The sequence below is a fragment of the Elusimicrobiales bacterium genome (genome assembly GCA_041651175.1).
Taxonomy (GTDB): domain Bacteria; phylum Elusimicrobiota; class Elusimicrobia; order Elusimicrobiales; family Elusimicrobiaceae; genus JAQTYB01.
The window spans coordinates 1-106,943 of record JBAZJT010000008.1; the positions used below are offsets into that span (position 1 = coordinate 1).

A 106,943-nucleotide genomic window follows, 5' to 3' on the forward strand; every position below is an offset into this window, starting at 1 on the left:
ACAGAACCGCTTTTGTTGCGTTTCTTCCTGACAAACATAACTATATTTTATCAACGGGACACCCAAATTCCAATACCCCTCCGACGAGGACGGGCTGATTTTAGAGAGGATTGGCGAAGTCAGGAATACACTTTCATAGAATCTTTCAACGGATTGAAATGGGATGAATTATTGTTGTCGGCATAAACTGTCGCTATATTCTCCTCAACAAACCTCACACCACGACACTTGAGCGAGAACAACATCGCCGTTTCAAATTCATAACGCTCGCCTCCAAGCCGAAGCAGACCGGGAATTTCGTCTGCCGGGATACCGCGCAAACCCGTCTGCGTGTCCGAGACTTTTACCCCGGCAAGCCCGAACAAAAACCGTGATATGATATTGCCCAGGAGACTCCGCAACGGCACATATCCCGAAAAAGCGCGCGTTCCCAGCACCAGGCAACCGGGGTTTTTACCCATCGCATTTGCGATGCGAAGAATATCCTCCGGCCTGTGCTGCCCGTCCGCATCCGCGGTTACAATGCCCGGCACGCCGCCGAAATTGGCAAGAAAATAATCAAACCCCGTTTTTAACGCGCGGCCTTTCCGCAATTGGCGGCACGAGTCAGCACATGGCATCCCGGAATTGCGCGCAATTTGTCAAAAACCCCGGTATATGCCGGCCCGCTTCCGTCGTCAACCACAATCACATCGTCAAAACCGGAATGAAGCAGCGTCCGCGCCAGAACAGGCAGCCCTGCCCCAGGTCTGTATACGGGAATCAGTACGGGTATATTCACTGCAGCCTCAGAGTCTGTTCAAAGTCTCCGTATTCTGCTGCAACCGGAGATTTCGCTACGAATGGAGACTTTAGGCAGGCTCTCATGACTTTCGTCCGCACAAAATTCCGCGCGCCTGAACTGCAAAAAACGGCAGAGTGAACAGAACCAGAGGCAATGCCGCCGTTGCAAAACGCGAACTGCCCAGCGGACCCGTAATAAAAGCCAGATAACCGACAAACAGAACAAAAACGAGACGGAGATTGGCATCAATCGATTTGTTGGCGATGAAGGAAATAACGGAAATGGTCTTTACGACATTGACCGCCAATATCAGGAATAAGGTCAGGATTATCAGCAGCGGCTGGCGCATGAGATGCTTGAAAATTCCCGCAAAACCTTCCTTGTGATAGTAATATTGGAAACCATTATTCTCAGGATTGCGAATATTGAAAAACCGGTAAATATCAAAACGACCGGGGTCCAGAAAAAAATTGACGGTTCCTTTTATATGGTACACGGCATAACGCAGCGGATGCTCCAGAACAATAGCTCTGCCGGAGACCAGCAGAAAACGCTGTCTTGCGGCGTAATCGGAGATTGCGGAAGCTTCCTTTTCTATTTCCGCTATCTTTGCATCGGCATATTCGGCCCCGCGCGTGCTTACCAGGAACAAATGCGTGTTATATTGCAACAAATTTTCAGCTGCAATGCTGGAATACTCAAAACATCCCGTTCTGTTGTAATTCCATGCGGACACGGTCAATATGCAGAAAAACGGAAACGCCGCCATGGGAGCGTAAAAAACCTTTCTGTGTTTCCATCCGAGATATAAGGCCAGTAAAGCGTTTGGCGCGGCAAACAAATAAAACACAGGCTTCACCAGCATTGCCAGCATGGTAAACAACGTATAAGCGGCCAGAGGGATGAAAGATGGTTTTCGCAATAATCTCCACAACGAGTAAAATGCCGCAAGTATCATGGTTTGAAACAACATTTCGCTCATTATCATGTTGGCATAAATGAATTGGGACGGCGTGAGCAAAATCGCAACCAAAACTGTATAAAGAGCCGGCGCGCCGAAAGCCCGCAGCATATTCGTCAACAGATAAACATTGAGCAATGACAGCAGCGATTGAGCCAGTATAACCGTAATATCGCCAGGATACACCGTTTGCAAAGCGGCTATAAACAATGGATATGCAGGCGGACGTCTGGTGTAAAGCTCCGGCGATAATGCGCTTGCGGTATCCCCGGCATAGAATATCCCTCGGCTGCGTATATTGGAAGCCTCCGCAAGATACTCGCTGGAATCCGGCGGCATATACATATTTCCATGAATGGCCTGGTAATAGAAAAATGCAATGTGAACCGCTCCCAGCACAAGCCAAAATAAGAGGCGCGCATATCGCTTGCGGAATTCTTCACAATTTCCGTCCGGCATTTTTGCTGTCATAATTCTATATCTAAACAAAGCCTTGAGCTATTTTACAAAAAAACATCTCACCGTATGGGTCAGGCTAATATCCCGTCAGTATTTTATGCAATAGCGCAACGCGATGTTTTTGGGACGGGTCTCGTTGGCTGTGCGCGGAGTTCCATTCCCATGCGAATCCGCAGATGCATCATCCGTATAAGTAGTATGATGCGGTCCGGCGGTATTTAATAAATTGCTCAACAATCCAGATCCCACCCCGCCAGCAGCTGACATTTCTTCCCATGTAATGGGGAATATGTGTCCCTGAAACGCATCATCCTGAAAACTTCCAAATGCGCGGGCGGTGTCGGTTGAGCCTGCCGCGTCGTAGCCGCGCGCGAAAACGCCCTGCATGTTGGGCGTCCTGAAATTCCCGCCCGAGCCGCCGAAGGTGTAGCCGGTTACCGCAAACAGCGCGGAATATGTCGTCGTGGATATATCCGCGCCGTCGGCGGCAAGATACCCCGCCGGGCATGTGCTGGACGCGAACATTATTACTGTTCCCACCGGATTCGGCGGCGACCATGACAGATTGCCGGAACCGTTATTTGTGAGGCAAGTGTATGTTATGCCCTGCGTTGCGGGGAATGAGTAATTCACCCCGTTTAACGTGGCGGTGGTTGCGATTACGCCGTAATTTGTCTTGATATTGCCGTTGTAAACATCCAGCTTTTGCGACGGGGTGTTCGTGCCTATTCCCAGGCTGACATTCACAATCGCCGTTGAGGCCGTGAGTCCGTAATCAACCGCTACGTTGCCGCCGGAGAATTTATACCCGCCGCCGAAGTAGAGCAGCATTGAATCGGGAACCGTGTTGTTCTTCGCGCCGATTGCGTTCTGCGAGTCCGACAGCACGAACGCGCCGGTTACCGCCGCCGTGGAAAAGCTGCCCGCCAGAAAGCTGTTGGCGCCGTTTGCGATGTTATAATGCCCGCCGGCGATGAAGCTTTGCTGCCCGGTGGCGGTATTATATTCCCCGCCGGCTATGGCGGCCTTGTCGCCTGAAACGGCATTGTGCGCGCCGCCGCTTATGACGCCGTAACTTGCGTTTGCCGTGTTAAGCGAGCCGCCGCCCACGACGGATAAATCGCGCGAGTAATTGCTGGCCCCGCCGGAAATTACGGCGTAATTGCCCGCCGCGCTGTTTTGCGAGCCGCCGCCGATGAAATTGTAAGTCCCTTCCGTGATGGAGTTGTAATACCCGCCGCCCGTGAAATGCCCCTCGCCCACGGCGGTGTTATAACTGCCGCCAACGACCGCGCTGCGCCCGTAAGACGGCAGCCCGACAGGGAATGTAACGACATTGGAATATCCGCCGCCGATGACCGAATACTCGGACGCGGCCTTGTTGTTTGAGCCGCCCGACAGAACGGCGAAATTTCCGCTTGCCACGCGGTCGCTGTCGTACCGGAAGGCTTGCAGGTCAACCGCATATCCGCCCCGCGCGTTGCCTCCGGTTGACTGCACGGCGGAACTGATATAAACAACCGCGCCGAAAGTTTGCGCCGCACCCCATGTGTGCGCTGTTGAATAATGCGCGGCGGCTATGGCCGGATTCGGATATGTGCCGCTCAAATCGCCACCGGCGGCGCCGCCGGAGGTATTGATTGAACCGACAGTGAGCGCGCCGGAAATATTTCCGTTTCCCTGAACATCCAAATTAAACTGCGGCGTTCCGGTGCTGATTCCGACACGTCCGGTATCTGTGACAGTAAATTTATATGCCCCCGAGTTTTTCACGCTCATCAGTCTGTTGTTGCCGCTGGAATGCGGGAAATCAACCAGTATCCCGGAATCCGCATTTCCGCCGCCGTCTGCCGAACCATACGCCTGAATGCGCACCATTGGGTTGTTTCTGTTGGTATCCCCGCCAATCAGAACGGACTGATTGGAATTTATTACAGTCGTGGAAAGGCTGACCAGACCTTGCACATTGACGTTGTTTGAAAACACCTGTGCGCCGGACCATGTATGCCCGGCGGATTGCGTTGCCGCCAGCGCGGGGTTGGGATAGGTGCCGCTCAAGTCCCCCGCCGCCGCCGCTCCGCCGGAGAGCAGCACGCCCGTAAGCCCGGAGCCGCCGCCGGAAAATTCTGTCGCCGTTACGGTGCCGGACACTTGCAAGGCGGTGGACGGAGAAAGTGTCCCGATGCCGACTTTCCCGTTCCCAAGCAGCGTCATCAGGGGCGCCATTGTCCCTGCGTTAGTGTAATCGTAAAATCTCATTCCGCCGATAGAACCGACGCCCCGGTTGGCTATTATATCCACTTCACCGCCGCCGCCGGAAAAATTCCAGCCAATCGCCGCCTTCCCGGTATTTGCTAGTGGCGCCAGAAGCGCGTCCGTATACAGATTCAAACCGCCCAGGGCCGGAAGTCCCGACACATTCAGGGAAAATCCGGCCACGGGTGCGGTGCCAATGCCGACATTGCCGGTGAAAGTCTGCGCCGCGCTCCACGTATGCGCGGCGGTTTGCGCCGCCGCCAGCGCGGGATTTGGATAGGTGCCGCTCAAATCTCCGGCGGCTGCGCCGCCTGCCGCGTTGATGGAACCAACCGTTACCGCGCCGGTGAAACGGCCGGTCCCCTGCACATCCAGCTTATACGCGGGCGAAGACGTGCCGATTCCGATATTGCTTCCGCTGACATAGGCGGGAGAGGCGGTTACGGTAGTCGCGCTTATGTAATAAGGAATCGCTCCGGTGGCGGAACCTGTGGTAAAAAGCGCGTCGTCCGCAAAAACAGACGGCGCGAAGACAATCATTATAAAAACGAGCGTTACGCGCTTCATATCATCCCCCTTTCATGGCAGCCTGTCCTGTTGTATATACTACGCTTATAATATACCTTTTCTAGTGTACTTTATAAAGCGGAAAACGGGCAAGCGGCGGCGCCGCTTTTGCTTGTCCAAAACAGGCGGCGAAGCCTTCGGGATTTCTTTCATATAATCGTGATATGTTTTTGCTGCTGATTGTCTCGCTTGCCGGGTGGCCGCTTCTGCTGGGGAAAACCGCCGGGCGGACGCCGGAGCGCATGATACTGCCCTCGCTGGCGCTTGTCATCGGCGCGCTGTGCTGCCTTGCGCTGGCGGGCTTTGTATCCGGCGGAATACGGGCGGTTTTCTGGGCGGGGCTGGCGGCTTTTGCGGCATGGGTTTTCATCTGCTCGCGGAAGCGCTGCTTTGGCGAAAGCATGACGCCCGGTTTTTTGATTTTTCTGGGCTGCGCGCTGCTGGCGCGGTGGAAATTCGCGGACGCGCATTATTCCAAGCTGGACGAATTCTCGCACTGGGGATTTGCCATAAAGGAATTGCTGGCGCATGACCGCCTGCCCCTTGCCGCGGACGCGCTTAAATTCAAGGATTATCCGCCGGGGGCAACGGTTTTCCACGGCTTTGCCGCAAAAATAGCCGGGTACAGCGAGGGAACCTCGTATTTCTCGCAAAGCCTGCTTATGCTGGGGCCGCTGGCGGGGTTTATAAACCGCAAAAACGCGGCGGTATCGTCGCTGATGTATTGCGCCGCGCTGGCGCTGCTGCTTGTTTTCGGTTATGAGACAAGAACTCTGAACTCGCTCTACGCGGATCAGGTGATAGCGGTTTGGTTCGGCATGGCCGCCGCGCTGTATTTCACATCAGAGAGGGAAACGGCGGACGCGCTGGCCGCGCTGGCGGCGCTGGCCGTCCTGCCACTGATAAAAGACGCCGGACTGCCGCTTGCGCTGGCGGCGGGCGCGGCGATAGCCATTGATGCCGCAAGAAAAAACAAACTCATTGCCGCGGCTCTAATCGCCGCGCCGCTGCTGGCGGCCTGGAGCTGGCTGCATTATCAGCACGCGCACGGGCTGCAAAAAGTTTTCCCCATGCCGGCGGCAAGCCCCGCCGGCCTCGCGTTCTGGGAAAACGGCGCGCTGGCGCTGGCATTTGCGAAAAAATACGCGCTGCAGCCGGTGGGGTTTGCAATCGGCGGGCCTTTTGTTTCGGCATTGCTGTGGCCGTTTCTGATTTTATGGGCGGGATGGCGCATTGTTCCGCACCGCAGGCAGGCCGTGTTCCTGGCGGGGTATGCGGTTTACTCCTTCGGGCTTCTGCTGGTGTACCAGCGCAGCTTTTCGCCGGAGGAGGGCAAATATCTGTTCTCCTTCGCCCGCTATATGTCCATATACCTGCTGGGCTGGGCGCTGGCGGTTCTGGGACATGCCGAAGGCGAAGCCGCGCCCGGAAAGCGATGGGCATATGCGCTTGCCTTCACGGCGGCCTGCGCCGCCATACTGACATGCGAAACACCCGCCCTTACGCCCCGCCGCGCCCGCGCGCGCGGGCTGGCGGGCCTGCTGGCCGCAACGGCGCCGCAATCGCGGGTATACGTGATTTGCCAGGGGCAGGGACAGGCGGCGTTTTACGAATACAGGTATGAATTGTCGCCCCATCCGAGCAATCTTTATAACTGGAGCCTGTCGCCGGATTCCGTTGCGCCGGAACGGTGGAAGGAAGCGCTGCGCGGCTACGATTACGCGCTTATAGCGTCGGCGGACGACAAATTCTGGAAGGATTATGCGGACGTCTTCAGCGGCGGGCCGGAGGCGGCAAAGCACGCGCTGTTCAGGGTATCCGGCGACGGGACATTGCGGTTCTGAAAAAGCAGGACAATATGCGCGCCGAATCCGCCAGCGGCCTGAAATGAGACGGCGCCCCGTAAACGGCGGCTATTTCCCGCTCAATAATTTCAACGCCTTTCCGCCGGGCCAGCAGCAGGACAGCCGTTTCAAATTCATAACGCTCTCCCGGCAGTTCCGGCAATTCCGGCAGCAGGGCGGCGGGAATTCCCCTCAGGCCGGTTTGCGTATCCGACAAGCAGGACCCCGCCATGCGGAACAGGAATCCAGCCAAAACATTGCCAATCCGGTTCGGCAAAGGCGCATTAGCGCCGAAAGCGCGCGCCCCCAGTATCAGGCAGCCGGGATTTTCCTCAAGCGCGCGGGCGATTCTGATTATATCCTCCGGCCTGTGCTGGCCGTCGGCATCGGCGGTTATGACACCGCCGATTCCGGGGAAATTGCGCATGAAATACTCCAAACCGGTTTTCAGCGCCCGCCCTTTCCCGCGGTTGCGGCCATGCGGCAGCACGTGGCAGCCCATGCCGCGCAATTCCGAGAAAATACCCTCATATTCCGGGCCGCTGCCGTCGTCCACGATAATAATGCGCTTGAAGCCGCCTTCGCGCAGCGTCCGCGCCAGAGCCGCAAGCCCGTCCGGCGGCCTGTATGCGGGGATGAGCGCATTCATGGGATGACTAACGCCGCCAGCACAAGCGCGCCCAGCGCGCATGCCCAAAGCCCGTATTCAAGCGACGGGCTGGAATAGCGCAGCACGAATTCCTTCTCCTGCCCGGGCAGGCAGACCAGCGTCTGGCCCGTCACGCGCATCAGCACTTTGGCGGGGCGTCCGCCGGACAAGGCGGAAAAGCCGGGGTCGTATATCGTATTGACCACCACGCAGCCGCCGCCCTCGTTCAGACGCGCAGTAACGGTATTGGCGGCAAATTCCAGCTCGCCGGCGGGGACGGAGGAATTTTCGCGGAACAGCATGGGGAACGCTCTTTTATCCTCAAATATAACGCGGCTGCCGTCCCGGGCGGCTTCTTTTATTCCGTTGCGCTCAAGAATGCCGGCGTAACGGCGCATTTGACCCGCGCAAACCACATACCAGCGCGCCCCCCAGACGCGCAGCCGCCGGATTTGCCTGTCCTCCAAGCGCGACAAAAAATCCTCGTCGCTGTGCAAACCCGTGAACTGCATAATGCGGAAAGGCGGCGTCAGCATCCTGTAGCCCGACACATGGAACAGGCCGAACAATGTGGCATAATCAAACCCCAGGGAAGCCGTTGTGTCATTGCCGCTCCGCTGCCAGCCCAGCGACACAATGCGACCCTGCGCCAGCATATTAGCGCGCGGCTCCACGGCGGGGATTGCGTCGGAGTGGCATTTGAACAGCGCCCTGGGCCCCAGGAAATAAAACAGCGCCATATTCAGCAGATGCAATGCCAGCAGCCAGCGTCTGCCGCCAATCATTTGAAAACCATAGGCCGCCAGCGCCAGGATGAAGAAATCCGCAAAGAAAAGCATCTTGAAATGCCAGCGGAATCTGTTCAGCGGGGGAATGTAATACTCATACCAGTTGAACACCCCGAACGCCCACAACAGCGAGAAAACCGCAAAAGCCAGCATCACAAACTGCCCGGTCCAAACGCGCTTGCAATCCCGGCGCCAGTTCCGCCAGGCCGCCGCGCCCGCCGCCGCTGCCAGCGCAAGGGGCACATAGCCCAAGTGCGCCAGCTTGTCCAGTTGGCTTAAATCGGCAAGGCCGGCGGGCATGGCATGATACGGCCACACCAGCCCCAGCAGCCATTTAAGCGGCGGGAAATTGTATTGCGAAAACCAGGTGTACTCCATCGGCTTGCTGCGGTCCGCGGAGGCGGCGATTACTTCCCGCATAATTGCGATTTGCGGCCCCGCAATCAGCAGCCCCGCCGCCGCCGCGACGGCTGCCAGCATAAGCGCGCGCCAGTTGCGATGCGCGGCGGCGGGAACGGCCCGCGCCAGCCAGCGCGGCAAATCGCCAAAACCGCGCGGCCCCGCCTCCTCCGAAATCACGCATACAGCCAGAAACAAAAACGCGACGGCAAAGCCGCTGACCCCGTACTGCGGGTGAGTCATAAGCAGCAGCATTCCAAGCGAGGCGGCGAAAACGGCGGCTCCGGCGCGGTCCGCTTTCGCGTATATCCGCAGCATTCCGTACATCATAAACGGAAAGCAGGCCGCCGCAGGCCCCAGTATCCACCAGGAAGCCTGCGTCAAAATCACAAACGGGCACAACGCCCATGCCGCCGCGCCGAATGCCGCCGCCCAAAAACCCAGTCCCAGCCCCCCGCAAAACAGAAAAAATCCAAGTCCGGAAACATAGACGCACAGCGAGGCCAGCACATCAACCGCGCCCCACCAGTGGCCGAGCAGTTTCTGGCTCAGCCATACCGACAGCATCGCCGGCGGATATGAGATGAACAAAGTGGGCGTTCCCAGAAACTGATGGAAATTGTAGCGGGCTATTTCGCCATGCACCGACAATGCGCGCCAGCCGTGGACGAAGGCGGGCAGGGTTATGTCGCGGTTGTCGTCCTGAAGGAAATAATACGGCGCGCGCAGCTCCAGCAGAAAAACAAAAACCGCCGCCGCCACGGCAAACAGGGCCGCGAAAACAAGAAACCGCCGCCGGTCAAAACCGGCGAAACCATCCCGGATATTCATGCTATAGCGGCGAGCCTGCCGCAGGGGGCGGCAGGCTCGCGGACGAAAGTACGGCGGTTACGGCCTGCCGGCCATTGTCAGCGCCATTATGGCCTTGACGGTGTGCAGCCGGTTTTCGGCCTGGTCAAAGACTATGCTCTGCGGGCCGTCTATGACGGCGTCCTCCACCTCCGCGCCGCGGTCCGCCGGAAGCGGGTGCATGTAGACGGCATTGGGCTTTCCCAGCTTCATGCGCCGCTCGGTGCAGACCCAGTCTTTATATTTGGCTATCAGCTTCATGCCAAGCTCTTTGCGCTCGGCCTCGGGAACCTTCTGGTCCTCCAGATACTGATGGCAGCCCCACGATTTCGGGTACAGCACCACCGCGTCTTTGAACGCGGCGTCCATGTCGTTTACTATCTCGAATTTGGAACCGCTTTCCTTCGCATAGCGCCGTGCCGCCTCAACCGTGCGCGGCATCAGGTTGAATTCCGGCGGATGGGCCAGCGTAACATCTATCCCGAAACGCGGCAGCAATGTGATAAGCCCCTGCGGCACCGACAAAGGCCGCGCATAGGCGGGCGCATAAGTCCAGCTTATCACGAATTTCATGCCGCGCAGATTCGCGCCGAATTTTTCGCGCACCGTCATCAGGTCGGCTATGCTCTGGCAGGGATGGTCCACGTCGCATTGCAGGTTCACCACTGGGATGGAGGAGTTTTTGGCCACCTCGCGTATATACTTGTTGCCTATGCCGTAGAAGCAGTTGCGTATGGCTATGCCGTGCCCGTAGCGGGAAAGCACCATGCCCGTGTCCCTGGGCGTCTCGCCGTGCGAAATCTGCATTTTGTCCGGGGTCAGGTCGTGGGCGTGGCCGCCAAGCTGGGTCATCCCGGCTTCGGTGGAATTGCGCGTGCGGGTGGACTGCTCGAAAAACATCATAAACAGCGTCTTGTCCTGCAAAATCCGGTGCGCCTCGCCAAGCGAGAAGCGGCGCTTCAAATCCGCCGACACGTCCAGAACGGTTTCCAGTTCCTCAACGGACCAGTCAACGGTCTCTATCCAGTCTTTCCCGCGAAGCATTGTTTTCATTTGGTTTTCTCCACAATAAGATACTGGGGCAGCGCGGCGTAGAAAACCGCCGCCTTTAGCAAATCTTCCAGCCTGACATGTTCATTGACGGTATGCGCGTAAACCTCATCCGAGGGGCCAAAGCCTATAGTGGGAATTTTCAGCCGGCCCGCGCTGGCCACGCCGTTGGTGGAAAAAACCCATTTGCCGGCCTGCTGCGGCCTGCCGTGCACAAGCTCCGCCGCTTTAAGCGCGGCATGCACCAGGCGATGCTTTTCGCCCAGCGTCCAGGTGGGAAAATACTTTTCCTGGCTGACCGCAAGCCCGGTCCACGCTTTGGCCTTGTATTCCAGCACCTCAACCGCCGCCCGGAACTTTCTTACTGACGGCAGCGCTTTAATCTGGCGCAGGGCAAGCGCGCTGGTCTCTCCGGCGGTAAGCCGCCTGTCCAGATAGACGGAGCATTCGTCCGGCACGGCGTTGAGCGACGGGGTTTTGCAGTCTATGCAGGTTACGGCCACAGTCCCCTTGCCCAGGAATTTGTCGCCTTTGAGCTTTTTGTCCAGCGCGGTTATTTCCGCGACGATGCCCGCCATTTTGACAACGGCATTGTCACCGCGCTCCGGCGCGCTGGCGTGGCAGGAGCGGCCTTTCACAACCACCCTGATTTCCATTCTGCCGCGGTGGCCGCGGTAAACCGAAAGATTGGTCGGCTCGGTAAGCACGACATAGTCTGGCTTTATCCTTTCCTTGTTCACGATGTGCAGGAGAGGCAGCCCGTCGCAATCCTCCTCCATGCAGGAGCCGCAGGCGATATAGGTGTAGCCGCCCTCCAGCCGCATCTCCCGCATCAGTTTTGCGCCGTAGATGACAGAAACCATGGCCAGCTTCTGGTCGGTGGCGCCGCGCCCGTAGATGACGCCGTCCCGGAACTCGCCCGCGAAAGGATCGCGCTTCCATGCCGTCCGGTCGCCCACGCCAACGGTGTCTATATGCGCGTCGTAGAGTATCTTTTTGGGCCCGTTGCCCATGAACCCCAGCACATTGCCCATGCGGTCCAGGCGGACCTGGTCAAAACCGGTTTTTTTCATCTCCGCCGCGATGCGCCGGGCGACTTTCTCCTCGCCGCCGGAGCAGCCGGGGATGGCGACAAGCTCGCGCGCGAACTCCAGCATCGCGGGCTCGTATTTTTTGACGGCGTCACGCATTATTTTTGAATCAAGCATAACCTTCCTCCAAAGAGATTAAAAAGCGGAAGCGGAAGCGAACACGCGGAAATCCATGTTGAAAAATATGTTGTCGCGCGTTTCCATGTCGCGCAGGGCGGCCTCGTCTATGTTGCGGGCGCAGACCATGGCGGCCAGCCGGTCAAAATTCCCGCAATGCTCCAGCACCCGGCCACCGCCGCAGCCGGAGGCGCCGCCCCCCTGCATCGCCCAGTCCGACGACTGGGCCAGCATCAGCTCCCGCGCCGCCTGGTTGAGGGCGCGTTTTTCAATATGGCCGACGTCCTGGAACTGGAAGCGGTTGGCAAGCTCCACCATCTTCTCGGCGGCGGCGTTGAGGCGGGGATAAATCCAGTCGTTATCCGGGGAAAGCCATTGCTCAAAATAGCCCCCGCCGGACAGCGACGCGGCGTCCGGCTCTATTTCGCCGGAGACAGCGGCCTGCGCGGCCTCCACGGCCTCGCCGGCGCAGACCATCTGAAGGGGCAGCCGCTCCTGCCGGATAAACCGTATGACATGTTCCAGGAACTCCAGTCCCTCAAACCACTTCCCGCCGAACAAATCCGCATCGCAGGCGCAGGTGATTACCGGCCTTATGCCGCTGGCCCGGTCCGCGGCCTCCGCCTGCTCCAGCCTGCGCCTCAGAAAGTATTCCGCATGGGCGCGCGCCACGCGGGACGCCGCCTGCGCGTCGTATGCCCCGAAGGACGCGCAATCCAGATAAACCCCGCCGCCGGAACCGGAAAAAGACAGACAGTCCTCCAGCGAGGCGGCGTCGCAGGCGAAAGCCAGCGCCCCGCCCGCCAGCCGTGCAGGCGCGTAAAGCCCGTATTTGGGCTTTGGCCGCGCGCACTCAAATGACCGCGCCGGAAGGAATACGTAGTTTATCCCCGCAAGCTGCATGTACTGGGAAAGACGCGGCTCGAACGCGCCGCCCGCCAGCCACAGCCCGCGCGTTTTGCGGGAAAACCGCTCCTGATAATCCGCCCCGGCCACCGACACCTGCGCGCGGGAGCATTCGGGATGTATGAACAGCGGCAGCACGGCATGAGTGGCGGTGGATGTTATAACTTCAATCTGGCCGTTCTGCTGAAGCTGCTTGAGCGGGGTTACAAGGTCGCCGCTGTAGCGGTCCAGCACGGCAAGCGCGCTTTCGTAGCGCAGATGCGCGAATGCAGCCGACTCGTCGCCCAGCCCGGCCTCTATGTAAGAGCGCAGCCTGCCGCCCAATTGCTCGTCCTCCAGCATCGCGCACAGAGAGGGCGACAGCGAAACCGTGAATGCCGGGCGTATATTGTCGCGCGAAAGACGCTCCGCCATATCCACAAGCGGGGCATAGGTGTTGGCGACGGCGGAGAAAAACCCCTCCTCGCCCGCGCAATCGCCGTTTTCGCCCTGGCGCGCGAACGGCTTGTGCGCGCAAATCACAAAAGACAGCAGGCCTTTTGCGCTCATTGCCCCTCCGCGCCGCGCGGCACGAAAACGGTGTTGGATTCCAGCCTGCAATGCGTTTCCCCGGAGGCGGAAAACACCGCCAGCTCCGCGCGGTAATAAAGCCCGCGCTGCGGGGGCTTGAAATAAAAGCGCAGCCCGTCCCAGCCGCGCCTGAACTGGCAGGCCTGCGCGCCGGAGACGGCGTCAAAAACGGTTATCAGAATTTCTTGAGAGAATGAGCCCTTGCGAAAGAAATCCGCCTTGGTCTTTGTCCACTCCCAGTATACAAGCACGGAATCGGGACCGGAGGTCAAAAGCGCAAGCCGGTCGCGGCGGGATTCAAGACTGCGGCGCCACATGCCGTCCGCGGAATTTTCCAGCGTATCAGAAGTGTTCTGCCCAGTGTCCATCGCGCGCTCCTGATTGATTGTTCCAAAAACATGATGATATGTCAATAAATTTGCGCGCGCGGCGTATAATATCGGATAATTCAGGAAACGGAGGTATGCCATGGAAGAGATCAAGTCCCCCCCCCAAGACAAAGCATGCGCCTGCGCGCCGCGCGCGCTGGCGCGCAGGAGAGCATTGCCGGTGCTGGCGCTGTTTTTCACCGTGTTCGCGTGGATAACCGCGCTTTACTCGGTTGGCGTGCTGGCTTTCAACTGGTCGCTGATAATCAAGTCCCCGTCGCCGGACAGAAACCTTCTCTACAGCGGCGTAATCGCGTCCGTGGTGCAGCTTCTGATGGGAACCGCGGTAACCTGCTTTTTCATCTGGGCCTCGCAAATAACGAAACTGCTGCTGGACATGGCCGCAAAAATTGACCCCGAGCGGTATGGCCAAAAATAGACCGGGCTGTCTGGCGGCGCTGGCGGTTGCGGTATTATGCGCGCCCGCCCGCGCCGACACGATACGACTCTCCGGCGGAGGGGTGATAAAAGGCTCCGTCATATACTCGGACGCCGGTTCCGTCAAAATCCTCTCGCCTTCCGGGGAGATAACGTTGGATAAGGCCTCCGTGCTTTCGGTAACGCCGGAGAGATACATAGTGCGGCTCAAAGACGGCTCGTCCGTCTCAGGCGAACTCAAGGACATAGACTCCGCGCGCATCACGCTTAAAACCGCCGCCGGGGAAATGGCATTCTCGCGCGATTTCATAACATCCATAACGCCGGAGGACGCGCCCCAGCCGCCGGAGCAGCCTGTTGCGGTTTCATCTGCTGCGGCGTCCGCCGCGGCTGCTGCCGCGCCCGCCGCCGCAACTGCGGCAACTGCGGCGCAACCTGCTGTCCCTGCGACGCTTCAACTTCCCCCGGCACAGGAAAGCCTCGCGGCGCAGCCAGCCGCGGCAAACGCGGATACTTCTTCCGCAAAGCAATTCAGCGGCGCAGCCGCGCAACCCGTTCCGCGGCAAACGCCGCTTCCCGAGGCAACGGAAACCGTTCAAGCTCTCCCGGCGGCGCAGCCTCAGATGCCGCCGGGCCGTGAAACCGGCTGGCATTCCGCAACGGAAAGCGCGCAGAAGGCTGCCGCAGCGAAAGGCAATCTGGAGGCGGGCATCGGCTACATGGCCTCGCCGGGCCTTATGAAAAACGGCCTCTGGGGCGAGCTGGCGTATATGCTTGGCTATGACGGCTATCTTATCTGGGACGGCGGGCTGGATTTCGGCGCGGCGCTGGCTTTTTCCAAGGCGGACTCCGATATTTCCGGCTTCACGCCCGGCTCGCTGACCGTTATCCCGCTGGAGGCGAGGGCCAGGCTGTTTTTCGGGCACAAAGCCGTCAGGCCGTTTATCCTGCTGGGCGCGGGATATTATATGTTTTCCAACAAATCCACGCCGCCGCCTGGGCAGAACGAAAGCGTCGGCAACTGCACGGGATTTATGGCGGGGCTTGGCGTGTCGGGAAAACTATTCGGCAGGCTGAATGTCTCGCTTTCGGCGGCGAAACGTTTCGCCGCACCGGAAGCGACAATAATAACCCCGTCAGGCGGCTCTCTGGCGGATCAATCCTCGCGGACGCTGGACTTTTCACCGGTAACCGGACTGCTCTCGCTTACGCTTGATTTCTAGTTATTGCATGCGCAGAAACGCATCACTCCGGCGTTTGACGCATCGGCAGTCGTTGCAGGAGTGGGACATCTATCGCTTTCATCAAAGTAGGGGGGCGCGTACATATATATGCAACCAAACCCTGCGGCGCAGGAACCCCAATCCGTCCCAGTACCAGGCTTCCCCAAAGCTACCGACACGTTGTGGCAGTTCGCAAGCGTTCCGCCTGACCCCGCGTACGACACTGTGGCAGCGTTGTAGCCGCTATGTGTGGAACAGACCGTAGTGCAGGATTGCCCGTCAGCCCCCAAATACCACCAGTAGCCGCCAACCTGCACGCCGCTTTGCACGCATGACGGGGAACTTTGGTTCAACGTGCCGTTATAGCAGCTTACGCTAACCGAACCTGTATGTCCGCCCGCCGTATTTGTGACGGATGTGCTGCCCCCGTGCGAGAGAGCGCCCGCAGTGCCGCTGCATCCGGGCGACCAGTTGACCGTTTGCGACGAACATCCGGCGCAATCGGATACCGTTATGTTCGCGCCGTGCTTTTGTATGAAACCGCTAGTGCCGGTCCATTCGCCCGCGCTGTAGACTGGAACGTAAAGCGCATGCCCCGTGTTGTTGGTTACTATTTTACAGGTCCCGAAAGTATCTACGAGCAGGTTGCCGCCGTTGGCTATGTTTATGTTCTCCTGCGCCGCAACCATTCCCCCCCACATCACCGGCGACATCGCCACAACACCGGCTTTTATTAAGGATGCGATGGCGTGCGTTTGCTTGCGTGTGCCCATTGTACATCCCCCCTGTCTACAGCGCTCACCTAACGGCATAATACTATCACATTTTTTACCATCCAAACAACGCGCTCAGGCAGGCAGCCGGCGATTAGCAAAACATCACTGTTTAAACCCGGATTGCGCCGTCCGGCGCAATCCGGGCCGGAGAATTTTATTTCGCGGATTCTGTTTTTGCCGTCGGTTTCGGCTGAGCGGCGGGTTTGGCCTCCGCCTTCGGGACGCGCACTATCTCCACCTTATTCATTATGGCGGGGCTGAAAGCCATGCCGTTCTGCCCCGGCATGTCGGCTATGGCGGAAACGATATTCAGGCCTTCCACCACCTCGCCGAATATGGCGTGCTTGCCGTTGAGATAGCTGGGATACTCTTCAAAATCGCCGCGCGGCACGTCGGTTATGAAGAACTGGCTGCCATTGGTGTTGGGACCGGCATTGGCCATGGCCAGAAGGCCGGGCTTGTCAAAGCCGAGTCCGGGGGCAAATTCGTCCTCAAACTTGTATCCGGGGCCGCCCTTGCAGCTGTTAAGCGGGTCGCCGCCCTGAATCATAAAGCCCGGAATGACGCGCATGAAGGCCAGCCCGTCAAAAAACCGGGTTTTCTGTTTTTTGCCGGTAACCGGATGCGTCCATTCCTTTGTCCCCTCCGCCAGCCCGACGAAATTGGCCACGGTTTTGGGGGCCTTGTCTTCAAAAAGCCGGCACACTATTTTGCCCTTGGTGGTGTTAAGCACCGCGTAAAGGCCGGGTTTAAGTCCGGCATTTTCCTGCGCTGCGGGCTTGGCGTCCGCCGCGGACACTCCCGATACCGCCGCGCATGCGATGGCCGCGGTTATGGCTGCTGTTTTCATGCTTGCTCCTTTGGTGATTTCAACGGTTTGAGGCCGCCGGGGACGGGGCGCGACTGCTGCGCCTCCCGCTCGGCGGCGCGCTCGCAGAAATACTCCTGCGCGCGGAATTTGCGTTTTCCCTCCGGCGGGGACAGCTTTTTGTAACCCCCGTCGGATTGCAGCGCCCAGCCGCTCTGGTTGTCCCTGAAATACTGCGACAGGATGTCGGAAATTTCCTTTTTCGCCTGCCTGTCCTCCACGGGGAAAAGCAGCTCCAGCCGCTTGTCCAGGTTCCGGGGCATCCAGTCCGCGCTGGAAAGCCACACCTCCTCGTCGCCGCGGTTGCGCAGGCACAGGATGCGACTGTGCTCCAGAAACATATCCACGACGCTGATTACCTCTATGTTTTCGCTAAAATCCTTCACGCCGGGGCGCAGGCAGCAGATGCCGCGCACGTTGAGGCGGATTTTCACCCCCGCGCGCGAGGCGGCGTAAAGCGCGTCTATAATATCCCTGTCCGCAAGCGAATTCATCTTCGCCGTTATCTGGCCCGGGCGCTCCGGTGTGGAAAGCGCGGCCTCGCGCTCTATGAGCTTTATTATTTTCCGGCGCAGGCCGTAGGGGGCGGCCTCTATCTTTTTCCATGCCGGCGGGTCGGAAACGCCGGTTACCATGTTGAAAAAAGCGGAGATGTCCGCCGCGATATCCTCGCGTGCGGTGAAAAGCCCGATGTCGCCGTAGAGTTTTGCCGTCCTGTCGTTATAATTGCCGGTGGCAAGATGGACGTAACGGCGTATCCCGTCGTCCTCGCGGCGGACCACGAGGCAGGCCTTGGCATGGGTTTTCAGCCCGGCCACGCCGTAGATTACATTCGCCCCGGCGGCCTCCAGCCGGCGCGCCCAGCCGATATTGTTCTCCTCGTCAAAGCGGGCCATAAGCTCCACCAGCACCGTAACCTGCTTTCCGGCGGAGGCCGCGCTTTCCAGAATGGCGGCCACCGGCGCGTCGGCCCCCACGCGGTAAAGCGTCTGTTTGATGGCCAGCACCCCGGGGTCCCGCGCCGCCTCCGAGAGGAAGACCTTGAAAGCGTCAAAACTCTCGTACGGGAGATGGACGGTTACATCCCGCTCCCGCAGCAGCTTCCAGACATCGCCGGCGGTTTCAATGCCGGAAACCCGGCGGGGCCGCCAGGATTTGCGCTTGAGGTTTTCAAAACCCGGCTGGAAAGCCAGCTGCGAAATGCCCTTTATGTCCGGCCATTGTCCGCAATCCACAATTTCAGCCGAAGACAAATCCAGCGCGCGGCCCAGGAAATCCCGTATGTCTTTGGGGGCCGAGACTTCAAGCCGCGCAATTTTCCCTTTCCGCCGCAGCCGCACCGCGCTTTCCATGGCCTTGAGGAAATCCTCCCCCGCATCCTCGCCGAAGGCAAGCTCGCTGGCGCGGGTCAGCCGCGCAAACCCGCGCGAGAGTATCTCCCTGCCGGCAAAAAGCTCCTGCGCGAAGCGGGCGACGATATCCTCCAGCAGAAGGTATTTCAAACCCTCCTGCGCCGGCAGCGCGGCCATGCGCGGCAGATTGGCGGGCACCTCCACCGCCGCGTACTTGCCGCCGGCAAAACCGGCTATGAAATACAGCCGCAGATTCGCCAGATGCGGCATTCTGCGGCGCAGCGCAAGCGGGGTCAGCACGGGCAGCAGTTCCCTTTCAAAATAGCCGCGCGCATGGGCAAGCCCGGCGGCGTCCAGCCCGGAAATGTCGGCCCGGCAAATTCCGGCGCGCTCCAGCGCGGGAATTATCCCGCCGGAAAACAGCGCGTATTGCTCCGCCACAAGCTCCCGCGCGCGCAGACGCACTGTTTTTGACTCCGGGTCCGCCGTATCCAGCCGGGGGACGCGGACCATGAAAAACTCGTCCATATTGGAGCTTGTGATGCCGCAGAATTTAAGCCGCTCCAGCGCGGGAAGGGTTTCGTCCGCCGCCTGCGCCAGCACGCGGCGGTTGAATTCCAGCAGGGACAGTTCCCTGTTGATATATTTGTCGCTCACGCGCGCTCCTGGCGCAGCACGGCGGGGTAGCCGTAGACATCCAGAAAAAAATCCGACTTGCCGGCAAGGCTCTGCTTTTCCAGCGCATAGTCGCCCGCGTCGCCGGAGAAGGCGATTACGCAGGCGTCGTCGCGTTTTTCTATCCTTATCTCCTTGAACTTCTGCTGATGGCTGTTGTCCAGCGCGTCGGCCACGCGCAGCATGGCGGCCAGCTTGGCCACCACGGTGCGGTCCGTCCGGGAAAGCGACATATACGCCGTGTGCGACGGTTTGGGCAGCGAGCGGCGGTGATAGCGCGCCACATTGGACACAATGTCCTTGTGCGATTTGCGCAGGCCGAAAATCTCCGCCGCGTCTATCAGATACATTGAATGCTTGTGATGGCTGGAAGGCGAAATATAGGTGCCGACGTCGTGGAGTATGCCGGCGGCCTCCAGCAGCAGCCGCTCCGCGGGGCCCAGGCCGTGCTCCTTCTGCAGCGCGTCAAAGAGCTTTAGCGCGTTGGCGGTTACATTCAGCGCGTGAGCCTCGTCGTAGCGGTATTTCCTGCCGACGCCCTTGCAGGAATTGATTACCTGACGCGACAGGTCGCGCCTGCGCCCGCAGGCCATTCCGGCAAGCTCCAGCATGACGCCGGCGCGTATGCTGGCGTCCGGCACGAGGACGGTTTCGGCTTTTGTCTCTGAGAGGAACGCCGAGTAGACCAGCATGGACGGATAGAGTATCTCCGCGTCGCGATAAGGCAAAGACAGCGAGCGCGCCCTCTCCTCCACGCTCATTTTTCCGATATTTTTAACAAAATCCAGATACGCCTTGCGCGCCACGGCATAATGCGAGGCCCCGCCTTTCCCGCCTATCTCGCGCGCGACGGCGCGCATGTCCCCGCCGGCGGCTATGAAAGTGTCCACGCCGGAAGGCGCGAACTCGCGCGAGAAATCCTCCATCATGGTGTGCAGGTGGCGTTTCATCGCGCGCGACAGCGCGGAGGAATCCGCCCTGATGGCAATGTCCGCGCTCTGCGGCAGCCGCACCGAGCCCAGCGGAAGAGAGCGCGAAAACTCCACCCTGCCTTTGACCAGCAAAGTAAGCTCCGTCGCGCCGGCGCCAACCTCCATCACAAGCGCGTTGACCGACTGAAAATCCACAGCGCCGGACAGCGCGTCCTCCACCGCCATCAGCAGCAGGCGGTTCTCCTCCATGCCCTCTATGATTTCCACGTCTATGCCGGCGCGGATGAACACCTTGTCTATGAAATTGTCGCGGTTGGCGGCCTCGCGCACCGCGCTGGTGGCCACCGCGTGCACCTGAATTTTCCCGTAACCGTTTATGACATCGCGGTAGGCGGAAAGGACGGACAGGCTTTCCCGCAAAGTCTCGTTTGAGATTTTCCCGGAAGAGAACACGTCCTGGCCCAGCGACACCGGCTTGGACAGATTCTCAAGCGGACGGAACCCCTCGCTGCCGCCTATCTCCGCCACGGCCAGCCGTATCGCGCTGGAACCGATGTCTATGACCGCCACTATTGAAGCAGGCATGGGCTATATCCGCTCCGCCGCCATGGCAGCCGCGCCCATTACGGCGGCATTGTCGCCCAGCTTTGCGCGGACCACTTTCACCTTGTCGCGCAGCGAGGGCAGGGAATGCTCGCGCATGGATTTTTCGGCCTCGGGCAGGATTATGTCGCCCATGGCCTCCATCATGCCGCCGCCCAGCACTATTATCTCCGGGTCCGTGATATGGAGAACGTTGGCCATGGCGATGCCTATCATCGCGGCCTTGAGCTTAACAAGCTCGCGCACGTCCCTGTCGCCGGACGCGGCGGCCTTTGCCAGCGCGCCGCTTTTTATGGCGCGCACGTCCGTGCCCGTCCTTGCCAGCAGCGACTTTGCCTGTCCGCGCGCCGCCATGACAGCCGCCTCCGCCGAAAGCGACAGCCGCCCCGCCGACGCTTCCAGGCAGCCCCTGTTGCCGCAGCCGCACAGCGGGCCCAGCGGGTCCACGAAAATATGGCCGAACTCTCCAGCCGCGCCACGCGCGCCGCGGTAAAGCTTCCCATCCAGTATAAGCGCGCCGCCTATGCCGGTTCCCAGGAAAAAGCCGGCGGCATGGCTGCAGCCAGCCGCCGCGCCGAAGCGGTATTCCCCGTAAAGCCCCATGTTGACGTCGTTTTCCACGATGCAGGGGACATTCAGCTCCCGCTCCAGCCGGCGGCCAAGCGGGTAATCGCTTAGAAACGGTATATTGGGCGCGAAAATTACGGAATTTTTGGCGATATTGATAAGTCCGGGACAGCCAACGCCTATGGCGGACACCGCCTCGCGCCGGACATGCCCCTCTTCCAGCACGCGGGCCACAAGGCCGGTGATTGTGTTGATAAGATAGCGCTCCCCCTCCTCCGCCATCGTTTTGGCCTTGGCCGAGGCCAGAAGATTATCCCTTGCATCCACCACACCGGCCAGGATTTTGGTGCCGCCTATGTCTATGCCGACCCTGTATGTTTTTTTTGCCGCCATAAATTCCCATCCTCCCCGAAAAGCCGCTCCGGCTACACTATACGAAAAAAACCGCCCCTTTCGGGGCGGTTTGCGTCAGAGGTCGGTCATGTAGGCTATCTCGTCATACGGCACGCGGTAGAGAGGCTGCTTCATGCGCTTCTGGTCAAAGACATGGCCGAATATGCCGATGGAGCGCGCCACCACAAACAGCGCGTTGAGCATTCCCAGCGCGATTATATCGTCAATCTCGCGCTTTGTGAAACAGCCGCAGGATTTGAGCAGGTCCACAAAGCAGACGCCTATGCAGCCGTCCACGTTGAGAATCAGATTGCCCTTTTTCCGGGTGGTCAGCTTTTCCACCTCAAGCGCGTAATCCAGAGTGGGGGTCTGCCGGAAATTGTCCTTCACGAATTTCTTGAGCAGCTCCACCCGCTTGTCGGGATTGGTGAGGCTTTTGACGCGGTGGCCTATGCCGGGAATCGGCGTATTTTTGGCCTTCATCCCGCGCACAAAGTCGGCGGGGGCAATCCCCTCCTCCTGAGCGCGCTTGAAGGCCTGCGCCGCGCCGTCTATCGCCCCGCCGAAACGCGGGCCTATGGTCAGCAGCCCCGAGGCCAGCGAGGAGATTATGTCCTTGCCGGCGCGGGAGGCTACTATGGCGTTGTGCGCGCCGGAAACCGCGGGACCGTGGTCCGCCGTCAGTATGATGGCGGTTTCCAGGAATTTCGCGCCGTAATCCGGCAGCTGCCGCCGGAACCACAAAAGCCCGATGACGCCGCCTATGCCCATGTTTTTTTCCAGAATTTCGCTTATGGGCACGCGGCAGTATTCAAGCTCGTCTTTCTTCTCGTCGGAGATGGTGTTCACGAACTCCGTCGGCTTGCGGATTTTGCCTTCCTTGACAGCCTGGGCGTAATCCATCGGAACCGCCGGGGCGGCTACGTCCGCCGCGGGCTTTAGCCCGCCGGATTTGACGAGGCTCTCATAGACGGATTTTATCGTCTCGCCGTAATCGTCAAAGGAGTTGGGCACTTTCGCGCCGGCCTCGCGCAGGGCCTTGTTTTTGGCCTCGGCGGTTTCCAGCGCCGAATCGGCCTTCGCGCCGGCGTGGCCGAACTGCACGCCCGACGGGAACATCCCCGCGCAGGTGCCGGTAACCCAGATGACCAGCGGCTTTCTGATTTTGCCGGATTTAAGCGCGTCAACGATTTTAAGCTCTTCCGTGCCGCCGATTTCGCCCAGGGCGGCAATCATTTTGACTTCGGGAATGCTTTCGTAGCGCAGTATATGCTCCAGCAACGTGGAGCCGGGATACGAATCGCCGCCTATGGCGACGCCCTCGTAAAGCCCGTCGGAGTTGCGGGCTATGATGTTATAGCACTCGTTAGAAAGCCCGCCGGATTTGGACACAAAACCCACGCTGCCCGGCCTGTGCAATTTGGATTCGACGATGTTGTCAATCGTGCCGGCGGTGTTGGCGATTTTGAAGCAGCCGGCCTTTATTCCGCCCACGGTGGCCGGGCCGATGATTGTCTTGCCCAGTTTTGCCGCCAGCGCTGCAAGCTGGCGGGAGCGGCGCTCCGGCACGCCCTCGGCTATGACGGCCACGGTCCTGATTGTGGCGCATTCCAGCGCCTCCGCCGTGGTGGCGTAGGCGCTGCGGAAGGAAGCGAAATTGACCACCACATCCGCCTTCGGAAACCTGTCCGCGGCAGTCTTTATATCCGGCACTTTCGGAATCAGAATCTCGTTTTTGCCGAAAAACGCCTTGTGCCAGCCTTCGCGCCCGGGGTCCACAATCACAGACACCGACGGGGTTTTCCGGCGGCAGACGAAATCAAAATCCAGCATGCGCTGGATGGCGTTTGTCTGGCAGCCGTAGATTATGGCGGTGGTGTCTTTTGAAAAAATCTCCGCGCTCATTTGCCGCCTCCGTTAAGAGCCATGGAAACTATCTTTGTCATATGCGTCTCCGGGCCATAGACGGCTACGGGCAGCCCCAGCGTCTCGCCCAGTTTTCTCATCCGGGCAAGCCCCTCTTTATAATTGGGACCGCCGCGCCGGACGAATATTCTGACGCTGGTTTTAGCCAGCTTGTCCTTGTTTTCGGTCAGCGCGCGTATGATGCCGCCGAAGGTCTTGGCGACATCGGTGAAATTGGCTATGCCGCCGCCTATAAGCAGCACCTTGCCGCGCGGGTCGCTTTCGCGGGTCATCAGGTCCAGCACGGTTTTCGCGTACTGGTAGGTAAGCTCCTCGGACGGATCGCCGGAGTATTCGCCGTAATTGGCAAGCTCCTTTGAATAGCCCAGGTCGCAGACAGTGTCGGCGTAAATAACCGAGGCGCCCCCGCCGGCCACCATCGTCCACACCCGGCCTTTGGGATTTAGAACCGTCAGCTTGAGGGAAGCGCCGCTCTGCTCGTCCAATTGTTTTACGAAAGCCTCTTCTTTGGTGAGCTTTGCGCCGAAAGCCGGAGGAAACTCTATATCGCCCCAGATATGGCGGGTCTCAAACAGCGCGGTGTCGTCTAATTTGGCGACCAAATCCAGCGGAATAATGCCGCCGTCGGCGGAGAAGGTGAACGGGTTGATTTCCAGATACGAAAACCCGCCCTCTGCGTAGAGGCCGTGCAGCGCGCGCAGGAATTTGACCACCTCGCCGCGCCGCTTTATCTCCGGCAAAGCGAATTCCGCGTTCTGCGCGCTTTCCAGCACGGGGATGCGGGTTTCCACCACCTTGTCCCAGTTCTCCTCCACATAAATGCCGCCTTTGGGCGAAAAGTAGACCACGTCGCAGCCGCGCTCGGAGCGGATGGCGGCGTAATACTCCTCGTCCTGATTGTGCGGGGTGAACGGCTCCAGCATAAAGCGGTTAAGCTCGCCCGTGGTTTTGCCGACGGTTACGGTTTTGCCCATGCGCTCCCGTATCCAGCTCCAGGCGGTTTTCCAGTCCGCGTCCAGAAGCACCAGGCCGTGCTTGCCGCGCTTGCCGAACAACTGGTCCGGCTTGGCCACAAGCTTTTCGGTTTTCAGCCAGGGATGGGAGGAGAGCAGTTCCGCCTCCTCCGTTTCCGGCGTAACCAGCGCCAGCATCCGCGCGCGGGATTCAAGCTGCGGGAATTCCTTCGCCAGCCAGCTGAAAAGCGCGCGCTTGCCCTCGTATTCCCGTATTCCTTTCTGCGCCATACTAGTTCAACACCCCCGCCGCCAGCCGGGAGGCGACGGCGTCTATGAAGCCTTCGGTTGTCTGATGCTTGTCGGGCCTGGGCGTCATAAGCGGAACAAGGTCCTTTGTGACAATGCCGTCCTCTATGCAGGAAATCACAGCCCGCTCCAGCCGCTCGCCGAATTTGACCACCTCCGGCGTGCCGTCCAGCTCGCCGCGCTTTTTGATGCCGCCGGTCCAGGCGAATATGGAGGCGACGGAGTTGGTGCTTGTCGCATTGCCCTTGAGATGCTCGTAATAATGCCGCTTCACAGTGCCGTGCGCGGCCTCGTATTCAAACTTCCCGTCGGGGGAGACCAGGACGGAAGTCATCATCCCCAGGCTGCCAAATCCGGCGGCCACCATGTCGGAGAACACGTCGCCATCGTAGTTGCGCATGGCCCAGAGCATGCCGCCCTCGTGCTTCATCACCTGGGCGACGGCGTCGTCTATGAGCATGTAGCGGTAGCTGATGCCGGCCTTGTCCATGTCCGCCTTGCGCGCGGCCACTTCCTGGGCGAAAATATCGCGGAAATGGGCATGGTATTTTTTGCTTATGGTGTCTTTTACCGCAAACCACACGTCCACCCGCTCCGACAGGGCGTAGTTGATGCAGGCCTTGGCGAAGGAGTGTATGGACTTGTCGGTGTTGTGTATGCCCATTATGACGCCGGGGCCGTTGAAGTCGTGGATGGTGGCGCGCAGTTCCGCGCCGCCGTCGGACGGGGTGAACATAAGTTCCGCCTTGCCGGGCCCGTCCGCCACCAGTTCCATAGACTTGTAAAGGTCGCCGTAGGCGTGGCGGCCTATGATGATGGGCTTTTTCCAGCTGCGCACGGCGGGGACGATGTTTTTGACCGTTATCGGCTTGCGGAACACGGTGCCGTCCAGTATGGAGCGTATCTGCCCGTTGGGCGAGGGCCACGCCTTTTTAAGGCTGTATTCCTTCACGCGGTCCGCGTCCGGGGTTATGGTGGCGCATTTTATGCCCACGCCGTACTGCTTGATGGCGTTGGCGGAGTCCACGGTGATTTTATCGTCGGTCTCGTCGCGCTTTTTGACGCCGAGGTCGTAATATTTGAGGTCTATGTCCAGATGCGGCAGGATGAGCTTTTCCTTTATCATCGCCCAGATGATGCGCGTCATCTCGTCGCCGTCCATCTCCACTACCGGGGTTTTGACTCTTATTTTTGCCATATGGTTTCTCCTTAAACGGCTGCCGCCGCGGGCTGTGTGGTGTAGTTAAGCAGGCCGCCCGCCGCGATTATATCGCGCTGGCGCTGCGACAAATTGTAGACGCATTCAATATCCGCGCCGGTGCGCGCGTTTTTGATTATGACCGGCCTGCCCTGCGCCAGCGCATCGCGCCAGTCCGGGGAGGAGAGCTTGTCGCCCTTTTCAATCCTGTCGTAATCGGCTGGATTTTTGAATGTCAGCGGCGCGATGCCGAAATTCACCAGATTGGCCGCGTGTATGCGTTCAAACGACTTGGCGACGACGGCTTTTACACCCAGGAACATCGGACACATCGCCGCATGCTCCCGGCTGGAGCCCTGCCCGTAGGATTCGCCCGCCACAATGATATTGTGGACGCCGGCGGCCCGGTTTTCAAGGCAGCGCTTGGGGAAAGAGGGGTCCACGTTTTCAAACACGAATTCGGCGTACTTCGGCACGTTGGAGCGGTATTTAAGCCGCGCGCCGGCGGGCATGATATGGTCGGTGGTGATTTTGTCGCCCGCCTTGATTGCGGCCTCGCCTTCAAGCGACTGGGGCAGCCGCCCGTTGCGCGGCGGCTCGCCTATATTGGGGCCGCGGAACACCGGAGTGGCTTTCAGCTCCGGCACGGGGAAAATGAACATGCTGTCGCCGGCCAGGTAACGCGCCGGCTCCTTTATCTTAGGGTACGCCGTTCCGGTTTTGCGCGGGTCGGTGAAACGGCCCGTTATCGCCGAGGCGGCGGCCGCTTCCGGGCTGGTCAGATACACCTGCGCGTCCTTTGTGCCGCTTCTGGCCTCAAAATTGCGGTTGGACGTGCGTATGGAAACGCCCGCGCTCTTGGGCGAGAAATGATTGCCGATGCAGAAGCCGCACGCGCTTTCCATGATGCGCGCGCCGGAGGCGATTAAATCCGCCAGAGCGCCCTTGCGCGCCATCATTTCCAGCACCTGCCGCGAGCCGGGGGCTATTGCCAGACTCGTATTCGGATGAACCGTCTTGCCTTTTAGTATCGCCGCGACGGTCATCATATCCTTATAGGACGAGTTGGTGCAGGAACCGATACATACCTGGTCAACCTTCATGCCCTCAAGCTCGGAGATTTTTTTGACGTTGCCGGGGCTGTGCGGCGCGGCGGACAGCGGCTCCAGCGCGGAGAGGTCCAAATCAATCACGCGGTCGTATTTCGCGGAGGCGTCGGCTTTGAGCGGCGTCCAATGCCCGGCCCGGCCCTGCGCCCTGAGGAATTTTTTTGTAACGCCGTCGGAGGGGAATATGGAGAAAGTAACCCCCATTTCCGCGCCCATGTTGGCGATGGTGGCGCGCTGCGGGACGGACAACGTTTTCACGCCGGGGCCGCCGTACTCCAGCGCCACGCCCACATTGCCCTTGGTGGAGAGAATCTCAAGCATTTTCAGCACGACGTCTTTTGCCGCAACCCAGTCGCGCAGTTCGCCTGTGAGATTAACGAGATAGACGCGCGGGCAGACGGTGTAGAACAATCCCCCGCCCATGGCGACCGCCACGTCAAGCCCGCCCGCGCCGATTGCGGCCTGGCCTATGCCGCCGCCGGTGGGGGTATGGCTGTCGCTTCCCAGCAAAGTGGTGCCGGGCTTGCCGAAACGCTCCAGATGCACCTGATGGCAGATGCCGTTTCCGGCGCGGGAATAGACTATGCCGTATTTGGCGGCCACGGTTTGCAGGTAAATATGGTCGTCGTTATTTTCAAAGCCGACCTGGACGGTATTATGGTCCACATAGGAAACCGACAAATCGGTTTTGACAGAATCTATGCCCAGCGCCTCAAATTGCAGATACGCCATTGTGCCGGTGGCGTCCTGCGTGAGCGTCTGGTCTATCCGGATTCCTATTTCCTTTCCCGGCGTATACTCGCCTTCCTTAAGGTGCGCCTGAAGGACTTTCTCCACTATATTCTTGCCCATACCAACTCCTTATTAAAGGCTGCCGGATTAAAATCGCGGCAGCCTTTGAAATGCGCGGTTCACCCGCTTATCGTGAATATTCTATCAGAAAACCATTTCCCCCCCGCATTGACACCGGTCAACGACTAAAATCAATCCCTTCCTCAACGCCCGCCGGAGACAGCTGCTTGAAACATCATCTGGCTTATTGTAGCGACGCTACACTTTATCCTTCCAGCTCCACCATTTCAGCAGTCCCGGGGCTGGCTTGTCCGTTGACGCGAAATAAACCGCGCAGCGGAAAACATACAGCACGCAGCGGTCCACAGGCCCGCCTTTCTGACGGCAGTGCCGTTTGTAAAGCTCTTCCGCGCTTGCTGACCTCAGGTCGGAGACAGAACGCACGCCAAGCAGCCATAAATCGTTGGCAATGCTTGGGCCGACGCCGGGTATGCGCCGCAAATCCTTCAGCGCCTTGTCCCTGATTCCCCCGCCGCCTGCCTGCTGTCTTGCAACTGTATCTTTTGGCATATCAATCCAGCCGGAAGCCTTCGCCCCATAGATTGTCTATTTTTATCGCGCTGCCTTCCAGCTTGCGCCTTATGCTGGCCATGTGGACGGCCAGAGTATGCATTATCTCGCGCGAGTACGCCTTGCCCGGCCACAGTCGCTGCTTGAAATCGTCATAGCTGACCAGCTTGTGCTTGTTTTCCAGCAATACGCGCAATATGGAGAATTCGCTGCGGGTAAGCGATATTTCCACCTGCGTAGGCTGCGGCTGCCCCTCTTTTTTGACCTTGAAATAACAGCGACGGCCCGGCACGTCCATGGAAAGTTCCATCGCGCCGGAAAGCATTTTCCGGGCCGGGGCGGGCTTTTTGCGCTCCCGCAGGCGGACAAGCGCCTTGATTTGCTCGGCGAAAACGCGGGGGCGCAGCGGCCTTACCGCCACTTCGTTCACATAAGATTGCAGCAGGGACAGCACTTTCTGGGGGGTGGCGCCTTCCTCCAGCACGGCCACAATAACCGCCGCCGGGAAAGACTGCCGCGCCTTCGCCAGATATTCCTCCGGCGGGACCTGGCCAAAAACCGAGGTTTTGGCCGCACAGTCAACAATAACCGCCGCCGGCATGCCGGAGCGGGTTACCCGCGCCGCATCCTTCCAGCCGCCGGCGCCGGATAATTGGCAACCCGCATCGGAAAACGGGACGCGGCAGAAATTGACAAGCTCAGAGTCCGCGGTGAGAAATAGAACTAAAAGCTGTTCCATTATTTGATTTTGATAAGAAACTGGCGCTCGGTCGGCAGCGCCTCCGTGCCGGAAAACGCTATAGCGTCCGGCTGGCGGTTGAGCAGCCGGGCCAGCAGGTCGCGCGCAAGGCCGGCCTGCTCGTCGCCGCGCGGCTTGGAATCGGCATAGCACACCACGCTGACCGCCCGCCCGTTATAGCGCATCTTGATAATATCCGCGGCGGCGGAAAGGGCGGGTTCGGCCCTGTCCTTGTCCAGCGAAAGCAGATCCCGCGCGTCGCCGAAAAGCCGGGCGCTGTCCACTTCTATGGCGGGCGCGCCGTCCAGAACGATTTCGCGCACGTCAAAACGGAATTCCGCCGGGCTGGCGGGACCGCCAAGGTGCGCGCCGCCGCTATCGGTCAAATTCAGAAAAGCGTTATAGGAATGCCCCGCCCTGACCCACAGGCCAGCCTGGTTCTTTCCGTCCCACGTCAGCTTGTCCGGCGGCTTGCCGGAGCCGGAGAATTTATGGAAAACGGAGCCGTCGTCGCCCATGATGTCCAGCTCCCACTGAAGGCCGGCATACCAGCTAGCCGCCGGGGGCTGCACCAGTATCCTGGCCATGGAAAAAGCTATGTCAAACACGACATCGCCCCGGGAAATAAGATAGTGCCATTGCGGCTTGATAACCTTGGGGCTGTGCAGCGTATCCGGACGGTTATGTTTCCAGTCAAAGGTTACCGGCGAATCCGCCAGAAAAAGCTTGTCGTCCGGCTCCAGCATGGGGGTTAGCGCGTCCATCGGGTCAAAAACGAGCTGAAGCTTTGGCCGGTTGAAGGGAAACTTGGAAATAGTCTCGCCCTTGATTATTATTTCGGCATAGGAAGTGGTGTCCTGCGCGCGCGCGGCTCCCGCGGCAACCGCGATAACCGCGGCAACCGCAAGAGCGAAACCTGCCGGATATTTTTTAACAAAGCTCATGGTCATCTTCCCTCAAATGTTACCGTTACGGTCCCCCACTGCTCGCCGGATGACGCAGGCAGCGGCGCGAACTTCCAGCCGCGCAGGGTTTGCGCCACCAGCTTGTCTACGTCGGCATAACCGGACGTGCGCGTCACGGTGAAGCCGCCGGTTGCCGCGCCGTCCGCAGCCGCCCATATCCTGACGGACACCGAAATGCCGGCGGAAAGGCTGTTTCTCATCCTGGGCGGGAGGGACAATCCCGCGCGCGCAACGATGTCCCGCGCGGCAAGCGGGCCCTCAATTTCGTAATAAGCCGACAGCGCGCGCACACGCCGCGCGCGCGTTTTGCCGGCGGCGGAATCATAAGCGTGCCGCGCTTCCCCCGCGGTGGCAAGCGGGCTTGCCACGTCTATCAGCCTGCCCACCTGTTTTGAACCTCTTTCCAGTTCCAGCGAAACAGGCAGAACCCGGACGCCGGCCTCGTTAAGCGGAGCGGCGCGCACCATGCGCGGACTGTCCCGCAAATCGGAATGAGGCGGCTCCAGACGCGGAGAAAGCATATCCTCCGAGCATGCGGGAAACGCGAATGCGAAGATGAAAATGCCTGTTGCAAGCCTCATCATTTATTCTCAAATCTTATGGTGATTATGCCATGCTGCTTCTGGAGAGGCTCGTCCGGAGACAGCGGCTCGAAAACCCATTTCTTAAGCTCATCCGTAACATACTTGTCCAGGTCCGCATAACCGGACGTGCGCATGACACGGAAAGTACTCATGACGGCTCCTTCCGGAGTAACCCATATCTTTATGGAAACCACGGCCTCGGATATCGGACGGCCTCTGGCCCATTTGGGGAAGGGGATGGCGTCCCTCTTGAGTATTTTGCGGTTGGCCAGCGGGCCTTCTATGTCGTAATCGCCGCTCATCATGCCGAATTCGTCGCGCCCGGCGGCGCGTTTTTTCCGTTCCGCCGGCGTGACGGGAGCCTCGGATATGGCGGGTTTGGCGCGGGGCTTGGCCGGCTCATCGTCCATGGTGAGGGCGTCCTCGGCGCCTATCATCTTGCCGCCGCGGCCTCCGCCGACATCTATGGTTGAAGGCATGACAATGCCGCGCCTCATGCCGATATCTTCCAGAGCTGCGGACTGCGCTATGCGCGGCCCAGCGGCGACTTTAAGCCCGCCGGCGTCCGCCATTTTCAGCCGGGAGCCCGACGACATGTCCATGCTGATGGCGCGCTTGGGGCCGGATACCTTGCCCCTGGCGTCGTTAAGCACCGAGGCGGGCATCACAAACTGCTTTGACAGGTTCAGCTTGGCCAGGGCCAGCGGGCTTTTCGCGCTGACTATATGCGCCTTCGGAGCGCTGGGAGTGGGAATCTGTATCAGTTCCTTGGGCGGAGGCGGAGGCGTGTACCTTTCCGGCTGCATTATGAAATCCACACTGTTGATAAGAGATGTCTTGCTTTCCGGCGCCCACGCCATTTTAAGATAGAACACCAGCAGCAACGCATGCGCCGCCGCCGAAAGGGCGAAAGCGCGCGAGGACCTCTGGCTCTGGGTCATCATTTATTCTGCTCCGTGGCTATGGTCATGTCGCGCGCGCCGCATTCCTTGGACAACTGCATCAGCTCCGCCAGAAGGCCGTAGGCCGAGCCTTTGTCCGCACGGAAAATCACGTATTTGCTCTGGCTTTTCATTATAGCGACCTTAAGGTCGGCCCGCATATCCTCGCCCTTGACATACGGCTTTTCAAACAGCGCCAGCTTGCCGTCGGGAGCGATGCTTATGATTATTTTCTCCTGCTCATTTCCTTCCTGCGTGTGCGCCACCGGAATCTGCACCTTGAACGGCGGGTCGGACAACATGGGCGCGGTTACCATGAATATGATGACCAGCACCAGGCACACGTCCACCAGCGGGGTGACGTTTATACCCGTTATTTCGCCGTCATCCGATTCGGCCTGCATTGCCATAGTTATTCATTCCTCATAAGAGCAAGCTTGGCTGCGCCGCACTGCTTGGCGATATCAAGAATCTGCACGACATCGCCCACCACGTTTTCGCTGTCGGCGGTTACGATAACCATGCCGTCGCGGCTGGTCTGCAGCGCGCCGATTATGGCATTGGGCAGGGCGTCAAGCTGCACCTGCTTGCCGTTGACCATCAGCACCCCCGTCTTGTCCATTTTGACAGTGACGTTTTCGCTGACGGCGGTCTGCCCCGTCGCTGTGGACGAACTGGAACGGAACACCCGTATCCCGCTTTTGAGCGCGAACGGCGCGATGGACATGAAAATAATGACCAGCACCAGGCATACGTCCACCAGCGGGGTTACGTTGATGGCCGTTATCGCGCCGTCAAATTCGTAAGGCGGCTTTTTGCTCATATTCGCCGTCCGTCAATGCGGCTTCGGCGGCATCCTGGGCTTTTCCGGCGTGGCGGGGCGGGGATCCTTTCCCGCCGCTTCCACAGCACCCGGCAGCAGCACCGAAAGGCGCGAAGACACGACCTCCATCTCCGTAACCAGCAGTTTTATCTTGCGCGTGAAGTAGTTGAACACTACGACAGCCGGAATAGCCACCAGCAATCCCGCCGCCGTGGCGACAAGGGCTTCCGATATGCCTTTTGAGACAGCTGACGCCCCGCCCACACCCGACGCCGCCAAATTGCCGAACGCCTTGATGATGCCGACGACGGTGCCGAACAGCCCTATAAACGGCGCCACGTTGCCCATGGTGCCCAGTATGCCCAGGTTTGACTCCAGCGTAAGCCGTTCCTCCTGGCGCTTGGAGGCCATCAACTCCTCCAGAACCTCCACACAGGCATTGCTGTTCTCAAGCGCGTAATGCGTAAGGCGCGACACGGGAGCATCAACTTCCAGGCAGTAGCGTTTCGCCTCCGCCATGCTGCCTTGGGCGACCAGGTCCAGCACCTTGCGCAGGAATTTGTCAACATTGCCTATGCTGGCCTTGCGGAAAACCAGCCATCTTTCTATGGCGAAAGTGATGGACAACAGCGAACATCCTATAAGAATGACCAGCGTAAAGCTGTCGCGGAGCTGCGCGATAAGACTTTCATGACCCATGTAAGTTCCTCCGGTTAGTTAGCGGCTTCCTCGTCCTGCTGTTGCTGCGCTGCTTTTTTGCGTTTGTTCTTGCGTGATTTCTTTTTCTTCTTCGCGGGCGCCTGCTCCTGCTCCGGCGCGGCTTCCGCCTGAGGCTGCTGCTCACCCTCGGACGCGGCCTGCCGGGGCTGTTCCTGTTCCTGTTGCTGCTGCGCGTCCTGCTGGGTGGCGTCCCGCAACTGGTCCGCGCGCTCGCCTGCGGCGGCGGACACTTTCTTGTCTTCCGAATTTTTGGCTATGTCCCTGTAAAGCCGTATCGCTCCCCTGAAATCTTTGGAGTCTTCGTATATCTGCGCCAGTTTTATCAGGCCCCGTATGCGGAACTGGTTGGAATACGGTTTTTTGCCCTCCAATTCCTCAAACGCGGCTTTGGCATCCCCGGCCTGCTTGTTGGAGGCGTATAGCTCGCCCATGTTGCTGTAGACTTCTATGACGGTATCGTCGTCGTTGAAGCGGGTGAGAATTTCCTTAAGCTGCCCCATCGCGCCGGGCAGATCGCCGGCGTCCTTGCGTATGCTGAAAATTTCCCAGCAGGCCAGCTTGTTGTTTTCCACGTCGGCGGAGGAAAGGCCCAGGAATTTCTTGTAATACTCCTCGGCCAGGTCCAGCTTGTTGGAGGCGCGGTAAGCCAGGCCGATGTTGAAATAAGACAGCTTGGAATACTCGGAATCGGGGTACGCGTCCATCAGCCGCCTGAAGGCGGAAATGGAGGCGTCGTAATCGCGCATCCCGTATTTGAGACTGCCCAGCCGGAACAGCGCCAGCGGCTGTATATCCTTGTCGGAGAAGTTGTTGGCCACGCGCTCAAACACGGTGGCGGCATCCTTATATTTCTTCCTCAGCAGGTACGCCTCGCCTATGTAGAGCTGCGCCTGCGCCAGCTTCGGATGATGGGTGTAGGTGGCGCTGAATTTATTCAGCCAGTAAATGGAGTTGGCATATGACTTTTTGGCGAACAGCCGCACCCCCAGCTTTAGGGAGGCCTCCCCCCCCACCGGCGTGCCTTCATGCTTGGTTGCTATATCGCCCAGCACATCCGCATAATCCGTATCCGGCGACTGGTCAAACACGCCCTCCAGCAATTCCAGTGAATCCAGCGCCTCCTGGGAAGTCGGGTAATTATTCACCAGCGTCTGCACCTGGCTTATGGTGAGCGGATAGTTTCTGTCGTTATAGGCGGACTGCGCTATGCGGAAATTGGCCATCTGCAAGTTTACACTCTGCGGGTTGTTCTTGATAATCTGGTTATACGCCGCGATGGCCTCCTTGTATTTCTGCGCGCGGAAATAGGTGTCCGCCGCGATAAGCGCGGCGTCCTTGGATTCGGCGGTATTTTTGTCGCCCGATATTTCCTTCCAGGTTTCAACCGCCTGGCTGTAATACTTCAGGCTGTAGAGCGCAAGACCGGCGCGGTATATCGCGGCGGCGGACTGCGGGCCACGCGGGGTCTCGTGCGCGTAGGTGGAATAGAGCTGATAGGCGTCCTCGTACTTTTTCTCGTTGAAAAGGCCGTTGGCGATGTCGAACTCGTTTACAAGCGTTATGGAAGACACGGTTATGCCGGAAACGTTTATCTGCCTCTTCATGGCTATAAGGCCTTTCAGCGCCGCCTGCGCGTCGCCTGCCGCCAGGCGGCACCAGGCAAGGCCGTTCTGCGCGTGGAGGCCAACCTGCACGTCGGTGAAATTTTTCAGCGCGCTGTCAAACACCGCAGCCGCCTCGTCGTAAAGGCCGATATTGTAATAAGCCTCTCCGGCATATATGTGGCACATGCCCCTGAAAAAACTGCCCGACGGCTGCTTTATGCCGGAGGTCTGCTTGAAGGTGGATGTTACCGCCGCGTAGTTGCCGCTGTCGTATTGGGTTTTAAGGATGTAAAGGATGGCCTGGTCCGCGCTCTGGCTGGCGGGGAACAAATCCGCCAGTTTGTAAAACGCGGCGAAAGCGCTCTCGTAACGGTTTTGCGCGATATATGCCTTGCCTATCAGCACGTAGGCGTATTTACCCAGATCGTCGCTGGGATATTTGGCAAGAAAAGCCTCCACGGTCCCCACGGATTCGTCGTACTGAGTCAACGTGTAACGGCACCATGCCACTTTAAGATACGAAAGAGGGGTTATTATATGGTCCGGCGGGAATTTGTCTATCACGGCGGCATATGCCTCGGCGGCATCCTTGTACTGCCCCACCTGGCGCAGCGCCTCGCCCATGAAATACTGGGCATAGGCGGCGTATTTGTCCGCCGGAAACTTCTCCAGAAAGCCTTTGAACGAGGCCGCCGCCTCGGAATTATTCCCGCGCTTGAACTGGCAGGCCCCCACCCGGAACACCGCCGACGGCAGCAGCACGGATTTGGGATAGCGTTCCGCGAATCTCTGGAACTTGGCCTGCGCGCCCTCGTAATCGCTGGAGCGGAAAAAAGAATCGCCTATCAAAAAATCGGATTTCTCGTCCAGACCGCTGCCGGGGTATTCGTCGCGCAGTTTCTCAAACGTGGCTGCGGCCAGGTAAGGCTTGTTGTGGAACATGTCCAGACAGGCCATGTAGAAACGCGCCTCGGGAGTGTTGACCTGCGCGAAACGTTTCCCAGCCGTTTCGTAATCGCCCTTTTCCAGCGCCAGAAACCCTCCGGCCAGCAGACCGCCGGGCTCCGCCGCGTAATCGGGATGTTTTTTGAGCAGTTCGTCGTAAAACAGGGCGGCTTCCTCGTTTTTTTTGAGCGCAAGCTTGGCATAGATTATACCCAGCATCGACTCCGGGTCCAGATAGCCGGGGGAGCCGGAAACCACTTTCTTGAACACGGTTACCGACTGTTCCCATTCCTGCTGGTTGTAAAGCGCCTCGCCCTGGCGGTAATTCGCCGAATCCGCCAGCGTGGAATCCAGTTTGGCCGCGTCCAGATAGCGCTCAATCGCCTCTCCGAATTTTCCGTAGGAGGCGGAGCCTTTCCCGTTGGGGGAGCCGATTTTGTTGGCGTCGGCCTGCAGGGCGAGGCCGCGGTCCATGCTCACTTCACCCTGAAGGAAACGCGCCACGCCAGCCTTGTCCGAAGCCGGGAAATCCTTGATGAATTTAGCCAGCTGCACCGAAATGTATTCCTGAAGCGTGCCGGTGGATTTGTACAGGGCGGAAATATCGCGCAAAGCCTTCCTGTCATCCGGAAGGTCAACGGCGCCGAAGGCGGCGGGGACCGAAACCGCCAGCGCGGCAAGGAAACAAAGCACCCGCGCACGGAAAACCGGCGGAATATGGACCCCGCATTTCATATAGGGACAGTATAGAAGTCTGCGCGGATATTGTCAACCGACATGAAATGACAGATGCGGCCCGCGTTTTTTGCGCCTGCTCCGGTTTTATATGGTAAAATGATTAAAACCTTATGCGGAAGCTTATAATTCAAATTCCCTGCTTCAACGAAGAGAAGACGCTGCCCGCCGCGCTTGCGGATCTGCCGCGCAGCGTCTCCGGCTACGGCAAAGTTGAATGGCTCGTTATTGACGACGGCAGTTCCGACCGCACTGTACAGGTCGCAACCGCGCATGGCGTTGACCATATAGTGAAGTTGCCGCATCACGCGGGGCTTGCGAAGGCTTTCATGGCCGGGATAGAAGCCGCCCTTAAAGCGGGAGCGGATACCATAATAAACACAGACGCCGACAATCAATACTCCGCCAAATGCATTCCCGCGCTGGTGGCCCCCATCCTTGAGGGCAAAGCGGAAATGGTCATAGGGGAGCGGCCCATCAGCGACATAGGGCATTTCTCCCCGGCCAAGAAAATGCTGCAAAAACTGGGCAGCTGGGCCGTGCGCGTTTTCAGCGACACGGATATACCCGACGCGCCCTGCGGCTTCCGCGCCATTCACAAGAACGCGGCGGTAAGGCTCAACGTTTTTTCCAGCTACACCTACACTCTGGAAACAATCATACAGGCCGGGCGCAGCGGAATGCCCGTAACCAGCGTGCCGATAGAGGTGAACGGGCCGCTGCGCCCCTCGCGGCTCATCAAAAGCATTCCGCGCTACATAATGCTTTCCATACTGGTCATAGGCAGGATATTCATAACCTACCGCCCTTTCAGGTTTTTCCTTATGCTGGGAGGCATATTCGCCTTTCCCGGTATACTATTCGGGGCGCTTTTCGCGGTGCGCTATGCCAGATACGGCGGCGTGCACATACAAGCCCTCACTCTGTCCTCTATACTCATGATGTCGGCCATAATCAGCGTCATGATAGGCATATTGTCGGACATCGTGGCAGTCAACAGGCGGCTGTCTGAAGAAATCAGGGCAAGATTGCTCCTGGCGGAAATCCGCGATGCGACAGACAAATAATCAATCTCCGGCGGGCAATTACTACGACAAGTATTCGTCGTCAAATCCTGTTGCGCGGTTGCTTATGCGCGGTTTTTTCAGGTCCTTTGACGCTTTTTTGGATGAGGCCAATCCCTCAACCGCTTTGGATGCCGGGTGCGGAGAGGGCCATTTGTCGTTGCGCATGGCGAGGCGCGGAATAACCGTCTCGGCATGCGATATTTCAGCCAGCTGCGTAGCGGCCACGAGATCCCTGCTGCAATCAGCGGGGTGCGCCGGCTCCATTTTTGAGGCTGATGTATGCAATGTCAAGGCCTGTCCCGCGCCGGATCTGGTGGTATGCTGCGAAGTGCTGGAGCATTTGCCGGACCCTAAGGCGGCATTGGACACGCTTGCAGGCATCGGCGCGCGCAGTTTCATATTCAGTGTGCCGAAAGAACCGCTTTGGCGTATTCTGAATTTGGCGCGAGGCGCTTATGTGAAAGACATGGGCAACACTCCCGGCCATATCCAGCACTGGAACAGCAATACCTTCATCAGGCTTGTAGAGAGCAAATTTAAAATTGTCGCCGTAAGACATCCTCTGCCTTGGACGATGATCCTGGCCAAAGAGAAGGGAAAACCGTGAAAAGCGGGATTCGCCAAATCACATCTCCGCAAAAGCAAAATCTCCGTGAACAGGAGATTGAGGCGTTTCTGTCCCCTTTCCTGCGCAGGCAGCGCATGATGGCGGCATTGCCATGGATGCAGGGCCGCGTGCTTGATTTCGGCTGCGACTTCAGCCTGCACTCCCTCTTCACCGCCAAAACGGGACTTTCCATTTCGCTATACAGGAAATTTTTGCCGGGCGCAAATCAGCTTTTTATTCTGGAAACCTGCGCAACGCCCCGCCCCGCACAGGAGAGATAAAACCAATGAGCATTCCGGGAAACATTTTTGCGCCGGCAGATAACGGCAACAAGCTATCGCTGCTGGGTGGAAGGTTGTCCGCCGTTTTCGCGGTATTTATCGCCTCATTATGGCTGCGGGACCTGTTTTTCTTTTTTGCGTTCGCCACCCATATAGAGCTGATTCGCAGCATCGGCTGGGCGGTGTTTGCGCTTTCGCTGCCCGCCGGAATCGTTTTGTCCGTCCGCCATGTTGAGCCGGACAGGGAACGCTGCACATGGCTCGGTTTTATCGTGCTGGCGTTTCTGGCCCTGCTGGCTCTGTCCAGGTCCGTTTTTCCGGACATGAACATAGACACCCTCAACTACCACATATTTCTCCAGCAGCAACCGCTTCTGGACAATGTTCACGACAATTTTTTCCCATGCAGGTCCTGGACTTTTTCGTTCCCGCTCGGAGACGCCCCTTTCCGCATATTCCGCTTTTTGCTGGGGTACAGGCTGGGCACGTTTTTGAACATGCTGCTAACCGCGTTGCTCTATATCCAGTCGCGAAACCTCATCCGAATATATGTGCGCAGCCGCGCCATACAAATGCCCGCAATTGCGACGGATGCGCTGGCTTTTATCGCCGTATCAACCGAGCAGATACTCCTGACGTTCGGAACATACTTAATTGACTCGCTGGTAATTCCGCTTATGCTGGAATCCCTGGGTTTGCTCATCTTTAGCAGCAAGCCCGCAGCGGATGGCACAAGAACGGAAAACGGACTTGCTGTTCACCTTATCGCGGGTTCATGCGGCATGAGTGTGGCCCTTAAACTAACCAACATCCCGTTCGCGGCGGTTATCATGCTTCTGACGCTTTTCCGGCACCGGGAATATGTTTCTGCAAAAGCCGGAAAGAGAATCGCGGCCTTATTTGCACTGCTGGCAATTCCGGCGCTGCCGTATGCGGCATACAACTATGCTTCCGTGCTAAATCCCGTATATCCGTTTGCCAACACTGTTTTCAAATCCCCGTGGTATGCCTTAAAAGAATTCCGCCTGCATATTGCTCCTCAAAACATCGCGGAAATTTTAGCATGGCCGCTTATAGGGATGCTTCACCCGGAAAGAGTTTCCCGTGTGGAAATTTATTCCGGCCAGCTTATCATCCCCGTAATCGCCATTTTGCTGGCCTGCGCATGGCTGCTGGCGAAGAAATTGCGCTCACAGTCAGATGAGGACACTCCGCTGCTGATGTCAATGCTGTTTTTCGCGATATCGCTGCCGTTATGGATTAAGGTGTTTTTCCTCGCCAGATACGCGGCGTTGCTGGAAATGTACGGCGACATAATTCTGTCCATGCTGATAATACGCTTGTTCGCGCATGGGAAAATGATTTCAAGGACCGCGGGCGCCGCCGCATTCGCGCTGTGCGCCATGCAAACCGTCTACTGCTATTACTTGGTGATAAACAAAAACACTGACTATTCATGGCGTCCGGCTGCATGGTCGGACAGGAAGGCGTGCGCGGACAACCTGTCTCTGTTCGGGCGAGACCGCTCCATGCCGAAAGAAGAGCAGAAAATCCTGGACACCGTGGGCCTGTGGGTTTTGGACGGCCCATCCAGCGTTTACACGCTTTTAAACGGCAAAGCGCCGGCCGTCAATCTGGGACTGCTTGGCGACGATACCCCAGCGCGCAAAGATTTCGTCATATCCGCCGCCAAAGCAGCATTGACCCGGTTCAAGGATAAAAAAAACTTCACTATCGCGGATAATTCCAGCGCCGGCTACACATTGAAAACCCTGCGAAAATACGGTTTCACTCCGGTTTCCGCAACGGCTTTGCATCCGTATTTTTTACCCAAAGGAAACGTGCTGATGCTGTTTGAACTCAGTGCCAGCACCGTTTCCCTTGCCGGCGACACCGAAGCGGACTTACCGCCAGACCAACGTCCCGAGATAACGGATTTGGAGGTATCCATAATACCGGAACTGGGGGATAGGCGCACGAAACTGCTGAGTAAATCTTTCCCGGAGGACAGGTATGCGCTGCTGTCAATAGCGGACCTTTATCTCAGAGGCGGCTGGATAAACAAAGCCCGGTGGTATGCCGAAGCCGCATCGCGCGGCTTTACCCAGATTCAAGACAACAACCCTTTTCCGGATTTAACCATGGGGAACCTGCTTGAAGCGGAAGGCAAATACAAAGATGCCTATCTGATGCATATTTCCGCATTGGAAAAAGCCCGGTTTCTGGGTATCCAGAACCCGTTTTTTGAACAAGCGCGGCAAAGAGTTGAGCGAACCATATATTCTCTCGCCATGGAATTGCCCTCTAAGGAAGAAATTGCCGCGCAAAAACACAAGCCGTTCGCGGACTTCACGGCCCTTGTTTCCGAGAAAGACGCCGAAATAACCGAAGCTGATATAAAAGCCATCCCGCAACTGGAACAACTGCGCAAGGAGCTGTCAGCAAAAAACTCGCCGGACAACCGCTATGCGCAACTATTCATAGCGTCAGCATATCTTTCCGGCGGATATTATCCCAAGGCCTTGTGGCATGCGGAAGCGGCCTCAAAGGCATTTTCCGCGGGCGAAAACAATAATCCGTATCCTGATTTCACTCTTGGCGCAATTATGGAGAAACGCGGAATGTACTGCGACGCCTACAAACTATACGCGGCGGCGGCAGCAAAGGGCGAAATAGTGAAAGACTTCAATCCCGCTTTTCAGGCGGCATTATCCAACCTGTCCGCAAAAATGTCCCCCCAGGACAAGGCAAAGGCGGACAAATTTGTCACAGCCATGAAAACTGAATTGTCCGCCAAACAATCGCATGACCGGCCTGCTGTTTCAAAACAGCATGTCGCAACTTCGCGGCAGCCAACTCCCGACGACATCGGCAGCAATTTGCGCTCGGCCAGGCTCGTATCCGGCTGGCACCTGTGGGGAGACAAAAGCATCTGGATGGCCAGAGTTTCCGAAGCGGATTTCAAATCGGGCTCCGGCGGGAAAGCGGTGTTGTCGGCCTACCTGCCGGGCAATCTGCCTGCCAGGAAACTTTCGCTATTCTGCGACGGCAATCCGCTGGGAAATTACAGCATCGCGCCCGGAGCCGTTCATATAGAAGCGCAGGGACTTCCGCCCAACAGGATTGTAAGGCTTAAAATAGAGCTTGATAAATCCGTCGTGCCGGCAGACGCCGGGCTGGGAGCCGACAAACGCGAACTGGGGCTGCTGTTTAGCGACATCGTCCTCAACTGAATTTGATAGTATCTGAAACGTGAAAGACGCCACACAACCGTCCGGCGCGGGACTGCCTTCCGGCAATTGCGGAAAAGGGGCCTGCGCCGTTTTTTTTCTGGCTGCGGCGGCTTATTTCATCATCGCGCTGTGGAAGCTGCGCTTTCCGGGACTGTATTACGACGAAATCCCGTTTGCCAACATAGCGCTGGGCTGCCCGTCGGGCGATTTGTCGGTGCACCGGCGCTGGGGCGGCATTCCCGTAATGATAGTTCCGTATTACAGCGCGCTCAAAGGCTGGCTGTATTATCCGGTATTCAAGGCTTTTGGCGTTTCGGCCTGGACAGTGCGCCTGCCTGCGGTTTTATTCGGCGCGGGCGCCATCGCGCTGACTTGCCTTTATGTCCGGAGGTTTTTCGGCGGCGCGGCGGCGCTTGCCGCGCTTTGCCTGATTGCCGTTGACCCTTCCTTTGTTTTCAGCACGCGGCTTGACTGGGCGCCCTCGTCGCTGATGATGCTGTTCAAGGCCGCCTTTCTGCTGGGACTGGCTGAATGGATAATGCGCAAACGCGCGGCGGGACTGTGGCTGGCCGGCGCGGCGGCGGCTGCCGGGACTTTTGACAAGCTCAATTTCATCTGGATTGCGCTGGCCGGGGCGGGCGCGCTGGCAATCGTCTATCACAAGCGGCTGGGCGAGGGGCTGCAGCGCAGCCGCGCCGCCTCAATCGCGCTTTGCGTTCTGCCGGTTCCCTGCGCGCTGCTGGGCGGCTATTATGTAAGCCTCATTCACGGCAGATGGGTGGCGGCGCGGCATTTTCCGCAGCGGCTGGAAGACATCGCGCGGGTCGCGCTTTCCACCGCCGGCGGCTGCGGCCCGCGCGAGTTCATTTTCGGCTGCGGGCTGCGGCAATGCACGGAATATCTTCTGCTGCTGGCGGCGGCATTCGCCGCGGCGTTTGCCGCGCGCGCAGTCTGCAAACGGGCGCTTGCCTCGGCGCGAGAACTGGGGTTCATGGCGCTTTTCTCCGTCCTGCTGCTGGCGCAGATATTCATAACCGCCAATGCCGGCGGGACTCAGCATCTGGTGTTGCTGACGCCGACGGGGCTTGTGATTCTGGCCGCGCTGCTGGCCCCCGCTTTTGAAGACTCGGACATATCCGTAGCCCGCCGGCGCGCGGCGCGCATCCTGGCGTCCTGCGCGCTGGGGCTTGCGCTTTTCGGCGCGCTGCGCGTTGACGCGGCATATATGCGGGATATGGACTCCCCCCCGCAAAACGTCAACTGGGACACCGCCTCCCGCGAACTTGCCGATTATGCCGCCTCCCATCCGGGCAAACGATACGCGGCGGTTGACTGGGGACTGTCAGCTCCGCTGGTGGCGCACAGCCAGGGCAAAGCCGTCTGCCGCGACCTGTGGCAGAACTTCATGGGCTACGCCTATTCGCCGGACCCGCAATGGCTGAAGCGGTTTGGGGACGAGTTCATGCGGCAAGACGTCGTGTTCCTGATGCACGCTGCGGGCGCGCATGTTCCGCCCGCAAGGCGGGAGACGAGGGATAACTTTTTCGCCGCCGCGAAACTGCGCGGCTGGCGGCTGGAGAAACTGGCCGGCATACAATCCTCCGCCGGAAAACCCTTTATTGAGCTTTACGGCGCGGGTTTGATACAATCAGGGAGCGCGGCAGCACAGCGCGGGGTGGTCCGGAAATGAAAAAAATACTCGCCATAGACGATGACGCGAGCATTCTGTCCCTCTATGCCGACATACTGGGCAGGGCGGGCTACGAGGTGCATTGCGCCGAGGATGGCGTCAACGCGCTTTTTAAATATCAGAGCATCAAACCCGACCTCGTGCTGCTGGATTATGAAATCCCCGCCGGAGGCGGCCTGGGCGTTTTCAAGCGGCTGCGCGGCGCGCTGGCGCAGACAGTGCCGGTGCTGTTTGTAACCGGGCATCCGGAATCCGTGCTTGGCATCGCGCTTAAATTCTACAAGGTTGGCTATCTGAAAAAACCGTTCACGCGGGAAGTGCTGGCGCAGAGAGTCCGGGAAGCGCTGGGGGAAGCCCCGCAAGCCGCGCCGCAGCCGGCGCCGCAACCCGCGCAAGCGCCCTCGCCCCAGCCGCAGCAGCAGCCGGCGCAGCCGCCTGCGGTTCAACCCGCCCCCAATCCGGTTCCGCAGCAGCAGCCCGCGCCCCCACCGGCCGCGCCGCAGCCTCCGCCGCAACCCGCGCCGCAACCCGCGCAGCAGCCTATGCGCGCCGCTCCGCCAAACCCGCCCGCGGACGACGATGACGACGATAATCTTCCACCGCTCATCATAAGACCCAGGCAATAACCGCATAAAAAAAGCCGGAGATTTTGCTAACATAAACAAACAAGGAATTTTTATGGCTGACAAAAAACAGAAACCGGCCTCCGCGCCGGCAAAGAAAACCTCGGCGGGCGCGGGGTCGCTGGTAATAGTGGAATCCCCCGCCAAGCAGAAGACGATAGGCAAGATACTGGGCGCGGATTTCGCCGTGCGCAGTTCCTTCGGACACGTGCGCGACCTGCCGGAGCGCGAACTGGGCGTGGACGAGAAAAACGGCTTCGCCCCCACATACAGAACCCTTCCCAAAGCGGAAAAAAACCTGCCCGACATCAAGCGCTGCGCCGCCGCCGCGCGCGACATCTATCTTGCCACTGACCCCGACCGCGAGGGCGAAGCTATCGCCTGGCATCTGGCCCAGATACTGGAGCGCGAGACGGGAAAAATGCGCCGCATCTCTTTTCACGAAATAACGCCTTCCGCAATCAAGCAGGCCATAAACTCTCCCCGCGCCATAGACATCGCGCTGGTGGAGGCGCAGCAGGCCCGCCGCGTGCTGGACAGGCTGGTGGGCTACAAGCTTTCCCCGCTGCTGTGGCGCAAAATCGGCAAGGGGCTTTCCGCCGGGAGGGTGCAGTCCGTCGCGGTGCGCCTGGTGGCGGAGCGCGCCGCCGAAATAGCCGCGTTCAAGGAAGAGGCATACTGGAGCCTGCACGCCCTGCTGGAAAAGCCGGGAGCAAAACCGGAATTTGAAACCCGCCTTGCGCAGTGGCACGGTGCCCCGGTGGAGAAAACCGCCGTCCACAAACTTTTTGCCGAGGATTACCGCGTAAAGACCACGGCGTTTGACACGGAGCAGGCGCTGTCCGGCGCGCTGTCCGCGCTTAAAGCCGGCCCGCTGACAGTGCAAAACGTTGAGACCAAAGAGGTGCGCCAGCGCCCCCGCCCGCCTTTCATAACCAGCACCTTGCAGCAGGACGCATCGGCCAAGCTGGGATTTTCGCCGCAGAGAACCATGATGACGGCGCAATCCCTATACGAAGGCGTTCCCATGGAAGGCGGCGAAACCGTGGGTCTTATAACATACATGCGCACGGATTCGTTCAATGTGTCGCGGGACATCCAGGAAGAGACGCGCAAATTCATCGTCCAGGCCTACGGGGACAAATTCCTGCCCCCCCGCCCGCCTCTCTACGCGGGCAAGGTAAAAGGCGCGCAGGAAGCGCACGAGGCCATACACCCCACCAGCGTTTTCAGAAGGCCGCAGGACATGAAACCCTTTCTCTCGGGCGAGCAGTTCAAGCTCTACGAGCTTATCTGGCTGCGCTTTGTGGCCAGCCAGCTCTCCGACGCAACTTTTGAGGCGGTCTCCGCCGACATCGCGATAGGCGCTCCCGCCGCGCCGGAAGGCATTCTGCGCGCCACGGGCCGCACGGAGAAATTCGCCGGCTATCTGACCGTATACAAGGAAGAGCGCGAAGACGACGGCGAGGAGGAAAACACCCCCCTGCCGCCGCTTCAGCAGGGCGACGCGCTGAAACTGCTGGACGCGCCCTGCCGCAGGCATCAGACCTCTCCCCCTCCGGCATACAGCGAGGCCAGCCTCATCCGCGCGCTGGAACGGCACGGCATAGGCCGCCCGTCCACATACGCGCCCACGATAAAAACCATCGTGGACCGCAAATACGTCGCAAAGAACCTCAAAAGCGGCCGGCTTGCGCCCACGGACCTGGGCGCCACCGTTACAGAGCGGCTCAAAGGCTATTTCCCGGAGCTGATGGAGCTTTCCTACACCGCCGACATAGAAACCAAACTAGACGACGTGGCCGACGGCTCGCGCAAATGGGACGCCGTGGTGAACGATTTCTACAAGCCGTTCGTGTCGGACCTGGCCAAGGCGTATAAAGAGATGGCCGCCCCGCAACCCAAGGAAACGGACGAGAAATGCCCGCTCTGCGGCGAGAAAATGCTGCTGCGCGAAAGCAGGTTCGGCAAATACCTTTCCTGCTCGCAATATCCCAAATGCAAAGGCAAAGCGCGGCTGGACAGCGAGGGCAAAAAAGTCACGCCGGAGGCGACAAACGAGGTCTGCCAGAAATGCGGCAAACCCATGGTTATCCGCACCGGGCGCAGGGGTAAATTCATGGCCTGCTCCGGGTTCCCCGCCTGCCGCAACACGGTTTCGATAGACGCGCAGGGCAACAAGGTTGCTGGTTATTCGCCGGTAACAACCAGCCATAAATGCCCAAAATGCTCCAGCGCGATGCTGCTGCGCAAAAGCGCGCGCGGCTATTTTCTGGCCTGCTCGGCCTATCCCAAGTGCCGCAGCACAGCCATAATAAGCGAAGCCGACGCAAAAGAAATTCTGGAAAAAACCGCCGCAAAATAGAAACAGCCGCGCCTTCACTCACCCGCCGCGCATAGGCCTTACGGCCCATGCGTGGCGGTTTTGGTTTTTAGATAATTACCCATTGAAGCGGCTCAGTATGCCGCCATATATAAGGGGAAGGAATACGAACACAAAAAAAACACTGCTGGCCGCGGCCGCCCTGGCGCTCTGCCTGTCCGCGCGCGCGGCATCCGCGCAGGACCAATCCGCCCGCCGCAACGGCGGAGACATTGACGGCAACGTCAGAATAAAATCCATGTATACGACATTGGACGCGAAAAAATGCGTGGAGGTGCCGGTGCCGGATGTGCCGTCGGAAGATCAATCAGGCGACTACGGCATGCAGCAATGCCCCGGTATCGCCGGTTTCAGCCTGCTGACGCTATACGGCGATATGCGTGAAAGCGTCACCGTCGTGGCGCCCGGCGGCAAGCAGTATCCGCAGCAATACTGGGAAGTGGTAAGCGCCGCTTTCGGCTCAGTGGACAAACGCGCGGAATGGGTAGGCACGCAGAAAAGGGGCAGCAAAATCTTTGAACCTTTCGCGCTTATCGTGCGCTACAATGCCAGCGAGAATGCCTCCGACGTCAACAAAACAACAGCTTATCTTGCGGTGTCGAAAATAGACATGGACAGGGATGAAATCTGCGTCGTGGCCAAAATACGTCCCGGCGCAAACCAGAACGAAAAAGCGCGCGAAGCCGCCTTCAACCTCCGCAACGGACCCTGCATGGCGTCAAACTGACTAAACCCGGCTCATACTCCCCTCCGGCGCGTTTCATCCGAGACGTGCCGGAGGCATTTTAGAATCTGAAAAAAATTGTTAAAATGCTTTTGCGCTGCAGCTTGCGGCGTCTTGAAAAAACATGATAAAAGCGGAAAAACTTCACCGGCGCTACGGCGCGGCTGTGGCCGTGTCCGAAGCGTCTTTTGAGATAGGGCAGGGCGAGGTAGTCGGTTTTCTGGGACCCAACGGAGCCGGAAAAACCACCACCCTGCGCATGCTGGCGGGAATTCTCTCGCCGACATCGGGCAGAGCCGCAATCGCGGGGATAGACGTGGAGGAAAACCCTTCCGCCACCCGCGCGAAAACCGGCTATCTGCCGGAAAACAACCCTCTTTACGAGGAAATGGAAGTCAGCGCTTTCCTTGAATGGAGCGGGCAAATGCGCGGCATGTCCGGCGGCGCGCTGGAAAACGCTGTCTCCTCCGCCGTCGCCAGGTGCGCGCTTAAATCCGTAATCGGCAAGGATATAGGCGAACTCTCCAAGGGCTACCGGCAGCGGGTGGGGCTGGCCGGCGCGATTTTGCATAATCCGCCGGTGCTGCTGCTGGACGAGCCGACCTCCGGCCTGGACCCGAACCAGGCGCTGGAAGTGCGCGGGCTGATAAACGAATTGCGCAGGGAAACGACCATAATGCTCTCCACCCACATACTTTCCGAGGCGCAGAGCATGTGTGACCGCGTGATAATAATAGACAAGGGCCGCATAGCCGCCGACGGCAAGGCGGCGGAGCTTGCCGCCGCCTCCGGCGCGGACACGTTGATTCTGACACTGGAGAAAACCGACCCGCAGCCCGTTTGCGCGGCCATAACCGCGCTGGGCGCCTCCTCCTGCGGACATGAGGAGAAAGCGGGCGAAGCGGTGTTCTCCATACGCGCCGGAGAGGATTTGCGCGCCCGCGTTTTCGCCGAAGCGGTGAAAAACGGCTGGAAACTGCTGGGGCTGGAGCGCAAAACCGCCTCGCTGGAAGACGTTTTCAGGAGCCTTACTAAATGACATTCTGGAACCTCTATAAAAAGGAAACCGGGGCGTATTTCAACTCCCCTGCGGCCTATGTGGTGATGGCGGCATTCCTGCTTACATCGGGATACCTGTTTGCCGCGCCGCTGTTTCTGGCAAACCAGGCAAGCCTTTCCGGCTTTACCGGGCTTGCGCCGCTGCTGCTGGCTTTTCTGGCCCCGGCGGTGACAATGCGGCTTTTCTCCGAGGAATTCAAGACGGGGACGGCGGAACTGCTGCTGTCGCTGCCGGCGGACGAGTGGGAAATAATACTCTCCAAGCTGGCCGCCGCGCTGACGGTGTTCGCGCTTACGCTGGCGCTGACGCTGGTCTACCCCGTAGTCATAATTATGCTGGGCGGGCTGGACACGGGCGCGGCGCTGTGCGCCTACATCGGGCTTATGCTGTGCGGGATGACGCTGTGCAGCGCGGGAATGCTTGCCTCCGTGCTGACAAAAAGCCAGGTAACCGCCTTCATAGCGGGTTTTATGATGACACTGTTTCTGTATCTTGTCGGGAAATTCAGCGTTTTCATGTCCCCGCCGCTGGCCGCGCTGGCGGATTTCGCCGGCATAGGCGCGCATCTGGACAACATGTCGCGCGGGGTGGTGGACTCGCGCGATCTGGTTTACTTTTTCAGCCTGTCCGCGTTTTTCCTGTTCCTGACGCGGCAGAAACTAAAGACGATGAAAATGGACTAAAGCTATGGCCTCGCAGAAGAAAAAAACCGCTCTCGTTTATTCCGGCATAGGCGCGCTGCTTGTGGCGGGGATACTCTCCGGCGCGAATGTCATATCGCATTACGCGCATGTCCGGCTGGATTTTTCGCGCGGGAGGATATTCTCGCTGTCGGAGGCGACAAAGAAAATCGCCCGCGGCCTGCCGGACCCGGTTACGGTAACGCTCTACAGCTCGCGCGAGCTGCCCCCTTCGGTGGCGGCGCTGCGCAACTACACCCGCGACATAATGGCGGAATACCAGTCCGCCTCCGGCGGCAAGGTGCGCGCCCGGTTCGCCGAGGTCGGCGACACGCCGGAAAGCCTGGAGGACGCCGCCAAAAACGGCATTCTCCCCGTGCGCTTTGATATATACTCGCGCGACAGGTTCGAACAGAGGCAGGGCTGCTTCGGCGCGGTGATTCAGTTCCGCGACAAAAAAGAGGTTCTGCCCTATATAACAGAGACGGGCAGCCTTGAATACGAAATCACCTCAAGGCTTAAATCGCTTGCGCACGACGGCAAGCCCGTGCTGGGTTTTGTAACGGACAAAGGCGCGACGGCGCATTTTTCGCTGGGCCCCGATATCAACGCCCAGCTTAACGCGCGCTACGAGCCGCGCGCAGTGGACATTTCCAAAGTGGATCCGCAAAAAGGGATAGCCCCGGAGATAAAAACTCTCTTTTTCCTGGGCGGGACAGAGCCGCTGGATGATAAAGAGTTGTTCGCGCTGGACCAGTACCTGCTTTCCGGGCGGACGCTGTTTGCCGCCGTTGACGCCGCGCGCGTCAACGCCCGCGCCTTTGCCGCCATGCGCAACGACACCGGCATGGAGAAATTCCTGGCCGCGCACGGCATAACCATCCTCCCCGAAATGGCCATGGACGAGCAGTGCCAGCCCATACAAATCTCGCGCCGGCAGGGGATGTTCGTGCTGGCCAATCTGGTGCGCTATCCGCCTTTCATAGTGGCGCGGGAACTGGACAAGTCCAACCCCGCGCTCAAAGACGTGCCGGCCCTGATAATGCCGTTTGCAAGCCCGGTGGCAATCAGCTCTGCCGCGGCGGCGGGCGCGGCGCGGGCGGAGACGCTGGTCAAAACCTCCCCCCAAAGCTGGCTGGCGACTTATTCCAACGGCGGCATAAGCCTGGACCCGTTCGGCGATTTCAGCCGCAAGGACGCCGAGAAAGGCCCCTTCGGCCTTGCGGTATTTCTGGAGAAGAAATTCCGGCCCGCCTTTCCCGCCCCCAAGGGCGTAAAGCAGTATCTGACGCAAGCCTCCGGCACGGGGCGGCTGGCGGTGGCGGGAACCTCGGCCTTCATAACGGGGCAGTATAACCTGCCGGATTCAAACGTCATGTTTTTCCTGAACCTGGCCGACTGGCTGCTTCAGGATTCTGACCTTATAGCCATCCGCAGCAAGAATATCAGCTTCAGGCCGCTGGCGGAGGTTTCGGAAGCCGGCAAACGCGCCGCCCGCTACTGCATAATGCTGCTGCCGCCGCTGGGCGCGGCGCTTATCGGGCTTGCGCTGTGGAGGCGCCGCCGCATTCTGCGCAGCAGGGCGGCAGGGAAATACGGGCAATGAAAAGAAAAACTCTGATAATCCTGTCCGCCGTTTTTGCGCTGATGGTGGCGGCAAGCGCGGGGCTGATACTGTCCTCCCGGCAAAAGCCGCTGCCAAGGCTCTGCGCCGGCAAGGCAAAGCAAATTGCCGCGCTGGAATTCTCCTATCCCGGCGGCAAAACAGCCAAATTCATAAAGACGGACAAGGGCTGGGAGATTGCCTCCCCCATCTCCTACAAGGCGGACGAACGCGAGCTGGCATCGGCGGTATCCGCATTGTGCGGGCTGCGCCTGTCGGAGACGCTTTCCGCCTCGCCGGAGACGGCGCGCATGTTCGGCCTCAACCCGGAAAACGGGGTCGGCATCGCGCTTTCCGGGGCGGACAATAAAAAAATAGCGGAATTCACCGCCGGAAAGGAAGGCCTCTCGGCGGAGGCGTTTTTCATAAAGCTGCCTTCGGGCGAGATAAAAGAGGCATCCGGCCTTGCGCGCGCCGCGCTGGCCCGGCCTTTCACCGAATGGCTGGACAAGACGGTTTTCTCCGCGCCGATGAACAAAATAACTTCGGTCGCCTGGCATAAAGGCAAAGACAACTGGCGCGTTTACGCCGAAAACGGCAAATGGCTGCTGGAAAGCGCGGGCAAAAAAACGGCAATCCCCGCCGAAAAGTATCAGGGCAAAATAGGCCCGCTGCTCATGTCGCTTGCGGACCTGCGGGCGGAGCGAGTGCTGCCGTCCTCCGGCGAATACGCGCCAAAAACCGCCTTCAAAGAAGACTTTTCGCTGGACATAAAAGCGGACACGCCCGCAGCCGCAATCAGAATCGGCGCGGCGGATTCCTCCGGCGGGCGCGCCGCGCTGTTAAAAGGCGAGAACCGCGTAACCTTCATAGTCCCCGACTGGCGCGCCGCCGACCTACTGCTAAACCCCTCCGGTATCAAGTAGCGGCGTGGCGCAATCTGGCCGGAGGGCGCGCAGAAACATCCCGTTTTTTTCGGCATACTCATAGCGATGCGCACAACCTTCCGCATTTTCACGCGCGCCGCGCCGAATACCAGGCGGCGATAAGAGTATTGGAGAGATATCCGGTTTTTCGCCGAATTCCGCAATCCAACTGCGCTTTCCGGGCTAATTTGCAGCATCAGGGCTATTGATGCCCGCCTGTTGGCCGCATTATAAGATTTTCTCCCGATAACTGTTTGGGCAAAAATCAGGGAAGCAAGTTTATTGATATGAGCGCTGCGTTTTTTACTAGAATTGGCGTCATGCAGGGAATCCTGATTCTTGCGGCGTTGCTGCTGGCGGGGTTGGCATATGCTGCCGGTCGTTTCAAAAGGCTTCATGCCGGTCAACTGGCACGGGAAAAACTTTCCCGCGAGGCGCTGGATAAATTCGTCATCGCGCTTTATAAACGCGACATGGAAACCGGCCTTTTTGAGTACCTAAGCCCCGGTTTCACCACGATATCCGGCTACGCCGCGGAAGAGCTGCCGTTTCAAACCTATCTGGAGTTGATACATCCCTCGGACCGCCCCGAGGCCGAACGCGCATTCGGCAAGGCGCCCGATGGCGCTGCCGGCGGCGCTTGCCAGCTGCAATACCGGTTCAGGCACAGGAACGGGCAGTATTTATGGCTGCACGATCAATTTGTCATAATGCGCGGCGCCGGAGGAAAGCCGGAGACCGCCGTCGGCGCGGTGGCGGACATTTCCGTGAGCAGGCAGGCGGACATCTATCGCGAAATACGCGTGGAGATACTGCGCATCCTATACGGCCCCGGAGCTTTGCAGGACACTGTCCGGCGCGTTATAGAGATGATAAAGGCCGGAGCCGAGGCGGATGCCGTGGGCGTGCGGCTGCGCGACGGCGATGATTTCCCGTATTTCGCGCAGGACGGCTTCTCAAAAGAGTTTCTGTCCGCCGAGAATGCGCTGCTGGAACGCGGCGAGCATGGCAGGTCATGCCGCGACACCGACGGCAACGTCTGCCTGAAATGCGCGTGCGGGCTGGTCATTTCCGGCAACACGGATGCTTCCCGTCCGCTTTTCACCAAAGGCGGAAGCTGCTGGACCAACGATTCCCCCGCGCTTTTGGGAGGAGACGAGCGGAACCGGTGCGCCGTGGACGGATATTGTTCGGTGGCGCTGATCCCCATCCGCGCAAATGACCGGATTGCCGGGCTGCTGCAGCTTAACGCCCGCCGGAAAGGATGCTTTTCCCTGTATTCGGTCACGCAGCTTGAGAGCATCGCCGCTTATATCGGAGAAGCGCTTCTACGCAAGCGGGCGGAGAAAGCGCGCGAGGAGAGCAGGGACCATCTCCATCTTTTGTCCATAACAGACGATCTTACGGGATTAAACAACCGGCGCGGGTTTCTGGAGGTTGCGCGGAGCCAGTTCAATACCGCCAAACGCTACGGGAAACCGCTGACGCTGCTTTTCTGCGATATAGACGGCTTCAAGCGAATAAACGACGTTCTGGGCCACGACGCGGGCGACAAGGCCATAAAAGACGTCGCGCACGTACTGACGCAAACCCTGCGGACGTCCGATGTCGCCGCCCGCATCGGGGGCGACGAGTTCGTGGTGCTGCTGCCGCAATCCGGCGCGGCTGCGGCGCGCGGCGCGCGCGCGCGCGTTCAGTCCGCCCTGAAAGAAATAAACCTCCGCCGCAAATTCCCCATCAATATGAGCATAGGCATCTGCGAAATGAACGTGGATTCAATGCGCGCCGTGGACGATATGCTCGCGCTCGCCGACGCCGACATGTACAGGCAGAAAAAACAGCGCCGGCCCCAGCGCTAAAATAAAACCCCCTCTTGCGAGGGGGTTCAAAGTGGTGGACCTGAGCGGGATCGAACCGCTGACCTCCTGCATGCCATGCAGGCGCTCTCCCAGCTGAGCTACAGGCCCAAAGAGAATATCGCTAAACCGCAACGATATTTCAGTATACCATTTTCCGGCGGATTTTGTCAGCCTCGTCGGAGCGCTGCCGCAAAACCGGAAATTTCATGACCGGGGAGCGGGGTACTGCCTGCGCAGACGCTCCAGTATGCGCCTTGTGGACGCGGATTTATTGAGCGTGTAGAAATGTATGCCGGGCGCGCCGCCGCGCAGCAGTTCCTCGCATTGGGCGATGGCGCGGTTTACTCCGTAGTCGCAGATCGCGGCGCGGTCCTCGCCCAGCCTGTCCAAATCCGCCGCCATGTCCGGCGGTATTTTTATGCCGCAGAGGCTGGTGAATTTCTTAAGCTGCGAATGCCCGGTTACCGGCATTATTCCGGGGATAATCGGCGCGGTTATCCCGGCGGCGCGGCATTTTTCCACAAAAGAAAAGTAGCTGCTGTTGTCAAAAAAAAGCTGGGTTATGGCAAAAGAGGCGCCGGCATCCAGCTTGCATTTGAGGCTGGCGATATCCGCGGCGGAGTTTTCCGCGCGGGGATGCACTTCGGGATAGGCCGCCACGGCGGCATGAAACCCGCCCAGCGTCTTGATATGGGACACCAGTTCGGCGGCGGAGCCGTATTCCGAGCTGGGCTTAAAACCCGGCGGCAAATCGCCGCGCAGGGCCAGGATATTGTTGATTCCCTCCGCGGCGAGGAGGGCGGTTATCGCCTCCACCTCTTCGCGCGTGTAGATGACGCAGGTCAGATGCACCATCGGCTCAAAGCCGAACCTTTCCCGTATAAGCAGGGCCAGCGCGGCGGTCTGCAGCCGCGCCGGGCTGTTGGGCGAACTGGTTACAGACACGAAATCCGGCGACAGCGGCTTTAATTCCTCCAGCGCCTTGTAAAGCGAGGCGGTGTCCGCCGCGGTCTTTGGCGGATAGAATTCAAAAGAAAAAGTCCTGCCCCCCCCGCCGAAAAGCGATGAAATATCCATTTCCTTATTCTATCATTTTGGTAGAATAGCCGGGTGAAACATTCAGCGCAGCATTTTGAAAAATCCGGACGGCAGCTCTGGTTCAAGGGCGAGTATTACCGCGCCCTGAAACTGATGCAGGAGGGGCTGGAGCTTTATCCGGGCGATTTCCGGCTCAAGCTTGGCGTGGCGCTGGCGCAGCTGCGGCTTGGCAATTACGCCATCGCGCGCGACCTGCTGCGCGAGTTGCTAGACGACTCCCCCAACAACGGGGACGCGCTGTCGGCGATGTGCGAGGCCTGCCTGAGCCTGGGCAAAAAACAGGACGCGCTTGACTGCGCGGAGAAAATACACAAACACCATTCCAATTCGGCGGTGCTGCTGGAACATCTGGGCATGGCAATGCTGGAGCACGGGCTTTTTGAAGAGGCAAAACGCGCCTTTGCCGCCGCGCTGGCGGCGACACCGGAGCGGCCCTATGCGCGTTTCGGGCTGGGGATAGTGCACAGCGGGCAGGGACATCACACCGCCGCCATCCGCGAGATACGCGCCGCGCTGCGCATGAAACCGGAATTTTACGAGGCGCGCTCCTACCTGGGCAACCTGCTCTACGACCACGGCCAGAAAAAGCGGGCCATAAAAATTTTCCTGTCCATCCCGGTGGAGGACATGATAGACCCGGTTACGATAAGCCGGCTGGCGGCCTACGCGCGCACGGACAAGAAGCTGCTGCCCCTTGCCGGGGAGCTTGAAAAGCGGCTTGACAATCTGACCAGGGGCCAGACCATATCCGGCTTCCTGCATTCGCTGGAGGAGCGCGCCCTCCACGCCGCCGCGCCGCGCGCGCCGGCCAACATGAAGCTGCGCCTTATAAAGGTTTCCCCCGCCGCCCCGTTTTCCGAGGCGCAGCGCGCCGCGCTCTATGATATGGACAAGCGGCTTAAAGCCCTGTTCCCGCGCCAGCCCGCGCCGCCGGAAATACCGCCGCGCAGGCCGCCGCGCGTCTGCGACGGGATAGAGGGTTTCCTGTCGGCATTCGCGCTGTATCTGAAAAGCGTGTCCGACAACTCTGTCCGTTTCGCCGGAATTCCGCTGGCGGGCCAGAGCGCGGCGCTGGGCATTGACTCGCTTTCGCGCTATGCGGCGGCGCTTGTTTCCGGGATGCGGGGCGGGCAGGCGCAATCCGCCGTGTCGCAGCAGACGATGGATGCGCTGCTTTCCGGCGCGGTCAATATCGTCAAGCAGATGCCGCCGGGGCTGCGCGGCTCGGAATGGATAGCGGAGCTTGGCGGGATAATACTGGCCTTCTGGACGCCCGTGGACATGCTGGAGCGTATTTTCCTGATGATGGGCATTCTAAGCCAGCCGGAGAAAAAATCGCTGGAGCCGGTAATCGCCCGGGGCAGGGCCTGGCGCAGATGGCTGCGCTTTCGCCCGGACAACAAGTGGGCCTCGCCCGCGGCGCAGCTTATCCCCTCGCTGCCGCAGAACTACGGCTCGCGCCAGCAGGTGCGCTGCGCGCGCTGCCAGGCGGTGATAGCCGACTACCCGGATATCTCCCAGCCGGAGGACACGCCCCCGGTCCTCTGCGGCGACTGCGAATCCGTGCTGCGCTGCCCGCGCTGCAAAGGACCGATGAGGCAGGTGTCCTCAACCCGGCTGGGCATGGAAACCTACCGCTGCATGCAATGCGAAAACCGGGTGAAGATAAAATCCCGCAGGACGCGGCTCACCAGATAACCAGCAGCTTGCCGTATATTTTCTCGCCGCCGGAATCCACCATATAGAGATACAGCCCGCTGGCCACGCGCGAGCCTGCGGCATTATTGAGGTCCCACAACGCGGTGCTGCCGGAATCGTTCTTGCCGATATCGCGCACCAGTTCGCCTGAAACGGTATATATCCGTATTTCCGCCTGCGCCGGCAGATTAGTGAAAGTTACAGACGAAACCCCCTGGGATTTCTTGAACGGATTGGGATAGGCATGCACCCCCGCCAGCAACGATGAGGCGGACTGCGGCGCGCCCGCCTGTCCGGCGGAAGACGCCGCCCCCTTGTCCCGCGCCGGCGCATCGCCAGCCAGCGCCTGCGGGAAACAGCCGAAAAACAAAACAGCCGCTATAATCAGCATGACAACCTCCTAAAATATCCAGGGATACGGATAATCCCTGTTGCGGGCATTGGCATACAACATGACGAGAAGTATATGCGTCGGGTGCGCCAGCCGCGCATAGCCGAACTCAAGATGAAACTGGAATTTATCCGACGAGGACGGGTCGTTGAGGACAAATCCCGCCCGGCGGTCCTTGAGGAAAACGCCGTAGCGCGCGTTAATCTTGCCGGAAAGGCTGCCGCACATCCTGCGCAGCAGATGCAGTTCCGGATGCTCGTCGCGCAATTCGAATATGATGGTGCCGTCGCTGTCGCAATAATACCAACTGCGGCTGCTGTTTACGCGCCTCACGCTGCCGCAGGCCATTCCCTTGCCGTCGCGCATCTCTATACCGTCGGAATCCTCCTGCGCTTCCAGGACGGTGCTGCCGCTGGCGTCCATTATGGCTATCCTGTGCCGCGAGACCTGGCGCATCACCATCGCCACAGCGAACAAGGTCATAAACGGCAGTTCGGGATACGAGGCCAGCACCCAGCCCGCAGGCAGTGTCAGCAAAGCCTCAAACACGGATTTATCCAGATTGAAAGAGGCGGCTGCGCTCCACATGATATGCAGCGCAGCAAACCCGTATATGGAAAACACCAGCAAAGCCTCGCCGCCGCGCTCGTAGCGCGCGAACACCTTCTGTCCCGGACGGCTGGCTACGGCATACTCCACTACCGACGGCAGCACATAACGAGTTATCATAAGCGGGAAGAAAAAGTCCGGCGGCATATTCCTGGGCAAAGGCTCCAGCTTTGGATAGGCCAGCCCTCCCGCATATACTGAAGAATACATCATGGCGGCAAACCACATCGCCGCGGCAAGCATCCACACCCATAAAGGCAGCGGATTTCTGGGCACAAACGGCACCGCCGCCGGAACGGAAGTTACTTCCAATGCCTGAGTCTGCGCAGTGGCAGCCGTTGCGGCAGCGCGCGGCGCGGGCAATGCAGGGCTGCGCCTGGAAATAGCAGGCTCCTGCGGCGAAGACGGTTCCGGCAATGCCGAGGGCATGGAAATAACACTGCCGGCGCGGGCCCTTTCCCCCCTGCCCGCGTTCGGGATAGCGGAAGGCAGCCGGGCAACAAGAGTCACCTCCTCTCCGGCAGGCTCGGCGGGCTTTTCAGCGCCGGCGGCAGAGACCGCCGTTTTGCGGCCCGGTTTGCGTCCCTTGGCCGTGTAACCTGGCGGAGGATCTCCCGCCCGCCTGACGGAATAGAGTATGCCCTCAAAATCGGAGGCTCCCACGCCGGAGGCCAGAACGGAATAGGTATTGCCGTCATAAGTGAAATACCCGGTTCTTATACCCGTCTCGCCGATGTTATAGACTGTGTAATATGCGGTCCCGCCCGCATGAATGGAATACGCCTCCACAACGCCGGAGAGGATGTAGCCGCGCCCGCGCAGCATGCTTATATCATCCTTGAGGCGCGCCTGCACGTAGCGGGAGCCTATTTCCTCGTTGAGTGTCTTGACGGAGAACTCAAACCGGCGGCTTTTAACATACAAAACGGTGTCTCTGTCGTCTTCCTTCAGCGTCGTTTCCCAGCCGGGCGGCAGGTCAAGCGAGAGGCTTCCGTCCGTGGTAATCACTGTCTCCGCGCGCGCGGCGGCGGCAAACATGACGGCGGCGGCAAACACCGCCGCGGCGCCAACTATCCAGGAACCGGCCCGGCTGCCGCGCGAAACGCCGGCGCGGGCACGGCATTTCCCGTCCGCTCCGAAAAATGAATGCATCGAAAGCCCCCCGGCAGGGGCTTTCCATAAATTCCGCAATGATATCCGGCGCAAAAATGTCATATCAGCCAATCGTCCGCCACAAACCGCGCCCGACACAAACACAAACAACCCCTGAACAGTTCTCCTGAACCGTTCCCAGAGCGTCAAAAACACTATAATTATAACAGCAAATAACAAGCTAGTCCACAAACAATTTCGCGGTGTTTAGAAACGATGGGCTGGTTCTGCAATGTGATAAAATGAAAGTCACAGTGGATACATTTTGAGCCTTATGACAGGTGTGACGTTAAATGATGGGGGCTTGCTTTCGCCAGAAACAAGATGGGCCAACGTCTGGATTCTGACTGCGGTTCTGTCCGCGTTTTTCTGGGTGTTGGAACTGCGCCATCACTATTATTTCCTTCAGGACGACAACCGTGTCGCTTTTCTCGGAGCCTTGGCGCATAACTGGCGCGCATTGACAGAGGGCGGCCTGGCGCTGTTCAATTTTCACCAGTTTCTCGGCTTGCCTTTCATGGCCCCGGGACAGAGCGCAACGCTTTACCCGCCGTCTTACATGGCCGTAGGGCTGAGCAAGCTGGTTTTCGGGCATATTTTCGCGGCGGTGGATATTTACATAATACTGCATCTCCTGGCCGGCGGGGCGGCGATGTTTTATTTCCTGGACAAGGCCGGCACTGGGCGGAGAGCAGCTTTTTTGGGCGGGCTGGCATGGCCGCTCAACGGTTTCGCCGTGTACATGAGCGCGAACTGGTTCTTCGTCTGCCCGCTGGTCGCGTATTTCCCCCTGATGCTGGCGCTTGCCTCGCGTACGCTGCAGAATGCCGGAAGCGCGTTTGCTCTGGCCGCCGCGCGGCTGGGGCTTTTCTATACCGGCTATCCGCAATACTTCGTTCACGCCGCGCTGCTTGAAATATTATATATAGCCTCCATCCCGCTGTTCGGCGGGAAAAAGCCGGACAAGGCCGCCCTGCGGAAATATATGGCAAGTCATATCCTGACCGGCGCGCTGGCGCTGCCGCTGTTGCTGCCGATGTGGCATCTGGTCCGTATTTCGGCTGACAGAAGCGGTCCACTGCCTTATTTCGAATTCGCCTCGGAGCCGAACAATCTCTTGCTGTGGCTTCAGGGATTGGTATGGCCGGTGCGGGCTGAATGGATGTATCATGACGGGTTTTTTGCCCGGTTGTTCCGTCCGGAGGCTTTAAGGGGGCTGCTGCTGCCCTGTTATGCCACGGTGGGATGGGTGATGGTTTTCTTCGCTGTCTGGTTGCTTGCGACGCGCCGTTTCAGAGAATGGTCCGCGCAAGGCAAGGCCGCCGCGGTATTGTTTGTCGTGGCGCTTGCATGGTCTTTCGGGCTTTTCAACAGACTGTTGTATCTTGTGCCGGTGATGAACAGATTCCGCGTTAATTTCAAGCTGGTGCTGTTTGTCAATTTCGCATTGACAGCCCTGGGAGCGGCGGGTTATGCCGCTTTTGAGCTGAAACGTGTACACAGGACGGCGTTATTTGCGGTTTCGCTGGCGCTGAGCATTGCGGGTTTTGCATTCATCTATCTGATGCTGCCGCCAAGGGATTTCACCGGTTTCACTGAAATTCCGCCGCTGACGCCGCCCATTTCCGGACCGGACATCTCCGGCAGGATCGTTGCCGTCACTCCCTGCAGAACGGATGTAACAAGGGGAATGGTGATAACAAGGCGCGACGACCTGAGACTCGCCGCGTTCGATTATGCGACATTGTGGGGATACCACTGCTTCGCCGGATATCAGGTGCTGGTGCCCAGGCTGAATGCCGAGATGACATTCGGCCTTAACGATTCCGCTGTTCTGCCGCTGGATATAAGGGAGTTCACCACGGTTTTGCCATATTTGCGCGGTTGGGGGGTGAGGCGGTACATAATCAAAAATTCCTCGCTGCCGTTTTATGAAAAATTTCTAGCGGCATCTGGCATACGACGGGAACAGGGGGATTCAGAATATGCGATTTTCAATGATTCTCTGGCCCGTCCCATGGTTTATCCTGCCGGCGCAGGCGGCAGTGTCGAATTGTATCACAGTTTTTCAGTCAACGGTGTCAGCATTTCCAAAAAATCCGGCCCCCCCGTCGCGGCGGTGGTCAATGCGCTTTATAATCCCTTTTTCAAGGCGGTGGTGAACGGAAAGACCGCGCAAATTGCGCCGACGGCCAACGGGCAAATTATGATTGAGCTGCCGCCGGGACAGGCCGATGCCAGGGTTTATTATCGCGACCCTTGGTTCGAACTGGGGCTTGTTCTGTCCGGTTTAACGGTTGCCGTTTGCATCGTCATACCGCTTATCCGGCGGCGCAATCGGGCCGCAGCGGCATAAACCCAAATGGTATTGTATGCCTATAGCTGAAAAAACCTTCTCCCGCGAACGCATACATGCCGCCATATTGTGGACTGCCTTGGCCTTTGCCTTTCTGTGCGGCACATGGTTGCGTTTCAAGCTGGATACGCTGCCTGCCTCCACGGCGGATACCTGGGGATTCCTCAAGCCGGCAATATCCGCGCTTTACGGCGGCAGCTTCGAAACCGTTTTTGGCCGTCCTTTTATTTATCCGGCATTTCTGTATGCGGTGATTGGAATTTTCGGCGATTTCCGGGCGATTGCGGTATTGCAGCATATCGCCGGAATTATGGCGGGCGGAATTCTTTTGCTGGCGTTGCTGAAGTTGAAAAACCGCATGGGCAGCCTCATGGCGGTTGTGCTGGCGGAAGCCGCCTTTGTTTGCGTGATAACCGCATTCCTTACAAACAATTGGCAGGCAACGTTGGAACATATGATTGTCAGCGAAGCCATGATGCCGTTTTTCTGCGCGACAGTGTTGTTGTGTTTCACAGGAATCGCGGCGTCGATTAAAACAGGCAATACGTTTGAGTGGGGAATCGGAATAATAGCTGCGGGCGCGGTGGCTGCGATGTACCAGCCGCGTTTTCTGCCCATATTCTGTCTCTGCGCGGCCTGCGGCATATACGCGGTAAGGGTTTCCAATGTGTTGCGCGGTGTTGCAACGCGGTCAGCGGCGTTCACCGGCGTTGCGCTATTGTCGCTGTGGCTTGCGGGGCAGTATTTCTCGCACAATGACCTGTTTGCCAAAACCACGCCCGGCGACGTGCTTTTTTCGGCCAATGCCCGGATTGTGAGTTCGGTCATGGATGATGAGTTGCGTAACCCCTCCTGCGGGGACAGGGAATTTTTGGCGCGGCTGTCCGAAGAACTGAAAGCGCCGGTAATTCCCGGGTATTTGCAGTGGCGCGGCGCCTGCCGCACGGTGGCGGCTCATTTCAATTACGACGGCGGCAAGGCGCGCTCTTTCGAAATCCGCTGGTTCATGAAGGCCGTTATGCATCATCCATGGCAGTATATTGCCGATGTGCTGGGCCGGCTGCGCAATCTGTATGGTTGGGACATGCGCATGCTGACAATGCGGCCGTCGCGCGGGAACGGACTGCCTCTGGCCTTTGCCATGGGAATGGGCGCGAATCAATGGAGGCCATTGCACGGCGGCTGGTATTATGGCGCGCGCGAGCTTGTGCATCCGTGGTGGCGGGACTCCACCGACTCGTTCTGGATTGCTCAAAACGACTCATTGCTGCGATTGCTGGCGGCGCCGGGACCGCTCAACTGTTATCTGGCCGGACTGAAGACTGCCGTGACCGGCAAAAATCCGGATGGGGAAGACGTGCGCATAGGCGGTATCGCGGGCGGAATTTTCGAGAAAGTATTGTTTTTCAACGTTGCCTTTTTCGTGCCGGGATTAGCGGCAGCCTTGCTTATGGCGGGCATTCTGACATGGCGGCACAAGTGGGACAGGGACCTTGTGTTTCTTGCGTCGTTGTCGGCATTTTCGCATATATGCGTGCTGTCGTCGGCATTGTTCGGCGCTGTTGTTTTCACATTTGACGACTTGCGGTATTTTCTGGACAGCGCCTTGTTCATGTATGCAGCGCATTATTGCGGACTGGCTTTTTCCACACTAGCCGCAATGCGGTTTAGATAAGGGCGTTCTCCGTCGGTCATTTGACTGGCTGTCCATGATTGCGCGCATATCCACTCATCTTGATTTTCACATGCCGTGGATATGCCCTGCCATGGCGACGCGGCGGCAGAACAAGCTGACGCATGTTTACCCGGAAATCGCAGTTGGATAGCGGAATTCGGCGGCGGAGAGCGGGACACTCCTGTGCATAATTTTTGTGAAATTGTTTGCGAAATTGTTTGTTCCTAAGCAGGCCGAACAATTTCGCAAAAACGCGCGGACAGCGCAGACATAAAAAAAACCGGCGTCCGGGAATGCCCCGGACGCCGGTTTGCCTGCGGTAATTCTATTTCGCAACCAGGAACTGTCCTTCCAGCCCGTCTTCGGAGGAGTTGGAAACCCACACCTTGAAAATGCCGGGCTCCACCGAGAACTTCATGTCCTTGCCGTAATAGGCCAGTTCGTCCGGGCCGAGGGTGAATTTCACGGTTTTCTTCTCGGCGGGGGCGAGGGTTACGCGCTCGAAGCCTTTGAGCTCGCGCACGGGGCGCGACACGCTGGCGACCGGCTGGCGTATGTAGAGCTGAACAACCTCGTCGGCGCTTCTGTCGCCCATGTTCTGCACGGAGGCGGTTACGGTTACCGTGCCGTTGAGCGGTATGGTGCTTGCGCTTACCGCCAGGTCCGAAATGGCGAACCTGGAATAGCTGAGCCCGTAGCCGAACGGATACAGCGGCGTGTTCGGGATGTCCAGATAGCGGGAGGCGTACTTCTCGTCCGGCTTGTCCAGCGGGATGGGCCGTCCGGTGTTGAGATGGTTGTAGTATATCGGCACCTGGCCCAGGGCGCGCGGCCAGGAAACGGGCAGCTTGCCGCCGGGCGACTTGTCGCCGAACAGCACGTCGGCGACTGCGGTTCCGCCCATGGTGCCGGGGTACCAGATTTCCAGTATGGCCGGCACATTGGCGGTCAGCCAGTTGATTTCAACGGGCCTGCCGTTCATCAGGACCACCGCCATCGGCTTGCCCGCCGCTGCCAGCGCCTGAACCAGCTCAAGCTGCCTGCCGGGAAGCGAAATGTCGGAGCGGGAGGTGGCCTCGCCGGTCATATCCGCGTTCTCTCCCACGACCGCCAGGATGAAATCCGCATCCTTGGCGGCGGCTGCGGCGGCTGCGATATCGTCGTCCTTTGACACATAAGGACCCGCGCCACGGACGTATTTAATCTCCACGCCGGCGCGCGCCGCGCGCGCCACCAGGCCGCGCAGCACTGTAATCGCATCCGAGGGAACGCCGTCGCCGCACCAGGAGGCGATGGTGGAGGTGGTGTCGTCCGCCAGGTCGCCGGCCAGAAGCATCTTTTTGACGCCGGAGGGGATGGGCAGAGTGTTTTTGTCGTTTTTAAGCAGCACGAAGGAAGCCACGGCGGAGCGGTAGGCCGCGCCCCTGTTTTCCGGGGAGAGTATTTCCGTCTTTTCAAGACTCTCATCCACATACGGCTTGTCAAACAGCCCGGCACGCATTTTAACGCGCAGTATGCGGCGGACGGCATCGTCTATATCCTTTTTGGCGACCAGTTTGTCCTTGACCAGCGCAACGCCGTTCTCGTTATAAACCTTGCTGACCATCTCCATGTCCATGCCGCCGTTTAGGGCGACCCGGGCGGCGTCCGCGTCATCGGCGGCGATGCCGTGGCATATCAGTTCCTTGACGGAGGTGTAATCGCTGACAACAAAGCCGTCAAACTTCCACTCGCCCTTGAGAATGCCGCGCGTCAGCCACTCGTTTGCGCTGGCGGGAATTCCGTTGAGGGAATCGAACCCGCCCATAAACGTGGCTATGCCCTCGTCAACGGCGGCCTTGAAGGGCCGGAGATAAACCTGCCGGAGCGTCCGCTCGGACATGTCAACGGTGTTGTAATCCCGCCCGGCTTCCGCCGCGCCGTAGGCGGCCCAGTGTTTGGCGCAGGCGGCTATTTTGTCCGGCGCGGAATAATCCTTGCCCTGGAAGCCGCGCACGCGGGCCCTGGCCATGGCGGATCCGAGATAGGGATCCTCCCCGGAGCCTTCCACGATTCTGCCCCAGCGCGGATCGCGCGCGATGTCCATCATCGGGGCGAATGTCCAGTGCACGCCGGACGACCGCGCCTCGCGCGCGGCGACAGCGGAGTCCTCCTCCACTATCTTGGGGCTGAAGGTGGAGGCTTCCGCCAGCGGCACGGGGAAAACGGTCTTGTAGCCGTGAATTACGTCAAAGCCGAAAATCATGGGGATTTTCAGCCGCGATTCCATCGCCGCGCGCTGCAATTCATTGGTGTTTTTGGCGCCGCGGACGTTGAGGGTGGAGCCTATCAGCCCCTTGCGGGCAAGCCCCATCACTTCGGGGGTGGCCGCCCCGGAATCGTAATTGCCGTCCAGCTGCTGCATCTGGCCGAGTTTTTCCTCAAGCGTCATCTTTGAGAGAATATCGTCTATCCGGCTTTCAATATCCTGCGAGGCGCAGGCCGGCAGGGCTGCCAGCGCAACCGCATACAACACTGCGATTATCTTCATGTTTGTCTCCTTAGTGATTGTGTCTGCCCGACTCTCCCCGCTCCGCCGCCACAGTTGAAGCAGGCCATTATGGAATCCGGCATGTCGCGGATTCAAAACCGATTCCATTATACCCAAAATTGCGGCGCAAGACACGCGGCCTTCAAATTTGTAGAATTATCCGAAGGCTGGCTATGCTCAAAATAATAGGGTACACGATAGACATTTTAATCGCTTCGGCGATAATATACCGGCTTATACTCATCATAAAGGGCACCCGCGCCATGCAGGTGCTCTGGGGCATTCTGCTGCTGGCTTTTATCACCGTGTCGGCGGACGTGCTGGGGCTCAAGGCCACCGCCTTCCTGCTGACCCAGTTCTGGGTGGCCGGGATAGTGGTGCTGGTGATAGTGTTCCAGCCGGAGCTGCGGCTTGCGCTGGCCGAGCTGGGCAGCCAGCCGCTGGGAAACATCCTGGTCTCGCATGAGTTTGATTTCATCAAGGAACTGATGGGCGCAGTGCGCTACTGCATGGCAAACAAAATCGGCATGCTGGTGGTGCTGGAGCAGGAAACCGGACTGCGCGACTTCGTGCGCACAGGCACCACCATAAACGGCGTCGTAACAAAAGAGCTGCTCATCTCCATTTTCATGAACAAAACGCCGCTGCACGACGGCGCGGCCATAGTGTCGGACAACCGGCTCATATCCGCGGCGTGCATACTGCCGCTTTCGCAGGAGCAGACGGTTTCCAAGATATTCGGCATGCGCCACCGCGCCGCTCTGGGCATAACGGAGATATCGGACGCGGTGGTGCTTGTAGTCTCCGAGGAGCGGGGCGAGCTGGCCCTGGTGCGCGGCGGACGAATACAAACCCCCGTGGACCCCGACGACACGGAAAAGCGGCTGCTGGACCTTTACCGCTCCAAGGCGGAGAAGAACCTGCTGCGGCGCGCGCCGCGAGGCTGATTTTATGAAAATTCCCGATGTTATAAAACGCGACTGGCAGGTAATGCTGGTTTCCGTCGCGCTGGCGGTGCTGGTCTGGCTGCTGGCCAGCCGCAGGCACGGATAACGATGGGCGAACATTTCGGCACCGACGGCATACGCGGCATTCCGGGGAAATTCCCCCTGGTTGAGGATTTCGTGGTCCGGCTGGGGCGCGAGGCCGCGCGCGCCGTGGGCGGGAAAAACGGCGGTTCGGTGATAATCGCGCGGGACACGCGCCTCTCCGGCGAGAAACTGCGGGACTGGCTGGCGCGCGGAATGCGCGCGGCGGGGTTTGAGCCGCTGGACACAGGCATAGCCCCCACGCCGGCGGTTTCCTATCTTGTGCCGCAGGAAAAGGCGGCGTTCGGCGCGGTCATCTCGGCCAGCCACAACCCGCCGGAGTTCAACGGGATAAAATTTTTCTCCGCCGCCGGCGTGAAGCTGGACGAAACCGCCGAAAACGCGATAGAGGCCGCCATCGCCGCCGGCGGCGAGGCCGCGCCGGACGATAAAGCCGCCAACCTGAAACTTCCCGGACGGTTGACCGTTCCCAAACCGGATTATGTCCGGGATTACGAGAATTTCATAGTGGAAACCGCCGGCGTCAGGCTGGACGGGATGAAAATAGTCGTTGACTGCGCCAACGGCGCGGCCTACGACATAGCGCCCAGGGCCTTTGAACGGCTGGGCGCGCGGGTAACGGCAATCAATTGCTCCGCCGACGGCGAAAAAATCAACCGCAACTGCGGCGCGCTGCACCCGCAGACGATGTGCGCCAAAACCGCCGCACTGGGGGCCGACTGCGGCTTCAGCCTGGACGGCGACGCCGACCGCGTTATTTTTTCAGACGAAACCGGCGCCGTTCTGGACGGCGACGACATCATCGCCATGGCCGCGCTGGAGCTTAAAAAAGAGGGGCGGCTCAAACACGACAAGGTCGCCCTTACCGTAATGTCCAATCTGGGCATCGTAAACGGGTTGAAAAAACTTGGCGTCTCCTGCGAGCTTACGCAGGTGGGCGACAAATACATTTCCCAGGCGATGGAAAAAGAGGGGCTCTCGCTTGGCGGGGAAGCCTCCGGCCATATCATATTCAGGGATTTCCTGCCCACCGGGGACGGGCTGCTGTCCGCCGTGCAGGCCATAGCCCTGCTTAAACGCTCCGGCATGAAAATGAGCGATTACGGCAGGCTGCTGCCGAAGTATCCGCAATTGCTCAAAGCCGTAACGGTGAAAGAAAAAATACCGCTGGAAAACGTCGCGGGTTTTGACGAGATGCTCAGAAAGCAGGAGAGGACGCTCTCCGGCGGAAGAATTGTGGTGCGCTACTCCGGCACGGAGCCGAAGCTGCGCGTTCTTGTGGAAGGGCCGGACCGCGCCGCGGTGGAGCGCGCCTGCGAAAGCATCCTGGATTTTTACACCGCGCGCGCCGCATAAACAGGAGGGTTTTATGAAAATCAAACTGGGAATAAACATAGACCATGTCGCGACATTGAGGCAGGCGCGCGGAATCGGCAAGCCCGATATCGCGGAAGCCGCCAAAATCTGCCTGGCAGCGGGGGCGGATTTCATAGTCTGCCATCTGCGCGGGGACAGGCGCCACATACAGGACGCGGACGTTTTCCTTCTCAAAAAGAAAATAGGCGCAAAGCGCATTCACCTGGAAATGGCCTGCACGCCGGAGATGGAGCGCATCGCGCTAAAGCTCAAGCCGCGTTCGGTCTGCATAGTGCCGGAAAGGCCGGACGAGCTTACCACTCATGGCGGGCTTGCTTTGTCCGGCAAAAACGCGGCGAAGGCGGCCCAATGCGTCAAAAAACTGCGCCGCGCCGGAATAGGGGTCAGCCTTTTCATAGAGCCCTCCGCCGCGTCGGTGCGCGCCGCGCGCGCCGCCGGCTCCGATACGGTGGAGCTTTGCACCAAGGCGTACGCCGAGGCTTTCGGCGGCAAAAACGAGGCCGCCGCGCTGGAGAATCTTGAAGTGGCAGCCGTGCTGGCGCGCGAAATGAAGCTGCATATACACAGCGGCCACGGGCTGGATTACCGCAATGTCCGCGCCGCCGCGCATATTGAGGGGACGGAATGCCTCAATATCGGTTTCTCCGTCATCTCCCGCGCCATGTTTGCCGGCCTGGGCCGCGCCGTGGCGGAAATGAAAACGCTTGTCGCATAAGCGCGGACGACAGAAAAGGCGGGAAGATGGGAATAGTGTTCGCGCCGGGTTGCGCATTGATGATATACAAGCCGGAGCTGGCCGGGCGGATTCTTGGCTTTCTGAATAAGGAATTGGGACCGGTAAGCGAGCATTTGACCTGTTGCAGGCACGCGCCGGATCTGCCAGCCGGAACACAAATCATCAATGTTTGCGCCGGCTGCGACAGGCGGTACCGGACGCTTTACGAAGGCATCAGCACGATTTCACTCTGGGAAGTCCTGTGCAAAAGCGGCAGCTTTCCGTTTCCGAATTACAGCGGGGAGGAAATGACCGTGCTGGACGCCTGCCCGGCCAGAGACCAGGCAAGAATTCACGACGCTCTCCGGTATTTGCTGGCGAAAATGAACATCCGGGTGACGGAACCGTCCAAAACCAGAACCGGCGGCGCCTGCTGCGGCGACAGCTTGTACGGGCAGCTTCCCCCGGAGCAGGTCAAACAGTCCATGAGGAAAAGGGCGGACGAAATGCCCGCCGAAAATGTCGTGGTTTATTGCGTATCCTGCGTAAAAGCCATGCATATCGGCGGCAAAAAACCGCGCCATATGGCGGACCTCCTGTTTGGCGATAATACCGCCGCGGGAATATGCGAGCCGGATGAATGGCATGCGGAGTTGGACAAATTCATCGACTCGCATTGACCTGGCGGCAAGTTCAAGGAGCTTTCATGTGCGGAATAGTCGGATACGCCGGCGGCGGGGAAGCCGCGCAATTTATAATATCGGGCCTGCGGCGGCTTGAATACCGGGGCTACGATTCCGCCGGGCTGGCGGTAATAGACAAGGAAAAAAATTCGCTGGAGCTGCGCCGCAGCGTCGGCAAGGTGGAGCTGCTGGCGAAAATGCTCAAGTCCAGGCCGGTTTCCGGCTCCACGGGGCTTGGCCACACGCGCTGGGCCACCCACGGCAAGCCTAACGAGGAAAACGCCCACCCCCATACCGACTGCGAAGGCAAAATAGTGGTGGTCCACAACGGCATCATTGAAAACTATGCCGCGGTTAAAGACCGGCTGGGAAAAGCGGGCCACACATTTTCATCCGAAACAGACACCGAGGTGATAGCCCATCTGATAGAGGAAAAAATACGCAATCTCGGCTCCGGCGGGAAAGCCTGGCGCATGGAGATGCTGGACCCGCTGTTCTACGACGCGGTGCGCCTGGCGCTGAAAGAACTGGAAGGCTCGCTCGCGCTGGGGGTGCTGTGGACAAACTGTCCCTCCACCATAATCGCCGCGCGGCGGCAAAGCCCGCTGCTGCTGGGCATAGGCGAGGGCGAGAATTTTCTGGCCTCGGATATAACCGCGCTGCTTGAAAAAACGAAAAAGACCGTCTATCTCTCCGACGGGGACATCGCCGTGCTAAAACCGGCGGGCGTTACGGTATTCGGCGCGGACGGCAAAAAAGCCGAAAGGCCCGTCTCCGTCGTGCAGTGGGACAGGACCATGGCCGAAAAGGGCGGCTACAAACACTACATGCTCAAGGAAATACACGAGCAGCCCGCCGCCCTGGAAGACACCATGCGGGGCCGCCTTTTCCCCGCCGGGGAAGAGGCCCTGCTGCGCGAGTTCGGGCTGGACCCGGAGGCGGCGCGCTCGCTGCAGGAGATACACATAGCCGCCTGCGGCACAGCCTATCATGCCGCGCTTGCCGGGCGCTATATGATAGAGCATTTCGCCGGCGTGCCGGTTTCCGTGGATTTCGCAAGCGAGAGGCGCTACCGCGACCCGATTTTCGCGGCGCGCGCGCTGGCGGTGCTGATAAGCCAGTCCGGCGAGACGGCAGACACCATAGCCGCCGCGCGGGAGTTCAAAAAGAACGGCGTCAGGACGCTGGCGATATGCAACGTGCTGGACTCCTCGCTGACGCGCGAATGCGATTTCACCTTCTACACCCGCTGCGGCCCGGAAATTGGCGTGGCCTCCACCAAGGCCTTCACCGGCCAGCTTGCGGCGCTGTATATTTTCGCCGTGCAGCTGGCGGCGGCGCGGGGGAAGCTAACCCCCCAGCAAACTGATTCGTGCATAGGGGAACTGTTCAGGATTCCAGCGCTCATGCGCCGCGTTCTGGCCCGCGCCGCGGAGGTGGAAGCCGCCGCTAAAAAATTCGCCGACAGGGGCCACTTTCTGTTTCTGGGGCGGGGCATAAACTACCCCGCCGCGCTGGAAGGCGCGCTGAAAATAAAAGAAATTTCCTATGTCCATGCGGAGGGTTTCGCCGGCGGCGAGATGAAGCACGGCCCCATCGCGATAATAGAGGAAGGGATGCCGGTAATAGGCATATCGCCCAAATCCCGCGCGGGGGACAAAATAGCCTCCAATCTGCTGGAGGCGCATTCGCGCGGAGCGCGCATAGTGGCCATCGCAAACGAGGGCTGCCTGCCCGCCGGCGTGCAGATAGACCAGTGCCTTCCCGTGCCGGAGACCGGCGAATACCTGTCCCCGCTGCTGACTGCGCTGCCGCTGCAACTGTTCGCCTATTATTCGGCGAACGAGCGCGGCTGCGACATAGACCAGCCCCGCAACCTCGCCAAAAGCGTTACGGTGGAATGACATGCCTTTTGAGCAACTTATAGGAATCGGCATAGACATAGTGGAAATAAAGCGCATCAAGCTGCTTATCCGCAAAAACAAGGGCTTTCTGGCGCGCGTTTTCACCGACGAGGAGCTGCGCTACAGCATAGGCAAGAAAAACCAGTTCCAGCGGCTGGCGGTGCGCTTTGCGGCCAAAGAAGCCGTCTGGAAAGCCGCCGGGCTTAAGGGGCTGGCGCTGAAAGATATAGCCATAGTCAAATCCCCCGGCGGCAGGCCTGGCATATTATGCAAAGACCCGCGCGCAGCGGGCATAGTGTTCCATCTGGCGCTTTCGCACGCGGACGATTACGCCTCCGCCGCGGCGGTGGCAATACGCACGGGATATGGCGGTTAAACGTCTGATACTGATGCGGCACGGCCATTCGCCCGCCGCCGGCGCGGGCGGGGACGCGGCACGCCCGCTGTCGGCGCGGGGCAAAAACGCGGCGCTGCTTGCGGCAAAAAAACTTTCGGCAAAGGGCTTTGCGCCGGAGCTGGCGCTGTCCAGCCCGCTTGTGCGCGCCATGTCCACCGCGGAAACCGCGGCGGCGCATTTCGGCGCGCGGGTGGAGGTTGCGGACTGGCTTGACGGAAGCCGTTCCTGCTCCGATGTGTGGGAGATGCTGCTGCCCCGCCTGGCGGATTGCGGGACGGTTATGGCAGTAGGGCATCAGCCGGGGCTGGGCATGCTGGCCGGCGCGCTGATGGGCGGCTGCGCCTTCCCCTTCCAGCCGGCGGGGGTCTGCGTGCTGCGTTTTGACGGGGAGCTTCCCCCCCGCCCGCGCGCCTGCGCGGCGGAAGAGTTCAGCTTTCTGGACCCTGAAGTATAGCCAGCGCCGAGGGAACCGTTTCCACCGTAATGGCGCCGCGGGCGCGGCGCGGCTCGCCGTCAATGTGATAAACAATTTCGCCTTCGCCTCTTACCAGGGCGGAGGCGCTTTTTGCTGCGGACACCAGAGAAGAGCTTTCAATGCTCCCGTCAAACAGCTTGTGCAGGTGGCGCACAGTCTGGTACCAGGGCCGGTAATCCACAGTTACGATATTGAGCAGCCCGTCGTCCGGCTTTGCCGAGGGCGCTATCACCGCCCCCCCGCCGAACTGGCGGCAGTTGGCAAAAGCCAGGCATAACGGCTTTACAACAGATGTTTTGCCCCCGCATTCCAGCTCCAGCCGGGGCGGCTTGTAGGAAACATATTGCCTCAGGCCGAAGTAATAGTAAGGCAGCTTGCCGCGCGGCCCTTTCCTGCCGAAACTGTTGAACGCCTCGCCAATCAGCGCGTCTATGCCTATGCCGGCGACATTGGCGAAATACTCGCCGTTTATCTTCCCCAAATCAATGCGGCGGGGCCGCCATTTCAGCAGCGCCTCCAGCGCGCGGCGCGGAGCCAGCGGTATACTGAATTCCCGCGCCAGGCCGTTGCCGGAGCCTCTGGGCACAAGCCCCAGCGCGGCGCGCGAGCCGCAAAGCGCGGGCAGCGCCTCGTTTATGGTGCCGTCGCCCGCGGCGACAACCACGGCGTCAAACCCCGAGGCCACCGCGCCGCGCGCCAGCTCCAGCGCATGGCCGGGGCCGGAGGTGAAGGCGCATTCCGCGCGGCCCCGCCCGGCAAACAGGGTTGTTACCGCTTCAGCCAGGTTGCGCGCGTCGGTTTTGCGGCCCGCATTGGGGTTTATTATGAAATAAAAGCTTCTGTCCATCAGCCACTATTGTACCTGAATTTGATAAAATGGGATATATGAAAAGAAGAGAGTTGGTCAAACATCTTACCGAGCAGGGCTGTGTGCTTACGAGGGAAGGCGGCAAGTATTCAGTGTTCCAGAACCCCGTCACATGCAAGGAAACGCCGGTTACCCGGCATAACGAGATAGCCGATTTCACCGTGCGCAAAATATGCCGGGATTTAGGCGTAGAACCGCCGCACTAATTCTCCTCTGCGCCCTTGCCTGCGGCTGCGCCGGAATCGGCAGGCAGGTGGACTGGCTGCCCTCCGGCCCCTCCTTTTCGCCGAAAAAAACAGGGGATGTGGAGGTGTTTTTCTCCCGCGCGCAGGTAAAACATCCTTATGGCGCCATGGCGCTGCTTCACGGCTGGGACGTAAAGCCGGAAGACAAAAAATCCCTTGACCGCCAGATTCAAATGATGCGCGAACTTGCCGCCAGAAACGGCGCGGACGCGATAATCGCCGCCATAAACGACCACGAGACGGGACAGGGAGATTTCTCCGGCGGACTGCCGGACGGCCTCTGCAACGCCTACGCCATAGCCGTGAAATATGTGGACACCCTGACCCCGCAGGAAAGACAGGCCCTGCAAAACTGGAAACCATGATAGCCGAGACGCCGCAGCAGTGCGCGGAATGGACGGGACGCGCGGTCGTCTGCGATGTGCTGCGCTGCTCCACCAACATCTGCGCGATGCTGAAACGCGGCAAGCCGCATGTGCGCGTTTTCGCCGACAAGGACAAGGCCGTTGCATGGCATGCCGGCAATCCGGGAGGCGATTTTTTCTCGGAACTGGATTTTCCGCCGGAATTTGAAAAATACGACAATTCCCCCTCCCAGGCGCTGCAATCCGACCCGCGCAGGCCCGCCGTGCTGGTTACCGGCGCGGGGACAAAAGCGATTTTGAGCCTCAGAAACGCGGAGGCGGTCTACATAGGCTGTTTTGCGAATTTTCCGGCGGCAGCGGCGAAAATTCGGGCCGGAGGCGATTTCCTGCTGGTTCCGGCGGGGATATTTTACCTGAACCACCCGGAAGATTTACTCTGCGCCCGCGCGCTTGAGGCCGCCGCCTCCGGCGGGGAAAACGCCGCGCAAAACGCGCTGGCGCTTCTTAAGGAAAGCGGGCGGCTTGAAAAGTTCCTGCGCGAACGTCCGCAAAACGGCGCGGCGGACCTGGCAATCGCGCTAAACACCGGCGGGCTGAACCTGCTGCCGGAAGTGAAAATATCCGGCGATTGCGCCGTGGCAAAGTTATGAAAAAAGCCATTGTCCTTCTCTCCGGCGGGCTGGATTCGGCCACCTGCCTTTACTGGACCAAGGCAAAGGGCTATAGCTGCCATGCGCTTTGCATACTTTACGGGCAAAGGCACGGGCGCGAGGCGAAAAGCGCGGCAAAAATAGCCAGGCTGGCGGGCGTTCCGCTTACAACGTTGCGGCTGAAGCTGCCCTGGCTGAAAACCAGCGCGCTGGTGGACAAGTCCCGCAAGCTGCCGGATATCCCGCTTGACAAAATCGGGCATGAAGGCATCGCGCCCACCTATGTGCCGGGAAGGAATTTGCTTTTCGTGTCGCTTGCCGCATCTTTTGCCGATGCCGCCGGGGCGCGGGCCGTGGTGCTGGGGCCTAACGCGCTGGATTATTCCGGTTATCCCGACTGCCGTCCGCAGTTCTACAAGGCGCTGGCAAAAGCCGTGGCGCGGGGCACCGCGCTGGGCGGAAAAATGAAAATACTCACCCCGATTATCAATCTTGACAAGGCGCAGATAGCCAAACTGGCGGCCAGGCTGAAAGTTCCCGTCAGGCACACATGGTCCTGCTATAAAGGCGGCGCAAAACCCTGCGGACATTGCGACGCCTGCAAGCTGCGCGCAAAAGGCTTTGCCCTGGCCGGACTGCGGGACGAGGCGCTATGAAAGCCCCCGTCGCGGAGATATTCTCGTCCATACAGGGCGAGGGAATTTTTCTGGGCGCGCGGCAGATTTTCGTCCGCTTCTGCGGCTGCAACCTCAAGTGTTCCTATTGCGACGAGCCCGCCTCCCGCGCCGCCGGGAAAATGATGACGGCGGAGCGGATACTGCGCGAAATCTCGCGGCTGGGCAAAAAACCGCATCATTCGGTATCGCTTACCGGCGGGGAGCCGCTTTTGCATGCGGATTTTATAGCCGCGCTGGCGCCGCGCATAAAAACCGCGGGGCTGCCGGTTTATCTGGAAACAAATGCCGCGCTGCCGGAAAAATTCCGGCTTGTAAGCCGGCATGTTGACATCGTGGCGGCGGACTGGAAGTTCCGCCGCTCCACCGGCGAGGAGCTGGCCGCGCGCCACCGCGATTTCCTGTCGCAATGCAGGGGCAGGGTTTTTGTGAAGGCGGTACTCACCGGCGGAGAGTCCCGCGCCGAGCTGGAGCAATGCGCCGGCACGGTAGCGGACGTCTCCGCGCATATCCCGCTTGTGATACAGCCGGCGACGCCGGTTTCCACGCAGGCCGTGAAAACCGCCGAAAAATTCCTGAAACTTGCGCGGCGGAAGCTGGCGCGGGTCATAATACTGCCGCAGCAGCATCCCATATGGGGGGTCAAATGACGGAAACAATGTTTGTGGACTGCCCGTGCTGCGGCACGCGGCTGGAACTGGAGCGCAAAACCGGCAAAATTGTCAAAACATGGGCCAAACTGGAGAAAAAAGAGGGCGGCGACGCCTTTGCCGATTCGCTCAAAAAAATGAAAGAGGAAAAAGAAAGGCTTGGCAAGTATTTCTCGCAGGCGCCGGATTCAATGAGCAAGCACAAAAAAGAGCTGCTGGACAAATTTGAGCAGGAAAAACAGCGCATAAAAGACTCCGGCGACACCAGCCGCCCGCTCAACCCGCTGGACCTGGATTAAAATTGCTAAAATAGAGGCAAATGACGGACACCGAGTTAAATAAAAAGCTAAATGAGCTTCTATCCAGACATGAAACCGAATGTTTGGAGTTCAAAGAAGCCGCGAATGACTTTAGTTTTGAAAAACTGGGGGAATATTTCTCCGCTTTGAGCAATGAAGCCAACTTGGCAGGTTGCCCTAATTCCTGGCTGGTACTTGGCATTGAGGACAGAACTCGCAGTATTGTGGGAACCAGCTTTAAAAAAGGAAAATTGACTGCTTTGCCAAACGATTTTTCGGTCCACACAACAGGAAACATCTGTTTTCAACCCTTTGAGTTAACGCGGGACGGCAAACGAGTGATTTTGCTCAAAATACCGGCGGCGCCGCAGGGAATTCCGATTGCATGGCAGGGACATTATTACGCGCGGCATGGAGCATCTCTTGTTGCGCTGGATATCAATAAGCTGGAAACAATCCGCCGCCAAATTATGCCTGATTGGTCGGCAAGAGTTATTGAAGAAGCCTCTATTGACATGCTGGACAAAGATGCGATTGCCTTTGCGCGAGAGCAATTCCTGCCAGGAAATCCAGAGGCGGCTGAATGGGACACCAGAACTTTCCTTAATAAAGCGAAACTTACAATCCGGGACAAAATTACCAATACTGCCATTTTGCTCCTGGGCGCATCAGAATCCGAGCATTTTTTATCCCCGGCAATGGCAAAAATAACGTGGGTATCTAAAGAACAAAATTCTTTGAACAGCGACCAATATGAGCATTTCCATCCGCCGTTTCTACTCAACACCGACAAAATTCTTGCTCTAATACGAAACCCCAATTTTCAATACTTGCCGGATGCGACATTATTCCCATTGGAAATACGGAAATATGATAACTGGATTATTAGAGAGGCTTTGCACAATTGCATAGCACATCAGGACTACTTGATGGGGGGAAGAATCAATGTTGTGGAATATCCCGACAAATTAGTTTTCTCGAATCTGGGTGCATTCATTCCGGGCAATATAGAAGCGGTATTGCGTGAAAATGCGCCGCAAATCAAATACAGAAACCCTTTTCTTGCGCAAGCTATGGTAAACCTGAAGATGATTGAAACAATAGGCAGCGGCATCCCAAAAATGTTTCAAATACAGCGGAACCGGTTTTTCCCATTGCCTCATTACGAACTGAAAGAATCATCAGTTCAACTTACCGTTGATGGAAACATATTAGATCCGCGTTTCTCTCAATTGTTGCGCAGAAACCCGGAACTGGACCTGCCAACAGTTTTGACTTTAGATAAAGTGCAGAGGAGGCTATCCATACCAATAGATGAGGCAAAGAAACTGAAAAAGAAGGGACTTATTGAAGGCCGCTATCCCAACATATTTATCTCTGACACAATATCTGCCATTATGGAGCAAAAAGCGCAGTATTTCAGGAACAGAGCCTTTGACAACAGATACTATGAAGACATGATATTGGAGTTTGTGAAAAAACACAAAGTGGCTTCTCGTAGAGATATAAACGATTTATTGTTTGAAAAGCTGCCTGAGTTTATGACGGATAATAAAAAGCAGCAGAAAATCAGCAATATATTAACCGCCATGAGAAAAAAGAATGCAATCATTAACATTGGAACAGACAGGCATTCCGAGTGGGTTCCAGGTGCGAATTAAAAGAAAAAAAGAGAATATTAAAGGTAAAAGAGCATGTCTAAACTATTTATCCGACGGGATGTTAACAATGTTTTGCAGGAAATTTCAATGTTGTTAAAAGAACAGCGCGAAAGAACATATGCGGGATAAAACACACGGAAATCATGTATTTGATAGAATCTCGCTTGCGGATATGGGCAAATATTACGCTAGCGCTATTTTGGCTTCTGCCTTGCGATGGACTGGCGCTTCATTAAAAGAACTGGCGCCGTCATTCACTGTGTTATCTGTCAGGGGCAGTTCAGGCCATTTCCACCGATATGCTTCCCTCCGGGAGGCATAGTGCGGCAATTGCGATAATATCAATCGCGCTCAAATCGTTTTCACGGAGGCTTCAGTATGACTAAAGAGACCGGACCGCAGAACAAGGACCTTTTCGGCAATATAATCACGCGCGACATCGGCGAGGAGATGAAATCCTCCTATATAGACTACGCCATGAGCGTCATCGTGGGCCGCGCCCTGCCGGACGCGCGCGACGGGCTTAAACCCGTACACCGCCGCATCCTCTACACCATGCACGAGATGGGCGTGCGCCATAACAAGGCTTTCAAGAAATCCGCGCGCATCGTCGGCGACGTGCTGGGCAAATACCATCCGCACGGCGACATGTCCGTATACGACGCGCTGGTGCGCATGGCGCAGGATTTCAGCATACGGTATCCGCTTGTGCAGGGACAGGGAAACTTCGGCTCCATAGACGGCGACCCCGCCGCCGCCATGCGTTACACCGAGGTCCGGCTGGCCGCAGTGGCCGATGAACTGCTGGCCGACATAGACAAGGAAACCGTGCGCATGGTCCCCAACTACGACGGCTCGCTTATGGAGCCGTTCGTGCTGCCGGCCAAGCTGCCCAACCTGCTGGTAAACGGCAGCTCCGGCATAGCGGTGGGCATGGCCACAAACATACCGACGCACAACCTCTCGGAAGTCTGCGACGCGACCGTCGCTTACATAGAAAACCCCAACATAGACGTCAAAGAGCTTGCCAAGCTAATCAAGGGCCCGGATTTCCCGACGGCGGGCATAATACGCGGCAGGCAGGGAATACGGGATTATTTTGAGACGGGGCGCGGCTCGGTGCGGATACAGGGCAGGGCGGAAATTGAGGAGATGAAAGGCAACCGCGAGGCCATCATCATCACCGAAATCCCCTACCAGGTCAACAAAACCACTCTTATTGAAAACATAGCCCAGCTGGTGCGCGACAAGAAAATCGCCGACATCTCCGACCTGCGCGACGAATCCGACCGGCGCGGGATGAGAATTGTCATAGAAGTAAAGCGCGACGGCAACGCGCAGGTGGTCCTCAACCAGCTATACAAGCATACGCAGCTTGAAACCTCCTTCGGCGTCATCATGCTGGCGATTGTGGACGGCAAGCCGCGCGTCATGCCCATCAAAGAGGTGCTGGCGCATTATGTAAGCCACCGCAAGATCATCATTGCGGCGCGCACGCGGTTTGACCTTAACAAAGCCCTCGCGCGAGAGCATATATTGCAGGGCCTGCTTATCGCCATCAAAAACATGGACCGGGTGGTGCAAATCATCCGCAAGTCCGAGGATGCGCTGTCTGCCAAGCGCAAGCTGATGGACGAGTTTGAGCTTACCGATATTCAGGCTCAGGCCATTCTGGACATGCGGCTGCACCAGCTCACCCGGCTTGAAACTGACGCCATAGAGGCCGAGCGCAAAGAGCTTGCCAAACTGATAGAAGAACTGCGCGGCATTCTGGCCGACCCGAAAAAAGTCCTTAAAATCATAGTCTCCGAATTGGCCGAGCTGAAGGAAAAATACGGCGACAAGCGCCGCACCGAAATCACCAGCGAGGCGGCGGAGCTTACCCTTGAGGACATGGTCCCGCTGGAGGAAGTGGCAGTCAACATGTCGCACAGCGGCTATATAAAGCGCATTCCGCTAAACACTTACCGCGCGCAGAACCGGGGCGGCAAAGGCATCATCGGCGGCGAGACCAAAGAGGAGGATTTCATAGAACACCTCTTTGTAACCTCCAGCCACGCGACGATACTGTTTTTCACCACGCGGGGCAAGGTGTACTCGCTGCGCGCCTACGAAATTACCGAAGGCGGGCGCACCTCGCGCGGCAAGGCGATAGTAAACCTGCTGCAAATATCCGGCGAGGAGAAAATCACCTCCGCCATCGCCATACGGACATTTGAGGAAAACAAGGGCAAGGAGCATTACCTCACCATGTGCACCCGCAACGGCGTGGCAAAGCGCACCGCACTGTCGGAGTTTGAAAATATCCGCAGAAACGGCATCGCCGCCATAACCCTTGAAGACGGCGACGTGCTGGTGGACGTCCAGCTCACCAACGGCGCGATGGACATGATAATAGGCACCAAGGACGGCATGTCAATCCGCTTCCCGGAGAGCGAGGTCCGCTCCATGGGCCGCCAGGCCCAGGGCGTGCGCGGCATGCGGCTGGGCAAGGGCGACGTCGTCGTCGGCATGGAAGCGGCGGAGCCGAAAGCCTCCCCCGACCTTCTGACCGTCTGCGAAAACGGCTTCGGCAAGCGCACCGAGCTGGCCGAATACCGCGAGCAGCACCGCGGCGGCAGCGGCGTAATAACCATCAAGACCACAGAGCGCAACGGCATAGTGGTGGGCATCAAACTGGTTACGCCGGAAAAAGACCTGATGGTGATGACCGAAAAGGGCATGGCCGTAAGGCTGCGCTGCGAGCAGATACGGCAGACAGGCCGCAACGCGCAGGGCGTGCGCCTTGTAAAGATGGAAGAGAACGACAAAATCGCCAGCATAGCGCCGGTTGTAAGCGAGAAGGAAGAGGAGCGCATAGAAGGCGAAGCGGAAGCCGCCCCCGAACCAAAAGACGGCAAGCCCTCCGCCTGACCCCCCGCGCGGATAGCTTAGCCGGCGGCATAGAATTACTCTGCCGGAGGATGGCCAGCCATCCTCCGGCAGATTTTTAAGTTGAAGTTAAGCCGCGCGGAACATGAAATAGGCCGCGCCCATCAGGCAGAGGAAGGCCCATAAAAAATCCGTCCGCAAGGCCTGCTTCATGTACAGCATTGAAAACGCCGCGAAAACGCCCATCGTTATTATTTCCTGCATCACTTTCAACTGCGCCAGCGAAAAATACCGCGCCCCCATCCTGTTGGCCGGAACCTGAAAACAATATTCCAGAAAAGCGACGCTCCAGCTTGCCATTATGACCAGCAGTAGCGGCTTGTTTTTCATGTCCTTGAGATGGCCGTACCACGCATAGGTCATAAACGTGTTGGAGATTACAAGGAACACTATCGCGGATGCCCTGGTCATACGGAAACCGCCTCCTGCCGCGGCGAAGATGGGACCGGTTCGCTGTGGCGGGTGGCCAGATACGCCCCCGCCAGCGCGCAGGCCAGTCCGCCGGCCTGGTACAAATGAGCGCGCTCCATCCCCAGCGCTGCGGACAGGATGAACGTAAGCACCGGATAGGAAAGTATTATCACCGTGGCGCGCGAAAGCTCCATCCCCCGTATCGCCCGGTACCAGAACAGATTGCCTAGCCCGTTTACAATCAGCCCCGCCCAGACCACCACCGGCAGCACGGCGGCGGGCGGATTAACCGCCAGCGGACCCAATGCCGCCGCCACCGCCACAACCGGCAGCAGCGCAATTGAGGCGTAAAGCCCGCGCGCGGCGGCGATAAACTCCGGCCTTATTTCTTTTGGCAGCCTTTTAGCCGCCACATGGGAAAGCTGATAGAACACCGGCGCGATAAGCACCAGGCAGTCGCCGGTCCAGCGCGGGGTGAAACGCTCCCTGAAAGCTATCATCAACGTGCCGGTTATAACCAGCGCCGCGCCGGCGAATTTGACCGGCGTGAACTTTTCATGCAGCAGCAGGCGGGATAAAATCAGCGAATACACCACCTCCACCTGCGCGATGATGGCGGCATTGGCGGCTGTTGTGTATTTAAGCGCAAAACACAGCAGCGCCACCGGAACCGCGCCGCCGAAAAAGCCCATCACAAACAGCGGGAACATCAGCCTGCGCGAGAACAACCCCCGCAGCGCGCCGTTCCTTATAATCCACGGCAGGAAATACGCAAAGCCCAGCAGGGCGCAGCAGAAAGTCAGCGCGACGGGCGAGAGCCAGCGCACGGCATACGCCCATGCCAGCGGCGCGGTCGCGGTGAAAAACCAGTTTGTCCAAAGAGATGCTACGGGAGTCATCTTTCCAATATTATAGCATTCCGGGCCGGGCGGCGGGGCGGCCAGCGGCGAAACGCGGCCAGCCCCGGAGGGGCTGGCCGCGTTTGGATTGTGGCTGTCAGAACTTGTGCCAGAGCATCTGGTTTGTAACCTCGTGATGAAACAGCACTTCCGACGATTTCACTATGGAGCCAAGCTCCTTGGGGCTTCTCTCCGCAGCGGCCTGCTTGTAGGAGGCGTATTTCTCGTGAGAGGCGGCGCCCAGCGCGGACTTGATGAACTCGCTGGAGCGGAATATGCGCAACGCATCGTAAATATTGCCGGGCAGATAGCGGACGCGGTCGCGCTTGGTCTCGTCTTTGGTGAGCGGCTGGCCGTCCAGTATGGTTTTGAGCAGCGCATGCAGCGCCAGATACGGGTTGGCGTCCGGCGCGACGGAGCGGATTTCTATGCGCGCGGATTTCTCGTTTCCGGCGGGAATCCGTATCATGGAGCCCCTGTCCACCGGCGAGACTTTTATCTGGTTGGGGGCTTCGTAATGCGGGTCCAGCCGCCGGTAGGCGTTCACGCTGGGATTAAGCACCAGCGAGAGTTCCTGCGCGTGATTGAGTATGCGCGATATCGCATCCCACGCCACCGGGGACAAATTCCCCTCCCCCTTCGCGTCGTGGAATATGTTCTTGCCGCCCTTGAAGAAAGAGAGGTTCAGGTGCATCCCGCTGCCGTTTATGCCGGAGACGGGCTTTGGCAGGAAGGTGGCGGTCATCCCCATGTTGGCGGCGACCTGGCGGCAAACCAGCTTGTAGAGCTGTATCATGTCGCAGGCGCGCACCGCATGGGCGTAGGAGAAGTTAAGCTCAAACTGCGAGGGGGCGACTTCGGGATGGTCTTTTTCGTTGCGGAAGCCCATCGCGCGCTGCGCCTCGGCGGAGGCGTCAATGAACATCTTCAGCCGGTCCAGCGGGAGCGAGTTGAAATACCCGCCGGTGGAGATGAGGTCAAAACCCTTGACCTTGTCGTAATTCTGCTCGGCATTGAGGCCGTTTATAAGGAAGCCTTCCACCTCGGCGGAAACGTTTGCGGTGATGCCGCGCGTTTTTTTGAGGCCGGAGGCAAGCTCAAAAAGGCGGGCGCGGAAATCGGATTCATAGGGCGTCTTGTCGCGGTTTAAGACGGTGGCGAACATTATCACCTTGCCGGGGCCGAACACGTCGGAGGGAAGCCAGTATATGCTACTCCAGTCGGCTGCCAGGCGCAGGTCGGACTCCTTCTGCGCGGAAAACCCGCGTATGGACGAGCCGTCAAAAGTCAGGTTGTCCGCCGCGCGCAGAAAAAAATGCTTGTCATAATCCAGCATGTGGAAACGCCCTTCTATATCGGAAAAACAAAGCGTAACGGCTTTCAGATACTTCTCTTTTTCCAGATAGGCGCGGTGTTTCTTTTCAAGTTCCGCGGCAGGCAGGGTTTCCGCCGCCTCTACGGCGGAGAGATTCATGGCCTCCAGCTCATCATAGGGAATTTCCAGGAAGTTTTTGAGGGGCGCTTCCGTCCTTTGTTTAAGCATTTAACTGCCTCCTTTTAAGATATTAAATCGCCTTCCTAAGATAAAGTATAGCAGTTTTAAGCTAACTTGCAAGCGGCAAAACACACGAAAAGGCTCTGGAACAAGGCGGGAACAACTACCGGAAACTTTTTTGTTCCCTTTTCGTGTGTTTCGTGTGTTTCGTGGTTTGATGCCGTTTTTACTGTCGTTTGCCAATACGCCACAGCTTTTCAAAAAACGGGTGATGTCGTAGTAAAACATCATTGAAACAATGCGCCGGTTTTGCGACAATTGCGCTATGAGAAACGAATTATACCGCCGTTTTGAGCGATACGTCAAAATAGACACCAAATCCGACGAGGCTTCCAAAACCTGCCCCTCCACGCCTGGGCAGTTAAAGCTTGCCCGCCTTGCCGCGCAGGAAATGAAAGAAATCGGGCTTAAAAAAGTTTCGGTGGATAAAAACGGATATGTGCTGGGGGAACTGCCGGCAAACACCGCCAAAAAAGTCCCCGCGATAGGATTTATAGCCCATCTGGACACCGCGCCGGACGCCTCCGGCGCGAATGTAAAGCCGCAAATCCACCGCAATTACAAAGGCGGCCCAATCAAAATCGCCCCCGGCGTCATGCTGACGACTGCGGACTCGCCGGAGCTTAAGAAGTGCATCGGCGAGGACATTGTAACCGCCTCCGGAAAGACATTGCTGGGCGCGGATAACAAGGCGGGCATGGCGATAATACTGGCCGCCGCCAATTTCCTGAAAAACAATCCGCAAATAAAGCACGGCGCGCTTAAAATCGCCTTCACTCCGGACGAGGAAATAGGCCGCGGAGCAAACCGTTTTCCGCTGAAAAAATTCGGCGCGCATTGCGCCTACACCGTTGACGGCGACACCGCCGGCGTAATAGAGGACGAAACCTTCAACGCCGACGGCATCGCCATAACCGTTACCGGCAAGAGCGTGCATCCCGGCTCGGCCAAAAACGTTATGGCCAACGCCGTGCGCATAGCAGCCGACATCGCCGCCTCCTGGCCGGAGAACATGCTGCCAGAAACCACGGAAAAGCGGGAGGGTTTTATAATGTTCACCGCCTGCGCGGCAGGAATAGAATCTGCCGCACTGAAAGGCATAGCGCGCGAGCATGACCTCAAAAAACTCCGCGCGCTGGAAAAAATGCTGGAAGCCATAATCGCCGAAAAGCGGGTTAAATACCCCGCCGCGCGCATAGAGCTTAAATTCACCCAGCAGTACCGCAACATGAAAAGCGAGCTGGACAAGCATCCGCAGGTGATGGAACACGCGCTTGCCGCCATGAAAGAGGAAGGCATTGTCCCGCGCATAAAGCCGGTGCGCGGCGGCACCGACGGCGCGCGACTGTCTTTCATGGGGCTGCCGACGCCGAACATTTTCACCGGCGGCGCCTGTTTCCACGGCGACAGGGAATGGGTGTCGCTGCACGGCATGGAAAAATCCGCGCGCGCGGTAATAGCCATCCTGCGCCAGTGGGAACAGGCTTCCCGGTGAAAACGTTCCTGTTGCTTGTAATGTGCGCAGACATATGCCATGCCCAACCGCAGGACAAGCAAAAGGACAGTCTTTCACTTATTCACCCGCCTACTCTGTCTATTGCCACAGAAACACCGGAACCGGTTCTCTACCGTCTTTCGGTGGCGCGAAAACAAGATGGACATGAACCCGGCTATGGTCCCGCTTGCAAGGAATACGGCAAAGAGATGACATGTTTCCTGGCCAACCATCTAAACCTGAAAACCGGCGACGTAGAAATACTGTCCTATAGTACAAAGGAAACTACCGTTTGGGATAAAACCGGCCCTTACTCCATAAAAGATGCATTCAATGCCGTCTACTATGCGCTTTTGAAATCCGACACCAGGCCCGCCGCTTCAAAAATATGTCGCGAAGGCTTTGGCCTCACTGTTTCCGCCGTCCCCGAATTGCTGCCCTACATCCAGAACCGGCAATATTGCGAACGTGACAGCGATTGCGCAATACGCCAATCGCAATGCGAATACGACGCTTTCAATTATTACGAACCATTTGCTATCGCCTATGGCTGCGAGGATGGCGAACAATTTATGGCGGACGGGACAAATCCGCAGGATAAATGCAAAGCAGGAGAAAAGCCGGTTTTGGACTACCGCGGAGCGCAATGCGCAAATCACAAATGCCGTGTCAAAGCAAAGCGCGTTCTATGCGAGGCAGGGAAACCGGGACTAAACAGCAAATAAAGTATAATGTGAACACTCCGGCGGAGGTTTTATTATGAAAGGACATCCTAAAGGGCTTTACATGCTGTTCTCGGTGGAGTTGTGGGAGCGCTTCGGCTATTACGGAATGCGCGCGCTGCTCACGCTCTACATGGTGAAATACCTGATGTTTTCCACCGAAAAATCCGGCAGCGTCTACGGCTGGTTCACAGGGCTGGTCTATCTGGCCCCACTGCTGGGCGGCTACATAGCGGACAGATACCTGGGCCAGCGCAAGTGCATCACAATCGGCGCGATACTGATGTCGGCGGGATATTTCCTGCTGGGGTTTTCAAAAGAACTGTTTTTCCCCTCGCTGCTGACCATCATTCTGGGCAACGGATTTTTCAAGCCCAATATCTCCACCATTGTGGGAAAACTATACGAGCCGGGCGACCACAGGCGCGACGGCGGCTTCACCATTTTCTACATGGGCATAAATATCGGAGCGATGCTCTCGCCGCTTATAGCCGGATACCTGGGCGAGAATTTCGGCTGGCGTTACGGGTTCTGGTCCGCCTCGGTGGGAATGCTGGTCGGGCTTGCGATATTCCTGCTAAACAGCCGCAGCGCGCTGGGGAATTTGTGCATGGGGCCGGCGGCATGCTCGGCTCCCGGAGTGGAGGGCGAGCCGGTCCATAAAGCCAGCGAACCGCTGACTCTGGAGGAGAAGCAGCGCGTGGCGGTGATTTTCATACTCACCTTCTTTGCGATATTCTTCTGGGCCGCGTTTGAACAGGCGGGCACTTCGCTTACGCTGTTCGCGGACCGCTCCACCGACAGGACATTGTTCGGCTGGACTTTCCCGGCAAGCTGGTTCCAGGCGGTGAACCCGGTGTTTATCATACTGCTTGCGCTGCCATTTTCCCGGCTGTGGACCTGGATGGCAGACAAGGGCATCGAGCCGGTAACTCCCAAAAAATTCGCCTGGGGACTGGTGTTTCTGGGACTGGGGTTTGTGGTGATGATTTTTGCGGCCAGAGAGTACAAGGCGACGGGCGCGCCGATAAGTTTCATGTGGCTTTCGGCGGCGTATTTCCTGCACACCATCGGGGAACTGTGCCTCTCGCCGGTCGGGTTGTCCATGGTAACAAAGCTGGCTCCCGCTAAATTCGCATCGTTGCTGATGGGGACATGGTTCCTCTCCAGCGCGGCAGCCAATATCATCGGCGGTCGGTTCGCCGGCTGTTATGACAGCATGGAACTTTCGGTATTCTTTATGATACTGGCGGCGACGGCGTTCGTCTCCGCCTTCTTCCTGTTCCTGCTGGTAAAGCCGCTTAACCGCTGGATGCACGGGGTGCACTGATGCGGCAGCGTTTCACCGCCATAGTCCCGGTGGCCGGAGCGGGCACAAGGCTAAAGCCCCACACCAACACATTTCCCAAAGTGCTGCTGACCGTGGGCCACAAGCCGATACTGGGGCATATTCTGGACCAGCTTGAGGAAATAGGCAAACCGGAAATCCGCATGGTCATCGGCTACATGGGCGACAAAATCCGCGCCTATGTGGACAGCCGCTATCCCCATCTGAACGTAACCTATGTGGAGCAGCCGCAGCCGCGCGGACTGGGACATGCGGTATGGCTGGCGTCAAAAGGCGTTTCGGGCCCCGTTTTCATCCTGCTGGGCGACACAATCCTGGACGGCGACATGCGCCAGTTCATAGAATTCCGCGAAAGCCGCATCGGCGTGCGCGAGGTGGCGGACCCGCGCCGCTTCGGCGTGGTGGAGATAAAAGACGGCTTCGTAAGCTCCCTGGTTGAAAAACCGAAAGAACCTAAATCCAACCTGGCGATAGTGGGCGCGTATTCGTTCACCGACTGCGCCGCGCTGCGCAAAAATCTGGACGGGCTTATACGCTCCGGCAAGACCACCGGCGGGGAGATACAGCTTACAGACGCGATAATGAACATGGTCCGCCACGGCCTCAAAATACGCCCCGCCGGGATAGACGGCTGGCACGACTGCGGCAAGCCCGAAACCCTGCTGGAAACCAACCGCCACCTGCTCAACAAGCACAGGGCAAAATTCTCCCCGCGGCTGCCGGGCTGTCTGGTGGTTCCGCCGGTTTACATGGCAAAGACGGCCCGCGCGGAAAACTGCATCATCGGCCCTTATGTGTCGGTGGGGGAAGGCGCCAGAATATCCTCCTCCATAATAAGCGACACCATCATAAACGAAAACGCGCGCATAAGCAGCGCCATCCTGAACAATTCGCTTATAGGCCCAGGCGCGGCGCTGGCCGGCGCCGGCCAGCAGATAAATATCGGCGAGAATTCGGAAATCCTGCTGAACCCGAAAAGCCTGGCGGAATAGCTATCCCGCTATAATTCCCTCAACCACGCAGGTAAGGCCGCAGAACCTGTTGTATTTTCTGAACGGCATCTCCAGCCGTATCAGCCGTTCCAGAATAAACGAGAGCGCTTTGCCGTTGTCTTTCATGTCGGAGACCGGCTTGCCGCCGCGCCTTAAACGGCGCATAAGCCAGACGAGAGGAAATATCCCGGCGTATATATAGTATCCCCTTTCCAGACGGATGCCGGCTCCCTCCGCCGTTTTCTCCAGTTGCGAGAGAGTATAGCGCCTTTTATGTTCCAAAAACACGTCATGGGCGGACCACAGGCCCATAAAAGCGGGAACCGTTATAAACACCCTGTTCCCCCCCCGGCAGCGGGAAACCACATCCCGCAGGAATCCGGCGTCATCGTCTATATGCTCAAGAACATCCATCAGCACAATCAGGGAACGCCGGATGTCCGCTGGCATTTGCCGAAGGGTAATCAGTTGCCCGGAAATGCGGCTGTCCCCCGCCGAGGTTTCGGATTCATAGGCCGCATCAACCCTGATTATATTTTCTATTTTCCCGCGGCCATGCCCGGCCAGATAATCGGAGAAACAGCCGGAGCCCGCGCCGATATCCACCACATTCACCGGCGACATTATGCGCGCCGTCCTGTCAAAATATTCGGCCAGCGGAATCCGTTTGGTGCGGTAATACCAGTGATTTTCGGGACGCACGCCGCTGTTGTGTTCCTTAATATCCATTCAGTTTCCGCAGCTTCATCTGAAACTGCGCCAGATGCAGCGCCATTACAAGCGGATCCTTAATCAAAGAGACCTTGGAGCCCGGAACCTCCCGCCAGCTCACCGGCATTTCCAGGATTTTCTCCCCGGCGGCCAGCATGGAAAAAAGCAGTTGCGTGTCCCAGACCCAGCGGCAATCCGTCGGCGCGTTCAAATGCCGGGCCAGCGCGTCCCGCCTGAAAATTTTGAGGCCGCACTGGGAATCATATATTCCCGCCCCCGAAACCAGCGAAACAAATGTGGCAAACACCCTGCCCGCGTAATGGCGCAGAGGATTGCGGTTTACGTCGTAACCCAGCATCTTGACGCGCGCGCCGGTAATTGCCGCAAAGCCCTTGCCGGAACCGCAATGCAATTCCCGCAGCGCGCGCGCCAGTTCCGGCAGGGGAACAGACCCGTCGGCGTCTATAAACCCCATATAATCACGGTCCGTGCTCAGTCCCTTTTCAAACCCGAACCTGAGCGCGGCGCCTTTCCCGCAATTTTTGTCCCGGCGGGAGAAAGATACTTTGTCCGGCAAGCCAAGCCCGCTTACCAGAGCGGACATTTTCCCGCTTTCCTCGGGGAGGCTGCCGTCGTCCACCACCAGGAACTCAATATCGGCCTGGCCGGCGGCATTAAAATCCCTGATTTCCGAAAGCAAATTCCCCAGCCGTCCGGACTCGTTATACGCCGGAATGACAATAAAAGCCCTGGGCGCGCCATTTAATGAAAGCTGCATAAGTTGATGATAACACATAATTCATCAGGACCAGCCCCGCCGGCTGTACAGGAAAGCGAAGCCGCCGCGCTCCGCGATGAACGAAAGGGAATCCTGCTCCGGGTTGCCGCTGTAACCGGCCTCGCGCCAGAGGCCTTTGCGCGAATGGTGAATCCCCCGCACGGCGGAAATTCTCCATCCCGCGGCGACAACCTCGTCGCCGGGCCAGAGCCTGCGGATTTGCGTACCGGCGGTTTGCAGCCGCAGCAGCTCCTTTTCAAGCTCCGGCGCAAGCGGGCCGTGCGGCAGATAAACCGCGCCTATCGCGGCATTGCGTCCCAGCCCGGCCAGCCCGCGCCAGGAACTTTCCGAAAGCGAGGATAAAAGCAAAACATCTATCTCCCTGCCGCCGGATTCCAAGACGGCCCTGAAAAGAGCGTCCCCCTTGAATCCGCAGTCCGCCATCACAAGGCCGAGGCCTTTTGCCCGCAGCATCGCGCCGGAGGTTTTGCCTGAATGATACTCCCACATCCGCTGCGGCGGCGCAAAAACATATTGCGCGGCGACAGCGCAAATTCCCGCGGCCAGCAGCGGAAGGAACAGCTTTTTCGCCCGCTGCGGCGAAGGCAGATGCAGAATCCAGAAGGCCAGGCAGCAATAAGCGGACATAACTCCCGCTCCGGGAGATGGAACCCACACCGCAGACCAGCTGTAAGAAGCAAAAACTTCCGCCAGCCGCGCAAACAGCCAGACCGCGAACGCGGTCAGCTTCACGGCGGCATACGTCAGCGGCGCAAGTTTCAGCGCGGCGAAAACCACGCAGGCGAAAATCAGCACCATCAGCGCCCCGGCCAGCGGCACAAGCGGGATATTGGCTATAAAAGCCGCCAGCGAATATCTGTGGAACACCTCCACGCAGACCGGGAAAAGCGCCAGCTGCGCCGCCGCCGTCATTACCGCGCATTCAACCAGCCAGCGCAGCCGCCCGCGCGGCAGCTCCATATTGGAAAAAACCGTTATTATCGCAAACACCGCCAGAAACGACATTTGAAAATCCGGCTTGAAAAGCGACTGGCCGTCCGTTAAAAGCACACAGAAGGCGGCCAGCACCAGTCCCGCGAAAGCTCCGGATTCGCGCTGCAGCCGGTAGCCCGCCATGGCCGACAGCGCCATCGCGTAGGAGCGCAAAAGCGGCGGGTTCATTCCCGCCGCTATCACATAAAACCCCGCCGCCGCTGCCACGGCGGCCTCCTGATACCCGCGCCTTATGCTCAGAAGCCGGCAAAGAAAATATACTATGGCCAGCACGAAAGCCACATGCGTCCCCGACGCCACCAGCAGATGAATGGTCCCAGAATCCCGGAAAGGCGCGGCGATTTCATCGGTCATGCCGTCCTTATCGCCCAGCGCCAGCGCGGCCAGCACGGCGGCGGCCTCCGGCTCAAAACGGGATTTCAGGAATTCCCCCAATTGCCGCCTTGCCGCGAAAGCCGCGCGGGCTATAAACGGGGGCGGCGAGATTTCCTCCGCCGAAACCGCATCAAACTCGGCAAACACTCCCTGCCGGCGCAGATAGAGCGGCCAGTCCAGTCCGCCCGGAACTGCGGCGCCGCGCGGCGCCTCCATATCGCCGCGAAAGCGCGTCGCGGCCCGCCAGCGGACCGACGCCCCGTCCGGCAGCTTCACCAGCAGCCCGCCGTGCGCCGGCAGCCCGTTGACCGATTTCACCCGGACTACCGCGGTCGGCTTTCCGCCGCGCAGCCGCTGGAATTCCGAGGGACCAGCCTCAATAACAGCGTTTTTCAGCGGGCACAGCAGCGACACATCCCCCGGCGGGGGCCGCACATCGCGCCGGAAGAAGTATATCCACGCCCCCAGCAGAACCAGCGCGACAAACAGCGGCCTGCGGTAATAAGACGGATGCATATTGTTGTATTATATGTATAATTTGCGGAATACAGATTACGGAGGCTTCCATGGAAAACGAAAATGTCGCACGACCGGCTCCCCCCGCCCCGGAGCAGCCCCGGCGCCCGGCGCTGTGGGTCAAAACGTCCGCAGCGCTGTTGGCACTTTCCATAATATGCGCGCTGGTGGTTATAATGCGCGGCGCGCCCGGCGCCGCCAAAAACGGGCCCGGCGAGCTGGACGGAGAAGAAACAGTATCCGCATTGCTTAACGCCTCCAAGCCGGGCATAGGGTGGATAAACGTGCGCGGCGTCATAAGCGAAAGCTATTCCTCCTCCCCCTTTGAACGCGGCGCGCAGCACCTGGCGGCGCGCATCAAGGCAATGTCGGAACGCAAAGACGTAAAAGCCATTGTCGTGGATATAAACTCTCCCGGCGGTTCGGTGGGCGCGGTGCAGGCCGTATACGACGAAATCCTCCGCGCCAGAACCAAACAGAAAAAGCCCGTCGTAGCGCTTATGCGCGACGTGGCCGCAAGCGGCGGATATTACATAGCCGCGGCCTGCGACAAGATAGTGGCCCAGCCGGGGACGCTGACCGGCTCCATAGGCGTCATATTCCAAATCAGCAACGTGGAAGGGCTTTTCAAGAAAATCGGGGTAACGATGAACCCCATAAAATCCGGCAGCCATAAGGACATAGGCTCCATGTTCCGGCCCATGACGACGGAGGAAAAGCAGATTCTCCAGGGCGTCATAGACGACGCCTACTCCCAGTTCTGCGGCGCGGTCAAAAAAGGCCGCCCCCTCGGCGACGAGGACCTAAAAACCCTGGCCGACGGGCGGGTCTTCACCGGCAACCAGGCGTTAAAACTGAAACTGATAGACGCGCTGGGCGGAGAGGAGGAGGCCGTCGGCCTCGCCTCCGGCCTGGCCAAGCTGGACAAGACCCCCCGCATCATCAGGGACGCGGACCCGATGCAGCGCATTATATCCCTGCTCAACTCGGCGCTGGGGCTGCGGCTGCCGCTGGCGGGACTGGACAATTTCTCCGGCCCGCGCCTGGCGTATCTGTGGGCGTATTAGCTTATGACAACGCTGCTTCTTGCGATTGAAGACCTCGCCTCCGCGCCGCGGCAGACATCCGCGCGGCTTATCGCGCACAGACCCGGCGCCATCGCGCTGGCCGGCTACGCCGCGGGCGCGGCGGGAACGCAGATATGGATGAGTCTTGGCGGGCCGGCACAGTCGCCCGCGGTGATGCTGGCCGCCATACTCGCGCTGGCCGCGCTGGAAACGGTTTTCGGCTGTTTCTGGGCGGCCCTGAGCCATTTCGTGCTGGATGTTTCCGGGGAGCGGGGCAGCGCGCGCAGCATGTTCGCCGCCATAGGAACCAGCGGTTTTGCAAAGCTGCTTCTGATTCCCTGCGGGCTTGCGCTGGAGGCTTTCTCGCCCTCGTCCATGGCGGCGGGCGCCGTTGCCTATTTCTGCGTAACCGTATTGCAGTTCTGGCTGGCGGCGGAGATGGTACGCCCGGCCTACGGCACCACCGCGCCGCGCGCCTGGGCCGCGCTGCTGACGCCTTTTGCGGCGATGGCGCTGGTCCTGCTGGCCGCCGCAGCCTTCCTGATTGCCGCGCTGGCTGGCGGCGTGATAACGATGCTAAGCTGATGCACCCCGTTACCGCCGCCGAAATGCGGGAGATAGACACCCTGGCGACATCCCGTTACGGCATTTCGGCGGACAGGCTGATGGAAAACGCCGGCAAAGCCGCTGCAGCCGAAATACTGGCGATGTCCCCCGTTCCGGTTGAGGAATTTTCCTGCGTCATAATCTGCGGCAGGGGCAATAACGGCGGCGACGGGCTGGTGGCGGCGCGCCATCTGCTCAACGCGAAGGCGCAGGCCCGTGTTTTCATAGTCCCGCCGCAGGAAAACGGCTATCCGACGCTGGCGCTTAGAAACCTCAAGCGCGCCTGTCTGGCGCATGTTTCCGCGCGCGAGGTTACGGATTTAAACGCGGTTACAAACGCGCTGGCAAAATGCCATATCGCTGCGGACGCACTGCTGGGAACCGGCTCCTCCGGCGCGCCGCGCGGGATATTCGCGGAACTGATAGCCGCGCTCAACGGCTGCGGCAAGCCGGTGGTTTCTCTGGATTTGCCTTCGGGAATGGATCCCGACACCGGGCTGCATGAAGGCGCCTGCGTAAAAGCGGCGGCCACATTGATGTTCGGACTCCCCAAAACCGGACTGCTGAAACCGCAGGCCGCGGAATACACCGGCAAACTCAAAGTTCTGGATATAGGTTTTCCGGATGAGCTTTTGCGCCGATCATAGCCGCCAGTTTTGAAGACAACTCCAGCAGATGCTCGCCGAATTTCGGCTGCCGCGCGGCAATAAGCGGCAGCAGTTCGTTCCTGACCCAATTGCGGGTATACTCGGACGAAAAATTGGTTTCGTCGGTGCGGCAGGCAAGCCCGTGCCGCAAAAGATAGCCGTTTATCTCCGCGCGGTTGACGCAAAGAAGCGGGCGCACAACCTCCACGCCCGGAAATTTGGCGCCCATGGGCCGCCGCATCGGAATACCCAGCAGCCCCGCCGGATTTGAACCGCGCAGCAGATTCAGAATGATAGTCTCGGCATGGTCGTCCAGATGATGCCCCAGCGCGACAAGGGAGCAGCCCTCTTTTTTGGCGGCGCGGTAAAGCGCGCGGTAGCGCAGCGCGCGGGCGGCGTGTTCAAGGCTCATTTTGCGGGATTTCGCGGCCTTCGGCGCGGAGACTTTCGCGCAGACAAAACGTATATTCCAATTCAGGCACAGCCGGCGGACAAAATCTTCGTCCGCATCCGCCGCCGCGCCGCGTATCCCGTGGTTTACGTGGCAGGCCGCCAGCCCGAACCCGTGCCGGCGCGACATCCCGCGCAGGAAATGCAGCAGGCACACGGAATCCGGCCCGCCGGACACCGCCGCCAGAATCCCCCCCTTTTCCGGCAGGCAACGCGCGGCGAAAAACGCGCAAAGCCTGTTCCAGACCGCGGCAGAGAATTTATCCATTGAGCTATTGTACTACAACCGGCAGGCGGAGTTTTCCGGCGGCAGCCCCAGCGCCCCGCGCAGCAGCGGGTTGCGGCCCAGAATGTTTTCTATCCGGTACGCGCCGGAGGGATGGTCCATCTGAGTAACATGCTCCAGCACCGAGCCGGCCTCGCCGGAGGTGCCGCAGATGACCTCGTATGATTTTCGCAGATAATCCAGCCCGCCCGCGCCGGCGGCCCTGGAGGCGATAACATCGTCAGCCCAGTAATCCGCTGCCGGCTCGCTCCAATCTCTGAATGAAACGCCGAAATTGTCGCGCATGCAGGCCGACAGCGGCGCGTACATCTCCGGGAATTTGCCGGAGTCTATGGAATGCGCCGTCTCGTGGGCCAGTATGAAATCCAGATGCGGGCCGCCGCGCGCCTCCGCCAGCAGCATTCCGGGAAACACCACAACCACGCTCTGGTTCCGCTCCAGCTTCGGGTTTGACGCGCCGCCCAGGTCGTCATAGGAAGCGTTCCACGCCTGGTCGGAGGCGAGCTGGTCTATAAGCGGCCACAACTCGCCGCCGGTGGTTATGAAATCCGTGATATAGCGGGAAGGCAGCACAAGTTCGGTCAGCTCCACCCGGCGGACAAGCTCGGCCTTGGTTTTATCGGAAACGCCGGAGGCGCGTATGCGCGCAATCATCTCCGATTTTATCACGCCGTAATCCGGCAGCGGCGCGCGCTTTAGCGCGGCAGCCTCCAGCGCCATGGCGAAGGCGGCAAGCGCCTCCTTTGCCTTTGCGGTGTTGTACGGGTACGGCGGCGTAAAAGAGATGCTGCGCAGCGCGGAGCCCATGTAATCGCCCGCGTCCGGCTCCGGCAGCTTGTATTTTTTAACCAGCGCGGAGAATTTGGGGCGCACTTCGCGCTGTATCGCCTTAAGCCCGGCAAGGCGGCGCGCCTCGCGCCTGTCGCCGGAATCCGAGCCGCCGGCGGAGCAGACATCGGAATAAGACAACCCCTTCCCGGCGGAGGCTGCCTCCGCCTGCGGCACGGGCATATTCCCGGCCTTTGAAAACAGGGCATGGGCACCCGCGCCGTCCCAGTCCGCGCCGGACGCGGAGGTAAAAGCGCATATCAGCCACGCGCAAAGCAGTGTCATATAACCAGCATACCGCCCCCGCCCCCGCCGCGCAAGAGCCGAAAGTCCCAAATAAAACGCCGGGGCGCGCAATGCGCGCCCCGGCGTTTTTTCGGACGGTTCTCAATACCTGTAATGCTCCGGCTTGAACGGGCCACTTACGGGAACGCCTATGTAATCGGCCTGCTCCTTGGTGAGCGTGGTGAGCCTGACGCCTATCTTGTCCAGATGCAGCCGGGCCACTTCCTCGTCCAGTGCCTTGGGCAGGCGGTAGACGCCGGGTTTGCGCGGCTTGCTCCACAGGTCCAGCTGCGCCAGAGTCTGGTTGGAGAAAGAGTTGCTCATCACAAAGGACGGATGCCCGTTGGCGCAGCCCAGATTTACAAGCCGCCCCTCGGCCAGGATATAAATATCCCGCCCGCCGGGCAGCGAATACTTGTCAACCTGCGGCTTGATGTTGGTGATTTTCACGCCCTTGGTCCCGCCCAGCCCGGCGACCTGTATCTCGTTGTCAAAGTGGCCGATGTTGCAGACGATGGCCTGGTCTTTCATGTGCAGCATATGCTCGACGGTGATCACGTCGCGGTTGCCGGTGGCGGTCACGTAAATATCGCCGTAACCGAGGGTGTCCTCCACCCGCGCGACCTGGTAGCCCTCCATCGCGGCCTGAAGCGCGCAAATGGGGTCCGCCTCCGTTATCACAACCCGCGCGCCCAGCCCGCGCATGGCCTTGGCGCAGCCCTTGCCCACGTCGCCATAGCCGCAGATGACGCAGACCTTGCCCGCCACCATCACGCCGGTGGCGCGCTTGATTCCGTCCGCCAGCGATTCGCGGCAGCCGTAGAGATTGTCAAACTTGGACTTGGTAACCGAATCGTTGACATTGATGGCGGGAACCAGCAGTTCCTTTCTTTCGGCCATCTGGTAAAGCCGGTGGACACCGGTGGTGGTCTCTTCGGAGACGCCTTTCCAGTCCGCGACCGCCTCATGCCAGCGGCGGGGCGTTTCCTTCAGAATGGCCTTTAAGCATTTGTTAAGTTCCGCCTCATCGGGGCCGCCGGCGGGGGCGTCCAGGACGGCGGGGTTTTTCTCCGCCTCGTATCCGCGGTGCAGCATCATGGTGGCGTCGCCGCCGTCGTCAACCACCAGATTGGGGCCCTTGCCGCCGGGAAAAGCCAGCGCGCGCTCCGTGCACAGCCAGTATTCGGCCAACGTTTCGCCCTTCCAGGCGAAAACCGGCACCCCGGCCTTGGCTATGGCCGCCGCCGCATGGTCCTGCGTGGAAAAGATATTGCAGCTTGCCCAGCGCACCTGGGCGCCAAGCGCCTTCAATGTCTCTATGAGCACCGCCGTCTGCACCGTCATGTGCAGCGAGCCCATGACGCGCGCGCCCGCCAGCGGCCTGGCCTTTGCGTATTTGTGCCGTATAGACATCAGTCCCGGCATTTCCTTTTCCGCGATGGAGATTTCTTTGCGCCCCCATTCGGCAAGGGAGAGATCCTTCACTTTGTAATCGTTCATAATGGTCCTTTCCGCCGTTGTCGTCATAAATACATTTTACATAAAATATCCCCCGAAATCTGTTACAATGGAGCCATGAATCCTCAGCAGCAACAGCCGGCAGGCAGCTTTGAACTCAGGGAGAGTTGGACTTCAACTTTGGCCGTTTTCGCCGTGCCATTTATGGTGGCTTACGGAATGGTGGCGTATTCGTTCCTGCTGCGCGGCCTGCCGCTCCCCGCGCGGCTGGCGCTGGCCGTGCTGCTGGGTATTTTTTGCGGAAACTTCCTTCTGGCAAAGCGCAAAGCGGAACACATCTTCAGGCACGTTGCGGAAGCCCGTTTTCTGGGCTGCGGCATAACGGTTTCCGGCAGCTTGTGGAATCCGTTCTCCGTGCCGGTCATAACAATACATGCCGAAGGCTCCACTCCGCAGGAGGCCGGGGCGCTGGCCAATGTAGTCGCCATAAGCGGGCCGGACTATACCGTCTCCCCCAGAAGAAACAGTTCCATGGCCAACATCGCTTTCCTGATAACTTTTTACGGACTGGCAATGCGCATGATCGGCGCCGCACAGCGTCCCTCGCTGATGGCTATCACGCTGGGAGTTGCGCTGGCGCTTTTTCTGACCGTAACCGCCGACAATTTCCTGGCGCTGCAGGAGTTCAAATTCGCAGGCGCGGAAACGGCTTATCTGGGCAGAGGCGCGCACGATTATCAGGTTTGGAATTTTCTTTTGCTGGAGCATGCCCGGCGCAGATACGAGGACCCGGAAACTTTCAAAAGCGAAACGCGCCGCATCCTGGTGGAAAGATGCGGCCTCAACCGCGATTCCGCCGTGCTGGAGCCCGGCGCCGGAGGAGGCTTTCTCTGGAAACATCTGCCGGAGGAACTGCGCCCCGGCTGGATTGAACTGGAAAAAAACCTTTGCGCGCACACCTACGCGGTAAGGCACGGCTTCGGCACCAGATTCATCAACACCGACGCCAAAAGCACGCCGTTCCCGCCGGATTCCTTTGACGCCATAGTCGGGCTGGAATGCTTTGACGCATTCTCCACCAACGATTTCAATATTTTTCTGAAAGAGGCGCTGCGCGTATTAAAGCCAGGCGGACTGGCCGTGCACCTCAAGGATTTCCCGGATTACCCGGGCGAGCTGATAGCCGCCAGAATGAATCTGTTCGCCAAAAGCGTCATCGGCAAGACGCCGGTAACCTATAAAACCCGCGCCATAAAGGACGCCTACCTGAAATTCACGCCGCTGAAAGCAGGCGAAATCGCGGCCCTTAAGGAAAAAGCCGGAGATATCCTGCCGCAGTTTACAGCCGCGGCAAAAACTCTGGCGGACATATACGCCGCCGGCCCCAAGTCAAACCCGCGCTTTGCGATGCCGATGTATCTTTCAATAATGATAATGAAACGCGCATTCGCGGACAGTGGTTTTGAAATAGTGGAGGAAGGCGACTGCAAGCCTTACCTTGCCTATCTGATAGCCAGAAAACCCAAACAACCCGCCCCCTCCCCGCAGGAGCAGCAGGCATAATCCCGCCACAACGGCTATGACAGGCAAATTCCGCCGCCCGGAAGCGGAGGCTATTTCGCGCGGGAACCGGGCTTTACAAGCGGGATGTTTTTCGCGCAGAGCGGGCAGTCCTGCGGCTGCCATGCCGCGATGTCCACCTTCAGCGCGGTTTCCAGCGGAACTCCGAAATCCGCCTTCCCGCCGGAGCGGTCCACCAGCGCGGCCACCGCAACCAGCCGCCCGCCCCTGGCGGAGACCACCTCAAGCGCCTCTTTGGTTGACTTGCCGGTGGTTACCACATCCTCGGTGATGACGCAGGTTTCGCCCGGCTTTATGGAAAAGCCGCGCCGCAGCGACATGACGCCGTTTTCCCTCTCGGCAAAAAGCGCGCGCACGCCGAGATGCCGCGCCAGTTCGTAGGCGACCAGTATTCCGCCCATCGCCGGCCCTATGACGAAATCCGGCTTGAGCGGGCGCAGCTTTTCCGCCAGCGCGGCGCAAAGCTCCGAAGCCGCCGCCGGGTTTTGCAGCACCAGGGCGCATTGCATGTACCGGTCGCTGTGCAGCCCGCTGGAAAGCAGAAAATGGCCCGAAAGCAAGGCCCCGCTTCCGGAAAAAATTTCAAGCCCGCGTTCCTGATTCATAACGCTCCTCCTATTTCAGCCAGAATTTCATCGCAGGCTTTCGCCGGGTCCGCCGCCTGGGTAACCGGCCTGCCCACCACCAGATAATCCGCCCCCGCCGCCACCGCCGCCGCAGGCGAGGCGATTCTTTTCTGGTCCTGCGCCGCGCTGCCCGCCGGGCGTATGCCGGGGGTTATAAGCCTGAAATCCGCCCCCAGCGCGGCGCGCAGCGCAGCGGTCTCCTCGGGCGAGGAAACCGCCCCGTCCATCCCGGACGCCTGGGCCAGCCGCGCCAGCCGGATAACCGCCGTTTTTACGTCCCCTGCCATGCCGATGGATTCCCATGCCCCCGCGTTCATGCTGGTAAGCGCGGTAATGGCTATTAAAAGCGGCGTCCTTCCGGGCGCGGCTTTTTCAACCGCCTCGCGCGCGCGCAGCATCATCTCCGCGCCGCCGCTGGCGTGCATGGTCATCATGAAAACGCCCAGCTCCGCGGCGGCGGCTGCCGCGCCGGCGACGGTGTTGGGAATATCGTGGTATTTCATGTCCAGAAACACTTCAAAACCCATTGCGCGCAATTTTTCCACCACATGCGGCCCGCGCGCGGTGAAAAGCTGGCTGCCGACCTTGAATGCCCCCGCCTTCCCCTCAAGCCGGCGCGCCAGTTCCAGCGCGGGTTTTTCGTCGGAGTAGTCAAGAGCCACTATAAGTTTATCCTGCGGTTTCATGCTGCGGCCTCCAGTTTGCCGCGTATTTCAGCCAGAGCGGCGATTTTGTTCGCGTCCATCCACTGCGCAATGCCTTGGGCGATGTCGAGCGCGGCGCGCGGGTTGACCAGGTTTGCCGTGCCAACTTCCACCGCCGCCGCGCCGCAGAGAATAAATTCCAGCGCGTCCTCCGCCGTCATTATCCCGCCGCAGGCGACGACGGGGATTTCCACCGCGCGCGCAACGTCCCAGACCAGCTTCAGCGCGACCGGTTTTATCGCCGGGCCGCTTAGCCCGCCGCAGACATTGGCCAGCCGCGGCCTGCGCGAGCGCAAATCCACCGCCATGGCTGGTATTGTGTTGGCGACGCATACCGCCGCCGCGCCGCCGGACTGCGCCGCCAGCGCGATTTCAGTTATATCCGTCACGTTGGGAGAGAGTTTGGCTATCAGCGGCAGCGGGCAAATTTTTGCGACGGCGGCCACGGTCCGCCTTGTGGCCGCCGCGTCCTGGGAAACCATGCGCCGCACATTGCCGTGCAGGACATTCGGGCAGGACAGATTCAGCTCCAGCGCGTCCGCGCAGCCGCTGCCGGCGACAGCGCGCGCCATGTCCGCAAATTCCGCCGGGCTTGCGGCCGATATGCTTACCGCAACGGCGGTTTTGAGTCTTTTAAGCGCGGGGGCCTTGTTGGCGATGAAATCCGCAAGCCCGCCGTTCTGCAGGCCCACGGAATTGAGCATTCCAGACGCGGTTTCCGCTACCCGCGGCGGCGGGTTGCCGGCGCGCGGCAGCGGCGTGATTGTCTTGGTGACGACCGCGCCCAGCCGGTTTATATCGTAAAACTCCGCGAATTCCAGGCCGCAGCCGAAAGTGCCGGAGGCCGTCATCACCGGGTTTTTCAGCCGCAGGCCGCCGATGTCTACCTGAAGTTGCGCCAATCTACCTCCCCGGCGGCAAATACCGGCCCGTCCTTGCATACGCTTTTATACCCGCCGGAGACGACCGGCACCGGGCAGCACAGGCAGACGCCTATGCCGCAGGCCATTTTTTCCTCCAGCGAGACCCAGCACCGCGCCCCGGCCCGCGCGCAGATTTGCGCCGCGCGCTTTAGCATCCCGTTAGGGCCGCAGGCGAAAACCGCCGTCTGCGGCGCGGCCAGGGCCTCCAGCTGCTCCGTAACAAGGCCGCGGCGCCCGCGGCTGCCGTCCTCGGTGCAGACCATCACCTTCGCCCCCGCCTTGCGGAACCCCCCCGCGCACAGCACGGAGGAGGCCGTCTTTGCGCCTATCAGGGCGGTCATCTCGGTTTTTCCGGCAAGCCTGCGCGCCAGAAAAGCCAGCGGCGCGGCCCCCATTCCGCCGCACAGCAGCAGCGCCCTGCCGCGCGGCGCGGGAAACGGCTTGCCCAGCGGCCCCAGCAGGTTAAGCGTCGCGCCGGCCCGCAGGGAGGACATCGCCAGCGTCGCCGCGCCGACGACGCGGTAGAGTATCTCTATTTTCCCGTCCGCCGCGCCGTGTATGCTGAAAGGCCGGCGCAGCATATGCCCGCCGTCCCCCAGGCTGGCGTGGACAAACTGCCCCGGCGCGGCCTCCGCGGCTATCTCCGGCGCGGACAGGACCGCCAGATAAATCCCCTCCGCCGCTTTGCGGTTTGAAAGCAGCCTGCAATCCCTTGCGCGCATATCAGGCCTGTATTCTCCCGCCAAGAAGCATCAGCTTGCCGCCCACGAAAACCTCCGTGGCCAGGCCGCAAAGCTCCTTGTCTACAAACGGCGAATTCCTGCTGCGCGATTCTATGCCGGAGGCCGCGTATATCCACTTCACGGCGGGGTCCACGACGGTGATGTCCGCGGGCGCGCCTTTGGCCAACGTTCCTCCGGCAATGCCCAGGATTTTCGCCGGGGCATGGGACATAAGCTCGGCCAGCCGCAGCCAGGTGATTATCTTTTTGTCTATCAGTTCCATCACCGCCAGGCTAAGCGCCGTCTCGTGGCCGATTATGCCGAAGGCGGCGGCGTCAAATTCCACGTATTTGTCGTGCAGTCCGTGCGGCGCGTGGTCCGTGGCGATAACATCTATGGTCCCGTCGGCCAAGGCGTCCTTGAGCGCGGCGGCATCTTCGGCGGAGCGCAGCGGCGGGTTCATCTTCGTGCGCGTGTCGTAGCCGCAGCAGGCCTCCTCGGTAAGCGAGAAGTGGTGGGGCGCGGCCTCCGCCGTAACCGGCGCGCCGGTTTTTTTGGCTTTCCTGATTATCTCGCAGGATTCTTTGCAGGAAACATGAGCTATATGCACCGGCGCGTCCAGCCCCCGGGCATACTCTATGTCGCGGCGGACCATTTCATACTCGGCGGCGCGCGCGATGGGCCGAAGGCCCAGCTTGCCGGCGGTGAAGCCTTCGTTCATCACGCCGTTGGCGGATAGTTTTTTGTCCTCGCAATGGTCTATCAGCGCAAGGCCGTTGTGCCGCGCGGCCTTGAGCGCCTTGCGGAAAACATCGTCGGCGGAGATGCAGGAGCCGTCGTCGGTGGCGGCCACCGCGCCGGCGGCCTTGAGCGCGGCGAAATCGGACAGTTCCGCGCCCTGCCTGCCTTTTGTGGCCGCGCAGGCGGCATAGGCGCGCACCAGAGACTCTTTCTTTACAGTCTCGGCCAGTTCAAGGGCGGTGCGCGCATTGTCCACGGGCGGGTCGGTGTTTGGCATCATCAGAACGCCGGTAAAGCCGCCCTTGAGCGCGGCGCGCGAGCCGCTTGCCACAGTCTCCGAATCCCCGCCGGGCCAGCGCCAGTGCGCGTGCATGTCCACAAGCCCCGGCAGCACGATTTTTCCTTTGGCGTCAATAACCTGCGCCGCCCCGGACGCCGGCAGCTTCGCCGCGACGGCCTCTATTTTCCCGTCGGAGACCAGCATGTCGCGCACGGCGTCCAGTTTTGAGGCCGGGTCAACGCAGCGTCCGTTTTTTATGAGATATTTCATATCGCCTCGCTTGCCATAGCGGTCAGATACATCACGGCCATGCGGACGGCGACGCCGTTTGTCACCTGCTCCAGAATGACCGAATTGGGCCCGTCGGCCACCTCGCTGGACATTTCAAGCCCGCGGTTGATAGGGCCGGGGTGCATTACCACGATGTTCTTTTTGGCCTTTTTAAGCCTGTCCTGCGTAACGCCGAATTCGTGGAAGTAGGCCGCGCGCGATGGGAACGCCTGCGCCGCGTCGCGCTCAAACTGCATGCGCAGGACGTTTATCGCGTCCGCGCCCTCCAGCGCCGCGTCCAGGCTGGAGACGGCGCGCACGCCGAATTTTTCCGCGCCCTCCGGCAGCAGCATTCTCGGCGCGCAGACGGTTACGTTGGCCCCCAGCTTGGTGAGCCCCCAGATATTGGAGCGCGCCACGCGCGAATGCGCGATGTCTCCTATGATGCTGACATTGACGCCCTTTAGTTTCCCGAATTTGGAGCGCAACGTGTACAGGTCCAGCAGGCCCTGGGTGGGATGCTCGTGCCAGCCGTCGCCCGCGTTGATGACGCAGGCTTTGACCGCGCGCGACACCATCACCGGCGCGCCCGACATGCCGTGCCGTATCACCATGATGTCAACCTTCATGGCCTCTATGTTGCGGGCGGTATCCACCAGCGTTTCGCCTTTTTTGACGCTGGAGGTGGCAATATTGAGATTCATCACGTCGCAGGAAAGCCGCTTTGCCGCCAGCTCAAAAGAGGCGGAAGTGCGGGTGGACGGCTCGAAAAACAGGTTGGCCACCGTCTTGCCGCGCAACGTGGGCACTTTTTTGACGGCGCGCGTCGTAACCTGTTTGAAAGAATCCGTAACCTCCAGCACATGCTCTATCTCGGCGGCGGAGAGGTATTCAAGCCCCAAAAGGTCTTTTCTGGTCCATTTCATGGCATTTTCTCCAGCGAGACCTCGTCGGTCCCGTCCGTTTCCTTGAGGCGGACGCGCACTATCTCGTTTTTCGCCGTCGGGACGTTCTTGCCGACGTAGTCGGCGCGTATGGGCAGTTCGCGGTGGCCCCGGTCAACCAGCACGGCAAGCTCTATGCGCGCGGGACGGCCAAGGTCTATAAGCGCGTCTATGGCGCAGCGCACCGTGCGCCCGGTGTAGAGCACATCGTCGGCCAGAATGACGGCGCGGCCCTGCACGTCGAAACCGATTTCAGTGCAGCGCATAAGCGGCTGCTCGGCCAACTGGCTGAGGTCGTCGCGGTAAAGCGTGATGTCGGCATAGCCGCGCGCGATTTTTTTTCCGGTTATGACGCCCACCCGGTCGGCCAGCCGGTCGGCGATATGCGCGCCGCGCGTCCTGATGCCGATAATGGCCAAAGTCTCGTCGTCGCCGCGGCGCTCGGCTATCTCGTGGGCGAGGCGGCTTATGGTGCGCTCTATCGCGCCGGCGTCCATAAGCGGCGCGGGATGTTTTGTCGTCATTGCTGTCTCCATTTGATTCGGAATTCCCCGGCGTAAAAATAAAAAAGCCTTGCCCGCGTGATACCGCCGGCAAAGCGCGCTTGTGTCATAATCCGCCTCCCTTTCCGGCCTCTCGGTGCCGGCTTTAAAAGGATACTGTTTCACTTAATCTAGCAATCAATGCGAATACGAGTCAACTGCGAAATCCGTTCCGGCATGCGGTTATATCTATGAAAAAATCTGGCGGGACAGTCCCGCTCGGAATTTTCCGCACGTGCCGGACGGGTATGCTCGTCAGATGTTCCGGCGGGCTGGCCGCGCCGATTGCCGCGCCGTTTCCCGCTGTCACCCGCGGGAAACGGGCAAATAAAAAAGCAGGGGCGGGCATTTGCCCGCCCCTGCTTTGATTGCGAACCGGTTTAGAACTTCAGCTGCGCCGAAAGCGCGCCAGTGAAGCTGCCGCCGTCCTGCGCGGCTTCCGCGCTGGCCAGCGAGACCGACGCGTCAACCGTCAGCGCGAATATCTTCACGCCCGCGCCCAGGAAGTAGGCTGCGGATTTGCGGTCAACAAAATCGGCCATGTTGGTGAAGTCGTTTTGTATGCCGCCGCGCGCCGCCAGGAAGCCGGGGATTACCCACAGCTCCGCGCCCAGTTTGCCCAGCGTTTTGTTGCCGGCGTCAAGCTTGGCTATCTGGTAGTCGGCGTCAATGGTCAGCACCTTGCCCAGCCCCAAAGCCGCGCCGAAGCTGTAGGTCGGTGCAAACTTGGTGATGGTTTTGGTGGACGCCCCGTGATATTTCACCGGGTCGTAAACGAACCAGTTGCCGCTGCCCACGTCAAAGTTATCCCGCCAGAGATAGCGTTCGGTGGTGTCTACGCTGCCGACGATATTTTTGCCGGAGGCGCCCAGCGTCAGCACGCCCAGGTTGAGCATGGCGCCGATGTCGGCGGTGTAGCCCTTGAAGTTCACCGTGTCAACGGATTTGAACTGGCTGTTAGCGTTGGGCAGGGGAAGAGAATCGCTGGTTTGTCCGCGCACAGTGCGCGTTGCATCCCCCTTGATATAATTCAGGTTGACGCCCAAATCCAGCCGTCCCAGCGAAAGCGCGCCGGTGAGCGCGTAGGTGTTGAGGTTGGATACGTCCATCTGATCGCTAAGCGTTTTGTAAGCTATGGTCCAGTCATCCGGCGCATGGGTGTACTGCATGCTGCCGTATTTCAGGTAAGTGTCGGTGAAATACGGTTTTTTCATGCTCAGACCCAGCGCAAGAGGACCGACCTTCAGCGCAACTCCGCCCAAGGTGGGGGTTACGGTATTCTTTGTTTCCTTGCTGCCGTTATCGTTGGCCACTTTTGAGTGGTTCATCACCGTCAGCAGTTCGGCTTCCACATGTTTGACTTTGGCAAGGCCGGCAGGGTTGTATTCAACCGCTTCCAGGCCCTCGGCTGCGGCCGTAACCGCGCCGCCCATGCCCATCGCCCTGGCGGAGCCGCCGGACGTCCACGGCAGGAAGGCATTTATGTCAACCTGTTTGGTTTTGTCTACATACGCTGGCCGGGTGCCACCGGGCCAGGTATCCCAGTAATAGTCGGTGGCGAATCCGATTTGCGCGAATGCGGAAACGCACAGCGCGGCCGCCGCAAGCAATCCTGTTCTTTTCATTAGCATCTCCTTGATTAGTCTCTCTCCCCGAAACGGGCGCGGTCTCCCGCGCCGTGTAACAGCGTAAATGCTAACAATTGCATTGCCACGTGTCAACGCGATTTTTCACGCGATTTTTCACAGGAACAAAACTGTTGACTTTGACAAGGCAAAGCGGTAGGATAAGACTGGAGACGCGGAGTTTTGAAATTCATGAATGGAGATGAAAAGATGCGCTTACGCTCTGTTCGCAAAGCTACTGGCAGAAAAGGTTTCATGCTGGCCGAAATAGTGGTTGCCACAGCATTGCTGGCGACCATGGTAGGCGCGTACATGACGTTTTACACCGCCGTGAAGCGGAATTTCAGGACGTCGGATTACGATTATGTCGCCATCAACCTGTGCAGGGACGCGCTGTCCTTCGCCGCCGCGGGCACGTTTATGCCGTCAACCAGCATGACATGCTCCGCCAGCGGCGGGCTCGGTTCGCTGGGCGGGCTGTTGTCGTCGTTGTTTGGCGGAAGTTCATCATCCTCCAGCAGCGCATATACATCCGCGAGTTGCGGGCTTATATTTCCGGGAATCAACCTGAAAACGGCAGGCCTTGTGCCCAAAGGAGCGCCGAACAGCGTGGTGGTAAGCGTAAACACTGTCCGCATGGCGTCCATGAACAACGCGCCCAACATCACAGTTACGGTGCAGTGGAAAGACACCGACGACGGTATAACCAGAACGCGCACGCTGTCCACGATACCGCTGTTCTATGTCAACGACCAGCTTCGCCTGACGATATCCAATTTCAGCTGGACATAGCAGCCAAGGAGCATCGGCTTTATGGCAAGCAATCTCAAACAAGCGAACAACAAAGGTTTTGCGCTGATAATGGTGCTGGGTATCATCCTGTTCATGACATCCTCCATCGTCTGCACCATGGTGATGATGAACAGCAAGATGGAGGACCTGCGGCAAACCCTGGACAGGACCATAGCGCGCAGCGCCTGCGAAGCCGGAGCAAGCATGGCAGTGCTGGCGATAGGCTCTGGGAAAAGCAGCGGAACCACAACTTTCACCTACAATGTCGGCAACACGCCCTGCAAAATAACCTATACCATATCAAGGGCAGGCGGAACCTGGACGGTAAAAGTAACAACTCCGTCGCCGATGGGATTTTCCACCGTTTATACCCTGGAGGCTTCGGGACAACGTTCCTTCCCCTTCTTTATAAAAGGCCCCGGGGCCCTGATGTAGCGCCGGCAAGCCGCCGGGCTGCATACCACACGCAATATTCCGTTACAATGCCGGGTGCCGGCCAGGCGCCGCGCTTTCGGGCCGGTTCTTTCTCCTGCCCGGAAATTGCAGCCGACAGCGGGACCTGGGGCGGCGTATGGCGCGGACAGTCCGCCGCGGAATTTGACGCGCATGCCCGTCCGGCATGTGAGGAAAACTCTGCACAGGAATGCCCGCCGGCTGCCGCAGAATCCCGCTGTCCAACTGCAATTTCCGGGCTTGGGGAGTCCGTTTCTCCGACGGCCACAGACGTTTCTGCGCTGCTGAAAAATTAGGCCTTGACATGCGCGCGGGAAGGGGTATACTATATCAGGAGCACGGTGAGGTTGCAGTGCGGCGGTTCTTGAAAGGCAGTCTTCTCGGCAATGCGCGTGTGCGCATGTGCGCTGAAGAAGAATAAGTTTTTTTTGCTGGAACCGCGGTCGCAAACTGTGCAGCTGGAACACACTTAAGGAGGAGTTATGAATAAACACGGAGCGACGCTGGTTGAACTGCTGGCGGCTGTGGGAGCCCTGGCAGCGATGGCGCTGACTATAGCGGCCATGTCCGGGATGGTGGCGACCTCCAACGCATCCATGGACAAGAACGCGCTTGCCCTCAGCCAGGCAAACGTGGCGCTTGAAACCGTCATAGACGGGGTTAAGAATTCCCCCGTAATGCCGGGTTCCATACCCCAGACGGTGGCAACAC

At 59.0% G+C, this 106,943-nt stretch carries 93 protein-coding genes and 1 tRNA gene; 44 read left to right on the forward strand and 50 right to left on the reverse strand.

The window, feature by feature from the left end; all coding sequences use genetic code 11:
• Nucleotides 1-119: 119 nt before the first annotated feature.
• The 3 genes from WC421_05805 to WC421_05815 all read right to left on the reverse strand — a co-directional run bounded on the left by WC421_05805 (nucleotide 120) and on the right by WC421_05815 (nucleotide 5,027).
• Nucleotides 120-620 (reverse strand): hypothetical protein, encoded by a 501-nt coding sequence (locus WC421_05805; protein ID MFA5161741.1) that lies wholly within the window; start codon nucleotides 618-620, stop codon nucleotides 120-122.
• Nucleotides 621-863: 243 nt separating this feature from the next.
• The gene (locus WC421_05810) at nucleotides 864-1,955 is read right to left on the reverse strand and encodes a hypothetical protein (protein ID MFA5161742.1); all 1,092 of its coding nucleotides are present in this window, start codon (nucleotides 1,953-1,955) and stop codon (nucleotides 864-866) included.
• A gap of 336 nt (nucleotides 1,956-2,291) precedes the next feature.
• Nucleotides 2,292-5,027 carry a tail fiber protein gene (locus WC421_05815; GenBank protein MFA5161743.1) on the reverse strand — a complete coding sequence of 912 codons (2,736 nt, stop codon included), beginning with the start codon at nucleotides 5,025-5,027 and terminating at the stop codon, nucleotides 2,292-2,294.
• Nucleotides 5,028-5,191: 164 nt separating this feature from the next.
• Between WC421_05815 and WC421_05820 the strand changes: the two genes are divergently transcribed.
• Nucleotides 5,192-6,871: a hypothetical protein gene (locus WC421_05820; protein ID MFA5161744.1), complete on the forward strand. Its 1,680-nt coding sequence runs from the start codon at nucleotides 5,192-5,194 to the stop codon at nucleotides 6,869-6,871.
• Here the strand turns inward: WC421_05820 and WC421_05825 are convergent.
• Genes WC421_05825 through WC421_05850 form a run of 6 tightly spaced genes read right to left on the reverse strand, consistent with a single transcriptional unit; the run spans nucleotide 6,837 to nucleotide 13,658 of the window.
• Nucleotides 6,837-7,520 carry a glycosyltransferase family 2 protein gene (locus tag WC421_05825; protein MFA5161745.1) on the reverse strand — a complete coding sequence of 228 codons (684 nt, stop codon included), beginning with the start codon at nucleotides 7,518-7,520 and terminating at the stop codon, nucleotides 6,837-6,839. The two genes, WC421_05820 and WC421_05825, sit on opposite strands and share 35 nt — an antisense overlap.
• Nucleotides 7,517-9,538: a hypothetical protein gene (locus WC421_05830; protein ID MFA5161746.1), complete on the reverse strand. Its 2,022-nt coding sequence runs from the start codon at nucleotides 9,536-9,538 to the stop codon at nucleotides 7,517-7,519. Before WC421_05830 ends, WC421_05825 begins: the two co-directional genes overlap by 4 nt.
• A 57-nt stretch (nucleotides 9,539-9,595) precedes the next feature.
• Nucleotides 9,596-10,609 carry an ornithine carbamoyltransferase gene (locus WC421_05835; protein MFA5161747.1) on the reverse strand — a complete coding sequence of 338 codons (1,014 nt, stop codon included), beginning with the start codon at nucleotides 10,607-10,609 and terminating at the stop codon, nucleotides 9,596-9,598.
• Complete coding sequence (locus WC421_05840) at nucleotides 10,606-11,814, reverse strand: YgeY family selenium metabolism-linked hydrolase (GenBank protein MFA5161748.1); 1,209 nt, start codon at nucleotides 11,812-11,814, stop codon at nucleotides 10,606-10,608. Before WC421_05840 ends, WC421_05835 begins: the two co-directional genes overlap by 4 nt.
• A gap of 18 nt (nucleotides 11,815-11,832) precedes the next feature.
• Nucleotides 11,833-13,269: a 1,4-alpha-glucan branching protein domain-containing protein gene (locus WC421_05845; protein MFA5161749.1), complete on the reverse strand. Its 1,437-nt coding sequence runs from the start codon at nucleotides 13,267-13,269 to the stop codon at nucleotides 11,833-11,835.
• Entirely contained in the window at nucleotides 13,266-13,658 is a 393-nt protein-coding gene (locus tag WC421_05850) for a DUF4912 domain-containing protein (protein MFA5161750.1), read from the reverse strand. Before WC421_05850 ends, WC421_05845 begins: the two co-directional genes overlap by 4 nt.
• Before the next feature lie 100 nt (nucleotides 13,659-13,758).
• Here WC421_05850 and WC421_05855 point away from each other — a divergent pair, with 100 nt between their 5' ends.
• On the forward strand, nucleotides 13,759-14,097 hold the full coding sequence (locus tag WC421_05855) for a hypothetical protein (GenBank protein MFA5161751.1): 339 nt from the start codon (nucleotides 13,759-13,761) through the stop codon (nucleotides 14,095-14,097).
• Nucleotides 14,084-15,319 carry a hypothetical protein gene (locus tag WC421_05860; protein ID MFA5161752.1) on the forward strand — a complete coding sequence of 412 codons (1,236 nt, stop codon included), beginning with the start codon at nucleotides 14,084-14,086 and terminating at the stop codon, nucleotides 15,317-15,319. Before WC421_05855 ends, WC421_05860 begins: the two co-directional genes overlap by 14 nt.
• Here the strand turns inward: WC421_05860 and WC421_05865 are convergent.
• The 18 genes from WC421_05865 to WC421_05950 all read right to left on the reverse strand — a co-directional run bounded on the left by WC421_05865 (nucleotide 15,316) and on the right by WC421_05950 (nucleotide 36,398).
• Nucleotides 15,316-16,092, reverse strand: a complete 777-nt coding sequence (locus tag WC421_05865) for a hypothetical protein (GenBank protein ID MFA5161753.1) — start codon at nucleotides 16,090-16,092, stop codon at nucleotides 15,316-15,318. The genes WC421_05860 and WC421_05865 overlap by 4 nt on opposite strands.
• 157 nt (nucleotides 16,093-16,249) lie before the next feature.
• A complete protein-coding gene (locus tag WC421_05870; GenBank protein MFA5161754.1) occupies nucleotides 16,250-16,945 on the reverse strand; it encodes a peptidylprolyl isomerase in 696 nt (231 codons plus the stop codon).
• Nucleotides 16,942-18,972 carry a polyphosphate kinase 1 gene (ppk1, locus tag WC421_05875; protein ID MFA5161755.1) on the reverse strand — a complete coding sequence of 677 codons (2,031 nt, stop codon included), beginning with the start codon at nucleotides 18,970-18,972 and terminating at the stop codon, nucleotides 16,942-16,944. The genes WC421_05870 and ppk1 overlap by 4 nt, the downstream gene beginning before the upstream one ends.
• Nucleotides 18,969-20,507, reverse strand: coding sequence for a Ppx/GppA phosphatase family protein (locus tag WC421_05880; protein MFA5161756.1), 1,539 nt, complete (start codon nucleotides 20,505-20,507; stop codon nucleotides 18,969-18,971). The genes ppk1 and WC421_05880 overlap by 4 nt, the downstream gene beginning before the upstream one ends.
• A 3-nt stretch (nucleotides 20,508-20,510) precedes the next feature.
• Nucleotides 20,511-21,485 carry an ROK family protein gene (locus WC421_05885; GenBank protein MFA5161757.1) on the reverse strand — a complete coding sequence of 325 codons (975 nt, stop codon included), beginning with the start codon at nucleotides 21,483-21,485 and terminating at the stop codon, nucleotides 20,511-20,513.
• A 75-nt stretch (nucleotides 21,486-21,560) separates the two neighbouring features.
• Nucleotides 21,561-23,390, reverse strand: coding sequence for a citrate/2-methylcitrate synthase (locus WC421_05890; protein ID MFA5161758.1), 1,830 nt, complete (start codon nucleotides 23,388-23,390; stop codon nucleotides 21,561-21,563).
• On the reverse strand, nucleotides 23,387-24,655 hold the full coding sequence (locus tag WC421_05895) for an ATP citrate lyase citrate-binding domain-containing protein (protein MFA5161759.1): 1,269 nt from the start codon (nucleotides 24,653-24,655) through the stop codon (nucleotides 23,387-23,389). The genes WC421_05890 and WC421_05895 overlap by 4 nt, the downstream gene beginning before the upstream one ends.
• A gap of 1 nt (nucleotide 24,656) precedes the next feature.
• A complete protein-coding gene (locus tag WC421_05900) occupies nucleotides 24,657-25,871 on the reverse strand; it encodes an NADP-dependent isocitrate dehydrogenase (protein ID MFA5161760.1) in 1,215 nt (404 codons plus the stop codon).
• Between the two features lie 11 nt (nucleotides 25,872-25,882).
• On the reverse strand, nucleotides 25,883-27,832 hold the full coding sequence (locus tag WC421_05905; GenBank protein MFA5161761.1) for an aconitate hydratase: 1,950 nt from the start codon (nucleotides 27,830-27,832) through the stop codon (nucleotides 25,883-25,885).
• A 198-nt stretch (nucleotides 27,833-28,030) separates the two neighbouring features.
• Entirely contained in the window at nucleotides 28,031-28,342 is a 312-nt protein-coding gene (locus WC421_05910; GenBank protein ID MFA5161762.1) for a helix-hairpin-helix domain-containing protein, read from the reverse strand.
• Between the two features lies 1 nt (nucleotide 28,343).
• Nucleotides 28,344-29,081: a winged helix-turn-helix domain-containing protein gene (locus tag WC421_05915; GenBank protein MFA5161763.1), complete on the reverse strand. Its 738-nt coding sequence runs from the start codon at nucleotides 29,079-29,081 to the stop codon at nucleotides 28,344-28,346.
• Nucleotides 29,081-30,025 carry a hypothetical protein gene (locus WC421_05920; GenBank protein MFA5161764.1) on the reverse strand — a complete coding sequence of 315 codons (945 nt, stop codon included), beginning with the start codon at nucleotides 30,023-30,025 and terminating at the stop codon, nucleotides 29,081-29,083. The genes WC421_05915 and WC421_05920 overlap by 1 nt, the downstream gene beginning before the upstream one ends.
• A 2-nt stretch (nucleotides 30,026-30,027) precedes the next feature.
• On the reverse strand, nucleotides 30,028-30,567 hold the full coding sequence (locus WC421_05925) for a TonB family protein (GenBank protein ID MFA5161765.1): 540 nt from the start codon (nucleotides 30,565-30,567) through the stop codon (nucleotides 30,028-30,030).
• A gap of 59 nt (nucleotides 30,568-30,626) precedes the next feature.
• A complete protein-coding gene (locus tag WC421_05930) occupies nucleotides 30,627-31,574 on the reverse strand; it encodes a TonB family protein (protein ID MFA5161766.1) in 948 nt (315 codons plus the stop codon).
• A complete protein-coding gene (locus tag WC421_05935; protein ID MFA5161767.1) occupies nucleotides 31,571-31,981 on the reverse strand; it encodes a biopolymer transporter ExbD in 411 nt (136 codons plus the stop codon). The genes WC421_05930 and WC421_05935 overlap by 4 nt, the downstream gene beginning before the upstream one ends.
• 2 nt (nucleotides 31,982-31,983) lie before the next feature.
• Nucleotides 31,984-32,394 carry a biopolymer transporter ExbD gene (locus tag WC421_05940; protein ID MFA5161768.1) on the reverse strand — a complete coding sequence of 137 codons (411 nt, stop codon included), beginning with the start codon at nucleotides 32,392-32,394 and terminating at the stop codon, nucleotides 31,984-31,986.
• Nucleotides 32,395-32,406: 12 nt separating this feature from the next.
• Entirely contained in the window at nucleotides 32,407-33,093 is a 687-nt protein-coding gene (locus WC421_05945) for a MotA/TolQ/ExbB proton channel family protein (protein ID MFA5161769.1), read from the reverse strand.
• 14 nt (nucleotides 33,094-33,107) lie between these two features.
• The gene (locus WC421_05950; protein ID MFA5161770.1) at nucleotides 33,108-36,398 is read right to left on the reverse strand and encodes a tetratricopeptide repeat protein; all 3,291 of its coding nucleotides are present in this window, start codon (nucleotides 36,396-36,398) and stop codon (nucleotides 33,108-33,110) included.
• A 113-nt stretch (nucleotides 36,399-36,511) separates the two neighbouring features.
• Between WC421_05950 and WC421_05955 the strand changes: the two genes are divergently transcribed.
• The 12 genes from WC421_05955 (at nucleotide 36,512) to WC421_06010 (ending at nucleotide 53,134) form a co-directional block, all read left to right on the forward strand.
• Complete coding sequence (locus WC421_05955) at nucleotides 36,512-37,465, forward strand: glycosyltransferase family 2 protein (GenBank protein MFA5161771.1); 954 nt, start codon at nucleotides 36,512-36,514, stop codon at nucleotides 37,463-37,465.
• On the forward strand, nucleotides 37,449-38,072 hold the full coding sequence (locus WC421_05960) for a methyltransferase domain-containing protein (protein ID MFA5161772.1): 624 nt from the start codon (nucleotides 37,449-37,451) through the stop codon (nucleotides 38,070-38,072). Before WC421_05955 ends, WC421_05960 begins: the two co-directional genes overlap by 17 nt.
• Nucleotides 38,073-38,358: 286 nt before the next feature.
• Complete coding sequence (locus WC421_05965; GenBank protein ID MFA5161773.1) at nucleotides 38,359-41,586, forward strand: hypothetical protein; 3,228 nt, start codon at nucleotides 38,359-38,361, stop codon at nucleotides 41,584-41,586.
• 19 nt (nucleotides 41,587-41,605) lie between these two features.
• Nucleotides 41,606-43,276 carry a glycosyltransferase family 39 protein gene (locus WC421_05970; protein ID MFA5161774.1) on the forward strand — a complete coding sequence of 557 codons (1,671 nt, stop codon included), beginning with the start codon at nucleotides 41,606-41,608 and terminating at the stop codon, nucleotides 43,274-43,276.
• Nucleotides 43,273-43,902, forward strand: coding sequence for a response regulator (locus tag WC421_05975; GenBank protein MFA5161775.1), 630 nt, complete (start codon nucleotides 43,273-43,275; stop codon nucleotides 43,900-43,902). The genes WC421_05970 and WC421_05975 overlap by 4 nt, the downstream gene beginning before the upstream one ends.
• 52 nt (nucleotides 43,903-43,954) lie before the next feature.
• Complete coding sequence (topA, locus tag WC421_05980) at nucleotides 43,955-46,264, forward strand: type I DNA topoisomerase (GenBank protein ID MFA5161776.1); 2,310 nt, start codon at nucleotides 43,955-43,957, stop codon at nucleotides 46,262-46,264.
• A gap of 97 nt (nucleotides 46,265-46,361) precedes the next feature.
• The gene (locus WC421_05985; GenBank protein MFA5161777.1) at nucleotides 46,362-47,009 is read left to right on the forward strand and encodes a hypothetical protein; all 648 of its coding nucleotides are present in this window, start codon (nucleotides 46,362-46,364) and stop codon (nucleotides 47,007-47,009) included.
• Between the two features lie 121 nt (nucleotides 47,010-47,130).
• Complete coding sequence (locus WC421_05990) at nucleotides 47,131-48,045, forward strand: ATP-binding cassette domain-containing protein (GenBank protein MFA5161778.1); 915 nt, start codon at nucleotides 47,131-47,133, stop codon at nucleotides 48,043-48,045.
• Nucleotides 48,042-48,749: an ABC transporter permease gene (locus WC421_05995; GenBank protein ID MFA5161779.1), complete on the forward strand. Its 708-nt coding sequence runs from the start codon at nucleotides 48,042-48,044 to the stop codon at nucleotides 48,747-48,749. The genes WC421_05990 and WC421_05995 overlap by 4 nt, the downstream gene beginning before the upstream one ends.
• Before the next feature lie 4 nt (nucleotides 48,750-48,753).
• The gene (locus WC421_06000) at nucleotides 48,754-50,352 is read left to right on the forward strand and encodes a GldG family protein (protein ID MFA5161780.1); all 1,599 of its coding nucleotides are present in this window, start codon (nucleotides 48,754-48,756) and stop codon (nucleotides 50,350-50,352) included.
• The gene (locus WC421_06005) at nucleotides 50,349-51,275 is read left to right on the forward strand and encodes a DUF4340 domain-containing protein (GenBank protein MFA5161781.1); all 927 of its coding nucleotides are present in this window, start codon (nucleotides 50,349-50,351) and stop codon (nucleotides 51,273-51,275) included. The genes WC421_06000 and WC421_06005 overlap by 4 nt, the downstream gene beginning before the upstream one ends.
• Before the next feature lie 320 nt (nucleotides 51,276-51,595).
• The gene (locus WC421_06010) at nucleotides 51,596-53,134 is read left to right on the forward strand and encodes a diguanylate cyclase (protein MFA5161782.1); all 1,539 of its coding nucleotides are present in this window, start codon (nucleotides 51,596-51,598) and stop codon (nucleotides 53,132-53,134) included.
• A gap of 32 nt (nucleotides 53,135-53,166) precedes the next feature.
• On the opposite strand, the gene WC421_06015 is transcribed toward WC421_06010, so the two are convergent.
• Both WC421_06015 and metF read right to left on the reverse strand, forming a co-directional pair.
• Nucleotides 53,167-53,242 (reverse strand) — tRNA-Ala (locus tag WC421_06015).
• Nucleotides 53,243-53,338: 96 nt separating this feature from the next.
• Nucleotides 53,339-54,211: a methylenetetrahydrofolate reductase [NAD(P)H] gene (gene metF, locus WC421_06020; GenBank protein ID MFA5161783.1), complete on the reverse strand. Its 873-nt coding sequence runs from the start codon at nucleotides 54,209-54,211 to the stop codon at nucleotides 53,339-53,341.
• 33 nt (nucleotides 54,212-54,244) lie between these two features.
• Between metF and WC421_06025 the strand changes: the two genes are divergently transcribed.
• Complete coding sequence (locus WC421_06025; GenBank protein ID MFA5161784.1) at nucleotides 54,245-55,930, forward strand: tetratricopeptide repeat protein; 1,686 nt, start codon at nucleotides 54,245-54,247, stop codon at nucleotides 55,928-55,930.
• Here the strand turns inward: WC421_06025 and WC421_06030 are convergent.
• Together WC421_06030 and WC421_06035 are read right to left on the reverse strand one after the other, a co-directional pair.
• Entirely contained in the window at nucleotides 55,920-56,321 is a 402-nt protein-coding gene (locus WC421_06030) for a T9SS type A sorting domain-containing protein (protein ID MFA5161785.1), read from the reverse strand. The genes WC421_06025 and WC421_06030 overlap by 11 nt on opposite strands.
• A 9-nt stretch (nucleotides 56,322-56,330) precedes the next feature.
• The gene (locus WC421_06035; GenBank protein ID MFA5161786.1) at nucleotides 56,331-58,082 is read right to left on the reverse strand and encodes a hypothetical protein; all 1,752 of its coding nucleotides are present in this window, start codon (nucleotides 58,080-58,082) and stop codon (nucleotides 56,331-56,333) included.
• Nucleotides 58,083-58,386: 304 nt separating this feature from the next.
• Between WC421_06035 and WC421_06040 the strand changes: the two genes are divergently transcribed.
• Nucleotides 58,387-60,438, forward strand: coding sequence for a hypothetical protein (locus tag WC421_06040; GenBank protein ID MFA5161787.1), 2,052 nt, complete (start codon nucleotides 58,387-58,389; stop codon nucleotides 60,436-60,438).
• A gap of 16 nt (nucleotides 60,439-60,454) precedes the next feature.
• A complete protein-coding gene (locus WC421_06045) occupies nucleotides 60,455-62,113 on the forward strand; it encodes a hypothetical protein (protein ID MFA5161788.1) in 1,659 nt (552 codons plus the stop codon).
• 325 nt (nucleotides 62,114-62,438) lie between these two features.
• Here WC421_06045 and bglX read toward each other — a convergent pair whose 3' ends face one another.
• Nucleotides 62,439-64,643 carry a beta-glucosidase BglX gene (gene bglX / locus WC421_06050; protein ID MFA5161789.1) on the reverse strand — a complete coding sequence of 735 codons (2,205 nt, stop codon included), beginning with the start codon at nucleotides 64,641-64,643 and terminating at the stop codon, nucleotides 62,439-62,441.
• A gap of 173 nt (nucleotides 64,644-64,816) precedes the next feature.
• Here bglX and cdaA point away from each other — a divergent pair, with 173 nt between their 5' ends.
• From cdaA to WC421_06085, 7 genes are all read left to right on the forward strand, one after another.
• Nucleotides 64,817-65,590 carry a diadenylate cyclase CdaA gene (cdaA, locus tag WC421_06055; protein MFA5161790.1) on the forward strand — a complete coding sequence of 258 codons (774 nt, stop codon included), beginning with the start codon at nucleotides 64,817-64,819 and terminating at the stop codon, nucleotides 65,588-65,590.
• A 108-nt stretch (nucleotides 65,591-65,698) separates the two neighbouring features.
• Nucleotides 65,699-67,048, forward strand: coding sequence for a phosphoglucosamine mutase (glmM, locus tag WC421_06060; protein MFA5161791.1), 1,350 nt, complete (start codon nucleotides 65,699-65,701; stop codon nucleotides 67,046-67,048).
• A gap of 13 nt (nucleotides 67,049-67,061) precedes the next feature.
• On the forward strand, nucleotides 67,062-67,784 hold the full coding sequence (locus tag WC421_06065) for a pyridoxine 5'-phosphate synthase (protein MFA5161792.1): 723 nt from the start codon (nucleotides 67,062-67,064) through the stop codon (nucleotides 67,782-67,784).
• Nucleotides 67,785-67,810: 26 nt separating this feature from the next.
• The gene (locus WC421_06070) at nucleotides 67,811-68,464 is read left to right on the forward strand and encodes a (Fe-S)-binding protein (protein ID MFA5161793.1); all 654 of its coding nucleotides are present in this window, start codon (nucleotides 67,811-67,813) and stop codon (nucleotides 68,462-68,464) included.
• A gap of 26 nt (nucleotides 68,465-68,490) precedes the next feature.
• A complete protein-coding gene (gene glmS / locus WC421_06075; GenBank protein MFA5161794.1) occupies nucleotides 68,491-70,371 on the forward strand; it encodes a glutamine--fructose-6-phosphate transaminase (isomerizing) in 1,881 nt (626 codons plus the stop codon).
• Between the two features lies 1 nt (nucleotide 70,372).
• Nucleotides 70,373-70,747 carry a holo-ACP synthase gene (gene acpS, locus WC421_06080; GenBank protein MFA5161795.1) on the forward strand — a complete coding sequence of 125 codons (375 nt, stop codon included), beginning with the start codon at nucleotides 70,373-70,375 and terminating at the stop codon, nucleotides 70,745-70,747.
• Nucleotides 70,737-71,222 (forward strand): histidine phosphatase family protein, encoded by a 486-nt coding sequence (locus WC421_06085; GenBank protein MFA5161796.1) that lies wholly within the window; start codon nucleotides 70,737-70,739, stop codon nucleotides 71,220-71,222. The genes acpS and WC421_06085 overlap by 11 nt, the downstream gene beginning before the upstream one ends.
• On the opposite strand, the gene WC421_06090 is transcribed toward WC421_06085, so the two are convergent.
• Nucleotides 71,197-72,090, reverse strand: a complete 894-nt coding sequence (locus WC421_06090) for a diacylglycerol kinase family protein (protein MFA5161797.1) — start codon at nucleotides 72,088-72,090, stop codon at nucleotides 71,197-71,199. The genes WC421_06085 and WC421_06090 overlap by 26 nt on opposite strands.
• Nucleotides 72,091-72,128: 38 nt before the next feature.
• On the opposite strand from WC421_06090, the gene WC421_06095 reads away from it, so the two are divergent.
• The 8 genes from WC421_06095 (at nucleotide 72,129) to gyrA (ending at nucleotide 79,568) form a co-directional block, all read left to right on the forward strand.
• Entirely contained in the window at nucleotides 72,129-72,317 is a 189-nt protein-coding gene (locus WC421_06095) for a type II toxin-antitoxin system HicA family toxin (GenBank protein ID MFA5161798.1), read from the forward strand.
• A complete protein-coding gene (locus tag WC421_06100; protein ID MFA5161799.1) occupies nucleotides 72,284-72,721 on the forward strand; it encodes a hypothetical protein in 438 nt (145 codons plus the stop codon). Before WC421_06095 ends, WC421_06100 begins: the two co-directional genes overlap by 34 nt.
• Complete coding sequence (locus WC421_06105) at nucleotides 72,718-73,371, forward strand: 2-phosphosulfolactate phosphatase (GenBank protein ID MFA5161800.1); 654 nt, start codon at nucleotides 72,718-72,720, stop codon at nucleotides 73,369-73,371. The genes WC421_06100 and WC421_06105 overlap by 4 nt, the downstream gene beginning before the upstream one ends.
• Nucleotides 73,368-74,027 (forward strand): 7-cyano-7-deazaguanine synthase QueC, encoded by a 660-nt coding sequence (queC, locus tag WC421_06110; protein ID MFA5161801.1) that lies wholly within the window; start codon nucleotides 73,368-73,370, stop codon nucleotides 74,025-74,027. Before WC421_06105 ends, queC begins: the two co-directional genes overlap by 4 nt.
• Complete coding sequence (locus tag WC421_06115) at nucleotides 74,024-74,695, forward strand: 7-carboxy-7-deazaguanine synthase QueE (GenBank protein ID MFA5161802.1); 672 nt, start codon at nucleotides 74,024-74,026, stop codon at nucleotides 74,693-74,695. The genes queC and WC421_06115 overlap by 4 nt, the downstream gene beginning before the upstream one ends.
• Complete coding sequence (locus tag WC421_06120; protein ID MFA5161803.1) at nucleotides 74,692-74,994, forward strand: hypothetical protein; 303 nt, start codon at nucleotides 74,692-74,694, stop codon at nucleotides 74,992-74,994. Before WC421_06115 ends, WC421_06120 begins: the two co-directional genes overlap by 4 nt.
• Nucleotides 74,995-75,014: 20 nt before the next feature.
• Complete coding sequence (locus tag WC421_06125; protein MFA5161804.1) at nucleotides 75,015-76,655, forward strand: ATP-binding protein; 1,641 nt, start codon at nucleotides 75,015-75,017, stop codon at nucleotides 76,653-76,655.
• A 378-nt stretch (nucleotides 76,656-77,033) separates the two neighbouring features.
• A complete protein-coding gene (gene gyrA, locus WC421_06130) occupies nucleotides 77,034-79,568 on the forward strand; it encodes a DNA gyrase subunit A (GenBank protein ID MFA5161805.1) in 2,535 nt (844 codons plus the stop codon).
• A gap of 87 nt (nucleotides 79,569-79,655) precedes the next feature.
• Here gyrA and WC421_06135 read toward each other — a convergent pair whose 3' ends face one another.
• The 3 genes from WC421_06135 to WC421_06145 all read right to left on the reverse strand — a co-directional run bounded on the left by WC421_06135 (nucleotide 79,656) and on the right by WC421_06145 (nucleotide 82,439).
• Nucleotides 79,656-79,997, reverse strand: coding sequence for a DMT family protein (locus tag WC421_06135; protein MFA5161806.1), 342 nt, complete (start codon nucleotides 79,995-79,997; stop codon nucleotides 79,656-79,658).
• The gene (locus WC421_06140; GenBank protein ID MFA5161807.1) at nucleotides 79,994-80,896 is read right to left on the reverse strand and encodes a DMT family transporter; all 903 of its coding nucleotides are present in this window, start codon (nucleotides 80,894-80,896) and stop codon (nucleotides 79,994-79,996) included. The genes WC421_06135 and WC421_06140 overlap by 4 nt, the downstream gene beginning before the upstream one ends.
• A gap of 97 nt (nucleotides 80,897-80,993) precedes the next feature.
• Nucleotides 80,994-82,439, reverse strand: a complete 1,446-nt coding sequence (locus WC421_06145) for a glutamine synthetase family protein (GenBank protein ID MFA5161808.1) — start codon at nucleotides 82,437-82,439, stop codon at nucleotides 80,994-80,996.
• A gap of 277 nt (nucleotides 82,440-82,716) precedes the next feature.
• Here WC421_06145 and pepT point away from each other — a divergent pair, with 277 nt between their 5' ends.
• The 4 genes from pepT to WC421_06165 are packed head-to-tail and all read left to right on the forward strand — an operon-like array spanning nucleotide 82,717 to nucleotide 87,008.
• Nucleotides 82,717-83,946 (forward strand): peptidase T, encoded by a 1,230-nt coding sequence (gene pepT, locus WC421_06150; protein ID MFA5161809.1) that lies wholly within the window; start codon nucleotides 82,717-82,719, stop codon nucleotides 83,944-83,946.
• The gene (locus WC421_06155) at nucleotides 83,925-84,671 is read left to right on the forward strand and encodes a hypothetical protein (protein MFA5161810.1); all 747 of its coding nucleotides are present in this window, start codon (nucleotides 83,925-83,927) and stop codon (nucleotides 84,669-84,671) included. Before pepT ends, WC421_06155 begins: the two co-directional genes overlap by 22 nt.
• Nucleotides 84,672-84,705: 34 nt before the next feature.
• Nucleotides 84,706-85,998, forward strand: coding sequence for a peptide MFS transporter (locus WC421_06160; GenBank protein ID MFA5161811.1), 1,293 nt, complete (start codon nucleotides 84,706-84,708; stop codon nucleotides 85,996-85,998).
• Nucleotides 85,998-87,008, forward strand: a complete 1,011-nt coding sequence (locus WC421_06165; GenBank protein ID MFA5161812.1) for a sugar phosphate nucleotidyltransferase — start codon at nucleotides 85,998-86,000, stop codon at nucleotides 87,006-87,008. The genes WC421_06160 and WC421_06165 overlap by 1 nt, the downstream gene beginning before the upstream one ends.
• On the opposite strand, the gene WC421_06170 is transcribed toward WC421_06165, so the two are convergent.
• From WC421_06170 to WC421_06180, 3 genes are read right to left on the reverse strand one after another with little or no spacing between them, the layout of a single operon-like run.
• Entirely contained in the window at nucleotides 87,009-87,737 is a 729-nt protein-coding gene (locus WC421_06170; protein ID MFA5161813.1) for a methyltransferase domain-containing protein, read from the reverse strand.
• Nucleotides 87,727-88,497 (reverse strand): glycosyltransferase, encoded by a 771-nt coding sequence (locus WC421_06175; GenBank protein ID MFA5161814.1) that lies wholly within the window; start codon nucleotides 88,495-88,497, stop codon nucleotides 87,727-87,729. The genes WC421_06170 and WC421_06175 overlap by 11 nt, the downstream gene beginning before the upstream one ends.
• A 24-nt stretch (nucleotides 88,498-88,521) precedes the next feature.
• Nucleotides 88,522-90,402 (reverse strand): ComEC/Rec2 family competence protein, encoded by a 1,881-nt coding sequence (locus WC421_06180; GenBank protein ID MFA5161815.1) that lies wholly within the window; start codon nucleotides 90,400-90,402, stop codon nucleotides 88,522-88,524.
• A gap of 50 nt (nucleotides 90,403-90,452) precedes the next feature.
• On the opposite strand from WC421_06180, the gene sppA reads away from it, so the two are divergent.
• Genes sppA through WC421_06195 form a run of 3 tightly spaced genes read left to right on the forward strand, consistent with a single transcriptional unit; the run spans nucleotide 90,453 to nucleotide 92,722 of the window.
• On the forward strand, nucleotides 90,453-91,469 hold the full coding sequence (sppA, locus tag WC421_06185) for a signal peptide peptidase SppA (GenBank protein MFA5161816.1): 1,017 nt from the start codon (nucleotides 90,453-90,455) through the stop codon (nucleotides 91,467-91,469).
• A gap of 3 nt (nucleotides 91,470-91,472) precedes the next feature.
• On the forward strand, nucleotides 91,473-92,054 hold the full coding sequence (locus WC421_06190) for a hypothetical protein (GenBank protein MFA5161817.1): 582 nt from the start codon (nucleotides 91,473-91,475) through the stop codon (nucleotides 92,052-92,054).
• Nucleotides 92,054-92,722: an NAD(P)H-hydrate epimerase gene (locus WC421_06195; protein ID MFA5161818.1), complete on the forward strand. Its 669-nt coding sequence runs from the start codon at nucleotides 92,054-92,056 to the stop codon at nucleotides 92,720-92,722. Before WC421_06190 ends, WC421_06195 begins: the two co-directional genes overlap by 1 nt.
• On the opposite strand, the gene tilS is transcribed toward WC421_06195, so the two are convergent.
• From tilS to ahcY, 3 genes are all read right to left on the reverse strand, one after another.
• A complete protein-coding gene (gene tilS, locus WC421_06200) occupies nucleotides 92,673-93,440 on the reverse strand; it encodes a tRNA lysidine(34) synthetase TilS (GenBank protein MFA5161819.1) in 768 nt (255 codons plus the stop codon). The genes WC421_06195 and tilS overlap by 50 nt on opposite strands.
• 12 nt (nucleotides 93,441-93,452) lie before the next feature.
• Nucleotides 93,453-94,571: a hypothetical protein gene (locus WC421_06205; GenBank protein ID MFA5161820.1), complete on the reverse strand. Its 1,119-nt coding sequence runs from the start codon at nucleotides 94,569-94,571 to the stop codon at nucleotides 93,453-93,455.
• A 102-nt stretch (nucleotides 94,572-94,673) separates the two neighbouring features.
• On the reverse strand, nucleotides 94,674-96,098 hold the full coding sequence (gene ahcY / locus WC421_06210; protein MFA5161821.1) for an adenosylhomocysteinase: 1,425 nt from the start codon (nucleotides 96,096-96,098) through the stop codon (nucleotides 94,674-94,676).
• Between the two features lie 48 nt (nucleotides 96,099-96,146).
• On the opposite strand from ahcY, the gene WC421_06215 reads away from it, so the two are divergent.
• Nucleotides 96,147-97,592, forward strand: a complete 1,446-nt coding sequence (locus WC421_06215) for a class I SAM-dependent methyltransferase (GenBank protein ID MFA5161822.1) — start codon at nucleotides 96,147-96,149, stop codon at nucleotides 97,590-97,592.
• Between the two features lie 50 nt (nucleotides 97,593-97,642).
• On the opposite strand, the gene pyrE is transcribed toward WC421_06215, so the two are convergent.
• From pyrE to WC421_06255, 8 genes are all read right to left on the reverse strand, one after another.
• The gene (gene pyrE / locus WC421_06220; GenBank protein MFA5161823.1) at nucleotides 97,643-98,215 is read right to left on the reverse strand and encodes an orotate phosphoribosyltransferase; all 573 of its coding nucleotides are present in this window, start codon (nucleotides 98,213-98,215) and stop codon (nucleotides 97,643-97,645) included.
• Nucleotides 98,212-98,922 (reverse strand): orotidine-5'-phosphate decarboxylase, encoded by a 711-nt coding sequence (gene pyrF / locus WC421_06225; protein ID MFA5161824.1) that lies wholly within the window; start codon nucleotides 98,920-98,922, stop codon nucleotides 98,212-98,214. Before pyrF ends, pyrE begins: the two co-directional genes overlap by 4 nt.
• A complete protein-coding gene (locus tag WC421_06230) occupies nucleotides 98,919-99,842 on the reverse strand; it encodes a dihydroorotate dehydrogenase (protein MFA5161825.1) in 924 nt (307 codons plus the stop codon). Before WC421_06230 ends, pyrF begins: the two co-directional genes overlap by 4 nt.
• Complete coding sequence (locus WC421_06235; GenBank protein ID MFA5161826.1) at nucleotides 99,824-100,585, reverse strand: dihydroorotate dehydrogenase electron transfer subunit; 762 nt, start codon at nucleotides 100,583-100,585, stop codon at nucleotides 99,824-99,826. Before WC421_06235 ends, WC421_06230 begins: the two co-directional genes overlap by 19 nt.
• 1 nt (nucleotide 100,586) lies before the next feature.
• On the reverse strand, nucleotides 100,587-101,876 hold the full coding sequence (locus WC421_06240; protein MFA5161827.1) for a dihydroorotase: 1,290 nt from the start codon (nucleotides 101,874-101,876) through the stop codon (nucleotides 100,587-100,589).
• A complete protein-coding gene (locus WC421_06245; GenBank protein ID MFA5161828.1) occupies nucleotides 101,873-102,802 on the reverse strand; it encodes an aspartate carbamoyltransferase catalytic subunit in 930 nt (309 codons plus the stop codon). Before WC421_06245 ends, WC421_06240 begins: the two co-directional genes overlap by 4 nt.
• A complete protein-coding gene (gene pyrR, locus WC421_06250) occupies nucleotides 102,799-103,344 on the reverse strand; it encodes a bifunctional pyr operon transcriptional regulator/uracil phosphoribosyltransferase PyrR (GenBank protein ID MFA5161829.1) in 546 nt (181 codons plus the stop codon). The genes WC421_06245 and pyrR overlap by 4 nt, the downstream gene beginning before the upstream one ends.
• Before the next feature lie 398 nt (nucleotides 103,345-103,742).
• Nucleotides 103,743-104,987, reverse strand: coding sequence for a hypothetical protein (locus WC421_06255; GenBank protein ID MFA5161830.1), 1,245 nt, complete (start codon nucleotides 104,985-104,987; stop codon nucleotides 103,743-103,745).
• 210 nt (nucleotides 104,988-105,197) lie between these two features.
• On the opposite strand from WC421_06255, the gene WC421_06260 reads away from it, so the two are divergent.
• From WC421_06260 to WC421_06270, 3 genes are all read left to right on the forward strand, one after another.
• On the forward strand, nucleotides 105,198-105,779 hold the full coding sequence (locus WC421_06260) for a hypothetical protein (protein MFA5161831.1): 582 nt from the start codon (nucleotides 105,198-105,200) through the stop codon (nucleotides 105,777-105,779).
• 21 nt (nucleotides 105,780-105,800) lie between these two features.
• A complete protein-coding gene (locus WC421_06265) occupies nucleotides 105,801-106,214 on the forward strand; it encodes a hypothetical protein (protein MFA5161832.1) in 414 nt (137 codons plus the stop codon).
• 500 nt (nucleotides 106,215-106,714) lie between these two features.
• A partial coding sequence (locus WC421_06270) for a hypothetical protein (GenBank protein ID MFA5161833.1) occupies nucleotides 106,715-106,943 on the forward strand: 229 nt, incomplete at its 3' end.

Coding starts and splice junctions, on each gene's coding strand:
- WC421_05805 (MFA5161741.1), bottom strand. CDS start 620: ATGCCATGTGCTGACTCGTGCCGCCAATTGCGGAAAGGCCGCGCGTTA.
- WC421_05815 (MFA5161743.1), bottom strand. CDS start 5,027: ATGAAGCGCGTAACGCTCGTTTTTATAATGATTGTCTTCGCGCCGTCT.
- WC421_05820 (MFA5161744.1), top strand. CDS start 5,192: ATGTTTTTGCTGCTGATTGTCTCGCTTGCCGGGTGGCCGCTTCTGCTG.
- WC421_05825 (MFA5161745.1), bottom strand. CDS start 7,520: ATGAATGCGCTCATCCCCGCATACAGGCCGCCGGACGGGCTTGCGGCT.
- WC421_05830 (MFA5161746.1), bottom strand. CDS start 9,538: ATGAATATCCGGGATGGTTTCGCCGGTTTTGACCGGCGGCGGTTTCTT.
- WC421_05835 (MFA5161747.1), bottom strand. CDS start 10,609: ATGAAAACAATGCTTCGCGGGAAAGACTGGATAGAGACCGTTGACTGG.
- WC421_05840 (MFA5161748.1), bottom strand. CDS start 11,814: ATGCTTGATTCAAAAATAATGCGTGACGCCGTCAAAAAATACGAGCCC.
- WC421_05845 (MFA5161749.1), bottom strand. CDS start 13,269: ATGAGCGCAAAAGGCCTGCTGTCTTTTGTGATTTGCGCGCACAAGCCG.
- WC421_05850 (MFA5161750.1), bottom strand. CDS start 13,658: ATGGACACTGGGCAGAACACTTCTGATACGCTGGAAAATTCCGCGGAC.
- WC421_05855 (MFA5161751.1), top strand. CDS start 13,759: ATGGAAGAGATCAAGTCCCCCCCCCAAGACAAAGCATGCGCCTGCGCG.
- WC421_05860 (MFA5161752.1), top strand. CDS start 14,084: ATGGCCAAAAATAGACCGGGCTGTCTGGCGGCGCTGGCGGTTGCGGTA.
- WC421_05865 (MFA5161753.1), bottom strand. CDS start 16,092: ATGGGCACACGCAAGCAAACGCACGCCATCGCATCCTTAATAAAAGCC.
- WC421_05870 (MFA5161754.1), bottom strand. CDS start 16,945: ATGAAAACAGCAGCCATAACCGCGGCCATCGCATGCGCGGCGGTATCG.
- WC421_05880 (MFA5161756.1), bottom strand. CDS start 20,507: ATGCCTGCTTCAATAGTGGCGGTCATAGACATCGGTTCCAGCGCGATA.
- WC421_05885 (MFA5161757.1), bottom strand. CDS start 21,485: ATGGCGGCAAAAAAAACATACAGGGTCGGCATAGACATAGGCGGCACC.
- WC421_05890 (MFA5161758.1), bottom strand. CDS start 23,390: ATGAGCGCGGAGATTTTTTCAAAAGACACCACCGCCATAATCTACGGC.
- WC421_05895 (MFA5161759.1), bottom strand. CDS start 24,655: ATGGCGCAGAAAGGAATACGGGAATACGAGGGCAAGCGCGCGCTTTTC.
- WC421_05900 (MFA5161760.1), bottom strand. CDS start 25,871: ATGGCAAAAATAAGAGTCAAAACCCCGGTAGTGGAGATGGACGGCGAC.
- WC421_05905 (MFA5161761.1), bottom strand. CDS start 27,832: ATGGGCAAGAATATAGTGGAGAAAGTCCTTCAGGCGCACCTTAAGGAA.
- WC421_05910 (MFA5161762.1), bottom strand. CDS start 28,342: ATGCCAAAAGATACAGTTGCAAGACAGCAGGCAGGCGGCGGGGGAATC.
- WC421_05915 (MFA5161763.1), bottom strand. CDS start 29,081: ATGGAACAGCTTTTAGTTCTATTTCTCACCGCGGACTCTGAGCTTGTC.
- WC421_05920 (MFA5161764.1), bottom strand. CDS start 30,025: ATGAGCTTTGTTAAAAAATATCCGGCAGGTTTCGCTCTTGCGGTTGCC.
- WC421_05925 (MFA5161765.1), bottom strand. CDS start 30,567: ATGCTTTCTCCGCGTCTGGAGCCGCCTCATTCCGATTTGCGGGACAGT.
- WC421_05930 (MFA5161766.1), bottom strand. CDS start 31,574: ATGATGACCCAGAGCCAGAGGTCCTCGCGCGCTTTCGCCCTTTCGGCG.
- WC421_05935 (MFA5161767.1), bottom strand. CDS start 31,981: ATGGCAATGCAGGCCGAATCGGATGACGGCGAAATAACGGGTATAAAC.
- WC421_05940 (MFA5161768.1), bottom strand. CDS start 32,394: ATGAGCAAAAAGCCGCCTTACGAATTTGACGGCGCGATAACGGCCATC.
- WC421_05945 (MFA5161769.1), bottom strand. CDS start 33,093: ATGGGTCATGAAAGTCTTATCGCGCAGCTCCGCGACAGCTTTACGCTG.
- WC421_05950 (MFA5161770.1), bottom strand. CDS start 36,398: ATGAAATGCGGGGTCCATATTCCGCCGGTTTTCCGTGCGCGGGTGCTT.
- WC421_05955 (MFA5161771.1), top strand. CDS start 36,512: ATGCGGAAGCTTATAATTCAAATTCCCTGCTTCAACGAAGAGAAGACG.
- WC421_05960 (MFA5161772.1), top strand. CDS start 37,449: ATGCGACAGACAAATAATCAATCTCCGGCGGGCAATTACTACGACAAG.
- WC421_05965 (MFA5161773.1), top strand. CDS start 38,359: ATGAGCATTCCGGGAAACATTTTTGCGCCGGCAGATAACGGCAACAAG.
- WC421_05975 (MFA5161775.1), top strand. CDS start 43,273: ATGAAAAAAATACTCGCCATAGACGATGACGCGAGCATTCTGTCCCTC.
- topA (MFA5161776.1), top strand. CDS start 43,955: ATGGCTGACAAAAAACAGAAACCGGCCTCCGCGCCGGCAAAGAAAACC.
- WC421_05985 (MFA5161777.1), top strand. CDS start 46,362: ATGCCGCCATATATAAGGGGAAGGAATACGAACACAAAAAAAACACTG.
- WC421_05990 (MFA5161778.1), top strand. CDS start 47,131: ATGATAAAAGCGGAAAAACTTCACCGGCGCTACGGCGCGGCTGTGGCC.
- WC421_05995 (MFA5161779.1), top strand. CDS start 48,042: ATGACATTCTGGAACCTCTATAAAAAGGAAACCGGGGCGTATTTCAAC.
- WC421_06000 (MFA5161780.1), top strand. CDS start 48,754: ATGGCCTCGCAGAAGAAAAAAACCGCTCTCGTTTATTCCGGCATAGGC.
- WC421_06005 (MFA5161781.1), top strand. CDS start 50,349: ATGAAAAGAAAAACTCTGATAATCCTGTCCGCCGTTTTTGCGCTGATG.
- WC421_06010 (MFA5161782.1), top strand. CDS start 51,596: ATGCAGGGAATCCTGATTCTTGCGGCGTTGCTGCTGGCGGGGTTGGCA.
- metF (MFA5161783.1), bottom strand. CDS start 54,211: ATGGATATTTCATCGCTTTTCGGCGGGGGGGGCAGGACTTTTTCTTTT.
- WC421_06030 (MFA5161785.1), bottom strand. CDS start 56,321: ATGCTGATTATAGCGGCTGTTTTGTTTTTCGGCTGTTTCCCGCAGGCG.
- WC421_06035 (MFA5161786.1), bottom strand. CDS start 58,082: ATGCATTCATTTTTCGGAGCGGACGGGAAATGCCGTGCCCGCGCCGGC.
- WC421_06045 (MFA5161788.1), top strand. CDS start 60,455: ATGCCTATAGCTGAAAAAACCTTCTCCCGCGAACGCATACATGCCGCC.
- bglX (MFA5161789.1), bottom strand. CDS start 64,643: ATGAAGATAATCGCAGTGTTGTATGCGGTTGCGCTGGCAGCCCTGCCG.
- cdaA (MFA5161790.1), top strand. CDS start 64,817: ATGCTCAAAATAATAGGGTACACGATAGACATTTTAATCGCTTCGGCG.
- glmM (MFA5161791.1), top strand. CDS start 65,699: ATGGGCGAACATTTCGGCACCGACGGCATACGCGGCATTCCGGGGAAA.
- WC421_06065 (MFA5161792.1), top strand. CDS start 67,062: ATGAAAATCAAACTGGGAATAAACATAGACCATGTCGCGACATTGAGG.
- WC421_06070 (MFA5161793.1), top strand. CDS start 67,811: ATGGGAATAGTGTTCGCGCCGGGTTGCGCATTGATGATATACAAGCCG.
- glmS (MFA5161794.1), top strand. CDS start 68,491: ATGTGCGGAATAGTCGGATACGCCGGCGGCGGGGAAGCCGCGCAATTT.
- acpS (MFA5161795.1), top strand. CDS start 70,373: ATGCCTTTTGAGCAACTTATAGGAATCGGCATAGACATAGTGGAAATA.
- WC421_06085 (MFA5161796.1), top strand. CDS start 70,737: ATGGCGGTTAAACGTCTGATACTGATGCGGCACGGCCATTCGCCCGCC.
- WC421_06090 (MFA5161797.1), bottom strand. CDS start 72,090: ATGGACAGAAGCTTTTATTTCATAATAAACCCCAATGCGGGCCGCAAA.
- WC421_06095 (MFA5161798.1), top strand. CDS start 72,129: ATGAAAAGAAGAGAGTTGGTCAAACATCTTACCGAGCAGGGCTGTGTG.
- WC421_06100 (MFA5161799.1), top strand. CDS start 72,284: ATGCCGGGATTTAGGCGTAGAACCGCCGCACTAATTCTCCTCTGCGCC.
- WC421_06105 (MFA5161800.1), top strand. CDS start 72,718: ATGATAGCCGAGACGCCGCAGCAGTGCGCGGAATGGACGGGACGCGCG.
- queC (MFA5161801.1), top strand. CDS start 73,368: ATGAAAAAAGCCATTGTCCTTCTCTCCGGCGGGCTGGATTCGGCCACC.
- WC421_06115 (MFA5161802.1), top strand. CDS start 74,024: ATGAAAGCCCCCGTCGCGGAGATATTCTCGTCCATACAGGGCGAGGGA.
- WC421_06120 (MFA5161803.1), top strand. CDS start 74,692: ATGACGGAAACAATGTTTGTGGACTGCCCGTGCTGCGGCACGCGGCTG.
- WC421_06125 (MFA5161804.1), top strand. CDS start 75,015: ATGACGGACACCGAGTTAAATAAAAAGCTAAATGAGCTTCTATCCAGA.
- gyrA (MFA5161805.1), top strand. CDS start 77,034: ATGACTAAAGAGACCGGACCGCAGAACAAGGACCTTTTCGGCAATATA.
- WC421_06135 (MFA5161806.1), bottom strand. CDS start 79,997: ATGACCAGGGCATCCGCGATAGTGTTCCTTGTAATCTCCAACACGTTT.
- WC421_06140 (MFA5161807.1), bottom strand. CDS start 80,896: ATGACTCCCGTAGCATCTCTTTGGACAAACTGGTTTTTCACCGCGACC.
- WC421_06145 (MFA5161808.1), bottom strand. CDS start 82,439: ATGCTTAAACAAAGGACGGAAGCGCCCCTCAAAAACTTCCTGGAAATT.
- pepT (MFA5161809.1), top strand. CDS start 82,717: ATGAGAAACGAATTATACCGCCGTTTTGAGCGATACGTCAAAATAGAC.
- WC421_06160 (MFA5161811.1), top strand. CDS start 84,706: ATGAAAGGACATCCTAAAGGGCTTTACATGCTGTTCTCGGTGGAGTTG.
- WC421_06165 (MFA5161812.1), top strand. CDS start 85,998: ATGCGGCAGCGTTTCACCGCCATAGTCCCGGTGGCCGGAGCGGGCACA.
- WC421_06170 (MFA5161813.1), bottom strand. CDS start 87,737: ATGGATATTAAGGAACACAACAGCGGCGTGCGTCCCGAAAATCACTGG.
- WC421_06175 (MFA5161814.1), bottom strand. CDS start 88,497: ATGCAGCTTTCATTAAATGGCGCGCCCAGGGCTTTTATTGTCATTCCG.
- WC421_06180 (MFA5161815.1), bottom strand. CDS start 90,402: ATGCATCCGTCTTATTACCGCAGGCCGCTGTTTGTCGCGCTGGTTCTG.
- sppA (MFA5161816.1), top strand. CDS start 90,453: ATGGAAAACGAAAATGTCGCACGACCGGCTCCCCCCGCCCCGGAGCAG.
- WC421_06190 (MFA5161817.1), top strand. CDS start 91,473: ATGACAACGCTGCTTCTTGCGATTGAAGACCTCGCCTCCGCGCCGCGG.
- WC421_06195 (MFA5161818.1), top strand. CDS start 92,054: ATGCACCCCGTTACCGCCGCCGAAATGCGGGAGATAGACACCCTGGCG.
- tilS (MFA5161819.1), bottom strand. CDS start 93,440: ATGGATAAATTCTCTGCCGCGGTCTGGAACAGGCTTTGCGCGTTTTTC.
- WC421_06205 (MFA5161820.1), bottom strand. CDS start 94,571: ATGACACTGCTTTGCGCGTGGCTGATATGCGCTTTTACCTCCGCGTCC.
- ahcY (MFA5161821.1), bottom strand. CDS start 96,098: ATGACGACAACGGCGGAAAGGACCATTATGAACGATTACAAAGTGAAG.
- WC421_06215 (MFA5161822.1), top strand. CDS start 96,147: ATGAATCCTCAGCAGCAACAGCCGGCAGGCAGCTTTGAACTCAGGGAG.
- pyrE (MFA5161823.1), bottom strand. CDS start 98,215: ATGAATCAGGAACGCGGGCTTGAAATTTTTTCCGGAAGCGGGGCCTTG.
- pyrF (MFA5161824.1), bottom strand. CDS start 98,922: ATGAAACCGCAGGATAAACTTATAGTGGCTCTTGACTACTCCGACGAA.
- WC421_06235 (MFA5161826.1), bottom strand. CDS start 100,585: ATGCGCGCAAGGGATTGCAGGCTGCTTTCAAACCGCAAAGCGGCGGAG.
- WC421_06240 (MFA5161827.1), bottom strand. CDS start 101,876: ATGAAATATCTCATAAAAAACGGACGCTGCGTTGACCCGGCCTCAAAA.
- WC421_06245 (MFA5161828.1), bottom strand. CDS start 102,802: ATGAAATGGACCAGAAAAGACCTTTTGGGGCTTGAATACCTCTCCGCC.
- pyrR (MFA5161829.1), bottom strand. CDS start 103,344: ATGACGACAAAACATCCCGCGCCGCTTATGGACGCCGGCGCGATAGAG.
- WC421_06255 (MFA5161830.1), bottom strand. CDS start 104,987: ATGAAAAGAACAGGATTGCTTGCGGCGGCCGCGCTGTGCGTTTCCGCA.
- WC421_06260 (MFA5161831.1), top strand. CDS start 105,198: ATGCGCTTACGCTCTGTTCGCAAAGCTACTGGCAGAAAAGGTTTCATG.
- WC421_06265 (MFA5161832.1), top strand. CDS start 105,801: ATGGCAAGCAATCTCAAACAAGCGAACAACAAAGGTTTTGCGCTGATA.